99 protein-coding genes, 1 other RNA gene, 2 pseudogenes and 2 other annotated features (1 of these 104 running past the window's edge) are annotated in these 115,343 nt (G+C 44.0%); of the genes and pseudogenes, 93 read left to right on the plus strand and 9 right to left on the minus strand.

The window, feature by feature from the left end:
• Window positions 1-297: 297 nt before the first annotated feature.
• From ACQRBN_RS03415 to ACQRBN_RS03475, 13 genes and pseudogenes are all read left to right on the plus strand, one after another.
• Window positions 298-903: an SGNH/GDSL hydrolase family protein gene (locus ACQRBN_RS03415; RefSeq protein ID WP_427737559.1), complete on the plus strand. Its 606-nt coding sequence runs from the start codon at window positions 298-300 to the stop codon at window positions 901-903.
• Between the two features lie 137 nt (window positions 904-1,040).
• Window positions 1,041-1,308: a binding site (T-box leader), on the plus strand.
• A gap of 120 nt (window positions 1,309-1,428) precedes the next feature.
• Window positions 1,429-2,885, plus strand: a pseudogene (gene trpE / locus ACQRBN_RS03420) (anthranilate synthase component I).
• The gene (locus ACQRBN_RS03425; RefSeq protein ID WP_427737560.1) at window positions 2,885-3,454 is read left to right on the plus strand and encodes an anthranilate synthase component II; all 570 of its coding nucleotides are present in this window, start codon (window positions 2,885-2,887) and stop codon (window positions 3,452-3,454) included. Before trpE ends, ACQRBN_RS03425 begins: the two are co-directional and overlap by 1 nt.
• A 29-nt stretch (window positions 3,455-3,483) precedes the next feature.
• Window positions 3,484-4,515 (plus strand): anthranilate phosphoribosyltransferase, encoded by a 1,032-nt coding sequence (trpD, locus tag ACQRBN_RS03430; RefSeq protein WP_427737561.1) that lies wholly within the window; start codon window positions 3,484-3,486, stop codon window positions 4,513-4,515.
• On the plus strand, window positions 4,512-5,291 hold the full coding sequence (gene trpC, locus ACQRBN_RS03435; RefSeq protein ID WP_427737562.1) for an indole-3-glycerol phosphate synthase TrpC: 780 nt from the start codon (window positions 4,512-4,514) through the stop codon (window positions 5,289-5,291). The genes trpD and trpC overlap by 4 nt, the downstream gene beginning before the upstream one ends.
• Window positions 5,292-5,303: 12 nt before the next feature.
• A complete protein-coding gene (locus ACQRBN_RS03440; protein ID WP_427737563.1) occupies window positions 5,304-5,927 on the plus strand; it encodes a phosphoribosylanthranilate isomerase in 624 nt (207 codons plus the stop codon).
• Window positions 5,920-7,107 carry a tryptophan synthase subunit beta gene (trpB, locus tag ACQRBN_RS03445; protein WP_427737564.1) on the plus strand — a complete coding sequence of 396 codons (1,188 nt, stop codon included), beginning with the start codon at window positions 5,920-5,922 and terminating at the stop codon, window positions 7,105-7,107. The genes ACQRBN_RS03440 and trpB overlap by 8 nt, the downstream gene beginning before the upstream one ends.
• Window positions 7,100-7,876, plus strand: a complete 777-nt coding sequence (trpA, locus tag ACQRBN_RS03450) for a tryptophan synthase subunit alpha (RefSeq protein WP_427737565.1) — start codon at window positions 7,100-7,102, stop codon at window positions 7,874-7,876. The genes trpB and trpA overlap by 8 nt, the downstream gene beginning before the upstream one ends.
• 132 nt (window positions 7,877-8,008) lie before the next feature.
• Window positions 8,009-8,283 (plus strand) — a binding site (T-box leader).
• A gap of 64 nt (window positions 8,284-8,347) precedes the next feature.
• Window positions 8,348-8,983, plus strand: a complete 636-nt coding sequence (locus ACQRBN_RS03455) for a DUF3267 domain-containing protein (protein WP_427737566.1) — start codon at window positions 8,348-8,350, stop codon at window positions 8,981-8,983.
• Window positions 8,984-9,131: 148 nt separating this feature from the next.
• Window positions 9,132-10,355 (plus strand): tyrosine--tRNA ligase, encoded by a 1,224-nt coding sequence (gene tyrS, locus ACQRBN_RS03460; protein ID WP_427737683.1) that lies wholly within the window; start codon window positions 9,132-9,134, stop codon window positions 10,353-10,355.
• 23 nt (window positions 10,356-10,378) lie between these two features.
• The gene (locus ACQRBN_RS03465; RefSeq protein ID WP_427737567.1) at window positions 10,379-10,885 is read left to right on the plus strand and encodes a flavin reductase; all 507 of its coding nucleotides are present in this window, start codon (window positions 10,379-10,381) and stop codon (window positions 10,883-10,885) included.
• 118 nt (window positions 10,886-11,003) lie between these two features.
• The gene (locus tag ACQRBN_RS03470) at window positions 11,004-12,401 is read left to right on the plus strand and encodes an aminopeptidase (RefSeq protein ID WP_427737569.1); all 1,398 of its coding nucleotides are present in this window, start codon (window positions 11,004-11,006) and stop codon (window positions 12,399-12,401) included.
• A gap of 254 nt (window positions 12,402-12,655) precedes the next feature.
• A complete protein-coding gene (locus ACQRBN_RS03475; RefSeq protein WP_427737570.1) occupies window positions 12,656-14,038 on the plus strand; it encodes an aminopeptidase in 1,383 nt (460 codons plus the stop codon).
• An 89-nt stretch (window positions 14,039-14,127) separates the two neighbouring features.
• On the opposite strand, the gene ACQRBN_RS03480 is transcribed toward ACQRBN_RS03475, so the two are convergent.
• Entirely contained in the window at window positions 14,128-15,069 is a 942-nt protein-coding gene (locus tag ACQRBN_RS03480; RefSeq protein WP_427737571.1) for an AraC family transcriptional regulator, read from the minus strand.
• 152 nt (window positions 15,070-15,221) lie between these two features.
• Between ACQRBN_RS03480 and ACQRBN_RS03485 the strand changes: the two genes are divergently transcribed.
• The 6 genes from ACQRBN_RS03485 (at window position 15,222) to ACQRBN_RS03510 (ending at window position 22,541) form a co-directional block, all read left to right on the plus strand.
• Window positions 15,222-17,117: a DUF5696 domain-containing protein gene (locus ACQRBN_RS03485; RefSeq protein WP_427737572.1), complete on the plus strand. Its 1,896-nt coding sequence runs from the start codon at window positions 15,222-15,224 to the stop codon at window positions 17,115-17,117.
• 72 nt (window positions 17,118-17,189) lie between these two features.
• On the plus strand, window positions 17,190-18,500 hold the full coding sequence (locus ACQRBN_RS03490) for a Gfo/Idh/MocA family protein (protein ID WP_427737573.1): 1,311 nt from the start codon (window positions 17,190-17,192) through the stop codon (window positions 18,498-18,500).
• A 92-nt stretch (window positions 18,501-18,592) separates the two neighbouring features.
• Window positions 18,593-19,882, plus strand: a complete 1,290-nt coding sequence (locus tag ACQRBN_RS03495; RefSeq protein WP_427737574.1) for an ABC transporter substrate-binding protein — start codon at window positions 18,593-18,595, stop codon at window positions 19,880-19,882.
• Between the two features lie 23 nt (window positions 19,883-19,905).
• Complete coding sequence (locus ACQRBN_RS03500) at window positions 19,906-20,832, plus strand: carbohydrate ABC transporter permease (protein ID WP_427737575.1); 927 nt, start codon at window positions 19,906-19,908, stop codon at window positions 20,830-20,832.
• A 13-nt stretch (window positions 20,833-20,845) separates the two neighbouring features.
• Window positions 20,846-21,673: a carbohydrate ABC transporter permease gene (locus ACQRBN_RS03505; protein ID WP_427737576.1), complete on the plus strand. Its 828-nt coding sequence runs from the start codon at window positions 20,846-20,848 to the stop codon at window positions 21,671-21,673.
• A 118-nt stretch (window positions 21,674-21,791) separates the two neighbouring features.
• Window positions 21,792-22,541 (plus strand): metallophosphoesterase family protein, encoded by a 750-nt coding sequence (locus ACQRBN_RS03510; protein WP_427737578.1) that lies wholly within the window; start codon window positions 21,792-21,794, stop codon window positions 22,539-22,541.
• A 42-nt stretch (window positions 22,542-22,583) separates the two neighbouring features.
• On the opposite strand, the gene ACQRBN_RS03515 is transcribed toward ACQRBN_RS03510, so the two are convergent.
• Complete coding sequence (locus ACQRBN_RS03515) at window positions 22,584-23,225, minus strand: YesL family protein (protein WP_427737579.1); 642 nt, start codon at window positions 23,223-23,225, stop codon at window positions 22,584-22,586.
• Window positions 23,226-23,339: 114 nt separating this feature from the next.
• On the opposite strand from ACQRBN_RS03515, the gene ACQRBN_RS03520 reads away from it, so the two are divergent.
• From ACQRBN_RS03520 to ACQRBN_RS03565, 10 genes and pseudogenes are all read left to right on the plus strand, one after another.
• Window positions 23,340-24,041 carry a hypothetical protein gene (locus tag ACQRBN_RS03520; protein ID WP_427737581.1) on the plus strand — a complete coding sequence of 234 codons (702 nt, stop codon included), beginning with the start codon at window positions 23,340-23,342 and terminating at the stop codon, window positions 24,039-24,041.
• A 127-nt stretch (window positions 24,042-24,168) separates the two neighbouring features.
• Window positions 24,169-26,793 carry a pyruvate, phosphate dikinase gene (gene ppdK, locus ACQRBN_RS03525; RefSeq protein WP_427737583.1) on the plus strand — a complete coding sequence of 875 codons (2,625 nt, stop codon included), beginning with the start codon at window positions 24,169-24,171 and terminating at the stop codon, window positions 26,791-26,793.
• Window positions 26,794-26,923: 130 nt separating this feature from the next.
• A pseudogene (locus ACQRBN_RS03530) lies at window positions 26,924-27,060 on the plus strand (DNA mismatch repair protein MutT); the annotation flags it as partial.
• 90 nt (window positions 27,061-27,150) lie between these two features.
• Window positions 27,151-27,360, plus strand: coding sequence for a hypothetical protein (locus ACQRBN_RS03535; RefSeq protein WP_427737584.1), 210 nt, complete (start codon window positions 27,151-27,153; stop codon window positions 27,358-27,360).
• A complete protein-coding gene (locus ACQRBN_RS03540) occupies window positions 27,314-33,163 on the plus strand; it encodes a hypothetical protein (RefSeq protein ID WP_427737585.1) in 5,850 nt (1,949 codons plus the stop codon). The genes ACQRBN_RS03535 and ACQRBN_RS03540 overlap by 47 nt, the downstream gene beginning before the upstream one ends.
• Before the next feature lie 188 nt (window positions 33,164-33,351).
• Entirely contained in the window at window positions 33,352-34,257 is a 906-nt protein-coding gene (nadA, locus tag ACQRBN_RS03545; RefSeq protein ID WP_427737586.1) for a quinolinate synthase NadA, read from the plus strand.
• 29 nt (window positions 34,258-34,286) lie between these two features.
• Entirely contained in the window at window positions 34,287-35,477 is a 1,191-nt protein-coding gene (locus ACQRBN_RS03550) for an L-aspartate oxidase (RefSeq protein ID WP_427737684.1), read from the plus strand.
• Between the two features lie 68 nt (window positions 35,478-35,545).
• Window positions 35,546-36,397, plus strand: coding sequence for a carboxylating nicotinate-nucleotide diphosphorylase (gene nadC / locus ACQRBN_RS03555; protein ID WP_427737587.1), 852 nt, complete (start codon window positions 35,546-35,548; stop codon window positions 36,395-36,397).
• 35 nt (window positions 36,398-36,432) lie between these two features.
• Window positions 36,433-36,942, plus strand: a complete 510-nt coding sequence (locus ACQRBN_RS03560; protein ID WP_427737588.1) for a transcription repressor NadR — start codon at window positions 36,433-36,435, stop codon at window positions 36,940-36,942.
• A 93-nt stretch (window positions 36,943-37,035) separates the two neighbouring features.
• Window positions 37,036-37,653: an AAA family ATPase gene (locus ACQRBN_RS03565; protein WP_427737589.1), complete on the plus strand. Its 618-nt coding sequence runs from the start codon at window positions 37,036-37,038 to the stop codon at window positions 37,651-37,653.
• A gap of 401 nt (window positions 37,654-38,054) precedes the next feature.
• Here the strand turns inward: ACQRBN_RS03565 and ACQRBN_RS03570 are convergent, their stop codons facing one another.
• Entirely contained in the window at window positions 38,055-40,631 is a 2,577-nt protein-coding gene (locus ACQRBN_RS03570) for a PEP/pyruvate-binding domain-containing protein (RefSeq protein WP_427737591.1), read from the minus strand.
• 171 nt (window positions 40,632-40,802) lie between these two features.
• On the opposite strand from ACQRBN_RS03570, the gene ACQRBN_RS03575 reads away from it, so the two are divergent.
• The 7 genes from ACQRBN_RS03575 to ACQRBN_RS03605 all read left to right on the plus strand — a co-directional run bounded on the left by ACQRBN_RS03575 (window position 40,803) and on the right by ACQRBN_RS03605 (window position 46,180).
• Entirely contained in the window at window positions 40,803-41,651 is an 849-nt protein-coding gene (locus ACQRBN_RS03575) for a putative manganese transporter (protein WP_427737592.1), read from the plus strand.
• Window positions 41,652-41,898: 247 nt separating this feature from the next.
• Window positions 41,899-42,324, plus strand: coding sequence for a DUF6465 family protein (locus ACQRBN_RS03580; protein WP_427737593.1), 426 nt, complete (start codon window positions 41,899-41,901; stop codon window positions 42,322-42,324).
• Window positions 42,325-42,479: 155 nt separating this feature from the next.
• Window positions 42,480-43,466, plus strand: a complete 987-nt coding sequence (locus ACQRBN_RS03585; RefSeq protein ID WP_427737594.1) for a helix-turn-helix transcriptional regulator — start codon at window positions 42,480-42,482, stop codon at window positions 43,464-43,466.
• A 28-nt stretch (window positions 43,467-43,494) separates the two neighbouring features.
• Window positions 43,495-44,316 carry a hypothetical protein gene (locus ACQRBN_RS03590; RefSeq protein WP_427737595.1) on the plus strand — a complete coding sequence of 274 codons (822 nt, stop codon included), beginning with the start codon at window positions 43,495-43,497 and terminating at the stop codon, window positions 44,314-44,316.
• A 62-nt stretch (window positions 44,317-44,378) separates the two neighbouring features.
• Entirely contained in the window at window positions 44,379-44,552 is a 174-nt protein-coding gene (locus tag ACQRBN_RS03595) for a hypothetical protein (protein ID WP_427737596.1), read from the plus strand.
• Window positions 44,553-44,694: 142 nt separating this feature from the next.
• Entirely contained in the window at window positions 44,695-45,525 is an 831-nt protein-coding gene (locus tag ACQRBN_RS03600) for a PHP domain-containing protein (protein ID WP_427737597.1), read from the plus strand.
• A gap of 529 nt (window positions 45,526-46,054) precedes the next feature.
• The gene (locus tag ACQRBN_RS03605; protein ID WP_427737599.1) at window positions 46,055-46,180 is read left to right on the plus strand and encodes a hypothetical protein; all 126 of its coding nucleotides are present in this window, start codon (window positions 46,055-46,057) and stop codon (window positions 46,178-46,180) included.
• Between the two features lie 164 nt (window positions 46,181-46,344).
• Here the strand turns inward: ACQRBN_RS03605 and feoB are convergent, their stop codons facing one another.
• Together feoB and ACQRBN_RS03615 are read right to left on the minus strand one after the other, a co-directional pair.
• Window positions 46,345-48,387 (minus strand): ferrous iron transport protein B, encoded by a 2,043-nt coding sequence (gene feoB / locus ACQRBN_RS03610; RefSeq protein WP_427737600.1) that lies wholly within the window; start codon window positions 48,385-48,387, stop codon window positions 46,345-46,347.
• Window positions 48,384-48,614, minus strand: coding sequence for a FeoA family protein (locus ACQRBN_RS03615; protein WP_427737602.1), 231 nt, complete (start codon window positions 48,612-48,614; stop codon window positions 48,384-48,386). Before ACQRBN_RS03615 ends, feoB begins: the two co-directional genes overlap by 4 nt.
• 140 nt (window positions 48,615-48,754) lie before the next feature.
• Between ACQRBN_RS03615 and ACQRBN_RS03620 the strand changes: the two genes are divergently transcribed.
• The 15 genes from ACQRBN_RS03620 to hflX all read left to right on the plus strand — a co-directional run bounded on the left by ACQRBN_RS03620 (window position 48,755) and on the right by hflX (window position 65,464).
• Window positions 48,755-49,780 carry a putative ABC transporter permease gene (locus ACQRBN_RS03620; protein ID WP_427737603.1) on the plus strand — a complete coding sequence of 342 codons (1,026 nt, stop codon included), beginning with the start codon at window positions 48,755-48,757 and terminating at the stop codon, window positions 49,778-49,780.
• Window positions 49,781-49,894: 114 nt separating this feature from the next.
• Window positions 49,895-50,245, plus strand: a transfer-messenger RNA (tmRNA) gene (gene ssrA / locus ACQRBN_RS03625).
• A gap of 766 nt (window positions 50,246-51,011) precedes the next feature.
• Complete coding sequence (locus ACQRBN_RS03630) at window positions 51,012-51,500, plus strand: RNA polymerase sigma factor (RefSeq protein WP_427737604.1); 489 nt, start codon at window positions 51,012-51,014, stop codon at window positions 51,498-51,500.
• A 28-nt stretch (window positions 51,501-51,528) separates the two neighbouring features.
• Entirely contained in the window at window positions 51,529-52,743 is a 1,215-nt protein-coding gene (locus tag ACQRBN_RS03635) for an anti sigma factor C-terminal domain-containing protein (RefSeq protein WP_427737605.1), read from the plus strand.
• Between the two features lie 180 nt (window positions 52,744-52,923).
• Window positions 52,924-53,601, plus strand: coding sequence for a response regulator transcription factor (locus ACQRBN_RS03640; RefSeq protein WP_427737606.1), 678 nt, complete (start codon window positions 52,924-52,926; stop codon window positions 53,599-53,601).
• A 1-nt stretch (window position 53,602) separates the two neighbouring features.
• Entirely contained in the window at window positions 53,603-55,066 is a 1,464-nt protein-coding gene (locus ACQRBN_RS03645) for an ATP-binding protein (protein ID WP_427737608.1), read from the plus strand.
• An 85-nt stretch (window positions 55,067-55,151) separates the two neighbouring features.
• Window positions 55,152-55,757: an imidazole glycerol phosphate synthase subunit HisH gene (hisH, locus tag ACQRBN_RS03650; protein ID WP_427737609.1), complete on the plus strand. Its 606-nt coding sequence runs from the start codon at window positions 55,152-55,154 to the stop codon at window positions 55,755-55,757.
• A gap of 16 nt (window positions 55,758-55,773) precedes the next feature.
• The gene (gene hisF, locus ACQRBN_RS03655) at window positions 55,774-56,535 is read left to right on the plus strand and encodes an imidazole glycerol phosphate synthase subunit HisF (RefSeq protein ID WP_427737610.1); all 762 of its coding nucleotides are present in this window, start codon (window positions 55,774-55,776) and stop codon (window positions 56,533-56,535) included.
• Between the two features lie 36 nt (window positions 56,536-56,571).
• The gene (locus ACQRBN_RS03660; protein WP_427737611.1) at window positions 56,572-57,240 is read left to right on the plus strand and encodes a uracil-DNA glycosylase; all 669 of its coding nucleotides are present in this window, start codon (window positions 56,572-56,574) and stop codon (window positions 57,238-57,240) included.
• Window positions 57,241-57,255: 15 nt separating this feature from the next.
• Window positions 57,256-58,686 (plus strand): dihydrolipoyl dehydrogenase, encoded by a 1,431-nt coding sequence (lpdA, locus tag ACQRBN_RS03665; protein ID WP_427737612.1) that lies wholly within the window; start codon window positions 57,256-57,258, stop codon window positions 58,684-58,686.
• A 195-nt stretch (window positions 58,687-58,881) separates the two neighbouring features.
• Window positions 58,882-61,191 carry a heavy metal translocating P-type ATPase gene (locus ACQRBN_RS03670; protein WP_427737613.1) on the plus strand — a complete coding sequence of 770 codons (2,310 nt, stop codon included), beginning with the start codon at window positions 58,882-58,884 and terminating at the stop codon, window positions 61,189-61,191.
• Between the two features lie 129 nt (window positions 61,192-61,320).
• On the plus strand, window positions 61,321-61,680 hold the full coding sequence (locus tag ACQRBN_RS03675) for an ArsR/SmtB family transcription factor (RefSeq protein WP_427737614.1): 360 nt from the start codon (window positions 61,321-61,323) through the stop codon (window positions 61,678-61,680).
• Window positions 61,681-61,726: 46 nt separating this feature from the next.
• Window positions 61,727-63,589 carry a heavy metal translocating P-type ATPase gene (locus tag ACQRBN_RS03680; RefSeq protein ID WP_427737615.1) on the plus strand — a complete coding sequence of 621 codons (1,863 nt, stop codon included), beginning with the start codon at window positions 61,727-61,729 and terminating at the stop codon, window positions 63,587-63,589.
• 8 nt (window positions 63,590-63,597) lie between these two features.
• A complete protein-coding gene (locus ACQRBN_RS03685) occupies window positions 63,598-64,122 on the plus strand; it encodes a tetratricopeptide repeat protein (protein ID WP_427737616.1) in 525 nt (174 codons plus the stop codon).
• A gap of 70 nt (window positions 64,123-64,192) precedes the next feature.
• Window positions 64,193-65,464: a GTPase HflX gene (hflX, locus tag ACQRBN_RS03690; protein WP_427737618.1), complete on the plus strand. Its 1,272-nt coding sequence runs from the start codon at window positions 64,193-64,195 to the stop codon at window positions 65,462-65,464.
• Here the strand turns inward: hflX and ACQRBN_RS03695 are convergent.
• On the minus strand, window positions 65,413-66,255 hold the full coding sequence (locus tag ACQRBN_RS03695; protein ID WP_427737620.1) for an AraC family transcriptional regulator: 843 nt from the start codon (window positions 66,253-66,255) through the stop codon (window positions 65,413-65,415). The genes hflX and ACQRBN_RS03695 overlap by 52 nt on opposite strands.
• A gap of 196 nt (window positions 66,256-66,451) precedes the next feature.
• On the opposite strand from ACQRBN_RS03695, the gene dapF reads away from it, so the two are divergent.
• The 32 genes from dapF (at window position 66,452) to purD (ending at window position 99,063) form a co-directional block, all read left to right on the plus strand.
• Window positions 66,452-67,309 (plus strand): diaminopimelate epimerase, encoded by an 858-nt coding sequence (gene dapF / locus ACQRBN_RS03700; RefSeq protein ID WP_427737622.1) that lies wholly within the window; start codon window positions 66,452-66,454, stop codon window positions 67,307-67,309.
• Entirely contained in the window at window positions 67,309-67,728 is a 420-nt protein-coding gene (locus tag ACQRBN_RS03705; RefSeq protein ID WP_427737623.1) for a GNAT family N-acetyltransferase, read from the plus strand. The genes dapF and ACQRBN_RS03705 overlap by 1 nt, the downstream gene beginning before the upstream one ends.
• 295 nt (window positions 67,729-68,023) lie before the next feature.
• Complete coding sequence (locus ACQRBN_RS03710) at window positions 68,024-71,398, plus strand: PD-(D/E)XK nuclease family protein (RefSeq protein ID WP_427737624.1); 3,375 nt, start codon at window positions 68,024-68,026, stop codon at window positions 71,396-71,398.
• A gap of 22 nt (window positions 71,399-71,420) precedes the next feature.
• Complete coding sequence (gene addA / locus ACQRBN_RS03715; RefSeq protein WP_427737626.1) at window positions 71,421-75,110, plus strand: helicase-exonuclease AddAB subunit AddA; 3,690 nt, start codon at window positions 71,421-71,423, stop codon at window positions 75,108-75,110.
• Window positions 75,107-75,373 (plus strand): DUF1294 domain-containing protein, encoded by a 267-nt coding sequence (locus ACQRBN_RS03720; protein WP_427737627.1) that lies wholly within the window; start codon window positions 75,107-75,109, stop codon window positions 75,371-75,373. Before addA ends, ACQRBN_RS03720 begins: the two co-directional genes overlap by 4 nt.
• A gap of 1,224 nt (window positions 75,374-76,597) precedes the next feature.
• Complete coding sequence (locus ACQRBN_RS03725; RefSeq protein ID WP_427737628.1) at window positions 76,598-77,446, plus strand: Rpn family recombination-promoting nuclease/putative transposase; 849 nt, start codon at window positions 76,598-76,600, stop codon at window positions 77,444-77,446.
• 247 nt (window positions 77,447-77,693) lie between these two features.
• Window positions 77,694-78,017: a PadR family transcriptional regulator gene (locus tag ACQRBN_RS03730; protein WP_427737629.1), complete on the plus strand. Its 324-nt coding sequence runs from the start codon at window positions 77,694-77,696 to the stop codon at window positions 78,015-78,017.
• Window positions 78,014-78,826, plus strand: a complete 813-nt coding sequence (locus ACQRBN_RS03735; protein ID WP_427737630.1) for a DUF1700 domain-containing protein — start codon at window positions 78,014-78,016, stop codon at window positions 78,824-78,826. Before ACQRBN_RS03730 ends, ACQRBN_RS03735 begins: the two co-directional genes overlap by 4 nt.
• Window positions 78,827-79,669: a DUF4097 family beta strand repeat-containing protein gene (locus tag ACQRBN_RS03740; RefSeq protein ID WP_427737631.1), complete on the plus strand. Its 843-nt coding sequence runs from the start codon at window positions 78,827-78,829 to the stop codon at window positions 79,667-79,669.
• A gap of 18 nt (window positions 79,670-79,687) precedes the next feature.
• A complete protein-coding gene (locus tag ACQRBN_RS03745; RefSeq protein ID WP_427737632.1) occupies window positions 79,688-79,882 on the plus strand; it encodes a PspC domain-containing protein in 195 nt (64 codons plus the stop codon).
• 101 nt (window positions 79,883-79,983) lie between these two features.
• Window positions 79,984-80,187, plus strand: coding sequence for a small, acid-soluble spore protein, alpha/beta type (locus tag ACQRBN_RS03750; protein ID WP_427737633.1), 204 nt, complete (start codon window positions 79,984-79,986; stop codon window positions 80,185-80,187).
• Window positions 80,188-80,331: 144 nt separating this feature from the next.
• Window positions 80,332-81,003: a WecB/TagA/CpsF family glycosyltransferase gene (locus ACQRBN_RS03755; protein ID WP_427737634.1), complete on the plus strand. Its 672-nt coding sequence runs from the start codon at window positions 80,332-80,334 to the stop codon at window positions 81,001-81,003.
• 196 nt (window positions 81,004-81,199) lie between these two features.
• Entirely contained in the window at window positions 81,200-82,288 is a 1,089-nt protein-coding gene (locus ACQRBN_RS03760) for a PucR family transcriptional regulator (RefSeq protein WP_427737635.1), read from the plus strand.
• A gap of 16 nt (window positions 82,289-82,304) precedes the next feature.
• Window positions 82,305-82,991 carry a cell division ATP-binding protein FtsE gene (gene ftsE / locus ACQRBN_RS03765; RefSeq protein WP_427737636.1) on the plus strand — a complete coding sequence of 229 codons (687 nt, stop codon included), beginning with the start codon at window positions 82,305-82,307 and terminating at the stop codon, window positions 82,989-82,991.
• A complete protein-coding gene (gene ftsX / locus ACQRBN_RS03770) occupies window positions 82,981-83,889 on the plus strand; it encodes a permease-like cell division protein FtsX (protein WP_427737637.1) in 909 nt (302 codons plus the stop codon). Before ftsE ends, ftsX begins: the two co-directional genes overlap by 11 nt.
• 18 nt (window positions 83,890-83,907) lie before the next feature.
• On the plus strand, window positions 83,908-85,017 hold the full coding sequence (locus ACQRBN_RS03775) for a murein hydrolase activator EnvC family protein (RefSeq protein WP_427737638.1): 1,110 nt from the start codon (window positions 83,908-83,910) through the stop codon (window positions 85,015-85,017).
• 18 nt (window positions 85,018-85,035) lie between these two features.
• Window positions 85,036-86,217, plus strand: coding sequence for a S41 family peptidase (locus tag ACQRBN_RS03780; protein WP_427737639.1), 1,182 nt, complete (start codon window positions 85,036-85,038; stop codon window positions 86,215-86,217).
• 103 nt (window positions 86,218-86,320) lie between these two features.
• Window positions 86,321-87,598, plus strand: a complete 1,278-nt coding sequence (locus tag ACQRBN_RS03785; protein WP_427737641.1) for a dihydroorotase — start codon at window positions 86,321-86,323, stop codon at window positions 87,596-87,598.
• Window positions 87,599-87,713: 115 nt separating this feature from the next.
• Window positions 87,714-88,640: an orotidine-5'-phosphate decarboxylase gene (gene pyrF / locus ACQRBN_RS03790; RefSeq protein WP_427737642.1), complete on the plus strand. Its 927-nt coding sequence runs from the start codon at window positions 87,714-87,716 to the stop codon at window positions 88,638-88,640.
• Between the two features lie 79 nt (window positions 88,641-88,719).
• A complete protein-coding gene (locus tag ACQRBN_RS03795) occupies window positions 88,720-89,505 on the plus strand; it encodes a dihydroorotate dehydrogenase electron transfer subunit (protein WP_427737643.1) in 786 nt (261 codons plus the stop codon).
• Window positions 89,505-90,407, plus strand: coding sequence for a dihydroorotate dehydrogenase (locus ACQRBN_RS03800; RefSeq protein ID WP_427737644.1), 903 nt, complete (start codon window positions 89,505-89,507; stop codon window positions 90,405-90,407). The genes ACQRBN_RS03795 and ACQRBN_RS03800 overlap by 1 nt, the downstream gene beginning before the upstream one ends.
• Before the next feature lie 217 nt (window positions 90,408-90,624).
• Window positions 90,625-91,098 carry a DUF3990 domain-containing protein gene (locus ACQRBN_RS03805; protein WP_427737645.1) on the plus strand — a complete coding sequence of 158 codons (474 nt, stop codon included), beginning with the start codon at window positions 90,625-90,627 and terminating at the stop codon, window positions 91,096-91,098.
• Window positions 91,076-91,519, plus strand: a complete 444-nt coding sequence (locus ACQRBN_RS03810; protein WP_427737647.1) for a hypothetical protein — start codon at window positions 91,076-91,078, stop codon at window positions 91,517-91,519. The genes ACQRBN_RS03805 and ACQRBN_RS03810 overlap by 23 nt, the downstream gene beginning before the upstream one ends.
• Before the next feature lie 189 nt (window positions 91,520-91,708).
• Complete coding sequence (gene pyrE / locus ACQRBN_RS03815) at window positions 91,709-92,389, plus strand: orotate phosphoribosyltransferase (RefSeq protein ID WP_427737648.1); 681 nt, start codon at window positions 91,709-91,711, stop codon at window positions 92,387-92,389.
• Window positions 92,390-92,406: 17 nt separating this feature from the next.
• The gene (locus ACQRBN_RS03820) at window positions 92,407-92,559 is read left to right on the plus strand and encodes a hypothetical protein (RefSeq protein WP_427737649.1); all 153 of its coding nucleotides are present in this window, start codon (window positions 92,407-92,409) and stop codon (window positions 92,557-92,559) included.
• Between the two features lie 29 nt (window positions 92,560-92,588).
• Window positions 92,589-93,074, plus strand: coding sequence for a VanZ family protein (locus tag ACQRBN_RS03825; RefSeq protein ID WP_427737650.1), 486 nt, complete (start codon window positions 92,589-92,591; stop codon window positions 93,072-93,074).
• On the plus strand, window positions 93,037-93,432 hold the full coding sequence (locus ACQRBN_RS03830; RefSeq protein ID WP_427737651.1) for a DUF6142 family protein: 396 nt from the start codon (window positions 93,037-93,039) through the stop codon (window positions 93,430-93,432). The genes ACQRBN_RS03825 and ACQRBN_RS03830 overlap by 38 nt, the downstream gene beginning before the upstream one ends.
• Window positions 93,433-95,475, plus strand: a complete 2,043-nt coding sequence (locus ACQRBN_RS03835) for an aminopeptidase (protein WP_427737653.1) — start codon at window positions 93,433-93,435, stop codon at window positions 95,473-95,475.
• 95 nt (window positions 95,476-95,570) lie between these two features.
• Window positions 95,571-96,083 carry a 5-(carboxyamino)imidazole ribonucleotide mutase gene (purE, locus tag ACQRBN_RS03840; protein WP_427737655.1) on the plus strand — a complete coding sequence of 171 codons (513 nt, stop codon included), beginning with the start codon at window positions 95,571-95,573 and terminating at the stop codon, window positions 96,081-96,083.
• A gap of 57 nt (window positions 96,084-96,140) precedes the next feature.
• Window positions 96,141-97,166, plus strand: coding sequence for a phosphoribosylformylglycinamidine cyclo-ligase (purM, locus tag ACQRBN_RS03845; RefSeq protein ID WP_427737656.1), 1,026 nt, complete (start codon window positions 96,141-96,143; stop codon window positions 97,164-97,166).
• Window positions 97,160-97,795, plus strand: a complete 636-nt coding sequence (gene purN / locus ACQRBN_RS03850) for a phosphoribosylglycinamide formyltransferase (RefSeq protein ID WP_427737657.1) — start codon at window positions 97,160-97,162, stop codon at window positions 97,793-97,795. The genes purM and purN overlap by 7 nt, the downstream gene beginning before the upstream one ends.
• Entirely contained in the window at window positions 97,792-99,063 is a 1,272-nt protein-coding gene (gene purD, locus ACQRBN_RS03855) for a phosphoribosylamine--glycine ligase (RefSeq protein WP_427737658.1), read from the plus strand. The genes purN and purD overlap by 4 nt, the downstream gene beginning before the upstream one ends.
• 1,061 nt (window positions 99,064-100,124) lie before the next feature.
• Here purD and ACQRBN_RS03860 read toward each other — a convergent pair.
• Entirely contained in the window at window positions 100,125-100,982 is an 858-nt protein-coding gene (locus ACQRBN_RS03860) for a MurR/RpiR family transcriptional regulator (RefSeq protein WP_427737659.1), read from the minus strand.
• A gap of 297 nt (window positions 100,983-101,279) precedes the next feature.
• On the opposite strand from ACQRBN_RS03860, the gene ald reads away from it, so the two are divergent.
• The 5 genes from ald (at window position 101,280) to radA (ending at window position 107,230) form a co-directional block, all read left to right on the plus strand.
• Window positions 101,280-102,398 carry an alanine dehydrogenase gene (gene ald / locus ACQRBN_RS03865; protein ID WP_427737661.1) on the plus strand — a complete coding sequence of 373 codons (1,119 nt, stop codon included), beginning with the start codon at window positions 101,280-101,282 and terminating at the stop codon, window positions 102,396-102,398.
• Between the two features lie 125 nt (window positions 102,399-102,523).
• Entirely contained in the window at window positions 102,524-102,904 is a 381-nt protein-coding gene (locus ACQRBN_RS03870; protein WP_427737663.1) for a GntR family transcriptional regulator, read from the plus strand.
• Window positions 102,905-105,343: an ATP-dependent Clp protease ATP-binding subunit gene (locus tag ACQRBN_RS03875; RefSeq protein ID WP_427737664.1), complete on the plus strand. Its 2,439-nt coding sequence runs from the start codon at window positions 102,905-102,907 to the stop codon at window positions 105,341-105,343.
• A gap of 57 nt (window positions 105,344-105,400) precedes the next feature.
• Entirely contained in the window at window positions 105,401-105,814 is a 414-nt protein-coding gene (locus ACQRBN_RS03880) for an endosialidase (protein WP_427737665.1), read from the plus strand.
• A 60-nt stretch (window positions 105,815-105,874) separates the two neighbouring features.
• Complete coding sequence (gene radA / locus ACQRBN_RS03885) at window positions 105,875-107,230, plus strand: DNA repair protein RadA (RefSeq protein ID WP_427737666.1); 1,356 nt, start codon at window positions 105,875-105,877, stop codon at window positions 107,228-107,230.
• Window positions 107,231-107,325: 95 nt separating this feature from the next.
• Here the strand turns inward: radA and ACQRBN_RS03890 are convergent, their stop codons facing one another.
• The gene (locus ACQRBN_RS03890) at window positions 107,326-107,910 is read right to left on the minus strand and encodes a hypothetical protein (RefSeq protein ID WP_427737667.1); all 585 of its coding nucleotides are present in this window, start codon (window positions 107,908-107,910) and stop codon (window positions 107,326-107,328) included.
• Window positions 107,911-108,303: 393 nt separating this feature from the next.
• A complete protein-coding gene (locus ACQRBN_RS03895; RefSeq protein ID WP_427737668.1) occupies window positions 108,304-108,780 on the minus strand; it encodes a hypothetical protein in 477 nt (158 codons plus the stop codon).
• A gap of 336 nt (window positions 108,781-109,116) precedes the next feature.
• Between ACQRBN_RS03895 and ACQRBN_RS03900 the strand changes: the two genes are divergently transcribed.
• The 5 genes from ACQRBN_RS03900 to ACQRBN_RS03920 all read left to right on the plus strand — a co-directional run.
• Entirely contained in the window at window positions 109,117-109,818 is a 702-nt protein-coding gene (locus tag ACQRBN_RS03900) for a LytR/AlgR family response regulator transcription factor (protein ID WP_427737670.1), read from the plus strand.
• 41 nt (window positions 109,819-109,859) lie between these two features.
• Window positions 109,860-112,928, plus strand: a complete 3,069-nt coding sequence (locus ACQRBN_RS03905) for a S8 family serine peptidase (protein ID WP_427737671.1) — start codon at window positions 109,860-109,862, stop codon at window positions 112,926-112,928.
• Between the two features lie 51 nt (window positions 112,929-112,979).
• Window positions 112,980-113,789, plus strand: a complete 810-nt coding sequence (locus tag ACQRBN_RS03910; protein ID WP_427737672.1) for an FHA domain-containing protein — start codon at window positions 112,980-112,982, stop codon at window positions 113,787-113,789.
• 62 nt (window positions 113,790-113,851) lie between these two features.
• Entirely contained in the window at window positions 113,852-114,589 is a 738-nt protein-coding gene (locus ACQRBN_RS03915) for a PP2C family protein-serine/threonine phosphatase (protein ID WP_427737673.1), read from the plus strand.
• A gap of 27 nt (window positions 114,590-114,616) precedes the next feature.
• Window positions 114,617-115,343: the 5' end (the start) of a serine/threonine-protein kinase gene (locus ACQRBN_RS03920; RefSeq protein WP_427737674.1), read on the plus strand. 1,394 nt of this gene lie beyond the right edge of the window; the window shows 727 of its 2,121 coding nt (coding positions 1-727); it begins with the start codon at window positions 114,617-114,619; its stop codon lies beyond the right edge, outside the window.

Here is a 115,343-nt window from a genome sequence, read left to right on the forward strand (position 1 = left end):
CTTCGTAGCAGAAGCAGCATATGATTTGGAATATAAAAAAAGACCATTATCATGACTAATCTGCCACGATAAAAGTCTTGCACATCTCATTTGATACGGATACCTCTCGGTATCGGGTGACGCTTTCAAATACACTGTGTAGTGTTTGGCTACTCCCCTTTATCTGCTGAGTACAAATATACTACTATTCAAAAGAAATGTCAAGGGGGACAGGGTAAATCCAAAAAGGGACACGGCAAATTCAATTGGGGACGGGGGAAATTGAAAAAACCCCCGTCCCCTACCGAAGGAGAAGAGATGAAGAAAATTGTATTTTTAGGTGACAGTATCACAGACGCACACCACAACCTGGGCATAGACCCAATGGGATTAGGTAACGGATATGTCCAGATGATTGCTCAGAGACTGGAAGAACAGGGAGAAGATGTAAAAATATTGAATCGTGGACATGATGGTTTCACTGTTCAAGGATTGCTGCGGCTTCTTCCAAGGGATTGTATCTTTCAGAAGCCAGACGTAGTAAGTATATTGGTAGGGTGTAATGATGTTGGAGTTATGATGAATACGGGAAGAGACTTGCAGGAACAAGAATTTGCGGAGAATTATGAGAGGCTTGTGGTGGAGATACAGGAAGAGACAGGGGCAGAAATTATCTGTATGGGACCGTTTATATTCCCATATCCGCAGGAATATCAGAATTGGATTCCAGGGATTCTGGAGGTGGAGAAAGTTATCCAAGAGGTGACTGAGATGCGCCAGATAACATTTATGCCACTGCAGGAGGAAATGCAGAAGGCAGTAGATAGGTATGGTTACCGTGCAATAACTTCAGATGGAATTCATTTGACGGAAAAGGGAAATTGGATTGTTGCTGATAGGTGGTTGGAAAAATGGACTCGGTAAAACAGTATCTTTTTTATCTGTAAAAAGGGACAGGGCAAATTTAATTTGGGACGGGGGAAATTGAAAAAACCCCCGTCCCCACTAGTTGACATTTGAAAAGATTTGGCATATACTATAGTAAGTTGAAGTGATAATATAATAAACCGCTGAACAAGAGTAGTAAGTAAGAATATTTATTTCCAGAGAGTTGCCAAATGGTGGAAAGGCAGCAATAAGAGTTTTTGCCGAATGGACTTGTGAGGGCAGCCTGAAACCGAAGATTCGATATGAAACCGGGAGTAGACGCTGACGGGATTCTCGCCCGTTACCAAGGAGATGTGTATGTTAGTACATAAAAAGAGTGGTCAATATATCGGCAATATGGGTGGTACCGCAGAAGTCAGATTTTAAGCTTTTGTCCCTTGAGAGGGGCAGGAGCTTTTTCTTTTGCAGTGAACTAGAAAGAATAACCTCTTTACATACACGCCAGATTATAGCAACAAGATTCATAACATCAAAATTCATAACACTAAGGAGGACGAAGATATGTATCCAGATTGCGATGAGATTGTAAGATTAGCACCGGACTATGACATCATTCCGGTATGCCGGGAGATTTACGCAGATGTAATTACACCGATTACCCTATTACGGAAGATTGCGGCAATCAGCAAACGCTTTTATTTATTAGAAAGTGTGGAAGGCGGCGAAAAATGGGGACGTTATTCCTTCCTGGGATATGACCCGATTATGCGTGTATCTTGTACCTGTGAAAAAGTCACGATTGAACAGAACGGAGAAGAAAGGACTGTCATGGCGGATCAGCCGATGGAGGTCATCCGTGAAATCATGAAGGATTATAAAGCACCCAAATTAAAAGGGCTGCCACCATTCACGGGCGGATTCGTAGGGTATTTTGCCTACGCTATGATCGGATATGCAGAACCAAAACTGAAGATCAAAAAGGAACATTCAATGATTATGATTTGATGTTGTTTGATAAAGTGATTGCATATGATCATTTGAAGCAGAAGATCAGCATTATTGTGAATATGAGAACGGATAAGGTCATGGAGAATTATGGCAAAGCAACAGCACAGATCCAGGATATTGCGAATGTAATACGTAGTTCAGAAGCAGCAAGAATCCCGGTGTCTGACAGTAAGATAAATTTCACTTGCAACGTCAGCAAAGAAGATTACTGTCGGATGGTTGAAAGAACGAAAGAATACATTGTGGATGGGGATATCTTCCAGGCGGTAATCTCAAGGCAGTTCTCCAGTCCATATGAGGGAAGTTTAATTAATCCATACCGGGTACTTCGAACCACGAATCCATCTCCATACATGGTGTACATGAACATTGATGATGACGAACTTATAAGTACCTCTCCGGAGACGCTGGTGCGGCTTCAGGACGGAAGGCTTACCACATTCCCGGTAGCGGGCTCCAGACCGAGAGGTAAGACGGAGGAAGAAGATAAGAGGCTTGAGAAAGATCTTCTGGCAGATGAGAAAGAGTTGTCAGAGCACAATATGCTAGTGGATTTGGGAAGAAATGATCTTGGCAGGATCTCGAATTATGATTCTGTGGAGGTTACAGAATATATGATGATCCACCGATACTCCAAGATTATGCATATCTGTTCCCAAGTGGAAGGAGATATCCGGGATGACTGTGATGCATTAAGCGCAATTGAAGCAATGCTTCCGGCAGGAACGCTTTCCGGGGCGCCGAAGATTCGAGCCTGTGAGATTATTGAGGAAATGGAACAGGAAGAGAGAGGAATCTATGGAGGAGCATTGGGATATCTTGATTTTACCGGCAATATGGATACCTGTATTGCAATACGGATGGCAGTCAAAAAAGATGGCAAAGTCTACGTGCAGGCAGGCGGCGGAATCGTTGCAGACAGTGTGCCGGAGAATGAATATGAAGAATCCGCCAACAAAGCGGCAGCAGTGATGAATGCAATCCAATCCGCAAAGGAGGTATTGGAATAATGATACTTTTAATCGATAATTACGATAGTTTTTCTTATAATCTGGTTCAATTGGCCGGAAGTATCTGCCCGGATATTCGGGTGATAAGAAATGATGAGAAGACGGTGGAAGAGATCGAGGCGATGAAGCCAGACCATATCATCTTATCGCCGGGACCTGGATATCCGAAAGATGCAGGAGTCTGCGAAGAAGTAGTACGGAAATTACAGGGCAAGATACCGATTCTTGGTGTGTGCTTGGGGCATCAGGCAATCTGTGAGGCATATGGCGGAAAGATTGCACATGCGAAGCAGTTAATGCATGGAAAGAAAAGTCGAATCAGGATTGATGTCAGCAGCCCAATCTTTCAAGGGATGGAAGAGGAAATGGACGCTGCAAGATATCATTCTCTTGCGACAGTAAAAGAAGAGATGCCAGAAGAACTATACATTATTGCTACGGCAGAGGATGGAGAAATAATGGCAGTTCAGCATAAGGTCTATCCGGTATATGGTCTGCAATTTCATCCGGAATCCATTCTTACCCCGGATGGGAGAACAATTCTTAAGAACTTTTTGAAAATTAATTGACAGTTTTAGCGAGAAAAGGAGAAGTAATCATGATTAGAGAAGCAATTGCAAAATTATCAAAAAAAGAAGACCTGACATATGAAGAAGCAAGAGGTGTTATGGAAGAAATGATGGATGGCACTGCTACCCAGGCGCAGATGGGCGGATTCTTGATGGCACTCAGCATGCAAGGCGAGACCATTGATGAAATCACAGCATTTGCAACGGTTATGAGAGAAAAAGGAATCAAGATTCAGCCAGAGCGGGAAGTAATCGACAGCGTGGGTACAGGCGGCGATCAGGTGGGAACATTCAATATATCGACAACTTCCGCGTTCATTGTAGCAGCAGGCGGGGTTCCGGTGGCAAAACACGGCAACCGCAGCGTTTCCAGTAAGAGCGGAGCGGCAGATGTGTTAGAAAAGTTGGGCATTCAAGTGGCGCTGACGGCAGAACAGAATGAAAAAGTTCTCAACGACACAGGTATCTGCTTTATGTTTGCGCCAGTGTACCATTCTTCTATGAAGTATGCAGCACCAGTCAGAAAAGAATTGGGTGTGCGTACAGTATTTAATATCCTTGGACCGCTTTCCAATCCGGCAGGAGCAACCATGCAGCTGCTTGGCGTATATGATAAGAAATTGGCAAAACCAATGGCACAGGTGCTGGCGAATCTGGGGGTTACCCGCGGCGTAGCTGTCTGCGGAGAAGACGGGTTAGATGAGATTACGTTGACAGGAGAGACACAGGTACACGAGATTCGATTCGGAGAAATAACCTCTTATACAATTACGCCGGAACAGTTCGGTTTGGAGAGATGTCCGCTTGACGAGTTGATTGGCGGTTCTCCGGAAGAAAATGCGCAGATTACGATGGATATCCTAAGTGGAAAAGAAACCGGAGCAAAGCGAGATGTCGTACTTATGAATGCAGGTATGAGCCTTTACCTTGGAATTGATGGAATCACGTTGGCAGACGGAATCAAGATGGCTCAGGAAATGATTGACAGCGGCAAGGCAATGGAGAAATATAAAGAATTCTGTGCGGCTACCCAAAAAGCAGCCAGGGAGGCATCAGTATGATCTTAGATAGAATTGCGGCAGATACAAAGATCCGGGTGGAAAAAGCGAAAAGAAAAGTTCCGTTTTCAGAGATTCGAAGACAGGCAATGGAGATGAATCCGAATACTGGATTCCCATTTGAAGAGCGGCTGAAACAGCCGGGAATCCATTATATCTGTGAGGTGAAGAAAGCATCGCCTTCAAAAGGAGTGATTGCTGAAGACTTTCCTTATCTGGAGATTGCGAAGGAATATGAGCAGGCGAAGGCGACAGCAATCTCCTGCCTGACAGAGCCAAAGTATTTTCAGGGAAAGAATGAGTATCTGGAAGAGATTGCAAAAGAAGTGAATATTCCGGTGCTGCGGAAAGATTTTACCATAGACGAGTACATGATCTATGAAGCCAAAGTGTTGGGGGCTGATGTCGTGCTTCTGATCTGTGCGCTTTTGGATACAGAGACGCTGAAACGGTATCTGAACATCTGTAATCGTCTGGGGCTGTCGGCACTGGTGGAGGCACATGATGAGGAAGAGATGCAGTCGGCGATCGTGGCCGGAGCAAGAGTAATCGGTGTAAATAACCGGAACCTGAAAGACTTTACTGTGGATATTAATAATAGTATCCGTTTACGGAACCTTGCGCCTAAAGAAGTACTGTTCGTGGCTGAAAGTGGAATTAAGACTCCTGACGATATTGAAGCACTTCGAAAAGCAGGGGTGAACGGCGTGCTGATTGGGGAGACGCTGATGCGAAGTACTGATAAAAAGGCAATGTTGGAAGTACTGAACGGAAGTTAGAAGGTGACAAGTATGGGGAAGACGAAGATAAAGATCTGCGGGCTGAAACGGCCGGAAGATATACAGATAGCCAATTCTTTAAAGTTGGATTACGTTGGATTCGTATTTGCCAAAAGCAGCAGACAGATAACTGAGAAGATAGCGGATTCACTTCGGGAACAACTGCTGCCGGAGATTCCTGCAGTCGGAGTATTTGTTCGGGAACCGATTGCACGGATCGCCAGGCTGTGTAAAGAACAGATTATCCAGATGATTCAACTTCACGGAGAAGAAGATGAAGAATATATAAAGCGGCTTCGGCAAGAAGTGCCGGATATACCGATGATCAGAGCGGTACGGGTAAGATCTGGGGAACAGATTCTGGAAGCAGAGAAGATGGACTGTGAATATCTGCTTCTGGATACTTATATCAAAGGCACTTATGGAGGAAGTGGGCAGCAGTTTGATAAGCGCCTGATTCCGAGGCTCGAGAAACCATATTTCCTGGCAGGAGGTTTAGATGCCGAGAATGTACGGGAGAATATTGAAGCCTGCCATCCTTATGCGGTAGACGTAAGCAGTGCGGTAGAAACGGATGGAATCAAAGATGCGGTTAAGATACAGAATTTTATAGAAAGGGTAAGAAGTCATGAGTAGAAAAGGAAGATTTGGACAATATGGAGGGCAATTTGTTCCGGAGACACTGATGAATGCAGTAAATGAAGTAGAAGAAGCATATGAGAAGTATAAAAATGACCCGGAATTCAACCGGGAACTGGATGATCTGTTGAAGAATTATGCAGGACGTCCATCATTGCTATATGAAGCAAAGAAGATGACAAGAGACTTGGGCGGAGCGAAGATCTATCTGAAACGGGAAGATCTGAACCATACAGGTGCCCATAAGATCAATAATGTATTGGGGCAGGTGCTTCTGGCGAAGAAGATGGGCAAGACGCGTGTCATCGCGGAAACCGGAGCCGGACAGCATGGCGTGGCAACCGCTACTGCTGCAGCCCTGATGGATATGGAATGTGAGATCTACATGGGCAAAGAAGATACAGACCGGCAGGCGCTGAATGTGTACAGAATGGAACTTTTAGGGGCGAAGGTACATCCGGTAACGACTGGTACGATGACCTTAAAAGATGCGGTAAATGAGACGATGAGAGAATGGGCAAGCCGGATGGACGATACCTTATATGTATTAGGTTCCGTAATGGGGCCACATCCATTTCCAACGATTGTCAGGGATTTCCAGAAGGTAATTGGCAAGGAGATTAAGGAACAGATGCTTGAGAAGGAAGGACGTCTTCCGGATGCAGTGATAGCATGTGTAGGCGGCGGCAGCAATGCAATGGGAGCCTTCTATGAATTTATCCCGGATCAGGAAGTGCAGTTGATCGGATGTGAGGCGGCTGGATTGGGAGTAGATACAGAGAAACATGCGGCAACGGTTGCAAGAGGAACGGAAGGCATCTTCCATGGAATGAAGTCGCTGTTCTGCCAGAATGAGGATGGACAGATTGCTCCTGTGTACTCGATTTCCGCTGGGCTTGATTATCCGGGCATCGGACCGGAACATGCTATGCTGGCAGCAGAAGGACGGGCACAGTATGTACCGATTACAGATGAAGAGGCAGTGGCAGCGTTCGAATATCTGTCCAGAATGGAAGGAATTATCCCGGCAGTAGAGAGTGCCCATGCGGTTGCCTATGCAAGAAAACTGGCACCAACCATGCCAAAGGATAAGATTATTGTTGTCAATATCTCAGGACGCGGCGATAAAGATGTGGCGGCTATAGCAAGATACAGAGGAGTGGAGATCTATGAATAAGATATGTGAAGCATTTGAAAATAAAAAAGCATTTATTCCATTTATTACCGGAGGCGATCCGTCGCTTAAAGTGACGCAGGAATTACTCGTTGCCATGCAGGAGGCAGGAGCGGACCTGATAGAAATCGGTATCCCGTTTTCCGATCCGATTGCAGAAGGCCCGGTAATCCAGGAAGCAGATGAGCGCGCGTTGCGCGGGGGATGTACAACGGATCAATTATTTGACGCAGTAAAAGAGGTGCGTGACCAGATTCATGTTCCACTGGTGTTCATGACTTATATCAATGCGATTTATACCTATGGAAGAGAACGTTTTATGAAGAGGTGCGTAGAATGTGGAATGGCGGGAGTCATCGTGCCGGATATGCCTTATGAGGAAAAGGGAGAACTGGCAGATGTATGCCGGGAATATGGAATCGAACTGGTATCCTTGATCGCACCAACCTCAGAGGAGAGGATTCAGATGATCGCGAAAGAAGCAGAAGGCTTCCTGTATTGCGTGTCTTCTTTGGGAGTAACTGGTGTCAGGAGTGAGATTACTACTAATATTAAAGAAATGATTGATAAGGTTCGGGAAGTGACGGATATCCCTTGTGCTGTTGGATTCGGCATCTCAACGCCCCAGCAGGCAAAAGAGATGGCGGCGGCTTCAGATGGCGCAATCGTGGGGTCTGCGATTGTGAGAATTATAGCAGAGCATGGTGAAGAGTGCGTGCCTTATGTGGCAGAGTATGTCAAGAGCATGAAAGAGGCTGTGATGGAGGCGTAAGAAATAAAAAGGGACACGGCAAATCCAATTGGGGATGGGGGAAATTGAAAAAACCCCCGTCCCCTCTTGACAAAATTGTTCAAATACGTTAGCATTCTATTCAAATGAATATTAAACAGACATATATATAGAACAAAGGCTTGGAAAAGAAGAAGTAGTAATCCTTACACCCATACAGAAAGCTGCCGGCCGATGAGAGGCGCATGAAGGAATTGATTATGAATACATCTTGGAGCTGCACACCGAACAGAGATGCTTCCCCAATATATTCCGGGAAGCAAGGCAAGTAGGCTGTGACGGAAGGCACACGTTACTGTGCATGGGTTGTGAACGCGCAACTTAAAGAGGCTGGCAATGTGAGTTGCCGGTAAAACAAGGTGGTACCACGGTATATATCCGTCCTTATCGTATGATAAGGGCGGTTTTTGATTCTATTCGTTTTTTGCAGGATGTAGCGGGAGGTGAGACGATATGGCAAAAAAGAAGAAAGAAGAGAAGATCAGCCCTGCCAAGCAAAAGATCATAGACAATTATAGACAGCAACGGGAAAATTATCTGGAGCAAGGGTACGAAGAGAAGCAGGAGATCATTTCTGTTGTGAAAGCGAATGTCATGGCATTCGTAACGGCTGGACCGTTCGTGGTTCTCGGGATTATCATCTGGATATTGACTCAGAGAGAAGGCAGAGGGATTATCTCTATTCAGAATTATTTCATCTTTCTAGTCCTGTTCTTGGTATGCATTTTTGTTCATGAATTGCTTCATGGAGTAGGCTGGTTTTCATGGACGAAGGGGAGATGGAAGAGCATCTATCTTGGAGTAATGTGGGAATATATGACGCCATACTGCCATTGTAAGGAGCCGCTGAAGCCAAAAGAATACCTGCTCGGAGTCCTGACTCCATTTCTGATTCTGGGAATCGGAGGATATATTGCAGCATGGGTAACAGGAAGTTATCTTTTGCTATTGCTGAGCCTGTTTAATATATTCGCTGCCGGAGGGGATACTACGATTGCATGTATGGAATTAAAGTATCTGAATCGGGATGACTGTTATATTCTTGATCATCCAACAGATTGCGGATTTGTAGCATTTATTAAGAGATAATCATTAATTAAGAAGTCATAAAGGAACATTACGATGGGATACCTTGTCGGACGAGATGCAGGAATCTATTGACGCATTTGCGTGGGGGATATTGCAAAATGTCCGAATGAGTATAGAGATGAAAAAGATAAGAAAGGAAGATGATATCATGGGAATCTATGAAGAATTACAAGCGAGAGGATTGATCGCACAGGTAACAGATGAAGAAGTAATCAGGGAACTGGTGAATAATGGAAAGGCAACATTCTATATCGGATTCGATCCGACGGCGGACAGCCTTCATGTAGGACATTTCATGGCACTGTGCCTGATGAAACGTCTTCAGGAGGCGGGAAATAAGCCGATCGCACTGATCGGTGGCGGTACCGCAATGATTGGAGATCCATCCGGAAGAACAGATATGCGTCAGATGATGACACCGGAAACGATTCAGCACAATTGCGAGTGCTTTAAAAAACAGATGAGTCGTTTTATTGATTTCTCAGAAGGAAAGGCATTGATGGTGAATAATGCGGATTGGCTGCTGGATCTGAACTACATCGAAGTATTACGTGAAGTTGGAGCACATTTCAGCGTAAATCGTATGTTGACAGCAGAGTGTTATAAGCAGAGAATGGAGAAGGGATTAAGTTTCCTTGAGTTCAACTACATGATCATGCAGAGTTATGATTTCTACGCATTATACCAGAAATACGGCTGTAATCTTCAGTTCGGCGGAGATGACCAGTGGAGCAACATGCTGGGCGGTACGGAACTGATTCGCCGTAAACTTGGCAAGGACGCAAGTGCAATGACCATCACGCTGCTTCTGAATTCTGAAGGCAAGAAGATGGGCAAGACCCAAAAGGGTGCGGTATGGCTTGATCCGAACAAGACCTCTCCGTTCGAGTTCTACCAGTACTGGAGAAATGTTGCGGACGCAGATGTTCTGAAATGTATCCGTATGCTGACCTTCCTTCCATTGGAGGAGATTGACAAGATGGATGCATGGGAAGGCGCACAGCTGAATACTGCAAAAGAGATTCTTGCTTACGAATTGACCAAATTGGTTCATGGCGAGGAAGAAGCACAGAAAGCAAAAGAAGCGGCAAGAGCATTGTTTAGCCAGGGCGCGGCAGCAGATATGCCGACAACGGAACTGACAGAAGCAGACCTGACTGATGGCAATATTGATATTCTGACCATGCTTGTGAAGACCGGACTGGTTCCGTCTAAGTCTGAAGCACGTCGTGCGGTACAGCAGGGCGGTGTGGCTGTGGACGGTGAGAAAGTTACAGATATCTATGTGATATTTGCCGGGGAAGATATGTCTGGAGAAGGTATCGTGCTGAGAAGAGGTAAGAAGAACTTTAGGAAGGTTGTTGTGAAATAGGATTCAGTTTGGAGGAGAGAAACATGGCATTTCAGGAAATATCAATCGACAGTTTAGAATTCAACCCATTCCATAAGATTTCAAAAGAATGGATGCTCATCACCGCAGGCGATGAGAACAAAAGCAACACTATGACAGCAAGTTGGGGCGGTCTTGGAATTATGTGGGGCAAGAATATTGCCACCGTATACATCCGTCCACAGCGTTATACCAAGGAATTCGTAGATGTGAATGATACATTTACCATCTCATTCCTGCCGGAAGAATATAGAAAAGCATTGAGCGTATGCGGTTCTGTATCCGGAAGAGATGTAGAGGATAAATGGAAAGAAGCAGGCCTGCATCCGTATTACGTTGATGGAACGACTGCGGTAGAAGAAGCAGATCTGGTATTCGTCTGCAAGAAGCAGTATCATCAGGAGATGAAGCCGGAATGCTTTGATGTGTCAGAGAATGACGAAAAATGGTATCCGAACAAAGATTACCATGAGATGTATATGGCAGAGATCGTAAAAGTCTTGAAAAAATAATCGTAATACACACCTTTTTGGGCAGAATTGAAAAAAGATGCAGAAAGGTGTGTATTTTTGTATGCATTAATATGATATACTATGTTATCATGCGAACATTAAGAAGGAGGACACCCTAATGATAAAGGAAAACGTATGGAAAACTTATACTCCAGCCGCATTACAGGAACTGGAGAAGATTAACAATGCCTACAAATCCTGCCTGGATGCAGGAAAGACTGAGCGCGAGTGCATTAAGATCACGGTAGACCAGATTGAGCAAAAAGGCTACCGGAATATAGAAGATATAAAGAATAGCAGAGAGCCAGTGAAATCCGGAGATAAGATCTACGCTGTCTGCATGGATAAAAGCATTGCCATATTCAATATTGGTAAGCAGCCATTAGAAAACGGAATGAACATTCTGGGCGCGCACATTGATTCTCCTCGTATCGATGTAAAGCAGAATCCATTATATGAGAATGAAGAACTGGCATATTTGGATACCCATTATTACGGCGGCATTAAGAAATACCAGTGGGTCACCCTTCCGCTTGCGCTTCATGGAGTGATTGCGAAAAAGGACGGAACAGTTACGGAAGTCAGCATCGGAGAGAAGGAAGATGATCCGGTATTCGTAATCACGGATCTTCTGGTTCATCTGGCAGCTAAGCAGATGGAGAAGAAAGCCAACGCGGTAATTGAAGGAGAGAAACTGGATCTTCTATTCGGAAGCCGACCGATTGAAAAAGATGAGACCTTGGAGAAGGAAGAGAAAGAGGCGGTAAAAGCCAATGTCATGGAACTTCTGAAAAAATATTACAACATGGAAGAGGATGATTTTGTATCAGCGGAATTAGAGATTGTTCCGGCAGGAAGAGCCCGCGACTGTGGAATTGACAGAAGCATGATCCTTGCTTACGGGCAGGATGACCGAGTGTGTGCATTCACCTCTCTTTTCGCGATGCTGGATGTAGAAGAGGTCGACAGAACGGCATGTTGTATCCTGGTGGATAAAGAAGAGATTGGAAGTGTAGGTGCGACAGGTATGCATTCTCGTTTCTTTGAAAATATAGTTGCAGAATTGGTGGCGCTTACCAGTGGCGAGTCTGAATTGAAGGTTCGCAGAACGCTTCAGAATTCCAAGATGCTTTCTTCAGACGTAAGTGCTGCTTATGATCCGATGTTTGCAGAGAATTTTGAAAAGCGCAGTTCCGCTTTCTTTGCAAAAGGACTGGTATTCAACAAATTCACTGGCAGTCGGGGCAAAAATGGCTCTAATGATGCGAATGCAGAGTATCTTGCACAGATTCGAAACGCTATGGATCAGCAGAATGTAGCCTACCAGTTTGCTGAATTAGGAAAGGTCGATGCCGGGGGTGGCGGAACCATTGCCTATATCATGGCGAATTACGGAATGGAGGTCATTGATAGCGGTGTTGCTGTTCTGAGCATGCACGCGCCATGGGAAGTGACCAGCAAAGCGGATGTCTATGAGGCATACAAAGGTTATAAGGCATTTTTGACGGAAATATAAGTTATAATAATGTATACTTTATTCGAGCATATCGTAACACATCAAAGAAAGATGTTACGGTATGCTTGAATTCGTTTGTGCATGATTTGAAATATTTAGATAGTATTTTGCATGGAGCAGAATATTTTGAAGTGAGATAATCCTGTAAGTACAAAGGACGATAGTGTAAGGCTTTTTGACAGTACTTTCGCTATAATATGCCTAAAGATTATGCATCAGGACAAGCATCCTGATGGGGTATGATGGAGGTAACTATGGAACGAAAGAATTTGTGGAATACTTATGATGAAAGACAACTGGGCGAACTCGAATCCGTATCAGAGAAGTATCGCAGATGTCTAGATGAAGGCAAGACTGAGCGTGAATGTGTGAGAACGGCGATTAGGCTTGCTAAAGAAGCGGGATACCGCGATATGAAGGATCTGATTCGTGAGGGGCAGCGTATACATCCGCAGGATAAGGTGTATATGGAATACATGGAGAGAGCGATTATTCTGTTTCAGGCAGGAGAGGAGCCGATTGAGCAGGGAATGAATATTCTTGGCGCACATATCGATTCTCCGCGTATTGACATCAAGCAGAATCCGCTCTATGAGTCTGCGCAGGTAGCGTATCTGGATACGCATTATTATGGGGGAATTAAGAAATATCAGTGGCTTGCTATGCCGCTTGCGATCCATGGCGTAGTGATTAAGATGGATGGTTCTAAGGTAGATATCACAATTGGGGAAGATGATACTGAGCCGACCTTCGTAATTACGGACCTGCTTCCGCATCTGGCTTACGGTCAGATGGAGAAGAATGCAGAGAAATTCATTGACGCAGAGAAGATGGATCTGGTTATCGGCAATCGTCCGCTTGGGGAAGATAAGGACGAGGCAGTGAGAAAGCAGATGCTTCATATTTTGAAAGAAAACTATGGAATCGAAGAAGAAGATTTTCTATCAGCAGAATTAGAGATTGTTCCGGCGGGTAAGGCGAGAGAATGTGGACTTGACCGCAGCATGGTGCTGGCTTATGGACAGGATGACCGTGTATGTGCATTCACTTCTCTTTTCGCAATGCTGGAGGAGAAGCGGGTATCCAGAACATCCTGTTGTATCCTGATTGACAAAGAAGAGATTGGAAGCGTAGGCGCCAGCGGAATGACTTCTAAGTTCTTCGAGAATACTGTGGCGGAATATATTGCATTGAGTACGGAATATAACGATCTGGTGCTTCGCCGTACGCTGGCGAATTCCAAGATGCTTTCTTCTGATGTCAGTGCAGGATATGATCCGATGTATGAGGAAGTATATGAGAAGAAGAATGCTGCATATCTGGCATGTGGACCTGTATTCAATAAATATACCGGTAAAGGCGGCAAGAGTGGATCGAATGACGCGAATCCGGAATACATCGCGGCTCTGAGACAGATTATGAAAGATGCGGGCGTGAATTATCAGACAGCGGAACTTGGCAAGATTGATGTTGGCGGCGGCGGAACGATCGCATATCTGATGGCTGTTTATGGAATGGAAGTGATCGATAGTGGCGTAGCAGTGCTGTCCATGCATGCGCCGTGGGAACTGACTAGCAAGGCTGATATCTATGAGGCGGTTAGATGCTATTATGCATTCTTAGAAGCAGAGTTTTAGCAAAAAGGGACAGGACAAATCCAATTGGGGACGGGGGAAATTGAAAAACCCCTGTTCCTTTTTGAATTTCCCCCGTCCCCAATTAAAAATCAACGCCGTTTCCCTTTCTTGCTATTCTCACCGCTGCCACGAAGTGCATCCGTAATCCCCTTCACTGAAGAAGAATACTCTGAAGGCGACATCCCTGTAGCTGCTTTAAACTGTTTAGAGAAATACGGCAGTGAACTATAAGACAGAAAATAAGCAATCTCTGTAAAATTCATCGTCCCATCCCGGATAATATCCTTAGCTCGCTGAATCTTCATATTATTAAAATAATCAATCACGCCACAGTTCATCGTCTCATGGAACAATGCCTGCAGGGAAGACCGACTGATGGAAAATGCATCGCAGATATCCGTAATCTTAATCTGTTCGCAGATATGGAATTCCATATACTGCAGAATCTTTTCTATCCGTTCCTGCTTCGTTGCCTTTTTCTCCGGAGAGGCTTTGGGAAGGCTGGTTCGTGTTACTGCATTCTCCGGGTGATTCCGGACAGATGTGATCAGGAAAAGTTCCAGATACAGTAATATTAATTGCTGTGATGCAAAAGGAGTCTCGTCTTTAATCTGTACTTGCTCGACAGAAGGGATGTGCATAGGCGTAGCGAAACTCTTGCGCCCTTCTGAGATAATGCGTGAGATGAGGGCTCGTTCCTCATCGGTTAGTGTAAAATTTTTCTGGATGAAGAAATCCATTGCCGGGGAATCGCAGACGAACGATATGGCAATCAGGTTCGGAGAATTCTTGCCGATGGACTTGATTGCATGGAATTCATTCGGCTGATGGAAGATGATGTCTCCGGTATTCAATGTCAGCCAGGTGTCGTTGGAACACACCGAGACAGTTCCGTTATCTACATATAAAAATTCCCAGAAATCATGCGATTCTCCCTTGAATACAAAGTCTTTCATATATTCAAAATAATGAATCGTAATGATGGAGTCTATTGTAATCTCTTTTTTTAGTTTGGTCTTTATGTACGTCATATACAGGTCCTCCTTAGGCTTATTGTATCAGAATAGGGATAATTAGACAATAACCATAGACAATTGTATAAGCATAATTGTGCAAAGCGGAATATAATATTAGATAAAAGGAGAGAAAAAACGACACAATTACCAAAAAGGGGAAAGACGATATGACAAATATAAAAATAAATCATACCGAAATTCAGTTTGAAGAAGAAAGCCTCCGAATTACCTTATGTAAGGAGAAAACCGTATGGGAATGGACAGATACATATATTCCATATCTGGAATATGAAGATGGACGTCTTGAGTTTAAGGATGCACTTTCTGTCAAACATGAGAAAGTTGAGAACGGAATTGGAACAGGCGTACGTAGCACTTATCAGGGATTCCGAATTGGGGAACGAGAAATCCCGTATACATTCGAGACGTATGTCTGGATTGAGAGGACAACACAAGATGTCTATTTTGAGTGGATTCCTCTGTGCGAAGAAGGGATTCAGGTAAAGGCAGTCTACTGGCCGGGCGAGATGGCATTCGAGGAGAAGAGGGAAGACTGGTACACGTTGATTAATATGCAGCAGGGAATCCTGATTCCGAATACCTGGGAAGTAGAATTAGGAGATATCGTATTCGACGGAATCTTCGAGACAGCAGGCGGATACATGCCATGGTTCGCTCAGGTCAAAGAAAGACAAGGCTATATTGCCATCTGCACAACACCGTGGAATGCGGCGTATCAGGCAGAGCATCCGGCAGGAGGCCCGTACACACATGCGAGTATGCGTTTCGAGCCAAGTCTTGGAAAGATGGATTACCGGAGAGTTGTAAGATACACACTGCTGAGCGATTGTGACTATAACGATATCTGCAAAGTATACCGGGAATATGTAAAAGAGCAGGGAAGACTTCGTACCCTGGCAGAAAAAGCGGCACAGGTGCCATCTGTAGACCGGTTGATCGGATGCAGTTTTGTGCATAAAGGAATTAAGACCTATGTCAGAGAAGAGTCGGATTTCTTCGATAAGGACGCGCCGGATATTAATAATCAGTTGATTCCATTTGCCAGAAGAGAAGAGGAGATTCGAAGATTGCATGAAGCCGGAGTGGAGAAGTTATACATGCATCTGGACGGATGGGCGGAGCCGGGATATGATAACCAGCACCCTGACTATATGCCGGCATGTGAGGCGGCTGGCGGCTGGGAAGGCATGAAGTCCTTGGTAGACGCGATGCATGAGTGCGGATATCTCTTCGGAATCCACGACCAGTACCGCGATTATTATCATTCAGCACCAAGTTATGATGATGATTATGCCTGTCTGCTTCCGGATGGTACGATTCCGCAGCATCAGAGATGGGCAGGGGGACCTCAGTCTTATCTTTGCGGCACACAGGCACCTTACTATGTGAAACGGAATTTTACGGAACTTAGGAACCATCAGATCAAATTGGACTGTGCATATCTGGATGTATTTACCTGTAACGAGGGAGATGAATGTGATAACCCTCGTCATAGAATGACCAGAAAAGAATGCTACGATGCAAGAGCCAACTGCTTCAACTATCTGATGTCTCAGGGCATCCTTCCAAGTTCGGAAGAAGTAAGCGACTGGTGTATTCCGAGCATGGTATTCAGCCATTATGCACCGTATGATTTCATGCTTCGCGAACCGGGGAGTCCGAAGTATGGAGTTCCGGTACCATTGTTCAATCTGGTATATCATGACTGCCTGATCGAACCATGGATGATGGAGAAGGCAAGCGAATCTGAAGATTACATGCTGTATGCGCTGCTGAACGGCGGAGCACCATATGTTATCCGGGATGGTGCGTATCCGAATTTTGACGGATCATTTGAACCGGATGTGAAATTAACCCTGGATCAGGAAATCGAAAGATGCAAGGTAGTATCTGAACTTCATGAAAAAGTAGCAAAATGTGAGATGGTATGTCACGAGATGGTAGGCGGAGATTATGAAGTACAGAGAACCGTATTCTCAGATGGTACGATGGTAACGGTCGATTTCAGAAACCAGGAATACGAGATTACACAGAAGAATTAAAAGAAGAGAACGGAGAAAACAAAGTAGATAAGGCGAAAAAAAACATATGAAACAGATAGGAGTGATAGGAATATGAGCAGACGTATGAAGGTTGCGATTGCCGGATTGGGAAGCCGGGGCAGAGATATGTATGCTAAGTCAGCACTGATCCATCCGGACAAAATGGAGATTGTTGCTGTCGCAGATACAGACCCGAAGAAAGTGGCTCTTATGGCTGAAGAATATCATCTGCCAAAAGAAGCGTGTTTTGCAAGTGCAGAGGAGATGCTTGGGGAAGAGCGCCTTGCAGATGCTATGATCATTGCGACGCAGGACAGACAGCATGTAGGGCAGGCAATCCTGGCACTTGAGAAGGGATATCATCTGCTGCTTGAAAAGCCGGTATCGCCGGATCTGGAAGAATGCCGCAAGTTAGAAGAAGCAGCGAGAAGATACAACCGTAAAGTCGTTGTATGCCATGTGTTAAGATATACGCCAATCTATCAGAAAGTCAAAGAATTACTGGACAGCGGCTGTATTGGAGATGTGGTATCAATCACAGCGATGGAGAATGTAGGATGGTTCCACCAGGCACACAGTTTCGTGCGCGGCAACTGGGCGAATTCTGATGAGACCAGTCCGATGATCCTGCAGAAATGCTGTCATGATATGGACTTGTATCCATGGCTTGCAGGAAAGACCTGTGAATCCCTTACTTCTTACGGAGATACTTATCTTTTTAAAGAAGAGAAAGCCCCCAAGGGATGTGCAAAACGCTGTATGGATGGGTGCGGTGCAAAAGAAGAATGTCCGTTTGACGCGGAGAAGATATATATAGACAGTACTTTGGTTGGCTATCGCTCAGGCAACAGAATCTGGCCGCTGGATGTGCTGGTACCAAGCGGACCGACAGAGGAGAAACTCTTAGAGCAGATTAAAACAGGCAGATATGGACAGTGTGTATATCATTGCAAGAACAATGTTGTAGATCACCAAGTAGTAAATCTGAAGATGACAGATGGAACGACCATGAGTTTTACCATGTGTGGTTTTACGCCGGAAGTATCCAGGTATGCAAGATTCATGGGGACGAAAGGCGAACTGAGAGTGAATATGGATTCGCACGAGATAGAGAAATGTGAGATTGCGGTCTATAGATTTGGAAGTAATATTACAGAAGAGAAGATCGATGTGATGAGTCTGTCGGATGATTTCTCGGGACATGGCGGAGGAGATGACCGTATGGTAGAGGAATTCCTGGATATCATCAGTGGTGAAAAGGAAGAAAGTTCTTATGTAACTTCTATAGAACGTTCCCTGGAGAGTCATTACTGTGCACTGGCAGCAGAATACTCCAGAACTCACGGAGGAGTGCCTGTGAAGATTGCCGATTTCGGCAGATAACGAAAGATATGTTTGTTTCTCTTATTGTTGACGTAAGTAGAGAGAAACTTCATATAGAAACTAATAATCATTTTAAAGAAGGAGTGAAGATTATGAAGAAGAATCTGAAAAAACTGGCAGCCCTTGGACTGTGTGTAGCAATGGGCGCAACGATGCTTGTAGGATGTGGCGGCAAATCTGATGGTGGATCATCTGGCGGCAAGACAACTCTGACATTTGGTATCTGGGATGAGAACCAGAGACCAGCAATGGAAAAACTCGTAGAAGCATATGAGGCAGAGAATGAAGATGTGACTGTTGAGATTCAGCTGACTCCATACAAAGGCGGAGAGTACTGGACAAAACTGGAAGCGGCAGCAACAGGCGGAAAGGCTCCGGACGTATTCTGGCTGAACGTGCTTCATCTGGATTCTTATGTAGATGGCGGTATCCTGGCAGATCTGACAGATGCAATTGCAGAGTCTGATATCAATGACGCTTTCTCTGAGACACTGGTAAATAACTACGTTCGTGACGGCGTAAACTATGCAGTTCCAAAGGATTTTGATACCAACGCACTGTGGTACAACAAAGAGATCTTTGATGCTGCAGGAGTAGAATATCCTACAGATGATATGACATATGAAGATCTGGTTGCAACAGCAGAAGCATTGAAAGCAGCAGGATTGGAAGATGGTGTCTATCCATTTGCTTGCCCGGTTGATTTCCAGACATGGTATTATCAGACCGTATATGCGAATGGCGGATACATCATTAACGATGACAAGACAGAGACCGGATATGAAGATCCAAAGACACAGGAAGGTATCCAGTGCTGGATCGATATGATTGACAAAGATTTATCTCCAAGTGCAGCAGCATTGGCAGAGACGACAGCAGATGCGATGTTCGAAGGAAATCAGCTTGCTATGAACTTCGCTGGTTCTTACATGGTTCCTGAATATGCAGGAAATGATGCGATCGCAGATAAGATTGACTGTGTAGAGATCCCAACATTCAATGGTGTAGAAGCAAACTGTATCAACGGACTTGGATACGCTGTATACGAAGGCAGCAAGAACAAAGACGCAGCAATTGATTTCGCAATCTGGCTTGGAAGCGCAGAAGCTATGAAGATCCAGGGCGAGACAGGTGTTGTTATCTCCGCAAGAACAGATGCTCAGGAATATTTTGCAAAAGCAAATGAAGCATACAACCTGGCAGCATATACCAACCATGCTGATGAAGCATACCCACTTCCAGTATGTATGGCAGCAGCAGAATTATATGACCTTGAGGCTACTTCTCTTCAGAAAGCATACAACGGAGAAGAATCATTAGCAGATGTATGTAAAGAATTGAAGGCAGAAGCAGATAAACTGTTGGAAAAGGATGCAAAATAACAGCGCTTAAGTAGGTGATATATATGGCTGAGGGTAAAGTAAAAACAGGCGTACAGAAAAAACGGGCAAGCAAGCGTGCGAAGAAAGACTGGATCGCAGCGTATATCTTCATTGCACCAGTTACCATCGGGCTTTTGATATTCTATATCTGGCCGTTTATCCAGAATGTCTGGTTTAGTTTTAATGATGTTAACAAATTTAATATAGCAACATTTGTTGGTATGCAGAATTATCAGGATATGATACACGACAAAGAAGTGTGGGCAACATTCGGCAATACGCTGAAATATGTTGTATGCACGGTGCCGGTTGGATTGTTCCTGTCAATCTTCATCGCAGCATTGTTGAATTCCAAGATCAAAGGAACATCCATTTACCGGACTCTGTATTTCCTTCCTTCCGTAACGATGGCGGCAGCGGTTGCTATGGTATGGAAATGGATCTACAACGAGAAGATGGGTATTCTGAACAGTGTCATCAGGGGACTGGGAGGAAAAGGACATGGATGGCTGACTGATCCGAAGATTGCGCTTTATATGGTTATGATTGTCGGTTTGTGGATGACGGTAGGATACAATATGATTATCCTGCTGGCCGGTATGCAGGGAATCTCCCAGTCATATTATGAAGCGGCAGCGCTTGACGGAGCAGGTACAGTACAGCAATTTTTCAAGATTACCATACCAATGCTGACACCAACCATATTCTTCGTAATGATCACATCCATCATCAGTGGATTCCAGGTATTCGATGTTATCTACATGATGATAGGAAAGACGAATCCGGCTTACGAGAGCACGCAGACGGTAGTTATGCTGTTCTATCGCCAGGCATTCGATTATGGATATAAAGGATATGCGGCAGCGATTTCTATTCTGATCTTCGCAGTAATCATGCTGGTAACAGTGGTTCAGCTGTGGGGACAGAAGAAATGGGTTAATTACGATTAGGAGGAGAAGCGAAATGAAAGGTAAATCAAATACAAAGAAATTATTCGTTCATCTGGCACTTCTCCTTGGAGTCGGAGTTACAGTATTCCCATTCTTATGGATGGTACTTACTTCATTCAAAACAGTAGGAGAGGCGATGCAGATTCCGCCGACATTCTTCCCGAAGCAGTTCCTTGTGGATGCCTATGGACAGATTGTAACGGCTCTGCCATTTGCCAGAGTATATCTGAACACAATTATATCAACAGTAGTAACGACGGTAGTACAGGTAATGTTCTGTTCTATGGCAGCATATGCATTCGCACGTATTGAGTTCCCGTTCAAGAACGCGATCTTCGTATTGCTCCTGTCAGTACTTATGGTACCAGGTCAGATATTCCTGATTCCTCAGTATCAGATCATTCAGAAACTGGGACTTCTGGATACCATACCGGCATTATTCCTGCCAAACTTGTTCAGTGCGTTCGGTACCTTCCTTCTGAGGCAGTTCTTTATGTCATTGCCAAAAGAATTGGAAGAAGCAGCGCTTTTGGATGGATGTAACCGTTATCAGATCTTTTGGAAGATTATGCTTCCATTGACCAAACCGGGTATCGTGTCATTGGTAATCTTCACGGCGAAGTTTGCATGGAATGACTTCATGTGGCCGTTGATCGTCAATACATCTCCGAAGATGATGACACTTGGTCCTGCGCTTTCAACCTTACAGGGACAGTATACGACCAAGTACCCAATGCAGATGGCTGGAGCAGTAATGGCAGTTATACCGATTATAGTACTGTTCTTCATCTTCCAGAAGCAGTTTATCGAAGGTGTTGCACAGTCCGGAATTAAGGGCTAAAAAGCCTTAGAACCTTGAAATTTCTAGGGGGGGGGGAAAACCTTCTCCCCTTCTTCGTTTTATGAGAACTTTATAGGTGTATTTTGAATACGTAGAAGGATGTAGCAAAGGAGTAGAAATGGCAAGAATAGGAATTATTACAGACATTCATAATAATGCGGCTGCATTAAAAGCAATATTAGAAGAACTAGAGAAAAGAAAATGTGATGAGATTATATGTTGTGGCGATATCATCGGAATTGGTGCTTATCCGGAAGAGACGGTGCAGATCATGCGTAATCTTGATAATCTCTCTGCATGTGTAAAAGGCAATCACGAGACATTTTTATTCGGAAAAATGCCAACGACATTTCCTAATGAAGAGCATATGGAATATGGAGAGAGACAGTATCATCTGTGGGAGCATGAGAGACTGGGAGAAGATTCCGTAAGATTCCTTGAAACGCTTTCGTACAGCCAGACAATCGAGCGGGAAGGAAGAAAAATATATGTTGCACACTATTCGATGGATGAGCAAAAACGGTATGTGAACTACCATCAGAACCCAACGGAAGAGCAATTGAAGAAGATGTTTGAAGGAATAGATGCGGATATTATTCTCTATGGTCATGACCATGTGGGGAGCGTAATGCCAGGTGATGATGCGTTAAAGCGTCCATGGTATATTAATTGCGGCTCTCTGGGATGTCCGGCTAGAGATAAGAATATAGCGAGAGCAGGGATTCTTGATCTTGAGGAAAAGATACGGTATGAGAGTGTATGGATTCCCTATGATGTAGAAACAGTGTTAAGAGATATTGATTTATTTAATTTCCCGGATAAAGAGAATATTAAGCAGTATTTCTATGGGGTGGAAAATCCTCAGTAAACGAGAGGGAAAGATAATAGGGTGCTCCCGAATAATTAAGCCTTACTGCCGGGAGTTCTCTTCCGGCTCATACTTTTTAAAAATCCTGTCAAATATAATGCAATAAGTAAAAGCAACAACTGAAAAGCCGCAGATGCCACTAAGCACAATCATAAGTGCAAAAGTTGTTGCCGATACCGTACACAGATAAAGAATCAGTCCAAAGGCTGCAAGGAGAATGATTGTATAAGGCAGGTGCCCCATTGCCATAAAAGCCGCATTCTTGAATGCCTGCTTTGTCGTGCACACAAAATGAGAGATAATAGGAAAAACATACAGGAATATGCTAAGAAGAATCGCGCAGACTACCCACAGGCAGACCCGGATCGCAGCAAACAGGACAGTATCCTGAGAATTAATAATATAAAAATCCATCCCGATAAATGTAATGATCAAAAGATACAATCCCCACACAATCGTACTCTGTTTAAAATTCTGCCGGAAGGCTTTCCAAAAGTTCTGCCAGATATAAGGCTCTTCCCCCCGCAACATTTTCAAAGACACATAATAAAGCGCACTCAAAGATGCGCCAATCGTAATTACAGGAATACAACTCAACACAAATATCAGATTCAGAATCACCAGATCAAAGATCTTAGAGATAAACTGCATGATTGGATTATCAATATTAAATAAACGATTCATAAACAATATACCTTCTTTATTGATTTTCAGAAAATACTTCCATATAATAACAGAAGAATCTTATAGATTAAGTATAACGGAAATGCCATAGAAAAGCAATGCAGGAGGAACCGAATGAGCAAGAAACAGATGAAGAAACAGATGGATAAACAGACAAGCACAGACCAGATAAATGCGAATGATTCAGAGGATCATCAGATGGATGAGGCTCAGTTGAATGAGAAACGGATCAAAGAGGCCTGGCAGACGATGACGTTAGGACAGAAAATAGAATATCTCTGGATGTATTATAAGTCGTGGCTTGTGGGAGCAGTTCTGCTTCTAGGAGTGATCTATCTGGGTATCACTATGTACAAAGGTACTCACACCGAAGTGCTCCTTAATATTACTGTGGTCGGCGGCAATAATCTGCAGGTTGAATGGTTGGAGGAATCTTTCATTGAATATGCCGGCATAGAGCCGGAAGACGGCATCATTAAGGTTCAGGCGAACCTATCTGCCGACACCGAAGATACCACTTCCCAGACCGCCCTTACAACGTTAATCGGAGCCGAGGCGGTAGACGTGCTGGTATGTCCCAGAGAAATCTACGAAAGTTACAGTGATCAGGACGGTTTCTTGAATATAGAAGAAGTATTAGGTGAAAAAGTCTATGGAGATGGAGATACTGCGGTTGGAGATGCACTCGTATTAAAAGACGACAATATCCTTAAGACGGAAGATATGATTCCTTATGATGATGCTTATGTTGCTATCCCTGTGACGACTCAACATCAGGAGATGGCAGCCAAATTCCTGAAGTATCTTCAGCAATAAAAAGGAAACAGCTTTCCTTGCCAAATCTATTCGGGAATCTAATTGGAAATACTTGACGAATGCTGGTAAAACCAGTAAAATATTAGATGCGACTTAGAAAAATTTAGTTTTAGGAGGTCATGACAAAATGGCAAAATGGGTTTATTTGTTTAGTGAGGGTAATGCAAATATGCGCGAACTCCTCGGTGGTAAAGGTGCCAACCTGGCTGAGATGACAAGCCTTGGACTCCCGGTACCACAGGGTTTCACTATTACAACAGAAGCATGTACTCAGTATTATGAAGATGGAAGAGAGATTAACGACGAGATCCAGGCTCAGATCAACGAGTATATTGTTAAGATGGAAGAGATTACCGGTAAGAAGTTTGGAGACAGTGAGAATCCGCTTCTTGTATCTGTACGTTCAGGAGCAAGAGCTTCTATGCCTGGTATGATGGATACAATCCTGAATCTTGGATTGAATGAGACTGTAGTAAATGTTATCGCTGAGAAGTCTGGCAATCCTCGTTGGGCTTGGGACTGCTACAGAAGATTTATCCAGATGTATTCCGATGTAGTTATGGAAGTAGGAAAGAAATACTTCGAAGAACTGATCGACAAGATGAAAGCAGAAAAAGGCGTTACTTATGATGTTGAACTGACAGCAGATGACCTGAAAGAACTGGCTTCTCAGTTCAAGGCTGAGTACAAAGAGAAGATTGGTGCTGACTTCCCGGATGATCCGAAGGAGCAGTTAATGGGAGCGGTAAAGGCTGTATTCCGTTCTTGGGACAACCCACGTGCTAATGTATACCGTCGTGACAATGATATTCCATATTCTTGGGGAACAGCTGTTAACGTACAGTCTATGGCATTCGGTAACATGGGTGATGACTGTGGTACAGGTGTTGCATTCACACGTGATCCTGCTACAGGCGAGAAGAAACTTATGGGTGAGTTCCTGATCAATGCACAGGGCGAGGACGTAGTTGCTGGTGTTCGTACACCAATGCCGATTGCTAAGATGGAAGAAGAGTTCCCAGAGGCATTTGCACAGTTTACAGAGGTATGCAAGACTCTTGAGAACCACTATAGAGATATGCAGGATATGGAGTTCACTGTTGAAAATAAGAAACTCTATATGTTACAGACACGTAATGGTAAGAGAACAGCTCAGGCTGCTCTGAAGATTGCTTGTGATCTTGTTGATGAAGGGATGAGAACAGAAGAAGAAGCAGTTGCAATGATTGATCCTCGTAACCTGGATACATTGCTTCACCCACAGTTCGATGCTGCTGCACTTAAAGCTGCTACACCGATGGGCAAAGGTCTTGGAGCTTCTCCGGGAGCTGCTTGCGGTAAGATTGTATTTACAGCAGATGACGCTGTAGAGTGGGCTGCAAGAGGAGAGAAAGTTGTTCTGGTTCGTCTTGAGACATCTCCAGAAGATATCACAGGTATGAAGTCTGCTCAGGGTATCCTGACGGTTCGTGGTGGTATGACATCTCACGCTGCCGTTGTTGCTCGTGGAATGGGTACATGCTGTGTATCTGGATGTGGCGACATCGCTATGGACGAAGAAAATAAGAAATTTACATTAGCTGGAAAAGAATTCCATGAAGGAGATCCAATCTCTATTGATGGTACAACAGGTAACATCTATGATGGAATCATTCCAACTGTTGATGCTACAATCGCTGGTGAATTCGGAAGAATCATGGCTTGGGCTGACAAATACAGAACAATGAAGGTTCGTACAAATGCAGATACTCCTGCAGATGCTAAGAAAGCTCGTGAGCTTGGAGCAGAGGGTATCGGACTTTGCCGTACAGAGCATATGTTCTTCGAGGAAGACAGAATTGCTGCATTCCGTGAGATGATCTGTGCTGATACAGTAGAAGAAAGAGAAGCTGCACTTGAGAAGATTCTTCCATATCAGCAGGGAGACTTCGAAGCATTGTACGAGGCACTGGAAGGTAATCCGGTTACTATCCGTTTCCTTGACCCACCGCTTCATGAGTTCGTTCCTACAGAGGAAGAGGATATCAAGAAACTTGCAGATGCTCAGGGCAAATCTGTAGAAGAGATTAAGACAATCATCGATGCTCTTCATGAGTTCAACCCAATGATGGGACATCGTGGATGCCGTCTTGCAGTTACTTATCCAGAGATTGCTAAGATGCAGACAAAGGCTGTTATCCGTGCAGCTATCAATGTACAGAAAGCACACGCTGACTGGACAGTTAAGCCAGAGATCATGATCCCATTGATCGGCGATATCAAAGAGTTAAAATATGTTAAGAAGTTCGTTGTTGAGACAGCAGACGCTGAGATTGCAGCAGCAGGCATAGATCTGAAATACGAAGTTGGTACTATGATCGAGATCCCAAGAGCGGCTCTTACAGCTGATGAGATTGCTAAGGAAGCTGACTTCTTCTGCTTTGGTACTAACGACTTGACACAGATGACATTCGGATTCTCTCGTGACGATGCTGGTAAGTTCTTAGACGCTTACTATGATGCTAAGATCTTCGAGAATGATCCATTTGCTAAACTTGATCAGACAGGTGTTGGTAAGTTAATGGATATGGCTATCACATTAGGAAAGCCAGTTAATCCGGCACTTCACATCGGTATCTGTGGAGAGCACGGCGGAGATCCATCTTCTGTAGAATTCTGCAACAAGATCGGTCTTGACTACGTATCTTGTTCACCATTCCGTGTACCGATTGCTCGCTTGGCAGCAGCACAGGCAGCTATCGCTCAGAAATAGGAGTTTAAGACCTTATTGTTGAAGTGTATATTATTGAAACATTTAGCCCCGTCATTTATGGCGGGGCTTTTTGTGAAGTCGGGATAACTATAGATTGTTGAAAAAGCATGAATGGGCTATAATTAGTGTATTGGATTTTGATGGGTCAGATGTTAAAATTCAAGAAGAGGCTGACGGGTAAAGATCGCTTCCTTGGAAGAGATCAAGGTGCTGGCAGAGGAAGGAATATTCCTTCACTATGACAGTATCAAAAGAGCATTTATGTAATATAAGGATAAGAGTACCCTCAGTGGACAAAAGGGATGAAGCCCCCTTATGTCTTCTGGGGGTAAATTATAGTAAGCAGGAGGAAATGCTATGAAGACGATTTTCGTATCCAGTACATTTAAAGACATGCATTATGAGAGGGACATTATGCACGAGAAGGTTCTTCCTGATCTGAATGAATATGCGGCAGCATATGGTGAAAGTATCTCTTTCTGTGATCTGCGTTGGGGTGTGAACACCGGTGATCTTGAGAATGAGGAGGGGTCACGTAAGGTGCTGTCGGTCTGTCTGTCTGGATGAGATTGACCGTTGTCGTCCGTATATGATCGTAATCCTTGGGGAGCGCTATGGATGGATTCCGGAAGAACAATTGATATCAGAGACGATTAAAGCAAAGGCGGATTTTGAACTTAAGGAACTGGAGAAAAGCGTAACTGCCTTGGAGATTGAATATGGTGCACTTAGCAGGAAGGAGCAGCTTGCTCGGACTCTCTTTTATTTTCGTGATTTTGAAAATGAGAATATGCCTGACATCTACAAGACGGAGAGTGAGCGTCATGCGAAGAAACTTAAGGTTCTCAAAGACCGGATCGAGAAACTGGCAGGTGGACGAGTCAAGTATTATACCGTGGGCTGGGATAAGGATAAGGGAACGATCACCGGTCTTGATGGCTTTGTGGAACTTGTGACACAGGATGTGAAGGCGCTTCTTACAGATGAGTGGCAGGAATATGCGAGGCTCACTCCGTTCGAAAAGGATCAGAGGGCTCAGTGGAACTACGCCGGACAGAAAGCAGCACAGTTTAGCGCCAGGGAAAATATGATCGAAGATTATCGGGAGAAGCTTGAGCATGGACAGAAGCTTCTTGTACTGCAAGGCATGGCAGGAAGTGGAAAGAGTACGCTTATGAGCCGGTTTGCCGTGAAACTTCGAGAAGAAGGATATCATGTTCTTCCATTTTTCTGTGGTAATACCTCTAGGAGTGACGATACTCTCGACCTCATAAAAAATATTGTCTATTACATAGAAGATTATTTTTTTCTTCCACATCGTGAAGAGAGTGAAAAGGAAAATGCTATAAAAACAGGGGGAGATCAGGCTGATACTAAGGGTCCCCAGAGCGTTGGAAATAACAGTGTCCGCATGTGGGCAGATAAAATGGCGGAACTGATTGCTTACTACGAGGCAAATGCCGGGGAGACGCTGGTCATATTCATTGATGCTGCAGATCAGCTTTTTGCAGATGAGGCTCGCGATAAGCTCATGTTTATCCCAACCAACCTCTCAGAAAAAGTCAGAATGGTCATATCCTGTCTGGATACATTTGCTCTGCCGTCTATCCGGGAGATAGAAGAAGTAAAGCCTCTTGAAAATCTTGATAAGCAGGCGGTAGTAAAAGGCATTACTCATTTTCTCGGGCGTGAGCTGGAGAATTGTGTGATTGATAAGATGATTGAAAAGGAGGCGTCAGGAAGTCCCTTGTATCTCAGTCTTCTGATCCAGCGGCTGGTAATGATGAACAAAAGTGATTTCGATGATATCACGGCTCATGGAGACGGAATGTCGGCGATCACGGCACATCAGTTGGAATTAGTGGAAGCGGCATCGGATACACTGCATGGCGTGTGTGTAGATATATTAAATACGGCGGCAACACGTATCGGAGGAATGCTGGCAAGGATGGCAGCTATGTATATCGCCGTTTCCAGGCACGGGCTTCGGGAGAGTGATCTGGAAGTTCTGCTCGCGAAAGAAGGGGTGTTGTGGAACAGTCTGGATTTCTCGCTGTTCATTAAGTATATGAGAAGTTTCTTCATCCTGCGTGATGACGGGCGTTATGATTTCGCACATAAGAGTATCCGGGAGGGATTTCTCGCAGAATGTACACAGAAGCAGCTGCTGCACCGCAATATCCTGAGACATTTTGAAGGGCTGGATTCTCATGATGCTGTCCGAATACAGGAGATTATGTATCATTGCTGCAATGCGGATGATAAGAAATTCCTTGTACATTATATCAATGAATATCAGTCTGAGGATGCGATTATGGATCTGGCAGCAAAGGACATCTATGAATTCTCTATGCAGGATGATGGCAGGATGATGTGCGGGATTCTTGCAGACGGAGCGTCATACGGTGCGAAACATGAGGTTCTGATGTTTGTAAATTATGATCTGGACCGGGCATTTGGAAGTTCTCAGAAGGAACTTAAAGTGCAGGAGAAGATTGTAACTGAGACGCTCGCTCTCGCAAGGCGTCTGGAAGCAGAGCAGGGGACTGCGCAGGCCAGGCGGGATGTGACGACCTGTTGCTATACACTGGGTGATATCTATGAGATCTATGACAGCAGGGACTACCTTGAGCGTGCCCGTGTCATGTACCTGGAAGCGCTTAAGGTCCGGGAGAAGCTTGATCAGGAAGAGCAGAGTTTGGCAAGTAGGAGCAGATTGGCATATGCCTGCTATTATATGGGGTATATCTATGAGACTGACGGAAGTCAGGCGTCTCTTGAAAAGGCGCTTGAGTTGTATCAGAGAGCACTTAAGATTCGAGAGGAACTTGCACAGGCAGAGTCGACTCCATCAAGGAAGGTTCAGGTGGCATCTGCCTTAGCCGATGTGGGAAATATCTACAAAATATTTGGCAGTATGGAAGATCTTAATCATGCACTTGAGATGTATCAGCGTGCGCTTCAGATTCGAATGGAGATTGCAGAAGAGAAGGAAACAAGTGCGAACAGAGAGAAAATAACGGATTTATACAGAAGTATCGCAATAATCTACGAGCTGTTTGGAGGGCGGGAAGATCTTGACTGTGCATTGGAATTGCATCAAAAGGTGCTGGAGGATCGCAGGTGCAGGGCAAGCAGGGACAAATCTGTGGCGAGCCGTAAAGACCTGGCGGCCAGTTATATCGACCTGGGAGATGTCTATGATGCGTATAGGACAGGGAATGACCGGCAGAAGAGTCTTGCAATGTATCAGGAAGCATGTAAGATTTGTGAACAGCTTGTAAAGGAACTTGGAACGGCGAGAAGCAAGAACGATCTGAATCGAATTTATCATCGCATCGCGTCCGTCTATGGACAGTTTGAAGACAGGGAGAATCTTAACGAAGCATTGACTCTGTATCAAAAGGCACTGGCTGTCCAGGAACAGCTTGTCAGAGAGCAGAATACTGCGGACAGCATCGCTCGTATTGCGCCTATTTATTCCGGAATGGGAGAGGCGTACAGAATTTTAAACGATCGGGAGAATCTTAAACTGTCGCTTGAGATGTATCAGAAAGCCATGGATGTTCAGGAGCAGGTGACCCTGATGCAGCAGACGCCGCATAGCAAGGAGGTTCTGGCGTCATATGCCGTAGAGACGGGAGAGAACTATGAGCTTCTGGCAGGAGCGGAGAATCTGAGATTGGCTGCTGAGATGTTTGACAAAGCCCTAAGGATACAGTCTGCGATAACCGAAGAATTGAAGACAACACAGAGCAGGAATGCGCTGGCGGCCATATATTACAGAATTGCTGAGAATTATAGGGAGAGGGGAAGTAGGAAGACTCTCGAACTTGCGATAGAGTCAGGCATGAAAGCTGTGAAGATCTGGGAGAGCCTTGCTGCTGAGCAGGAGACGGTAACAAGCAAAGGGAGACTTGCATATGGATATAGTATGGCAGGTTCTGCGTATCGCAAATTCGAAACTCCAGAGTATCTTGAACGAGCGCACTGCATGTATGAAAAAGCAAAGTTCATCTGGGCGGAGCTTGTGAAGATGGAAGCAGTACAGAGCCGGATACCCTATATGCGAGTATGTCTGGATCTTGCAGAAGTTTGCTGTGACCAAAGTGATGCCAGGAACCTTAGAAAGGCACTTGGACTGTATCAGGAAGTCAGTGCACTTGGAGAACAGTATGTGAAGGAAGCAGAGATTGACGCTGAGAGAGAAATACTTGCCGACAGCTATGCCGGATGTGTAAGAGTATATCTCTCCCTGAAAGAACAGCTAAGTGAAGCGGAAGAACTGCAGCAAAAGTCACTGGAAATCCGCAAATGCCTTGACTTCGAGCTTAAGACTGTGCGAAGCAAGAGCAGACTGATCGCAGCATATTCTGGAATGGCAGAGGTATACCAGAGTTATGAGGATGTAGGGCATCTGAATCAGGCAAGACAGATGTATGAGACAGCACTTAAGCTTGGGCGTGAACTGATGGCTGAGCTTGATCAGGCGGTGAGCAGAAGGATTGTGACCTCCTGTCTTGAGAATCTGGGAGATGTGTACCGGGCACTTGGGAAGGAGCAGGATGTTAAGAAAGCGCTGCATCTATATGAAGAAGGGCTGGAAATTCAGAAAAATATAGTATCCGAGCTTGGAACATTTGAAAGTAAACGTATGCTCGTCGGATATCTGGAGCGAATCGCGTTCATTTATAAGGATTCTGGCAGTCGAGAAGGGCTCTGTAAGGCATTGGAATTATTTCTTAGAGGGGATGCGATTCTGAAAGAAATGGTCCTCGAAGATGACAGTGCAAAATGCCGAGGCTGGCTTGCGGGTTTCTGTCAGAACATTGGAGACGTCTGTTATACACTACAGGGGGATCAAAATCTTAAGACAGCGCTTGAGAAGTATGAAGAGGCATTAGAAAACTATCGTGATATTGAGAGGGAACTGGATACGGCAAAAAGCAGAGAACATCTGGCATATGCCTATGAGTCGACTGGCAATGTATACCGCAGGCTTGGAGGAAGAGAGAATCTGGACAGGGCGTTGGAACACTACGAACAGAATCTGAGATTATCTGAACGACTTGACCGGGAAACCGGTACTGCGGCGAATAAAAAGCGTGTGGCGGTGGCATATGAGAAGATTGCGGATATTTATCAGGAATATGGGGATAGGGAGCATCTTAAGCAAGCTTTGGAATTATATCAGCAGGAGTCGGCGATCTGGGAGACCCTTACTGGAAGGATGAGCAGATGTGAGATCTTAAGAGGGCTTGCAATCAGTAGTCAGAAAACTGCAGGTATATATAAAGCATTTGGAGAACAGGAAGCGTGTGAGCAGGCATTGGAATTATATGAGAAGACGATCGGCTTCTGGCAGCAGCTCTGTGAAGAATCTGGCTTAATCAAGGATCAGAGAGACATTGGAATCTGTTATGAGAGAATGGGAGATATCTACAGGGGGCGAGAAGACATTGCCTGTCTTCAGAGAGCATTGGAATATTACGAGGCGGCAGTCGAGATTGGAGAGCGGATTGCAGGAGCACTTGACACGTTCGACGCATGGAAAGTACTGGCAATTGACTGTAACAAGTCGGCGAATGTATTGAGAGAACTCGGTGGGAAGGAGAATATTCTGCATGCCGCCAATCGATACAATCAGGCAATCGAGATCCGGGAACGCCTGGTCCAGGAAGCAAGCGCGCCGTATATGGTGAAAGCCCTGGAGGAATGTTATCGAAAACTTGCCAATGTGTACCGGAGACTTGCCGGTGAAGATAAGGATTACGAAGCGGCGGCACTCGAACTCTATGAGAAATCATTAAATATTACGGAAAAAGTTGTATTGGAGATCGAAACTCTTCCATCAGAAAAGAGATCGGAGGAGGAACGATATATCTACCGGCTGAGGATGATGGAGAATTGTGTCAATATGGGAGATCTCTATCTGTCGCAGAAGCAGGATACTGCCGGGGCATTGGAATTGTATGAAAAGGCATACCGCATAGGCAGGATATTCATGGAAGAGAGACCGGATACAGAACACAAGAATTATCATGGAATGTGTCTTGCGAGGCTTTTGCAGATATACAGTGCACTCGACGGCGAGGAGTACACGAAAAAATCATTAGACATCGGCAGAGAAAGCCTGGAACTATATGAATCGCTTCTTGAAGAACAGAAGAATGTCCAGATATGGGATACCTATATTTTCGTGCTGTATCAGATGATCCGGAATAAATTGGTATCGGTATCTGAGAAGGCAGAGTATGCAGAAGAGATGTTGTCAGAATCCGAGAAACTGTATGAGATAACAGGAAACCCAAGACACAGACAATTTATCGAGACGGCAGAAGGGTTTCTTAAGATTATTTATGGGGAGTAAATATGACAGTTTACTCATATATTGGTATCTGAGGCGCTCTCGGAGCAATGCTGGGTTACAGTTTTAGCATGGTTACGATGAAAATATAAACGTTAAAAATATATCTTTTGCTTTGTCAATTCATGTGTCTTGTCACATGTAAATTACAGTGGTATAATGGTGTGAGTTCTAAAAAGGAGAAAAGTATTATGAATATTATCGAAGAGATCCAAAAGTTAAAAGAAGAAAAGAATGCAGTGATCCTGGCACACTATTATGTTAACCCGGAAGTCCAGGAGATTGCAGATTATATCGGAGATTCCTATTATCTCAGTAAAGTAGCAGTTGATTTGGAAGAACAGACCATAGTATTCTGTGGGGTATCCTTCATGGGTGAGAGCGCGAAGATCCTGAATCCAGATAAGACCGTCCTTATGCCGGATATGACAGCAGACTGCGCTATGGCACACATGGCGGATGCTGAGACGATTCAGAAGATGCGGGATACTTACGAAGATCTGGCGGTTGTCTGCTATATCAATTCTACAGCAGAACTGAAACAGCATTCAGATGTCTGTGTAACCTCAGCAAATGCCGTGAAGATTGTAAAGGCATTGCCGAACCAGAACATTTTCTTCATACCGGATCGCAATCTGGCACATTTTGTAGCGGAACAAGTGCCGGAGAAGCATTTTGTGTATAATGAAGGATATTGTCCGGTACATGAGAAGATGCAGGTGGAAGAGATTAAGAGGGAGAAAGAACTGCATCCGGATGCAGAGGTTTTGACGCATCCGGAATGTCCGGAAGCCGTTTGCCGTATGTCTGATTACATCGGCAGTACCTCAGGGATTATTACATATGCAGGTAAGAGCGATTGCAAAGAATTCATCATCTGTACGGAGAATGGAGTCCGCTATGAACTGGAGAAACAGAATCCGGATAAGAAGTTCTATTTTACAGAGACGGAGCCGGTATGCCATGATATGAAGAAGATTACTCTGGAGAAGATCAGAGACGTGCTGGCAAATGGAGAGAACGAAGTTCATGTGACTCAGGAATTACGTGAGAATTCCGTAAAGCCATTGGAGAGAATGCTGGAACTTGCGAAGTAGATAAATCTGGCATTGGGAAGGATTATATGATGGAGATACATACAGACGTTGTCATAGTAGGAACCGGAGTGGCGGGTTTGTTCAGTGTGCTGAATCTGCCCGCTGATAAAAAGATTCTGATGATTACCAAGTCGGATCTTGAGAGCAGCGATTCGTTTCTGGCGCAAGGTGGAATCTGCGTACAGCGGGATGATACGGACTATGACAGTTATTTTGAAGATACGATGAAAGCGGGGCATTATGAGAACCGGAAAGAATCCGTGGATATCATGATTCGAAGTTCCAGAGAGATCATTAAGGATCTGGTCGGATATGGCGTGGAGTTCGAGACGCAGGACGGAGAGTTCTTATATACCCGTGAGGGGGCGCATTCTAAACCGAGAATTTTGTTCCATGAGGATATTACGGGCAAGGAGATTACGAGCAAATTACTGGCACAGGTAAAACGTCTTGAGAATGTGACTATCTACGAATATACAACGATGACGGATATCATAGAAGATGAAGGCAGATGTGTGGGCATATTGGCGGAGAATGAACAGGGAGAGTATCAAATCTACGCTGACTATACGATCCTGGCAAGCGGAGGTATCGGCGGAAGATACCAGCATTCAACGAATTTCCCGCATCTGACGGGAGATGCGCTAGAGATATCTAAGAAACATGGAATCCGGCTGGAGCATCTGGATTATGTGCAGATTCATCCGACAACACTTTATTCAACCAAGCCAGGACGCAGATTCTTAATATCGGAATCTGTGCGTGGAGAGGGTGCAGTGCTATATAATAAGAATAAAGAAAGATTCGTGAATGAATTGCTGCCAAGAGACGTTGTTACACAGGCAATCCGCGAGCAGATGAAAAAGGATGGTACAGAATACGTGTGGCTATCAATGGAGCACATTCCGACAGAAACCATATTAAAGCATTTCCCGAATATCTATCAGCATTGTCTGGAAGAAGGATATGATGTGACGAAGGAGTATATACCGGTGGTCCCAGCACAGCATTATTTCATGGGAGGAATCTGGGTAGATTCGGACAGCCGGACTTCTATGGAGCAGCTCTATGCGGTGGGCGAGACCAGCTGCAATGGTGTGCATGGTGCGAACAGACTGGCAAGCAATTCATTATTAGAGAGTCTGGTTTTTGCTAAAAGGGCGGCAAAGAAAATTGGACAGGCGTATGCTGCAAGGGAATCAGAAGGGATTACGGCATAGGGTGTAAAGATGGATGCTAAAGACGCAGATTATTAAGTGTATAATGAATAAAAAGGAGAACGAGTATTATGAATAAGATTACAATGACGCTTCAAGTCGATCATCTGATTCTTGAAGCGTTAAGGGAAGACATATCCAGTGAGGATGTAACTACCAATTCCGTAATGAAAGAAGCAGTGAAAGGGGAAGTGAATCTAATCTGTAAACAGGATGGAATCATTGCCGGACTTGATATATTCAAGCGTGTATTTCAATTGCTGGATGAGACGACAGAGGTGGAATTGTATTGTGCAGATGGAGACGAAGTAAAAAATGGACAGTTAATGGGCAAAGTCATTGGTGACATACGAGTACTTTTATCAGGAGAACGTGTAGCACTTAATTATCTTCAGCGTATGAGTGGAATCGCCACCTATACACATTCAGTTGCGTCGCTGTTAGCGGGAAGCAAGACGAAACTTCTGGATACCAGAAAAACGACACCGAACATGAGAATATTTGAAAAATATGCGGTACGTGTCGGTGGAGGTTACAATCACCGATACAATCTGTCGGATGGAGTATTGTTGAAGGATAACCATATCGGTGCCGCAGGCAGTGTTGCCAAGGCGGTTCAGATGGCAAAGGAATATGCTCCTTTTGTGCGGAAGATAGAAGTTGAAGTTGAGAATTTGGATATGGTGAAAGAAGCAGTGGAAGCGGGTGCTGACATTATCATGCTTGACAATATGTCAACAGAAGAGATGCAGGAGGCGATTCGTATAATTGATGGACGTGCCGAAACGGAATGCTCCGGTAATGTAACCAAAGAGAATATCAGCCGTTTGACATCTCTCGGGGTTGATTATGTCTCTAGTGGGGCATTGACCCATTCCGCTCCTATATTAGATATTTCCCTAAAGAATCTCCATGCGATATAATAGTAGAAAGAAATAGCAGGAGGTAAGGGAAAACTATGACTGGTTCTGAGAGAAGAACGGCGATTATCCGGGAGATACAGGAAAGCGTGCTTCCGGTATCGGGCAGAAAACTGGCTTCAATTCACGGGGTAAGCCGTCAGGTGATCGTGCAGGACATCGCTCTGCTTCGTGCGTCGGGGTATGATATTATTTCTACAAATCGAGGATATATTCTGAGTACTGTGAAGACAGTCAACAGAGTTTTCAAAGTTCAGCATACGGATGAACAGGTAGAGGAAGAACTGTGTGCTATTGTAGACCTGGGGGGATGTATAGAGAATGTTATGGTGAATCACCGTGTATATGGTCATATTGAAGCGGAACTGAATATTAATTCCAGAAGAAAAGTGGTGGAATTTCTTGAAGATATCCGTAGTGGAAAGTCAAGCCCGCTTAAAAATATTACATCGAATTATCACTATCACAAAGTGACGGCAGATAGTGAGAAGACGTTAGATATGATAGAAGACACACTGAAGGAAAAAGGATTCTTGATTGAGCCATAATTTTGTTTTTGTGCTGGTATTTTACCCTGGAGAAGAGGTATAATTAGATTAAATAATGTTGATGGAGAATCTTTTCGAAAGGGAGGGAGAGTTATGGCAGAACATAAGATTGTTACAATTGGACGTCAGTTTGGAAGCGGTGGGCATGAGATCGGCAATATATTGGCAACCAGGCTGGACATCCCGCTATATGACAATAATCTTGTCAGAATGGTGGCTGAGAAACTGGATATCAGAGAGGAGACTGCGCGGGCAGTTGATGAGACGACTTTGAACAGTTTTTTAGCTGGATATGTGATTGCCCCGATCGAGTATACAAGCGCAATCAGGGAGGCTGAGTATACGCCACCCCTGAATGAGCAGGTGTATGAATTGCAGTCGGACATTATCCGCAGATTATCTGAGAGAGGTCCCTGCGTAATTGTAGGGCGCTGTGCGGATTATGTGCTGCAGGATAATCCGAATTGTATCAACGTATTCATTTGCGCGGATCTTGAGGACAGGATTCAGAGGATTGCCAAGAGATATGATCTGTCAGAGAAGAAGGCAGCAGATAAAATTAAAAAGATCGACCGCGAACGGAAATATTACTACGAATCTCATACCGGACTTGATTGGGGCAGCGTAGAAGCGCATCAGGTCTTGCTGAATGTGAGCAGGCTGGGGATGGAGAGAACCGTGGATATATTGGAGATGATGTATCGGGGGTAAGAATCATTTTGGAAAGTGAGTGGTTGGAGGTGTACGGCGCGATAGCGAGTTATGGGTGGCTGGTGTCGGAGTCCTTCGGTAAGAATACGTAACATCAAAATGAGCGTCAGCCACCCATAACTCGCTTCATAATTGCAACATGCCACAATGTTATACCTCCGATGTAGTTCCACCTACATCTTCGCTGGAATCCTTGCCAGTAATTGTCGCAGAATCCGGGAGGGGAGGGTGGTTGCGTAGGTTAAGTGGAGCGTTCCGAAGATCCGTCCCCGCGATGTTGGATGGTGAGGCTGGAGCTGCTATCAGCGACTGCCTCGGCATCCTACATCCCGGTGGACTAGCTGAGGTAGAGCGGAACCTCGGAGCAAACACCCTCCCCTCCCGGATTCGACTGCCAATCACTAGATTCCCCCCAACACCGTCCTCTCATTACGTACATCAGAATACAGATGTATTCCCTTTCCCTGCAAATCATACACATGCACAATATCCTTATATTCTCCACATTCCGGCAATATATCTGTCAATATATTCGCATTCTTTTTAAAATAATCTTTATCAAAATACAAAGTCCTGTCATTGTCGAAGATGGCAGTATAGAAGATTTCGGCTTCTACAAGATCTTGGAACATATGGCTGCCATAAGAAAGTTCAGGCATATATCCAACTTCGCTGTCGGACATCTCGCATATAGAGCAGAAGTGATGAATCTCTGCGAAAGTAACAGGAACTCCCAACTCCGGGGAAGAAGTGCCGATTCTTCCGGGAACGAAGAGCATGAGTTTCTGTCGGCTTTTTCGAAAGTAATGATTGATATCACCGATAATTCTTGCGATATCAGGCTTCTGCTTATAAGGACACTGATAATAGCCTTTGGAATCCACCCATACGATGTAGTCGATATTCTCTGATCTGGAACCTCCCATAGAAGCATTGGTGACGGAGAATACAGTCTGTTCGTCCGGAAGATCAGGAACGGTTACGGCATCCCGTGATGTCCCAATCTGCAGTGGACGGCATTGAAGCAGATTGAATACGAATTCACCATCAGCGTTACTGTTAATTGTGAATTCAATGTCTACCGGATAATCATAGGCTGTTTGCAGTGTCCGAAGAATAGATTTCATGCATTCGGTAAAGGTACGGTTGCGAACCAGTCCTTCACAACTGGCAAAGAGAATTTCCCGGTGCTGGCCGCGTTCGCGGAAAGTACGCTCGGCATCGTAATCATGCTCCAAAACCATACGTTGATACCAGGAATCCATATAAGGGGTCACCTGCTTAATAGAACGGGTGGCAAGAGATTTCTCCTGATAATCAATCAAGTCTACATAACGCTGAGAATACTGATGCTTTGCCTGGCTTCCGGTTAGCGTGGAACTCTCCGGACGTGCAAGATTCACGATACGCGGATAATCACCTTCTGTGCGGTCAACTGCACGGGTGCCAAGCCCCATAACCAGGCGCAGCATTCCGCAAGAGGCATCCAGGGAATCGCTCCAGCGGTAAGCGCTGTAAGAATATCCTACACCTGCGGCATTTGGCATCAGAAAATCTTCATACATAGAACCAGATACACGTTGGATTAAAAGAGCCATCTGTTCATCCTTATATCCAAGACCACGCTGACGCCTGTATTCCAGAGCAGCCATGTTCATGGTACTGGCATAGACCGTACGTACCGCATTCTCAAGTTCTGTAAGCCGTGTTGTGATGTCGCCTGAGTTAATACAGAAGACGGATTCGTATTTTCCGGCAAATGCGTTGCCGAATCCATCTTCCTGAAGACTGCTTGAACGCACGATAATCGGTCGCTGCCCGAAGTATTCCAGCATTCGGATAAACTGTTGGCGGATAGGTTCCGGGAAAGAACCGGTCTTAAAAGCATGCTCAATCTCCGGGGCCAGTTTAAAATATCCTTCTTTCGTCTTCTGGCTGATGTGGAGTCTCCAGAACTTGTTATGTACTATATAAGTATAAAACACATCAGAACCCAGATAATAGGAATCGTGAGGCTCCATAAGACGGAAAGCCTCCGGATTATCCGTCTCTATAATCTTGCGGGCAAGCAGCATGCCGCATGCCTTGCCGCCGATACTCCCTGTTCCAATCATGCGTTTATAGATATGGAAATAATCTTCCGGAGAAAAATATTGCTTTAACAGAGCCAGGATTTTTTCGTCCCGTGACATCATGTTCTGGCAGAAGTTATCTTGCGTTTCTTTGGAAAATATATGATCCGTATGATAGATCCGTCTGGCATCGGAGACGAACCTTTCCCAACTGTCCAGATTCTGATTCTCATAGATGCGGGTAAGGTTATCTACAAGCGTATAGAAACGGCTGACTTCATAGCCTCCCTTCAAAGGAAGGAAAGAGCCGTCTCCTGCGATGTATTGATGAGGAAGAAACATATTGGGTGAATAACGGTTCCAGACTTTTAGCGGATTGATGTACAGGCTTTCTCTGTCCATGTAGACATCCAGAAGCAGTTGGGTTGTCTCCTGAATCCGGGCAATCGCATCAAAGGAATGGCGCCCGCGAAGAATCGGAAAATACGCCACTGTATTTAGTTCGAACAGATAGGGGCAGGTTACCCGAAAGAAGTTCCCCATCATAAGGTCTGTTGCCCAGCTTGCCTGAAGATCCGATAGACAGTCGAAGATATAGAAGACATCCTGGCCTTCCTCGGCGATGCGTTTCCGTACATTCATAGTGAAGGCTTCGAAACCCTCTGCCGGATTGAATTCATAGACAGGAATGCCGCAAGAGTGACTAAGAAGTCTGGGATGTCCGGTAAAATGCATATACAGAATCCGACGATGATCTTTCTTTGCCTGCCGATAGAAAGGCTCTACGAAAAACCGGTATTCTTCCATGGAGGATACCTGCCATACAACGTTGTCTCCCAAACGGATATGATCCAATATAGCATCTAATCCGGGAAGTCCTGATAAGATTCGCTCAAAAGTACTCAATATTTCACCCTCCTTAAAATTATTTTGATGATAATATAAGTATACAAGAATACGGACAAAATGAAAAGAAAAGGGTAGATATTTGATGTTTTTGAAAATAGTCCTTGTAAATTCATGAGACTGCATCTAAAATAGACCTATTAGGTCTGGATCAGAAAGGGTATGTGATATATGGAAATGTTAAAAGACGTAATTCTGGATACCAGTTTTGATTGCTTGAAGATGCTGCCATTTTTATTCGTGGCTTTTATACTGATAGAGGCACTGGAACACTATTCCAGCGAATTTACTGAGAAAATGCTTATAAAGGTAGGAAAGGCGGGACCGATTGTCGGGGCAGTTGCGGGATGTGTTCCTCAGTGTGGCTTCTCCGTTATGGCTGCCAATCTCTATGCGGGAGGCATTATCTCCGTCGGCACGCTCTTATCAGTATTTATTGCCACATCTGATGAAGCGATTCTGATTATGCTTGGCAATCCTGGTGCGATAAAGGAAGTAGGCCCGCTGTTGGCATCGAAGGTGCTGATTGCGATCGCGGCAGGCTATATTGTAGATATCTTTTTGAAAAACAGAATCTCTGTGCCGAAGGCAAGCGGCAATCTCTGCGATGACTGTGGATGCCATGAAGAGGAGTCGGGAGTGTTGAAGCCGGCATGGCATCATACAGTGAAGATATTTGTATATCTGTTTGTTTTTACCGGTATCCTGAATCTCTGTGTGGAGATCTTCGGAATAGAGAGGCTCTCAGCCTTTTTATTGGGAGATACTATTTTTCAGCCGGTTATTGCCGCGGTAATAGGATTGATTCCCAACTGTGCAGCGTCCGTAATACTGACTCAGTTGTATCTGAGCGGGGCGATATCATTCGCTTCTGTGATCGCAGGACTGTGTACAGGTGCAGGAATTGGTCTGGTTGTCTTATGTAAAGTGAATAGGGATAAAAGAGAAAACCTTAGAATCATTGGAGTATTGCTTGCAATAGCCGTGATTGCAGGAATTTTGCTAGAGATTATAGCATAAAAAAACTCCTCAAATACTAAAGATAATGGCAAAATCGTACGAAAGATGAACGAGTATGATAGGAAAATCACAAGCAATTCGTACAAAAAATAATTTTGAAAGATGCAAAGAGTAATCAAATATTACGAAGAATGCCCCGAAATCCTGAGGATATGGGAAATACAGGTGATAATTGCATTTTCAAAATAATGTGCTATAATAGTCAGGTCTAGGTGACGAGGCTTAGGAGAAATGAGGAGGAATTATCATGGCCACAAAAAAAGTAACACCAGCAACAGAGGTAGCAAAAGAGACAGTAGAAGTAGTGAAGGCAGAACCAGCAGCGAAGCCAGTAGAAGCAACAACCGAGCCGGCTAAGACTCCTGCAGCTAAGAAAGCAACTGAAAAGAAGACACCTGAGAAGAAAGCGCCGGCAAAGAAGACAGCAGCGAAGAAGACAACTACGACTACAAAGAAGACGACAGCAAAGAAAGAGATAAAGGTAAGTACTTTTGTTCAATATTTGGGAAAACAGGTAGAGGAGAAAGAGATTATCGCCAACGTTAAGAAGGCATGGACAGGTTCCGGCAAAAAGGTTGGAGATATCAAGACAATGGAATTATACATTAAGCCTGAAGAGAATGCTGTATATTATGTTGTAAATGGAACAGAGACAGGATCAGTTGAGTTCTAAGATATTGGCAGGAAATGAGAGAGGGTTACTGTGTAAGCGAGATGCTTAGGCAGCAGCCTTCTTTTTGTTTGCTTTGATTGTTGTTATTTTTATTATTGACGCATGCGAATGCTATTGATATCATAAATACAGAAGAAAAAAGAAGGACTCCCAAGATGTCGAAATCCTATAATCAAAAAGTGAAATTGCTGTTTCTGATGGATCTTCTCACTGAAAAAACGGATGGACAGCATACGATCTCTATGAAAGAGATATTAAGCGCCATGGAGAAAGAAGGAATCCGGGCTGCGAGAAAAAGTATATATAGTGATATTGATACGTTAAAACAGTATGGAATGGATATCGAGTATCGCAAAGAACCGCCGGAAGGATATTATCTGGCAAGCCATGATTTTGAACTGGCAGAATTAAAACTTCTGGTGGATGCAGTTCAGTCATCAAGGTTTATCACGGAGAGAAAGTCCAGAAGCCTGATTCGCAAGATTGAAGGTCTGGCAAGCAGGTACGAAGCGACCAGCCTTCACAGGCAGGTGTATGTTGCAGACCGCGTGAAGACAATGAATGAAAGCATCTATTATAATGTGGACAAGATCTATTCGGCGATATCAGAAGACTGTCAGATTGCGTTCCAGTATTTCCGGTGGACGATAGAGAAGAAAACAGTACTTAAGAATCACGGGAAACTATATAGAATCAGTCCATGGGCGCTTAGTTGGGAAGAAGAGAATTATTATCTGATCGGCTATGATGAGGCGAGTGGGATACTGAAGCATTTCCGGGTAGATAAGATGCAGAGAATCGAGATGCTCCCGGAGAAGAGGATAGGAAAGGATCGGTTCAAGGATTTTGATCCGGTCAGTTATTCCCGGAAGACATTTGGCATGTTTGCAGGGGAAGAGGAGATGGTGAGCATCCGGTTTCCCAACAGGCTCGTCGGAGTGGTCATCGACCGTTTTGGAAAGGGAGTATCCGTCCGGAAGGATGGGGAGGAACATTTTATTGCCCATGTCCAGGTTGCGGTGAGCGAACCCTTTTTTGGGTGGTTAACAGGACTGGGAAAAGATGTTATAATAATATCGCCTGAGAAGGTTGTGAAGGAGTACACGGCTTTACTTGGGACGATTATGGATTCATACAAGTGATTGACAAGGGGTAAAGGAGACGAATGATATGAATGAAGTAATGAACATGGGTACATATTTGCAAGGATTACTGGAGGGAACTTCAGAAGGCGATGTCAGTTATTTTCTGGCATGGGCAACTCAGATGTTGATGATTATGCTGGCGGTTACGGCAGTTGTCGGTCTTATCATCTGTTTCTTCGGATTAAAATTATCAAGGATACTGGCTGCGATTACAGGTCTGGTGATCGGCGCGGTGATTGGTGTAGGAATCGCCGTTGGATTTGGGCTTAAGGATATGACAATATTGATTGCGATAGCAGCGTGTGCGGTCATTTGTGCAGTGCTATTTGGCTTATTGCGGCGATTGGGAATTTTCTTTCTTGTTTTCGTGGAAGTAGCAGGGATATTCGTCTCGCTGGCTGTTCCGAATGCATTGATACTGGGAATTGTTGGTGTTGTTGTTGCGATTGTGATGGCAATATTGTCTGTGATCTTTACAGAGCCGATTGTGATCCTGGTTACAGGAATCTCCGGAGGACTGGCTGTGGGGAATGCGGCAGTAGCATTGCTTGGCATGAGTGATCCTGCGTGGATTGGATATGTGATCGGAGCAGTAGTGGCATTGATTGGAATCTGGATTCAGTTCATGATGCATTCCAGAAAGATCGGGAAGAAAGAAAAGGTATACTCTGAGCAGGTCAAAGAGAAGGTATCTGTGGAGTCCGAGGTAGAGAAGGCAAGAAGGATATTGGAAGATGACGATGATGAACATGAAGACAGCAAGAAAGAGAATGCTGCGGATGATTCGAATGAAAAAAACGATGAAGAAGATGATGATGATATAAAAATTATCGAAGAAGAGATCTAAGTCCCTTTTATGACACACCTCTCCTGATATAGTAATGACTATAGAAGGAGAGGTGCTTTATTATGAGTAAAAGAATGAGGTTATTGGTTGTACTGGCGGGCGTTTTGATTCAGATTATGGTGATGATTCTATACAGTTTTGCGGAGGTGGAGATTCCGGAATATACTTATATGGTGATATGGTGTATATGTGCGTTGGTTGTGCGGCACTCTGTGAATGCTGAAGAGAATTTATAATCAATAAGAAGATAGCAGTATAAAAGAGAGGTTATGTCAGATGTGTCGTGAGGGAAAATCCGCCATGAAGGTCCGGTTAGTTGTATTTTAAAAGGTAAATGTGATATAATAATTTTAGAATATGAATGAAGGAGGCCTTGGTATGAAAATAGATATGCATTGTCACGTAAAAGAGGGCTCTCTAGACAGTAAAGTAGGTCTGGATGAATATATCACGAAGTTGAAAGAGCATGGATTCGACGGTATGCTGATTACAGACCATGATACCTACAAGGGATACCGTCATTGGAAGTATAATATGAAAGGCAAGGTTCATGAAGACTTTGTGGTGTTAAAAGGAATTGAGTATGATACCTGTGATGCGGGTCATATCATCTGTATCATGCCGGAAGGAGTGAAGATGAGACTCCTGGAATTAAGAGGGCTGCCGGTGAGCGCGCTGATTGATTTTGTACACCGTCACGGTGGAATCCTGGGACCGGCTCATCCATGCGGTGAGAAGTACTTAAGTTTCACGAACACGAAGAAATACTACAAGTCTCCGGAGATTATTAAGAGATTTGATTTTATCGAGGCATTCAATGCCTGCGAATCAGAAGAGTCTAATATGGGGGCTATGAAACTTGCTATGAAGTATAAGAAGCCAGGGATCGGCGGAAGTGATGCTCATAAGTTAGACTGTGTGTCTATGGCGTATACGGAATTGCCGGAGCATGTAACCTGTGAGACGGAACTGATATCCCTGATTCGTAAGAAAGTACCAATCGGAGTGGGCGGTACGCTTTATGGGAAGACGACGAAGGAGAAGATGGGGAAGGCGAATAAGATATTGACGTACTCCTTCTGGTTCTATAATAAGGGCGGCGAATTGCTAAGGCGCCATAAGAGAAAAGTGAAAGGACAGATTGAGAATCCGATCGACCCGATTGATCCGATTGAGATACCATATCTTCATATGCAGAATAGGATGTGAATTTGGTGGTGAAATTAGAGTATTGGAAGTGTACGGTGCAAGGGTAGGAAAGTTATGGGCTGTGGCCGGATCATTTCGCTAAGACCTCGTAACAGAAAAAAATACCGTTAGTTCTAACCGGACATATTCGCCGTAAGCCCTTGATGGTCTTACGACTCAGATGCCCTCGAAACCAGGACTTGTGGTCCTGGTTTCGTACGAACTGACGGTATTTTTTTCTGCAACGAGGTCTAAGGTGAAATGATACGGTCACAGTCCATAACTTCCCTGCTCTTGCACCTGATATTCCTGCATCCTCAAGTTTTTCCCACCGGGAGGATTCAGGCGGGGATGTGTGTGGAACGTTATTGGTAGGGCAATAGATTGTGCGGCTCGAAATTACATGCCCTAGGAAAGATTGGAACAACTATGTGGGTCCTTCAACTTATATTGCAAAATTCTTCACACTCCCGAAATGTTATTTTACCAATATCATTCTACTCGCACCCGCATAAGAATCTCCCCGGTTTATTAAGAGTCGCACATAAGAATGTCAGGCAGAGAGGGCGGTATGGTGGGGCGGATTCGTAGAAGAGCCGTACAAACCGTTAGTGAAAGAGAGATAGAAAATCAGGATGAATTCTGTGCCACAAGCACAGAATTCAAGAATGTCTGAGCCGGGGAAATCTTTCAGATTTGTCCGGTGAATACATTCGATTCCCGATTTCCTAGTTCTCTTGAACTTACGGCTTGTAGGCGATTGGAGTCGGATCCGCCCCACCATACCCGCCCTCTCTGCCGTACACTTTTCTAAAAACTCTTCATAAACCAAATTCGGCCTTAAAACAACACCCCAATATGATACACAATCACACTCATAACCCATGCCATCCCTAATTGGAACAGAATAATTCCAAAAGTAGACTTCCAACTCTTAAGTTCCCGGTGGATCGTAGCAATCGTTGCCGTGCAAGGAACATACAACAGGCAGAATACCATTAATGCATAAGCATTCGCGGCGCCGAACCCCATAGAAGCCAGAGTGGCTACCATGGCATCCATGCCGTGTGCGGTAGTAATATTCTGGATTCCGAATAATACGCTGCAGCTGGATACCACCATTTCTTTGGCGGCAATTCCTGCGATTAATGCTACGATAATCTGCCAATATCCAAGTCCTGCCGGCTTGAAGAGTGGAACAACTGCTTTCCCGATAACGGAGCCGAAACTTTGGCTAATATCCGTTACATAGCCATGAGGACCGAAGTTTAAGATGCACCACATGATTACGGACGCAATGAAGATTACGGTTCCGGCTTTGGTTAAATAGTCTTTGATCTTCTCCCATACATAGATGCCTATGGTACGTGCATTGGGAGATTTATATTCCGGTAATTCGATGAGAAGTGCATGTTCTGCCTTGCTTCCGTCTAATTTGGATAGTATGTATGCTGTCGCAATTGCAATTACGATTCCAAGAAGATACATGGAGTAGCAGACGAGCATTGCCTGTTTTCCGAAGAACATAGAGGAAAACAAGACATAGATTGGAAGCCTTGCGCTGCACGACATGAATGGCGTGACCAGTATCGTCTTGAAACGGTCATGTTTATGCTCCAGTGCTCTGGAGGCCATAATAGCAGGTACAGAGCAGCCGAATCCGAGAAGAAGTGGAAGGAACGCTCGTCCTGATAATCCAAGCCTGCTCATGATATCGTCCATGACGAATGCTACTCTTGCCATATATCCGCTGTCTTCCAGCAATGCCAGTGCCAGGAACAATATAAAGATGTTCGGAAGGAAGGTAAGGATTCCTCCCACACCGGAGATAATTCCATCAATGATCAGAGATTGAAGCATAGGGCTTACATGAATGGCAGTAAGTCCGTTTGCTGCAAACGAAGAGATTTCTTCTAATGCAATCTCAAAATACCCTTTTAGCCAGTCGCCGATTGTAAAGGTTAAGAAGAAGACCAGCGCCATAATTCCAAGAAAGATTGGAAGACCGAGCCAGCGGTGGGTAAGATAGTGGTCAATCTTGTCAGTGGCTTCTTCTTTTCTGGATTTGTTAACCAGCACTTCTGCAATGACTTCTTCGATAAAATCATATTTCTGATTAATGATGTCTTTTTCGTAACTGCGGTCGATCACATCCTCCAGGTTAAGAGGGTGATTCTCGGTTACGCCTTTATCTTTTTCCAGTAATTTGATGGCGTGCCAGCGTTTGTTGTGCATCTCTGGGTAATTCTCGTTAAGCCTTCCCATGATGATGTCGATCTTGTCTTCGATATAATCTTCGTACACCATGGCATATTCTTCATGGTGATTGTGTACATGGGCAGAGGATTTGCCCGTGTGATGATGAATGAAAGGTCCCTGCTTGGCATATTCGTTGTGATGGGCAACTGCATGAAGCAGGATGGAGAGTCCGGTCTTCTTCCTGGCAGATACTGGGATAGCAGGTACGCCAAGCATCTCAGGCAGTCGGTGGAGGTCGATCTCCATGCCGCGCTCTTCTACGATGTCCATCATGTTCAGAGCAAGCACGACCGGCTTGCCAAGTTCGATCAACTGGAGTGTCAGATAGAGGTTCCGCTCCAGGCTGGATGCATCAATGACGTCAACTATGACATCTACTTCGTCGCTCATGATACATTCACGGGAGACGGTTTCTTCCATTGTATAGGATGTCAGACTATAGATACCAGGCAGGTCGATTAATTTGAATTCCTGTCCCTGATAGACAGTCTTGCCCTCTTTCTTCTCGACGGTAACGCCGGGCCAGTTGGCGACTTTCAGGTTCGCTCCGGTAAATGCGTTAAAAAGAGTGGTTTTTCCACAGTTCGGATTGCCGATGAATCCGACATTGATTGTATTGCTCATGATGCCTGTACCTCCGTAACTTCGATATGGTCTGCAATTCTTCTGCCGAGTGCAAATCGGGTGCCACGGAATTTGGCGGTGAGAGAACCTTTTTTATCATTGTTCAGTATGGTAATTAAGGAACCTTCTGTAAGTCCCAGGGCTTCCAGACGGCGCTCAAGCTGTAATTCGATGTCGATGGATTCGACACGGTAGGTCTGGTTATTTTTCCCTTGCTTTAGTGTCATTTTCATTGCTCCTCTTAAGTGTTATTGATAATTATTATCTATTACTCGTATATAATATCACTATTTGACGAAGATGGCAATGTGAAGTATACTGTAATTCATATGTTAGGACTTTAGGACTTTAGAATCGGAGGTAATGTATGCAGTTATACTTTTTTGTCTTATACTTTTTTACATATGGATTCCTGGGATGGTGTACGGAGGTGGCTTATGCTACAACGAAGGAACTAAGATTCGTAAACCGAGGTTTTTTAAATGGACCGATTTGTCCGATCTATGGAGTAGGAGTCGGCGTGGTGGTAATGTTTTTGGAGCCTGTGGAGAATAATCTGATACTTTTGTATATCGTGTCCACGGTACTGGTAACGCTGATTGAGGGACTGACCGGATATCTGATGGATAAGATATTCCATCATAAATGGTGGGATTATTCGAATCAGCCGTTGAATATCGGGGGATATGTATGCCTGTTGTTCTCGCTTGTGTGGGGCGTTGCATGTGTGGCGATTGTGAAAGTGATCCATCCTATGATTCACAATGCACTTGCGCTTATACCACTGACGGCAGGAATTGTGTTGATTGTTGTGTTGGGAACGGTGCTGTTCGCTGATTTGTATGTGACTGCATCTGCAATTCTGAAACTGAACAAAAGGCTGGATGCGATGGAGAAGATTGCGGCAGAGTTGCGGGAGATCTCCGACAAAGTTGGAGAGAATATCCACGAAAATGTCATGGAGACCATGGAATTCTCAGAGGAGAAAAAGAAACAGTTGGATTCTGCTGTATTGGATCTGCGCGAAAAGTTAGATGAGACGAAGCAGCAGATGGATTCTCTTGCTGTGGAGATGCGTGAGAAACTGGAAAATGCTACAGAGGAGCAGAAGAGTCGTTTCGAAGAGCGGAAGAATTATATCGAAGAACAGAGAAACCGCATCGAAGAGAGAATCCGCATGGAGGAGCAGAAAGTTCGCATGGAGGAGCAGAAAGTTCGCATGGAAGAGCAGAAAGTTCGCATAGCAGAGTTGAAGAACAGATATGCGGAACTGGCAGAACGCAGCACGAGAGTCAGCAGACGTCTTGCGAAAGCATTCCCGAAGATGGAATCCAGACATCACAAAGAGATTATGGAAGAACTGAAACTTCGCCTGAAACGCGATCGAAGATAGATGGCACCAGGTATTGCCAGGAAAAAGTGGCTTGACAAAAGGAATATCCGTTCATATAATAGGATATACCTAATGAAAAGATTCGTCTGCAAACCAGAGATACAGCATTATTCAGGGCTTGTACTGGTTTCGACGGGGGTCTGGAAGTGGAAGAAGCCATCCGTAGCGGGACACTACGATAAAAGTTCCAATTAAATATAAACGCAGACAATAGAGAATTAGCGTACGCTGCCTAATTAGGCGGCAGTCGGCCCAGGGTCATCCGCTGCCCCGGTAACCGGCTTCAACGAGGCGGAGCACTTCGTTTCCAAAGCTTTGAGGAGATGGAAGAATCTATGAAGCTACTAAAGTCGGTAACCTGTCATTAGGTGACTGATGGAGGGAATGTTAATATAATGACTGTGATGGGAGATGCTTCGATGGATGGGCTTTCGGACGCGGGTTCAACTCCCGCCAGGTCCACTTAAAAAATCGCTTTAAATCCAGAAAAATCAAGGGTTGAGCGATTTTTTTATTTGCAAATATTTTGCTTTGTAGGCTTATTTTAGCATCTGAATTTATAAGGCAATTCCTCATGTCCAACCGTAAAGTTGCTCCGTGAGCGTTCTGGTGTGTCTCAGAGCCTTTTATGGGACAGGAATAGGAATGAATTAAACATAGACAAAATGAAAGGAGGCTGAAAGAGGACGAGAAATTCAACAAAAGTGTTGAAAAATGGTCTAGACCGATTTATAATAATTAAAGGAAAAGATATTGACTTATTAAAGGTGCTACCTATTGCAGACGGTTAGCCCCAAGTAATTGAATATAATACAAGATTATAACCGCTTAGTTTGGTCGCTAGGGCGGTTATTTTCTTTTGCTTTTGTTGTTAAACGCAAACGCAAGAATAGTAAAGATTACTATTGTATAAGTAAATAGGTCTGAGTATGTAATCATATACTAACGTCCTCCTTTCGCAATATTTCCTCGAAAGGATATCTATAAGATAAACATGAGTCTAGTCTCACGATAGAAGGACTAACCGCCTACCATCTTAGGTAGCACATACTTAGTATAAATTTTAAGGTATAATTTGTCAATTACAGTCAAAACATAAGACACATCGGAAATAAAAATCTGGCATGCCTATTTTTGGGCTTTTGAGTTGAATCTAATTATAAAATTAATATGGATAGACGCGTAACATTTTTCCCGGTTATTCGTTTATCTTATACGAGGAGGTGATAAAGTGGAAAAAGATATATTAGAAGTGCTATACCGCAAATACACAAAGCAAGTCTACCTCTATCTCTATTCCCTTTGTCACAACCATGCGCTGGCGGAGGATCTGATGCAGGAGACATTCCTTAAAGCATTCTGTACAGCGGAGAAAGCAGGGGATGCGATGCTGCCATGGCTTCTGGTAGTAGCGAGGAATCTGTATCTGGATCTATGGCGCAGAGAGAAAAGGATTGCCGGATGGGAAGAATCAGAGGTAACGGATGGAGGAGAAGAGATCCTGGAGCAGATAATCAGGAAAGAGCAGAATCAGAGACTATACCGGGCGATCCTAAGGCTCAAGGATACGGAACGCGAGGCGGTAGAACTCTATTATTTTGCCGGATTATCTCAGGATGCAATCAGCAGAGTCCTGAATCTAAGTTACAGTAACACAAGAGTAATCCTATATCGTGCCAAGCAGAAACTTAAGAGAATGTTGGATGAAAATGAAGGATAGGTATAAAGAATAGAAAGCAGGTGAAGGTATGAGATATGAAGAGAGATTTCGAAAATATCTAAGTGGTGAGTTGGGAAAAGAAGAGGCGGAACAGATTCGGGAGGATCTTGAGAAGATGCAGGTGCTGCTTGGACATCTGGATGATAGCCTGGATCAGGAATTATACGAGGAAGAGGGCGACGAGGAGCGTAAAGACGAACAGGGAAAAGGGGCGAGATCTAGGGACTTAAAGAGGCAGGACTTAAGCAAAGAGGTATCTAAGGCTGTCAGCAGGAAATTTCGAAGATATGCAGCGGTTACCGGTGCAGTGGTGATTGTCGTAGTACTTCTGCTGTTGTATGGTCTATCTCCGCTGCTTGACAAAGTGTGTTACAATCCGTCTGAAAATATTGAGATTGTGGATGAAGAGACACAGTCGGCTGTCATATATTCTCCGTTCCAGTTGACGATGTCGGTATACATGGAGTTGTTCTGTGGGGATAAAGGATTCGCAGATGTGGGGATCAGACCGGAAGGATATGGCAGATATACGATAGACGTTCAGACCCAGATTAATGGAGAGATTACACATCATCCACTGGAACTGGTAAGGAACCATCTCTATCGTCAGGATCTGAACTGGAACCGGTCAGATTTTCCTGATAATGCGTTCACATACCGGCAACAGGGAGGAAGCTGCGCGATGAAGGCAGAGGATGCACGAAAAAAATTAGAGGATATTCCTGAGGCGATGATGATACGTGCGGCAATCTCGTTTGATGATACGAAGAATCTTGAAGAACTGATAGAATTCATGGGGAAATACGATGCCTATTATCTATATTGTCCGCTTATGGTAGATGATGATGGTCATTCGGGAGGTTACTGGGGATTCTGCCCGAAGCAGGCGGGATATGTATTGACAGATTGTTATGACCAGGAGAAATATCCGTATCTGGATGTGTTCCAGTATGAGGATTATGACAATGCTCCGGCAGAGGTGTATGAGAAACATGTGATGTCTATGTTGAATTACATGATGGATCATGAGAAATTCCTGGGAATATTTGATTCGGATGTTCCGGGTGAGAATGTTGTGAATAAGGTAAAATATCAATCGGCGCTTCATTATATAGAAGAGAATGGAGTTAATAGTTACGGAACGGTGGTCTATGCCACGAAGCAGGAATTGCTTAAGATGCTGGAGGATGAGACTGTAAGCGGAGTCTATATGCTGGACAGTTCTCTGGATCTGAAGTACTGAGAGTGGAGTGGAAGAGAAGGATAATTATCCGGAGAATTCAATATTTTCACACAAATGACATATTTACCTGGTATGATACACTTATATGAGTTTCTTGTGGTACACGCTTTTGGGTGAGTGTGCGTTACAGGATGATATATAGTCAGTGGATTCAAGAACTTCGGATGGAGGTTGTACGATATGGAGAAGATTAAGATATTGGTAGTAGATGATGAGAGCAGAATGCGCAAATTAGTCCGGGATTTTCTGGAACGGAAGGGGTATCAGGTGCTGGAGGCAGCAGATGGCATAGAGGCGATGGAACGCTTCTATGAGGATAAAGAGATAGCGTTACTTATCCTGGATGTAATGATGCCGAAGATGGATGGATGGCAGGTGTGCCGAGAAGTACGTCAGTCTTCCAAGGTGCCGATCATTATGCTTACGGCTCGCTCTGAAGAACGGGATGAACTGCAGGGCTTTGAATTGGGAGTGGATGAGTATATCTCAAAGCCGTTCAGTCCGAAGATCCTTGTGGCAAGGGTAGAGGCAATCTTAAGGCGCTCTCATGCGTTGGATATATCAGAGACGGTAGATGCCGGTGGGATCTGTATTGACAAGTCTGCACATCAGGTGAAGATCGATGGGAAAGAGATCGAACTTAGTTTTAAGGAGTTTGAATTGTTGGCGTATTTTGTCGAGAATCAGGGGATTGCATTGTCCAGAGAGAAGATCCTGAATAATGTATGGAATTATGATTACTTTGGTGATGCAAGAACCATTGATACCCATGTGAAGAAGTTAAGAAGCAAGTTGGGTGACAAAGGCAATTATATCAAGACAATCTGGGGCATGGGATACAAATTCGAGGTGGAATAAGATGAAGCATTCTATCAAGCGGCAGATGATTACCGTCTTCCTGGGACTTCTGGTTTTTCTTGTGGCAGCACTTTTTATCATTAACGTGAAGTTCTTGGAACCATATTATATCGGTAATAAAGAGATGCAGTTTATTGATATATACGAGGAACTGAATCAGGCGACAGAAGCAGGCAGTCTGGGGGATGAGGCGATATCAGGGAATCTGTTCTATATGGCTGAAAAATACAACATATCCTATCTTGTAGAGGATGGATCAGGCAGAGTGCATACGAATGTGCATGACAAGGATCAGCTTAAGAATCAATTGATTGGATATCTGTTGAACCAGGCACAGAAAAAGAGCGAAGTATTAGAAAGTACAGATGTTTATCAGATTAATCAGTCTTATGATCCCTGGAATAAGACGGATTATATCGAGATGTGGGGGACGCTTGATGATGGAAGCCAGTTCTTGCTCAGAAGCCCATTAGAAAGCATTAAGGAAAGTGCGGCAATCTCGAATCGTTTTCTCCTTTATATTGGAAGCATATTGATTCTATTGGCCGTCGTGTCAATTTGGTATTTTTCGAAGAAACTTACAGATCCGATCCTGGAACTTGCAGCATTGTCTGACCGTATGGCTGACCTGGAATTCGATGCCAAATACACCAGCGGAGGCAGCAACGAGATCGGAGAACTGGGAGCGAACTTCAATCGGATGTCTGAGAAGTTAGAAAGTACGATATCAGAACTTAAGAGTGCGAATAACCGGCTGATGGAGGACATTGAGCAGAAGGACAAGTTGGAACAGATGCGCAACGAATTCCTGGGAAATGTATCCCATGAATTGAAGACTCCGATCGCATTGATCCAGGGATACGCAGAAGGACTGAAAGAGGGCGTCAGTGATGACCCTGAGAGCAGGGAGTTCTATTGTGATGTGATCATGGATGAAGCCGTGAAGATGAATCAGATGGTGAAGAATCTGCTGGAGTTGAACCAATTGGAATTCGGGGATGATGATATCGTATTCGAACGGTTCAATCTGACAGAACTTGTGGGTGGAGTCCTGCAAAGTATGGAGATTCTTGCGCAGCAGGAGAATATTCATGTCATCTTCCGGCAGGCAGACCCGGTCTATGTGTGGGCAGATGAATTCAAGGTAGAGCAGGTGGTTCGTAATTATGTCAGCAATGCCTTCCATCATGTGAATGAAGAAAAGATTGTAGAAGTGAAGATACAGGTGGAAAGCGGCAAGGCAAAAGTGACTGTCTTCAATACCGGCAATCCGATACCCGGGGAGGATGTAGAGCATATCTGGGACAAATTCTACAAAGTGGATAAGGCACATACAAGAGAATATGGAGGCAATGGAATCGGTCTGTCTATCGTGAAAGCCATCATGGAATCCTTCCATCAGGAGTATGGGGTAAATAATTATGACAATGGTGTTGAATTCTGGTTTGAACTTGATGTACAATAAGCGCATAGTAATGTAAGCCGTTGTTATAAGATGCGTATAAAAGTATCAGATACGGGGGAAGATGAAGGAAAGGCGGATTAGGACATTGATAGCAATACTAGATTACGATGCAGGCAATATCAAAAGTGTTGAGAAAGCCATGCTGCTCTTAGGGCAGGACGTGGTGATCACAAGAGACAGAGAGACGATCCTTAATGCAGATAAGGTGATTCTTCCGGGAGTAGGTGCTTTTGGAGATGCCATGGGCAAACTTCACCAATATGGGCTTTGTGATGTGATTCATGAGGTGGTAGACAGCGGTAAGCCGTTTCTTGGCATATGCCTGGGACTGCAGCTTTTATTCGAAAGAAGCGATGAGGCGCCGGGCGTCGAAGGGCTTGGCATCTTAAAGGGAGAGATCCTTCGGATACCGGATCAGGAAGGACTTAAGATTCCGCATATGGGATGGAATTCTCTTGCGCTTCAGAATCATGGAAGATTACTCCAGAATCTGCCGGATGAACCGTATGTATATTTTGTGCATTCTTATTATCTGAAGGCTGCAGATGAAGGAATAGTGACAGCTACGACAGAGTATAGTACGCATATTCATGCCTCGGTTGAACAGGGGAATGTATTCGCCTGCCAGTTCCATCCGGAGAAGAGCAGCGATGTAGGACTTCAGATACTTCAGAATTTTGTGGAAATATAGACGGAGGATAGGACGTATGCATACAAAGAGAATTATTCCATGTCTGGATGTCAATAACGGCAGAGTTGTAAAAGGCGTGAATTTTGTGGATCTAAGAGATGCCGGAGATCCGGTGGAGATTGGAAAAGCATATGATAAGGCGGGAGCGGACGAACTTGTATTCCTGGATATTACGGCGTCTTCTGATGCCAGAGAGACGGTGGTGGATATGGTTCGCAAGGTCGCGGAGACGGTATTTATTCCATTTACGGTAGGCGGCGGTATCCGAACAGTGGATGATTTTAAGGCGTTGTTAAGAGAAGGTGCGGATAAGATATCCATTAATTCATCTGCGATCAATACACCAAGGCTGATCTCGGATGCAGCAGATAAGTTCGGAAGCCAGTGCGTGGTAGTCGCGATCGATGCGAAGAAGAGAGCAGATGGAAGCGGCTGGAATATCTATAAGAATGGTGGACGTGTGGATGTAGGAATCGATGCGCTTGAGTGGGCTTCGAAGGTGGAGGCATTAGGTGCAGGCGAGATTCTTCTTACCAGCATGGATTGTGATGGCACGAAAGCAGGATATGATTTGGAACTGACCAGAGCCATTGCGGATGCAGTATCCATTCCGGTGATTGCTTCCGGAGGTGCCGGAACTTTAGAGCATTTCTATGAAGCACTAACAGATGGTAATGCGGATGCAGCACTTGCAGCATCTCTGTTCCATTATAAAGAATTGGAGATCAAAGAGGTGAAGGAATATCTTCATCAGAGAGGCGTGTCTGTACGTTTATAGTACAGTATGCTCATTACATAAGAGGAGTAATTAGCAATGGCGGCAATTAATAATGATTGGCTGGAAGCGCTCCAGGGAGAGTTTCGGAAGCCATATTATAAGAAATTATTCGAAACGGTGAATCAGGAGTATAAGACAAGGCTGATCTTTCCTCCGGCGAACGATATCTTTAATGCGTTCCATCTGACACCGTTACATAGTGTAAAAGTTGTGATACTGGGACAAGATCCTTATCATAACAATGGACAGGCGCATGGTCTGTGTTTCTCAGTGAAGAAGGGTGTGGAGATTCCGCCGTCCCTTGTGAATATCTATCAGGAACTTCACGATGATCTGGGCTGTACGATTCCAAATCACGGATGCCTGACCAAATGGGCAGAGCAAGGAGTGCTGATGCTCAATACCGTGCTTACCGTGCGGGCGCATCAGGCGAATTCCCATCGGGGAATCGGCTGGGAGGAATTCACGGATGCTGCAATTATGGCACTGAACGGCCAGGATCGACCGATTGTATTTATACTTTGGGGAGCGCCGGCGCAGCGGAAGGAGAAGATGTTGACGAATTCGAAGCATTTGATTCTGAAGGCTCCTCATCCAAGTCCGCTTTCAGCCTACAGAGGATTCTTTGGAAGCAAGCCGTTTAGTCAGACGAATGCATTTCTTAAGGAGCATGGAATCGAACCGATTGACTGGCAGATTGAATAGATAACAGGGAGGAATATGATGATAAAACAATATGACCTTGTAATTATTGGTGCAGGTCCCGGCGGATATGTGGCAGCAAAGAAGGCTGCGAAACTGGGAATGTCCGTAGCCATTATTGATAAGAATGAAGTTGGAGGAACCTGCATCAATCGCGGATGCATCCCGACCAAAGCATTGGTGCATGCTGCAACCCTATACCGTGAGATGACAGAATGTGAGAAGTTTGGGCTGTCTGCAAAAGAGGTAGGGTTCGATCTGCAGAAGATCTATGAATATAAGGATCTGTCTGCGGCAAAGATGCGGGAGGAACTAGAGAAAGAGTTCGCAGAACTTGGCATTGATACCGTAAGAGGTATGGCAACCATCCAAAGTGACAGAAGAGTGAGGATTGTGATGCCGGATCAGACAACCGAATATTATATGGGCAAACACATTCTGATTGCGACAGGCGCGAAAGCACGGATGATAGATATTCCGGGAATGGATCTGCCGGGCGTTATGACGAGCGAGGAATTGCTGACATCCAATGAGAGCAGATATAAAAGGCTTCTGATTCTTGGCGGAGGCGTGATCGGAATCGAACTTGCCACGGTGTTCAATGCCCTTGGCTGTGAGGTGACGATTGTGGAATTGTCGGATCGTCTGCTTCCGAATATGGATCGGGAATTCTCAGATGCGCTGGAGGAGATCCTGGTGGGCCGCGGAATTAAGATCTGTAAAGAGAGTATATTGGAAGAAGTAACGAAGCAGGAAGAAGGTTTGTGCTGTCGTTATGTATATCAGGGAAAGAATCAGGAAACAAAAGTAGATGCCGTGCTGGTATCCGTAGGAAGAATTGCGAATACGGAAGGCCTATTCGATCCGGATGTTCCGATCAAGATGGAGAGGGGCAGAATCATGGTAGATGATTTCTACATGACGAATATGCCGGGAGTCTATGCAATCGGAGATGTAATCGGAGGAATCCAGTTGGCGCATGTTGCATCTGCACAGGCAACCTATGTAGTAGAGCGTATGAATGATGTGAACCCATCTGTAATCATCGAGATGGTGCCAAGTTGTCTGTTTACGTCTATCTCGATTGTACCAAGCTGTCTGTATACAGATCCTGAGATCGCGTCTGTGGGAATTACAGAGGAAGAAGCACGCAGGAAGGGAATCCCGCTTCGGTGTGGGAAGTATGTCATGGATGTGAATGGACAGTCAATCATATCCAAAGATGAGAGAGGATTCATTAAGGTATTATTTGCCGCTGATAGTGATGTGCTTCTTGGAGCGCAGTTGATGTGTCATCGTGCAACGGATATGATTGGAGAACTGGCTACGGCGATTGCGAATGGCTTGACCTCTTCGCAGTTGATGTATGCGATGCGGGCACACCCGACGTATAATGAAGCGATTTCCTGTGCGGTGGAGAATAGTCGAGAGAATCAGCAGAGATGGTAGATTTTTGAAATACGAAGAGCGTTAATTTCGGAATTGGAATTAACGCTCTTTTTGTAATGTTCCACGTTTTTACGAAATTGAGAAATATATATTGACAAATATACACTTACGTGATTAAATAAAAAACATGAACATATGAATAATTGTTCATATGTCAAGGGATTACTGATAAGAAATTATTCAGGAGGGCTAATTATGGGAGAGCAAGAAAAAGAATTGAAAGATACATATGACCACGAGCATGAGCACCATCATCACCATGATTGTGAGGAAGAATGTGGCTGTGGGCACAACCATCATGAGCATGAACATCATCACCATCACCACGATCACGGAGATTGCTGCTGCGGTCACGATCATGAAGCGATAGAACCGCAGGAAGTATTACCGATGCCGGAAGGTGTAGAGAAACGAATCTACATTCTTGAAAATCTTGGCTGTGCCAACTGTGCAGCGAAGATGGAACGACAGATTCGGCAGTTGCCAGGTGTGAAAGCAGCTACAATCACGTATGCCACCAAGCAGTTGGCGGTAGCCGCCGATCATCAGGATGAATTGCTCCCGGAATTCAGAAGAATCTGTTCTTCGATTGAGGAGGATGTACTGGTTATTCCTAGGGAAGATACTGTGTCGTCGAAGAAGAAAGAAAGTCCGCTGGAGGAGAATAAGAAAGAGATTCTTAAGATAGTAGCAGGTGCAGTGTTATTTGCAGCCGGAGAAGTTTTGGAACATATGATGCCGGATTCTATTGTCAGCAGTATCCTGTTCGTAGTGGCATATGTGATTCTGGGATTGGAGATTGTGTGGACTGCGGTTAAGAATCTGGCAAAAGGGCATGTATTTGATGAGAATTTCCTGATGAGTGTGGCAACACTGGCAGCATTCGCAATCGGTGATTTTGCTGAAGCTGTAGGTGTAATGCTGTTCTACCGGATCGGCGAAGTGTTCGAAGATATTGCGGTAAGCCGCAGCCGTTCTCAGATTATGGAAGCGGTTGATCTAAGACCGGAGGTTGTGAATCTGATCAGAGGTAATGATGTCGAGAGTATTCCTGCGAAGGATGCAAAAGTTGGAGATATTATTCTGATTCGCCCGGGAGACAGAATTCCTCTGGATGGCAAGATTGTAGAAGGACAGAGCCAGATTGATACTTCTCCTGTAACCGGAGAGCCGGTTCCGGTGAATGTATATCCTGGAACGGAAGTCTATTCAGGCTGTGTGAATGATCTGGGTGTTTTGAAATTAGAGGTGCAAAAGCCGCTTGGTGAATCTATGGTAACCCGTATCCTGGATTCTGTGGAGAACGCGGCGGCAAGCAAGCCGAAGATTGACCGTTTCATTACGAAATTCGCCAGAATCTATACTCCGATCGTGGTGGCTGCTGCGATATTTACCGCGGTTGTTCCGTCGCTGGTAACGGGGGACTGGAATTACTGGATCTATACAGCGATTACATTCTTGGTTATCAGTTGTCCGTGTGCGCTGGTATTAAGTGTTCCGCTGGCATTCTTCTCGGGAATAGGCGCTGGTTCTAAGCAGGGAATCCTATTCAAAGGCGGAGTAGCGATTGAAGCGCTGAAAGATATCAAAACTGTGGTTATGGATAAAACCGGAACCATCACGAAGGGTAATTTTGTAGTACAGAAGACGGTGGCGCTTAAGAGACTTACAGAGAAGCAGATTCTGACAATGGCGGCAGATTGTGAATTGAGTTCTACGCATCCGATCGGAAGAAGTATTGTAACAGCAGCCAGAGAGCAGGGACTTACATTGGTAAGACCATCTGATGCGGAAGAGATCTCCGGTAAGGGAATCCGGGCAGTGTTCCCGGAAGGAACGGTGCTTTGTGGCAGCAGAGGACTTCTTGAGATGTATGACGTAGATACCAGCAGATATCAAAGTGATGCTTATGGGACAGAGGTTTTGGTTGCGGTAGACGGAGAACTGGTGGGATATCTGGTAGTTGCAGATGTAATCAAGGAAGAAGCATTTGGAGCAGTAAAGAGGATGAAGTCTCAGAATCTTATCACTGCAATGCTGACAGGAGATGCGAAAGATAATGCAATGGCAGTGGCGAAGCAGACGGGAATTGACGAAGTCCACGCCCAGCTTCTTCCGCAGGAAAAATTAAGCCATCTTAAGGATATCCGAAGCAAGCATGGTGCGGTTATGTTCGTAGGAGATGGTATTAACGATGCACCTGTGCTTGCAGGAGCAGATGTAGGAGCAGCGATGGGAAGCGGCGCAGATGCAGCCATAGAAGCGGCAGATGTAGTATTCATGACCTCTTCGATGGATGCGATACCGGAGGCAGTCGGCATCGCCAGAAGAACGGGAACCATTGCAATGGAGAATGTAGTATTCGCATTGGTGATTAAGTTCTTAATTATGATTCTCGGATTCGCGGGATATGCGAATATGTGGATGGCAGTATTTGCTGATACGGGAGTTGCAATGCTGTGTGTGTTGAACTCTATCCGTGTACTGTATACACGAAAGAAATAGTTACGAAAATATTAATTTTAGTTTCATTTTATGCCAAATGGTTGAAATAACTGACACCATTTGGCATAATTAACAAATAGGCAGAATTTCACAATTAAGTATGTCTATCATCATGAAAGGAAGAATAGTATGAAGAAGACAGAAGTCGAGTGCTGCGAAGTTACATGTGTCCATGATGATGCGGTACGCATGGTGCAAAAGAAGATGCCGGAGGAAGAACGATTGAAGGAACTGGCAGATTTCTATAAGGTGTTCGCAGACCCAACGAGGATTAAGATTCTGTGTGTGCTGTTGGAGTCAGAGATGTGTGTCTGTGATCTTGCTGAGGTCTTAGGGATGACGCAGTCGGCCATCTCACATCAGCTTCGGGTTTTGAAGCAGATGAAACTGGTGAAGAACCGAAGAGAAGGGAAGACGGTCTATTATTCTTTGGCGGATGGTCATATTCAGACCATTATCAGTCAGGGAATGGAGCATATTACGGAATAATCTTCATATAGTTGTTAACAGTTAGTTATAAAAGGGAAAAAACAGTATGACTGAGGAATTAAAAAGAAGAGGTATCATATATCTGACGGGAGTGATCATCTATGTGTGTGCCGCAGCAGCGACCACACATTATATGTTGACGGACCGTGCTAAGTTCATATGGTTTCTTATTGCATATCTGATTGTTGGATTCGATGCATTTAAGAGGCTGCAGGAGGATATTATGCAGAAGAAGTTCCTGACGGAATATACTCTGATTATTCTTGCGACTATTGGAGCGTTGGGAATCGGAAGATATGTCGAGGGTGTACTTGTGATGCTTCTTTTTGAACTGGGCATGATATTTGAAGCATATTCTACAGATAATGCGAAGCGTTATATTAAGGAGATGCTGAATATCCGTCCGGAGTATGCGACCAGAAAGGTTCATGGCAAGGAGTTCACGGTAGATCCGTCTGCTCTGAAGCCAGGTCATACGATTGTGATAAAGCCGGGAGAACGGATTCCGGTGGATGCTGTGATTACGTCAGGAACGACGAGTATAGATACGAAGGCACTGACAGGAGAAGCGATTCCTCAGAGTGCGTGGCCGGGAGATAAGATCTATAGCGGCTGTATTAATTTGAGTGGAGTGATTGAAGCCAAAGTGCTGGAATTATATGTGGATTCAACAGTATCAAGAATCATGGAGATGGTTGAGGATGCGCAGAATAAGAAGGCAGAGAGCGAGACGTTCATTACGAGGTTTTCTAAGATCTATACACCGGTGATGCTGGTGTGCGCATTGGCAGTCATGATCTATCCGCCATTATCATTTTCTTATGGGAATTGGGATACCTGGATCTATCGTGGCTTAATATTCCTTGTAGTGGCATGTCCATGTGGTCTGGTACTGTCCATACCGATTGCATTTCTCGGGGGCATTGCGTCTGCAGCCCGCCAGGGGATCGTGGTCAAGGGTGGTAATTATCTGGAAGATCTGGCGAAAGCGGATACATTCATATTTGATAAGACAGGTACTCTGACAGAAGGAATATTCAAAGTCAAGGAAGTCAAGGCTGTCGGCATATCGAATGAGGAACTGTTGAGGATTGCCGCGCATGTAGAATGCTATTCGAATCATCCAATCGCTCTGTCGCTGATGGAAGCTTATGGTGGCAAGATTGATAAAGGCAAGGTTTACCGGATGCGTGAGATTCCAGGATATGGAGTGAATGCTACTTTTGAAGGGAATCGTGTCTATGTCGGCAATAAGAAATTGATGGAGAAGCAGAGGATACTGTGTGATGATGTTAATCAGTTAGGCACGGTTGTCTATGTTGCAGTTGGAGATAAATATGCAGGATATATTGTGATCGCAGATTCGATCAAGGAAGATGCTAGAGATACACTCAGGTATCTGAAAGATAAATGTAATGCAGTATTAGTGATGCTTACTGGAGATACGGCGAGTGGCAGTGTCCCGATAGCAAAGAAACTAAAGATGGATTATGTATATGCAGATCTGATGCCGGGAGACAAACTTGAGCAGGTAGAGGATTTCTTAAGTCTTCAGGACAGTACGGAGCGTCTGGTGTGTGTAGGAGATGGTATTAATGACGCACCGGTTCTGGCAAGAGCGGATGTCGGAATTGCAATGGGTGCATTGGGAGCGGCGGCTGCGGTTGAGGCAGCAGATGTTGTCTTAATGGAAGACGAACTCCCCAGAATTGTAGATGCCATTAAGATTGCAAAAGAGACACTTCGAGTTGTAAGTCAGAATATTTCTTTTGCACTGATTATAAAAGTATTGATATTAATTCTTGCGGTGATAGGGTATTTTGGTATGTGGGAAGCGATATTGGCAGAAGTAGGTGTTATGTTCGCTGCAATCCTGAATGCTGTATGGGTAGCAAGATATACTGTATAGGAGGAAATATGAAGCGTATCAGGATTATGCTGTCTGTGATGATTGCAGGGCTATGGCTGACAGGCTGTGTGGGAAATCCCTCAGAAAAGGGAGTAGAATATCTGGAGAATGGGCAGTATAAAGAAGCAATCGAACAATTTGAAAAGGCAATTGAAAAAGATGTGAATACAGGAGATGCCTATCGTGGCATCGGGATTGCCAAGTGGGAGCAGGCGGATTATGAAGGTGCATTAGATGCATTTGAGGATGCGTTAGATCATGGTGCAAAGAAGACGGGAACACTTTATAATTTTTTGGGATGCTGTGAACTTAGGCTGAATGATCCTACGATGGCTCTGAATTATTTCCGTATTGGAGTTGAAATGAAAGACAATAGCGAAGAATTGATCCGGGAGATGCGGTATAATATGATCGCGGCGTACGAACAGTCCAAAGACTGGGAGAGCGCCAAGACGAAGTTAAGGGAGTATATTGCGGATTATCCGGATGATGCGGCTGCGCAGAAGGAATTGGAATTCCTGGAGACGAGATAGTACATACCGGTGGCAATAGAGTGCTGTGCGGCTATCGGGAAAATGCATTGGGTATAGTGAGGTATAGCAGATGATAGATTTGGCAAAAGAGACGGAGCGCGTTATTCTGGTTGGCGTAAGCCTCTCGGATCAGGATGATACTTTAAAATCCCTGGAGGAGTTAAGAGATCTGGCATCTACAGCGGGTGCCGAGACTGTGGGGATGGTGATACAGAACAGGGAGCAGATGCATCCGGGAACTTATATTGGAAAAGGAAAGATAGAAGAAGTAAAAGACCTGTTGTGGGAATTAGACGCAACAGGTATTATTTGTGATGATGAACTTTCGCCGGCACAGATGAAGAATCTTCAGGATGAACTGGATGCGAAGGTGATGGACCGTACATTGGTAATCCTGGATATCTTTGCTGCCAGGGCATCCACCAGTGAGGGTAAGATCCAGGTGGAACTGGCTCAGCTTAAGTACCGTCAGACACGGCTTACCGGATTCGGTACGGCGATGTCAAGGCTTGGCGGTGGAATCGGAACCAGAGGCCCGGGTGAGAAGAAACTGGAGATAGACCGAAGATTGATTAAGAGCCGGATTGCCCAGTTGAATCGAGAGTTAAAAGATGTGAAGCGTCACCGGGAAGTAACAAGGGAGCAGAGGAGCAGGAATCATGTTCCTGTTGCGGCAATTGTTGGTTATACGAATGCAGGAAAGTCTACGTTGTTGAATGCGTTGACAGGTGCAGGGATACTTGCAGAGGACAAGTTATTCGCAACCCTTGATCCAACTACCAGAGAATTGAAACTGCCAAGCGGGCAGGAGATACTTTTGACGGATACCGTCGGCTTCATCCGTAAACTGCCGCATCATCTGATCGAGGCATTCCGCAGTACGCTTGAAGAGGCGAAGTATGCCGACATCATTTTACATGTGGTAGATACGGCGAATCCACAGATGGATGAGCAGATGTATACGGTGTATGAGACATTGCAGAATCTGGAAGTGACCGATAAGCCGATTATTACGATATTCAATAAGCAAGACAAGGTGGATGGTGATAAGATTATCCGGGATTTCCACGCAGATTATACGGTGAAGATATCTGCGAAGACATTTGCCGGCATTCCGGAACTTCTTAAGACGATAGAGGCGGTCTTAAGAGAGCAGAAGATCGCTATTGAGAATCTTTATTCTTATCAGGAAGCAGGAAAGATCCAGTTCATCCGTAAATACGGAGAACTACAGGAAGAAGAATACCGGGAAGATGGAATCTTCGTAAGGGCTTACGTCCCGGTAGAGATCTATGACAAAGTCAAGGTATCCCGTGGGGATTCATCAAAGAATTTCTTATAAGCTCTGGAGAATGTGGAATAATCTTTAAAACCGCAATCAAAACAAGCCTGCGCGCCTGGCACGCCGGATAATATCAGTTCTTTTGCAAGCAGGAGCCGTTTCTGTGAGATGTAATGTCCCAGAGTATAGCCGGTCTCCTGCTTGAATAGTCTCATCATATAATATTTGCTGATGTAAAAATGCTCTGCAAGGGTATCTATACTTAGTTCTTCGCTCAGATTCTCATTGATATACTGCAGGATATCCAGGATTTTCGTGTTGCTGCCGGCAGTGTCGATGAATTCCAGCCGGTTCTTTCTGGCAGCACGGTTCAGATGGATCATGAATTCCAGGAACAGAACCTGGCGGTAGAGTTCGGCTGCATATCCGTCATCGGAGAAGGAATGCTCAAGCCGGGTAATGGAGCGGAACAGGGAACTCTTCTCAAGGGAAGGAATACGTAAGACATTGGACTGCTCTTCTTCTGCCTTTTGAAAACAGTAACTGAGGTCATAGGAGTCTGTCTTATAGGCGTTCATGAAATTTGGCGAGATGTAGACGATAATCCGGTCGTAAAGGCTTGAGTTGTCCACTGTTAGTTTGTGAATGTCATTATGCCGTACAAGTACAATATCGTAAGGCTTTAAAGCGTAGGATTTCCCTTCAATCATGTAATTGACCTGTCCGTTAATAAAGATGGTGATCTTATCAAAGTCATGATAGTGGTATTCTACCTCGCGGGTCTCCTGGTCGGTGAGATGGAAGAGGCGGAATTCGCTGTTTAGATAGCCCTTTTTTACATATTGCTCCATGAGTTTCCTCCCTAGAATGCATGATCTCATATTCCGGTAAAGTTCATTTGAAAATGGATGATTACGAGTTTTATATCTTAAAATAATGATAATAGAAAATGGCATTATTTGCAATATAATTGGCATGAATTACATTGATTCGGGAAATAATGCCTGTTATTATGTAAGTAAGATGATTCGTATATGGAGGTATGCTATGAAGGTTGTATTGGAGCGTTATCACGGGCTGGGGAATGATTATGTTGTGTTTGACCCGAATAAAAATGAATTGGAATTAACATCAGAGAATGTAAAGATGATCTGCGACCGTAATGCAGGACTTGGATCAGATGGAGTGCTGGAAGGACCAATCCTGAAAGAGGATGGTATGTATGTGAAGGTATGGAATCCGGACGGAAGCGAGTCTGAGACCAGCGGTAATGGTGTCCGCATCTTTGCGAAATATCTGAAAGATGCAAGTTACGTGCAGAAGAAACATTTTAAATTATATACAGGAAATGGACCGGCAGAAGTAACCTTCCTCAATGAGGACGGCAGCCGCCTCCGTGTATCTATGGGTAAATTATCTTTCAGGAGTGATGATATTCCGGTAACAGGAGATAGCAGAGAGGTTATTAACGAAGATATGGTATTCGGAAGAACCCTGTATCCGGTGACTTGTGTCTCAATTGGTAATCCGCACTGTGTAATTCCAATGCGTGAGATCTCCAAGCCTCTGGTATGTAAGATCGGTGATTATGCAGAGATGGCAAGATATTTCCCGAATCGTGTGAATACACAGATTATGAAAGTAATCGATAAAGAGCATGTCGCAATCGAGATCTATGAAAGAGGCGCAGGCTATACATTGGCATCCGGAACCGGTGCATGCGCGGCAGCAGGCGTAGCATACAAACTTGGAATGACGAACAATAAAGTAATCGTGCATATGCCGGGCGGAGATCTTCAGGTGGAAATCGAAGATGACTGGAATATATATATGACCGGAGATGTATTCTATGTAGCGAAGATTACGCTGAGTAATGAGTTCGCAGAAAAATTGAGGAGTTTATAATGTACCATGTGCAATCTTGCAGCGAAGAGGATAAAACATATATTGTGGATAATTTAGTCGCATATAATCTGACCAAGGTGCCATCCGAACAGGAAGAACTCCTCCTGGATCTAAGCAGAAAGGCTGTGAATGAGGAGGGCAAGATCATCGGAGGCATCATCGCTAAGATGTATTGCTGGAACTGCGTATATGTAGACAGCCTATGGGTATCCGAAGAAAGCCGTGGAAACGGTCTGGGCAGAACATTACTGCAGGACGTAGAAGCAGATGCCAGATTAAACCAGGCAACCCTGATCCACCTGGACACCTTCGACTTTCAGGCAAAAGAATTCTACGAAAAATTAGGGTATGAAGTATTTGGAATTCTAGAAGGCTGCCCCAAAGGTCATACCCGCTATTATCTAAAAAAATCACTATAACACATAATCCTTGGTAAAGTTAGTAGTTCCATAATCTGCCTATCCTTTGCCAGCAAACAGCAGTGCCAAGAAGAGGCATGTCCCTAAGCAAATAATTAAGGTGAACTTTCACCGGAACGTTGCACTATTTGCGTGGGATATGCCTCTTCTTGACGTTGCATCTGCTTGGCAATACATTCATTGGTCACTTCCACGATTTTATGTTATACTGAACTATAATTGTCAAAACGGGCAGTCAGTCATTTGTTATGATGATTTAACTATATGCTATACTGGACATAAGGAGGGAAGACCTGTGCCTTTACAATTTATATTCGGACCTTCAGGTTCGGGAAAATCATACTATCTTTACAAGCATGTGATAGATGAATCTATGGTTCATCCAGAGCAGAACTATATTGTCCTTGTGCCGGAGCAGTTTACGATGCAGACTCAAAAGGATCTTGTCACGATGCATCCTCGCCATGGCATTATGAATATCGATGTTCTTAGTTTTGGACGTCTTGCTTATCGCGTGTTCGAAGAAACAGGCGGAGAGACCCTGCCTGTACTAGATGATGAGGGGAAGAATCTGATTCTGCGCAAGATTGCAGGTGATTATGAAGAGGATCTGACCGTACTTCGGGGGAATATCAAGAAACTTGGGTATATCGGTGAGGTAAAATCAGTCATCTCGGAATTCACCCAGTATGATATCGGAGAAGAAGAACTTGAGCGGGTAATGGAGACGGCAGGAGAGCAGTCCAAACTCTATTATAAATTAAAAGATATCCAGATTCTGTATCATGGTTTTACGGAGTATCTGGAGAAGAGATATATTACAAAAGAAGAACTGCTGGATGCCTTAAGCAGAGTCATCCGGCAGTCTGAACTGTTGAAAAACAGTACCGTTGTGCTGGATGGCTTCACGGGATTCACTCCGGTGCAGAACCGACTTCTGATGGAACTTATGGTTCATTGCCGCAAGGTCATGATAACGGTAACTATGGATGACAGAGAGAATCCTTATGTGTACCGCCATCCGTATCAACTATTTGCCTTAAGTAAGCATATGGTGACCACGCTAATTCAGTTGGCAAGGGAAGCGAAGGTGGAGATAGAGGAACCAGTATGCCTGTATGATAAGCCGGCATACCGGTTCCGGAGTAAGGATGCGCTGGCATTCCTTGAACGGAATCTGTTCCGATATGATGCAGGTACTTTTGGCAAAGAGCAGGATGCAATTGGCATCCATGTGGCAAGGAATCCGAGGGAAGAGGCGTTTGCGTTAGTGGGAGAGATAAGGGCACTGGTGCGGAAGGAAGGTTATCGCTACCGGGATATTGGTGTGATTGCAAGCAACATGGATGTATATGGAGATTATCTGGAGCAGGCATTTACTCTCTATGATATCCCGGTATTCATGGATCACAAGAGGAGCATATTGCTGAATTCATTTGTAGAATATATCCGAAGCCTTCTGAATATGGCAGAGCAGAATTTTACTTATGAGAGTGTGTTCCGCTTCTTGCGTACGAATCTGGCTGGCTTCACTTATGAAGAGGTGGATGAACTGGAGAATTATATCCTCGGTCTTGGAATCAAGGGCTATAAGAAATGGCAGGAAAGATGGATGCGCCGTCTGACAGGAATGAAGGAGGAAGACCTGGAACGGATGAATCATTACCGGGTTACAATGGTGGAGAAGGTGGATCCACTGATGTATGTGCTGAGGCAGCGTCAGAAGACGGTTAAGGACATTACCCTTGCAGTATATGAATTCATGGTTCGTGAGAATCTTCAGGTGCGGCTGAAACAGCAGGAAGAGGAATTCCAGGCAGCCGGAGAATTGGCGCTGGCGAAAGAATATGCCCAGGTGTATCGGATTGTTGTGGAGTTATTCGACAAATTCGTCGAACTTCTGGGAGATGAGCCGGTTAGTCTGAATGAATATTGTAAACTCCTGGATGCAGGTCTGGAAGAAGCCAGGGTGGGAGTGATTCCACCAAGTGTAGATCAGGTAGTAGCAGGAGATGTAGAGCGTACCAGGCTTAAGGATATCAAAGCGCTGTTCTTCCTGGGAGCCAATGATACGTATCTGCCGGGTTCTCTGCTTCGAACGGGGCTGTTGTCAGAGCGTGACCGAGATCGTTTTCAGAAGGAGAAACTGGCATTGGCACCGGGAGGAAAGGAGAAGGCATATATTCAGAAATTCTACCTCTATATGAATCTGACCAAGCCTTCGGAAAGACTGGAGGTCTATTATAGTAAGGTGTCGTCAGATGGAAAGAGCGTACGTCCATCTTATCTGATCCAGGAACTTCGTAGATTATATCCATGCCTTGGTGTCCGGGATGAGGAAGAGAAATCCTTAAAAGAACGTGAACTGACGGAGAAGATAGGAATAGAGGATCTGATTCGTGGATTTCGGGATTCTAAGACCGGTATGGATGATGTCTGGCGAGAATTGTATACATGGTATAAAAGAAGTGAGAAATGGCAGGAAAAAGTAGAAAGCCTGATGAGAGCCGGATACTATCAGCGTCCTACGGATGGACTGTCGGAAACGGTTGCAAGACGGTTATACGGTGATCATTTTGAAACGAGCATTACCAGGATGGAGAGATTCTCTGCCTGTGCATTCGCACATTTCCTGACCTATGGATTGAATCTTAAAGAACGGCAGCAGTATGAATTCCAGGCAGTTGATCTGGGAAATGTATGTCACAGTGCTTTGGAAAAGTATTCAAAGAGATTAGAAAAAGAGGGCTGTGACTGGGTGCAGATATCGGATGAGAAGCGTAAGGAATATATGGAAGAGAGCGTGGAGGAAGCAATTACAGATTATGGGAATTCTGTTTTATATAGTTCTGCGCGTGATGAGTATATGATCGTACGAATGAAGCGGATGCTGGAACATACGGTATGGGCACTGACGAAGCAGCTGGAAGCCGGCGACTTCCGTCCGTCTGCCTATGAGTTTCGGTTCGCGAATGGTAAGATTGACCGGATCGATACTTGTGAAGACGGGGACAAAGTCTATGTGAAGGTTGTCGATTATAAGACGGGAAGTAAAGCATTCGATGTGGTTTCGCTGTATCATGGTCTGCAATTACAGTTGATGGTGTATATGGATGCTGCTGTACGTTCGGAGGAGAGAAAACATCCGGGGCAGGAAGTGGTTCCGGCGGGAATCTTTTACTATCGGATTCAGGACCCTATCGTAGAGAAGCAGGAAGAAACGAATGTAGAGACAGCAGTTTTGAAAGAATTGAAGCCGGATGGAATGATTAATTTAAGTGGTGAGGTGCTTTCGCATTTGGATCATCATCAAGCCGGTGAATCCTTGGTGGTTCCTGTGAAATTCAATAAGAATGGAAGCCTTGCCAAGAGTTCCAAAGCAGTATCAGTGGAGGAATTTCAGACGATGATGCTGCACGCTGCAAGAAAGGTAGAAGAAGCCCATCGAAAGATTCTGGAAGGGAACACAGAAACGGTGCCTTATCGGAGAGGACAGGAGACGGGATGCGATTATTGCCAGTATCGGCATGTGTGTGGATTCGATGTTAAGATTCCAGGCTACCATTATCGAGATATCGGGAAGATGAGCAAAGAAGAGGCGCTGGCTGCAATGAAGGCAGAGGCGGAGAAGGCAAAGTGTGAGGATGATAAGTGTGAGGATGATAAGTAGAATGGAAGGAGATGCGTAGATCATGGGAGTTACATGGACCGAAGAGCAGAAGAAAGTCATCGATCTGAGAAATCGGAATATTCTGGTTTCGGCGGCAGCAGGCTCTGGGAAGACCGCCGTTCTGGTAGAGCGGATTATTACCATGTTGACCGCAGACGCAGAATCTGTCGATGTAGACCGTCTGCTGATCGTAACATTTACAGAGGCAGCGGCGGCAGAGATGAAAGAGCGTATCCGTAATGCGATAGAAAAGAAGTTAGAGGAATGCCCGGACAACGAGCATCTGAAACAGCAGGCGACACTGATACACAATGCCCAGATTACGACGATTCATAGTTTTTGCCTGTCGGTGATCCGGGATCATTTTCATGCAATTGATATTGATCCTGGGTTTCGGATTGGCGAGGAAGGCGAACTAAAGTTAATGCGTCAGGATGTGATCGGCGAGGTGCTGGAGGAAAGATATCAGCAGGGTGAACAGCGTTTCCTGGGCTTTACTCTGGCATATGGAAGTGGAAGGAATGATAAGAAGATCGAGGAACTGATTCTCAAGATCTATGAATTCTCGAGAAGTTATCCGAATCCGGAAGAGTGGATCAGGCAATGTGTAGAAGCCTATCAGATAGAAAATCTACAGGAATTGGAAGAGAGCGAATACATTCGTCTTGCTATAGAGAATACGAAGAAATACCTGAAAGAAGCGCAGATGCTTCTGAATCAGGGACTTGAGATCTGTCAGGATGGGGATGGACCGACGGCTTATGAGATGACGCTTCTAAATGACCAGAAAGTTATAGAAAAATTGATAGCATGCGATACATTTGAACAGATGGCGGAAACGGTGGCGGATATATCCTGGGTTAGACTTGCGGCGAACAGGGATAAGACGGTATCTGAGGAAAAGATTGCAAGAGTAAAAGCAATCCGTGAGGAAGTGAAAGGAATCGTTAAGGATCTTGTGAAACAGTATTTTTACCAGGATGCGAAAGGGATTCTGGAAGATATGCAGTTATGCCGTCCTGCCATGGAGGAACTGGCAGATCTGGTCCGCGCCTTTTCTGGCAGATTCGAAGAGAAGAAGCGCAGTCAGAATATGATTGATTTTTCAGATATGGAGCAGTATGCACTTCGGATTCTGACGGAGAAGACGGAAGACGGGTTCGTGCCGTCTGCTGTTGCAAGGGAATATCAGCAGCAGTTTCTGGAGATTATGATTGACGAATATCAGGACAGTAATCTGATTCAGGAAGCAATTCTTACCAGCATATCAACGGTATCATCCGGGCGCTATAACATATTCATGGTGGGGGATGTAAAGCAGAGTATCTATCGGTTCCGTCTGTCAAGACCGGAACTTTTCATGGAGAAATTCAACACGTATGATACGGAAGATGGACAGATGCAGAGGATTGATCTGCATAAGAACTTCCGAAGCAGGCGAGAGGTGCTTGAGAGTGTGAATTATATCTTCCGCCAGATTATGACACCGGATCTTGGAGGGATTACCTATGATGACCAGGCAGCGCTGTATGTAGGGGCTGACTATAAGGATGGGGAGAATCTGGAGACAGAAGTGCTGGTGATTGACAGTAATCTGGATGAGTGGGAAGAGGCTGTTGATATTGAGAAAAATATTAATCAGAAGAAAGACGATGGTCAAGAAGAGGGCGGCAGTCAGATAAAAGGTTCCGAAAACAAGCAGATTACAGAGCGGGAATTAGAGGCGCGGGCGATTGCCGGACGAATCAGGGAACTTCTTGAGTATCAGAAGGTTGTGGATAAGAAGACGGGTGAGTTTCGTCCTGCGCGGTATTCTGATATTGTGATTCTGACCCGGAGTATCAAAGGATTCGCAGATGTATTTACAGAAGTGCTGAACCGGGAAGGAATTCCGACGTATGCCGGCACACGGGAAGGGTATTTTGCAACGCAGGAGATCGGCGTGCTGTTGGATTATCTGCGCGTGCTTGATAATCGAAGACAGGATATCCCGTTGGCAGCAGTATTGTCTTCCCCATTTGGCAATATTACGGAAGAGGAATTAGCCAGTATTAAAAGCGAATATAGGGAGATGCCGTTCTATCAGGCAGTCAGCAAATATCGGCTGGAAGGAAGCGAATCGTTGATTCGGGAGAAACTCGAGGTGTGTCTGGGGCAGTTGGATGCATTTCGCAGGATCGTACCTTATACGCCGATGCATGAACTGCTGTGGAAGATTCTGGAAGAGACAGGGTATGAAGACTATGTGTCTGCCATGCCGGGAGGAGAGCAGAGAAAGGCGAATCTTCAGATGCTGGTGGAGAAAGCGAGAGCCTTTGAGTCAACCAGTTACAAAGGCTTGTTCCATTTCGTGCGTTATATTGAGCAGTTGCAGAAATATGATGTAGATTATGGCGAGGCAAGTATTGAAGATGAACAGTCGGATACCGTGCGGGTGATGACGATTCATAAGAGCAAAGGATTAGAATTCCCGATTGTATTTGTGGCAGGAATGGGTAAGAGATTTAACATGCAGGATGTGAGAAGCAGTGTGGTTCTTCATGCGAAGATGGGAGTAGGATTGGATGCTATTGATATAGAAAATAGAACGAAAAGCCCAAGTATTATAAAGAAGATCATACAGAAAGAAGAGGCGCTCGACAGCCTTGGAGAAGAATTGCGTGTACTATATGTTGCGTTCACCCGTGCAAAAGAGAAACTCATTATCACCGGAACCATAGCGAATCTGGAGAAGAAAATGCCGCTCTATGAGATGGTGAAGGGGCAAAAAGAAGAAGCACTGACATTTGGAAGACTTAGTAAGGCAGTCACGTACTGGGATTGGATGCTGCCGGCACTTGTAAGATTAAGTGCGCAGATTCCGATGGTTCTTCGCACGCTTACGGTAGAAGATATCGTGCGGGAAGAGGTAGAGGAAGAAGTGACAGATAAGATGAGCAAAGCATTGTTAGAGCATTGGAATACGGATGTGATCTATGAGCCTGAGATGCATAAAGTGTTAAAAGAGCAGTTTGGCTATCGTTATCCTTATGTACAGAGCCGACAGCAAAAATTGAAATTCACGGTATCTGAATTAAAGAAACGAGTCTATCTGCAGGAATTTCTTGGTGAGGAAATAGAAGAAAATGGAGAACTGCTCTACGAAGAGCCGGACGTTGTCCCGTTGATACCGCGCTTTCTGCAGGAAGAGGAAGAACTGACCGGAGCTTCCAGAGGTACGGCATATCATCGATTGATGGAATTGCTGGACTTTTCTAAAGAATATAATGTAGAAGAAATAGAAGCGAAATTGCGGTTATTCGTGGAGAGTGGGAAGATGGGGCAGGATATGGCAGACTGTATCCACCTTGAAGATGTGCAGGAATTCCTGGATACTTCTGTGGCGCAGCGCATGAAAACGGCAGCAAGAAATCAAAAACTCTTTAAAGAACAGCCCTTTGTACTAGGCGTTGATGCACGAGAGATCTATCCGGAAGAACAAGAAGGCGAATTAATTCTTGTGCAGGGAATTATTGATGCCTACTTTGAAGAAGAGGATGGGCTTGTGGTGTTGGATTATAAGACCGATAAGATATACCATGCAGAAGAACTGGCAGATAAGTACCATGCACAGTTAGATTACTATGCAAAAGCGCTGGAACAGATGACACAGAAGAAGGTTAAGGAGAAGATCATCTATTCCTTTACAATCAAGAAGGAGATTCATATATGATATTGGAGCCGATATTTCTTGTTTATATTGTGGGAATGAATCTATTGGGATTCATGATGTTTGGTCTGGATAAACGTAAGGCTGTGCGCGGAGAATGGAGGATTCCGGAACGGCGGCTGTTCCTGGTGGCGGTACTTGGCGGAAGTCTCGGAGCGTGGATCGGGATGTATGTGTTCAGGCATAAGACGAAACATTGGAGGTTCTGTTTGGGGATACCGGGGATATTGGTGGTGCAGTGTTTGCTGGTATATATGGGAATTTAGCGGAGAAAAGTAGATTTTTGGAAAGCGTACGGTGAAGCAGAAGCGGATGGCTGGCTCTGAGACCGGGGCGTTTCGTTAACAAGGTGTAAGCGTGAGAATCCCCGTAAATTGGCAACCGAGTACACAGACTCCGAAATCTTGATGATTTCGCAGTCAGAGTACTCTTTCGCCTTTGACGTGAAGTCAAAGACTCATGCCAATTTACGGGGATTCTCACGCTAACGCCTTGTAAAACTTGCTTAACGGTCCCAGAGCCAGCCATCCGCTTCTGCTTCTCCTGACATTTTCGGAATCTCAGAGTTTTCTCCACCGGGAGGATTCCTGGCGGAGGATGCGTGTGGAACGGATTTATATTCATGAAGTATACAGAAGTTTTCTTCTTGGTCATTACATACCGCAGAACACTTCTTTTTGGGCAAGGTATGCATAAATGCGTAGATTAACCTGCAATTTGCACCATATTACATACTGCAGGACAAGTTTATTGTGATAAGGCATGTAAAAATACATGGAAATACACTTCTGATCGCCCTATATTACATACCGTCGAACATTTTCATGCGAACGAGGTATGTAAAAGAGAATAGAATCACCGCACTCTCCCTGCTCTCTTTACACGCCCACTCTGCTATCTTCCATAAAGTGCTTCTCCACGTACACACCCTGTTATCTATCCAAAACGTTCCACGCACGCTCCGTCAGGAATCCTCTCCGTTCATTAAGAGTTACACACGGAGAATGTCAGGCATAGAGGGGAGATTGGGTGGTTCAGTGTCGTAGAAGAGCCGTACAAGCCGTTAATGAAAAATAGATCTAAAATCAGGATGAATTCTGTGCCACTAGCACAGAATTCAAGAATGTCTGAGCCGGAGAAATCTTCAGATTTGTCCGGTGATTACATTCGGTTCCCGATTTTAGATCTATTTTGAGTCTACGGATTGTAGGCGACTGGAGCCGATACTGAACCACCCAATCTCCCCTCTATGCCGTACACTCTCAAACAACTCTTAAAGAACTAAATTCCCATTGAAGATATCCCTCATCCATGTTATCCTGTTCTCATAATCCAAACATTCTAAGATTTCTAAACATCAGGACGTTTCGTCGATTAATCTCAGTGTTTGAATGTATTACAAGATGTTAGGAGGGATGCCTATGATTGCAAGTTCTTGTTTTTGTCCTGTTAAGTTGCTGTAAATTATGATAAGATAAAGGAGAATAACAATGAGCAAACCACAAAACAGAATACCATTAAAGGTACTGAACCTTACAAACCGTTTCCTGTTTGATGAAGTGAAGGAAGATCCGCAGATACATCAGGATGCGCTTAGTATCATTTTTGGAAAAGAGATTCCATTATTATCCCATAATGAGACGGAGAAAGAAGTGCGTGTATCACCGCTGGCACGTTCGATCAGAATGGATGTATTTTCAATGGATGAAGATGATACGGTTTATAATACGGAGATGCAGGATACGAAGAAGTATGATCTTGCGAAACGGAGCAGGTATTACCAGGGTTTGATTGATACTGGTTTTTTGGAGCCGGGAATCCCTGATTACAACCTGTTGAAGACGGTCTATATTATCATGATCATGACGTTTGACCTGTTTGGATACGGAAAATACCAGTATACGTTTGAGGCAAGGTGCAATGAGGTGCCGGAATGCCTTTTGGAAGACAAGGTGACCAGGATATTCCTGAATACTAAGGGGAAGAATGATAACGAGGTATCGGAAGAATTGATAGAATTCCTGCATTATCTGGAAAATACTACGGATGAAGTTGCGGAGAAGTCGGGAAGCGAGAGGATTCGTCGGATACATGATCGTGTATGTAAGGTGAAGACCAGTGAGGAGGTTGGAATCAGATATATGCAGGCATGGGAAGAAAAGTATTATGAACGCGAAGAAGGAAGAGAAGAAGGCAGGGAGGAACTGTTAAAAGAACAGATTGCAAAGAAACTGGAGAAGGGAAAGACGTTGGAAGCAATTGCAGATGAAGTGGAGAAAGATGTTGAGGAGATTCGGGGATTAGTAGAAGAGTTGAAAAATCAGCGTAATGCTATATAGAGTGCTATGCTGATTGGAGAGTTTCGAGAACTTCTGAAGAAAGGGAACAGTTTGTATAGTTGAAAAACTTGCGAACTGTTCTTTTTTGCATCATAGTAATATCATAAAATATAAATAGAATATTAATATAATATGTGTTGACAAACTATATTATACAAAATATAATATATGTATAAAAACAATATTGTAAATCAGAATAATATTGTTCTTGAAAATATGATTAGATTCCGAGCAAAGGGGTGAGAATATGGTATTTAACACCGGAGCAGCCCTTCTTGATGCTATCGTGTTGGCGGTTGTGTCCAGGGAGAGAGAAGGAACTTATGGATATAAGATCACTCAAGATGTAAGAAGAACCATTGAAGTGTCTGAATCCACATTGTATCCTGTGCTGCGAAGACTGCAAAAGGATGAATGTCTGGAAGTATATGACAGACAATTTGACGGACGGAACCGGCGTTACTATAAGGTGACGGAGAAGGGGATGGCGCAGTTGAATCTATACCAGGCAGAGTGGAAGAGTTATTCTATGAAGATTAATGAATTGTTTGAGGGAGGTGTATCTGCATGAATCGCATAGAATTTATGACAGAATTAGCGGCATTACTGCAGGATGTGCCGGTAGAAGAACGTGTGGAAGCGATGCAGTATTATAATGACTACTTTGATGATGCAGGAGAAGAGAATGAACAACAGGTGATCTTGGAATTAGGCAGTCCTAAGAAAGTTGCGGCAACTATTAAGGCAGATCTCGCAAATCAAGAAGAACAAGGTGAGTATACCGAGAACGGCTATACAGATACGAGATTTGAAAAGAAGGATATGCCAGCAGACAGAAGTGCCTACAGAAGTGAAAGCCAGGAACGCAGAAGCCAGGAGAGTAGTGGTCAGGAAAGTGGCTATCAGAAAAGTGGTTATCGGGGAGGCGGTTATCGGGATGGCGGCTATCAGAATGGAGAGTATCAGGGGCATGGATATGCGAGCGACGGAGAACAGCCAAAATCGAATAAGACATTAAAAGTTGCTCTGATTGTGATTCTTATAATCGTAGCGTCTCCAATTGTACTTCCGATTCTGCTGGGGATTGCAGCAGTAGTATTTGGCATGATCATGGTGGCCGCCGTATTGTTTGTCTCATTGGTAATTGCTTCAGTTGCAGTCGTATTTGCCGGTGTATGTGTATTCATATCGGGTCTGGTAAGTCTGATTCCTGAGATAGCGGTTGGGCTGGCATTGATAGGAACGGGGTTGATTCTGACGGTGATCGGAGTGATTGCTACAGTGGCAAGTGTAAAACTTTGCATCGTAGTATTCCCGGGGATTTGCAGAGGAATCGTATGGATCTGCCGCTGGCCATTTCAGAGAAGGGCGGTGGCATAGATGAGACGAGGATGGAAAATATTCTGGATCGTATGTGGTGCTGTGGTGATTGTCGGGCTGGCATGTTGTGCGGCTGCATGGGGAATGGGAGTTACGACAGATATGCTTCATGGACGTTTCTCGAATGGAATCGGATGGGTAAGAGGTGAGACCAGAGACAGCGGCAAATATCTTGCGGAAGATATCCGCCAGACCTATACCGATGTACGGGAGATTGACGTGGAGATATTTGCAGGAGAAGTGAATTTCTTTTCCTCTAGTGATAATGAGATTGTAGTAGAGACAGAGGGAATCAGTGAGGATCTAGGTTTTAAATGTTACATGGATGGTGATGAATTAAAACTTACGACTAAGAAAAAACTATTTCATATGAATAATGTGGGAGTAGGAAGCATTAATGTGTATATTCCACGTCAGATGCAGTTTGAGGAGGTATCGTTGGATCTGGCAGCGGGAACTCTGTTTGTTGAGGAGATATGTGCAAATAGTCTGTCGGTTAATGTGGATGCCGGAGAAGCGATTATAGATGATTTTGATGCAAAAGAGGCTAATCTCGAATGTGGTGCAGGAACCATTACTGCTGGAGGGGTGGTTGCGCAAGAGATTGATATGGAATGCGGAATAGGAAGCATCACTTACACAGCAGTTGGTTGTGAAGAGGATTATAACTATGATATTGAATGCGGCGTTGGGGAAGTAATCTGCGGCGACAGCAGTTATTCCGGACTTGGAGCAGATAAGACGATTGATAATCAGGCGCAGAAAGAGATTAACATTGAGTGTGGTGTTGGTTCTGTCACGATTGATTTTGATAAAACCAGCCATCATAGTGAAGAACATTAATTTAAGGAGGAAGATTAGATGGAACCGAAGAGATTATATCGTTCAAGAGAAGATCGTATGATATGTGGAGTATGTGGAGGAGTTGCAGAATATTTTAATGTAGATCCGACGATTATCAGATTAGTGGTTGCAATATTTGGATTTACGGGAACCGGAATTTTTGTGTATATTCTGGCGGCGATTATTATGCCGGAGGGACCAAGGAGGTATTAAAATAGGGGGAATGTGGCGGAGGTGGATGCCACATTCCCCGCTTTTGTATATCCTTTTCAAAACCTGTCAATACTTACTAGAAAAATGAAAGGGGTATACACATGTCAGCAAAAAAGAACAAGCCTATCAAATTAGATGAACTAACCCAGGAAGAAAAATTGAAATACGAGATAGCCGAAGAACTAGGTCTTCTTGACAAGGTGATGCAGGAGGGGTGGAAATCTCTTTCTTCTAAAGAAACCGGACGAATCGGAGGATTGATGACAAAGAAGAAAAAAGAACTGGACAGAAAAACAACAGAATAAAAGAACGGAATAAAAGAACGGAATAAAAAGTAACAGAAATATTAAGAATATTAATTAGTGTGAACATTTGGCGATAAAGGTTGAAAATAGGATATCCATTTGCTATAATCGAAAAACTGGTAATAACGAATTGCAGGTGGAGATATGAGCAATAAGATTAATGTTTTAGATATAGATATAGATAACTGTTCGGCTAAGGAAGCGATGAAGAAGACCGTGGAATACATGGGAACGGAGCCGGTGAATATTATAGAGATGGCAACGGTAGATGGGCTGATGCAGATGGATAATATGCTGCAGTTGAAAGAAGATGTCCGTAATTTTGACCTGGTTCTGGCGGGAGATAAGACGATACTTGAAGCGGCGGATATTACGGACCGCAAGTATCTGCAAGAGACAGAAGGACGTGTTTTTCTTAAGATGTTCATGAGATATCTGCATAAGAACCATAAGAGAATCTATCTTCTGGTAGAGTCCGAAGAAGAAGGGCAGGAGTTCTATGAGTATTTGCAGCGTCATTATGGAGGATTGCAGATTATCGGAATGGCGAAGGTCTCGGCGCAGAACAGGGCGGATGATATGCTGGTGAATGCGATTAACGGTGGCGAAGTAGACTGTATACTGGCAGCGCTTGCTGCTCCGCTGCAGGAAGAGTTTATTGTAAAGAATAAGAGTCTTCTGGATGTTCGGTTATGGGTAGGTCTTGGCAAAGAGAATGTACCGATTCGAAAGGCAGGAATCGGACAAGGGCGGTTTACACAGTTTGTTGTTAAGCGCATTTTTAAGAAAGAGATAGAGAAAAGAAAGTGCAGATAACTTTTCGTCACTATGTACATGGATAATATCTTAATAAATTCATAAAATCTTGAGGAAATCAACAAAAATATGTGATTTCCTCTTTATTTTTTTGTCTATATATATTAATATAGAGACTAACGATATACATTTTTAACATTCTTGTAACTAATTTGTTGTGAAAAATGCATATTGAAATGAGTGGAGGAGATAGAATATGATATCTAATCAAATACTTCAAAATACAATTGAAGGATTGAAAGGGATTACACGTATCGATTTCTGTGTAATGGACACGGATGGCAAATCCCTTGCCAGCACATTTTCAGAGCAGGAGAACTATGAAGACGAAGTAGTATCCTTTGTTGATTCACCGGCAGATAGTCAGGTGGTGCAGGGGTATCAGTTCTTTAAGATCTTCGATGAGCATCAATTGGAATATATACTTCTTGCCAATGGCGGCAGTGATGATGTGTATATGGTGGGAAAGATTGCAGCATTCCAGATTCAGAATCTTCTGATTGCTTATAAAGAGCGTTTTGATAAGGATAATTTTATTAAAAATCTGCTGCTTGATAACCTGCTTTTAGTAGATATTTATAATCGTGCCAAAAAATTACATATTGACACAGAGGTAAGACGTGTTATCTTTATTATTGAGACGAAGCACGAGAAGGACAGCAATGCCCTTGATAATGTGCGCAATCTGTTAGGCAACAGGGCGAAGGATTTTGTGACGGCGGTTGATGAGAAGAATATCATTGTTGTCAAAGAACTGGAGCCAGGTGACGGACATATGGAACTGGAGAAGACAGCGCAGAATCTGTATACTCTTCTGAAAGAGGATGGAGAAGAGGAGGTTCTGATTGCATATGGAACCATAGTCAATGACATCAAAGAAGTGTCAAAATCATACAAAGAGGCAAAACTGGCATTGGATGTCGGCAAGATCTTCTTTAGCGAAAGGAATGTGATTGCGTATAGTGCTTTGGGAATTGGGCGCTTGATCTATCAGCTTCCGATTCCATTGTGTAAGATGTTCATACGTGAGATTTTTGAGGGGAAATCGCCGGATGATTTCGATGAGGAGACGTTGACTACGATTAACAAATTCTTTGAGAATAATCTGAACGTATCAGAGACATCTAGACAATTATATATTCATCGTAATACACTGGTATACCGGCTCGACAAATTACAGAAGAGTACAGGGCTGGATCTGCGTGTGTTCGAAGATGCCATTACTTTTAAGATCGCACTTATGGTTGTGAAGTATATGAAGTATATGGAGTCACTGGAGTATTAATAATCAGGAGGAAATTATGATTGAATTAAAAGAAGTAACGAAAGAGTACTCTAAAGGGGTTGCAGCTCTGAATGGTATTAACCTGACGGTTGAGCAGGGAGAGTTTGTATTCATCGTAGGGGACAGTGGATCAGGAAAGTCGACTTTGATTAAGTTGATTATGAAGGAATTGGAGCCTACATCCGGATCGATCGTTGTGAATGGACAGGAACTGACTAGGATGAGACACAGGAAGATTCCGATGTACAGAAGAGGAATCGGAGTTGTGTTCCAGGATTTCCGTCTGTTAAAAGATAGAAATATTTATGACAATATTGCATTTGCACTGCGGGTTACGGAGAAACCAACTCGTGTGATTAAAAGAAAAGTACCGGCGGCATTGTCGCTGGTTGGTTTGGCACAGAAATATAAGTCATATCCGAAGGAACTCTCAGGTGGTGAGCAACAGCGTGTTGCCATTGCCCGGGCGATTGTAAATGAGCCGGCGATTCTGCTGGCAGATGAGCCTACCGGTAACCTGGATCCGACGAATTCATGGGAGATTATGAAACTGTTGGAAGAGGCGAATGACAGAGGAACAACCGTACTGGTTGTTACACATAACCAGGAGATTGTAAACGAGATGAAGAAGCGAGTTATTACAATGAAAAAGGGAGTCATTGTAAGCGACGAGAAAAAAGGTGGGTATAATAATGAGAATTAGTACATTTGGATATTCGATGAAACAAGGGGTAAAGAACATAGGAAGAAATAAAATGTTTTCCGTTGCATCTATTGCGACGATGGCAGCATGTATCTTCCTGTTCGGTCTGTTCTATTCCATCGTAGTGAATTTTAACTATATTGTGGAAAAGGCAGAGGAAGGCGTAGCAATTACCGTATTCTTTGATGAAGAGACGACACAGGCCGAGAAGGATAAGATCGGCAAACAGCTCGAGAAGGCAGATGGCGTGCTGGAAGTCAATTATGTCAGTGCAGATGAAGCATGGGATACATTCAAGGATGAATATTTTGGTGAGTCTGGTGATCTTGCTGAAGGTTTTAAGAGTGACAATCCGCTGGCGAACTCAGATAACTATGAAGTATACATGGCAGACGTATCAAAACAGAAGGATGTTGTGGCATTTGCAGAAGGTTTAGATGGGGTCCGAAAGGTCAATAAGTCAGATGTGGTTGCAAAGACATTAACGAGTGTGAACAAACTGGTAGGATATGTATCTGTTGCGATTATTGCGATCCTGTTGGCAGTATCTGTATTCCTGATCAGTAATACGGTTACAATGGGTATTACGGTAAGGCGTGAAGAGATTGCGATTATGAAGTACATAGGTGCGAAGGATGGATTCGTCCGTGCGCCTTTCGTGATCGAAGGTCTGATTATTGGGGCGGTAGGAGCGGTAATTCCGCTTGTTATGCTGTATTTTATGTATGATAAGGCTGTTTCATATATTATGACAAGATTCAGCCTGCTGAATAATATTGTAGACTTCCTTCCGGTAGTAGATGTATACAGGACATTGCTTCCAGTAGGAATCGCACTGGGTGTAGGAATTGGTTTTGTAGGAAGTTTCTTTACGATCCGCAAGCACTTGAAGGTATAATATATGTGGAGGGTACATATGATAGGAAGAAAGAGATTCATAAGTTTTCTCCTGGTATTGACGTTATGCCTTGGGCTGGCTATGCAGGTGAATGCTTCGGAGATTAGCAATACGCAGAAGCAGGCTGATGAACTGAAGAAGAAGAAAGAGGCTGCGGAGAAAGAAAAAGAATCTTTGGAGAATCAGTTGAACTCCATTGTTGGTGAGATGGAAGAGGCTAAGACGAAGATTGAGGCGAAAGAAACTGAGATTAGTGTAAAAGAAGAAGAACTGATTCAAGCCAAAGTTGATGAGAATGATCAGTACGAGAGCATGAAGAAGAGAATCAAATATATGTATGAGAATGGAAACGTGCAGTTTATAGAGATTCTGTGTGAATCCAAGAACATTGGTGATTTTCTGAATAATGCGGAATATATTACGACCATCTCTGAATATGACAGAAACATGCTGGCAGAGTTCCAGAAGGTTGTGAAAGAGGTTGAAGATCAGGAAGCGGTTCTGAAGGCGGAATATGATGAACTGGAAGTGATGCAGAATGATCTGATTGCCAAGCAGGACAGTGTAACTGAACTGTTGGACAGCAAGGATGCTGAGATTGAGAAGATCAGCAGCGATCTGAGCGAGACGCAGGATAAACTGAAGGAACTGCAGGCGGCAGCAGAGGCAGCACAGCGTAAGCAGCAGGAGAAGGAAAGTGGATATAGTCCGAATGCAGGAGCATCTGTAGTAACAGGTAATGGTATGTTTACTCATCCATGTCCGGGCTACTCCTATATCTCCAGTGAATTCGGATGGCGGGCGCAGCCACTTCCGGGTGCCAGCACGAATCACAAAGGGATGGACTTCGCAGCGGCTACGGGAACGCCGATCTATGCAGCAACGAGCGGTACTGTGACTTCTGCAAGTTATAGTGGTAAGGCAGGCAATCTGATTGTAATTAACCACGGCAATGGGCTACAAACATACTACATGCATTGTAATACCATGTATGTGAGAGCGGGTCAGGCGGTCAGCAAAGGTCAGAACATTGGTACGGTAGGAACAACGGGTAATTCAACCGGACCGCATCTTCATTTTCAGGTAATGCTGAATGGAACTCCGGTGAATCCTCGTAATTATCTGTAGATATAAGGATAGAAATAGATGAGCAATAAAAAGAGTTTTCTTACGGGGGCGCTTTGTGGCGCCCTTGCTATATTATTAGTGGCAGGGCTTGTATCCTGCGGATTGAAGGTAAAAAGCAGCGGCGGGGATAAGCAGTCCGTTACTGGCGATACAAGGGAAAAAATATCCGAACTGAAAGAATTGATTGACGAGAACTATCTTGGCGAGGTAGATGAAGATAAATTAGAAGAAGGCATCTACAAGGGCTTCATCAGTGGTTTGGATGATCCGTATTCTGTATATTATGACGAAGAGGAGACTAAGACTCTGTTTGAAAGCACTGAGGGCGAGTATGACGGGATTGGTGCCGTGTTGAGTCAGAATATGGATACCGGGGTTATTACGCTGGTACAGATCTATGAGGATTCTCCAGCTATGAAGGCGGGAATTCAGGATAATGATATTCTCTATAAAGTGGAGGATATGGAAGTGACGGGTGAAGATCTGTCAGAAGTAGTGTCTCATATAAAGGGAGAGAAAGGAACGACGGTTGAACTGACTGTACTTCGAGGTGATGATAATGAAGAGATTACAGCAACCGTTACCAGGGATACGATCCAGGCTAAGACGGTAGAATACCGGATGCTGGAGGATGGTATCGGTTATCTCTCGGTTACGGAGTTTGATACTGTAACTTATGATCAGTATCAAGAGGCATTGGAGGAACTTAAGGGCCAGGGCATGAGAGGATTGATTGTAGACCTGCGTAATAATCCAGGAGGAAGCCTTAGTACGGTGTGTGATATATTGGATCTGATGCTTCCGGAGGGGCTGATTGTCTATACGGAGGATAAAGATGGCAATAAACAGGAAGCAACATCTGATGAGGAGCATCAGTTTGACCAGCCGATGACAGTGCTGATGAATGGAAATAGTGCCAGTGCTTCGGAGATCTATGCGGGAGCCATCCAGGATTATGGAATCGGCAAGATTGTCGGAACGCAGTCTTATGGAAAAGGCGTGGTGCAGCAGATCTTTGATCTGAAAGATGGAACTTGTGTAAAACTGACTATTGCAGAGTATTTTACCCCGAATGGAAGGAATATTAATGGTACGGGAATTACTCCGGATGTAGAAGTAGAGTATGAGAAGAATGAGAATGATCCGGAAGCGGATAATCAGTTAGAAAAAGCGGTAGAAATTTTAAAAGAGCAATTATAATCCTAAAGGGAATGTCAAAACGGCATTCCCTTTTGTCAACTCATATGATAAAATACAATGCAGGATATATTTTTGATATGAATGATGGAAAGGATAACTGTATATGACAATTTTAATTCAGAATGGGCATGTGATTGATCCGCTTACTGAAAAAGACGGATGTTATGATGTGCTGATTGAAGAGGACAGAATTAAGCAGGTAGCAGAAACTATCGAGGAGACGGCAGACCGGGTAATTGATGCGAAGGGCTGTTATGTTATGCCGGGATTCATTGATCTTCATGTACACTTTAGAGATCCTGGACTGGAATATAAAGAGACCCTTGAGACAGGGGGGAATGCTGCTGTCAGAGGCGGTGTGACAACCGTATGTGCAATGCCGAATACGAAGCCTGTGACAGATGATAAGGAGAAGGTGGCAAAGGTCCATGAAAGAGCGAAGAAGGAATCGCTGACCCATGTAATCCAGATTGGTGCGGTGACGAAGGGACAGGCTGGTCAGGAACTGGCGGATATTGCCGGCATGGCAGAAGCAGGGTGCCATGCGATCAGCGAGGATGGCAAGTCGGTTATGAATGCATCCCTTTATCGTAAAGGAATGAGACTTGCAAAGGAGAATGGAATCTCCGTATTCGCTCACTGTGAAGATATTACGATGGTAGAGGGCGGCGTGATGAATGCGGATGAGAATGCGAAGCGTCTTGGGTTAAAGGGTATCACGAATTCTGTGGAAGATGTGATTGTGGCAAGGGATATCCTGCTGGCGAAGGAAACCGGTGTAAGGCTGCATCTGTGTCATTGTTCGACTGCGGACAGCGTGGAGATGGTACGTCTGGCGAAAGAAGAAGGACTTCCGGTTACCGGAGAAGTGTGCCCGCATCATTTTATCCTGAGTGCAGATGACATTCGGGAAGATGACGGCAATTATAAGATGAACCCGCCACTTAGAAGCAGGGCGGATGTAGAGGCGCTGCGCCAGAGCTTGAAGGATGGCATCATGGATGTAATTTCGACCGATCATGCACCTCATGCCGCAGAGGAGAAGAATAAATCCATGGCACAGGCAGCATTCGGTATCGTCGGGCTTGAGACGTCCGCTGCTCTGACCTATACTTCACTGGTGAAGACAGGTCTGTTAAGCGTGATGGATATGGCGAAGAAGATGAGTTATAATCCGGCAAAGATTCTGGGACTTACGGAGAAAGGTTCTGTATCCGAAGGAAAGATTGCGGATATTACCATATTTGACCCTAAGAAGACTTATAAGATTGATAAGAATACTTTTGCGTCCAAAGGAAAGAATACGCCATTTGATGGATATGAAGTGACGGGAGAGGTTACATATACACTTGTAGACGGCAAAGTAGTATATGAAAGATGATTTTTGAAGAAATGAGTACAGAATTACTCCACAAGTGCTGACCAGAAGGAGATATGAGGCAGATCGGTGGATGAAGATAAGAAAAAGATGATGTAGATGCGGGAGGAGATTAAGTATGATTAATCAATTAGTAGCGAATATTAAGAAAACAGGTGCGCCAATCGTAGTAGGTTTGGACCCTATGCTGAATTATGTGCCGGAGCATGTGCAGAAGAAAGCATATACGGAGTACGGCGAGACTCTGGAAGGTGCGGCAGAGGCAATCTGGCAGTTCAATAAAGAGATTGTAGATAAGACTTATGATCTGATTCCGGCAGTAAAGCCTCAGGTTGCTATGTATGAGCAGTTTGGAATTCCGGGACTTATGGCATTTAAGAAGACGGTTGATTACTGCAAGGAGAAAGGTCTGGTTGTAATCGGCGATATTAAGCGTGGAGATATCGGCTCCACTTCAGCGGCATATGCAGTAGGACATTTGGGAAAAGTTCAGGTGGGAAGTAAGACTTATGTTCCGTTTGACGAAGATTTTGTAACAGTGAATCCATATCTTGGCTCGGACGGGGTAAATCCGTTCCTGGATGTATGTAGAGAAGAGAAGAAAGGTGTATTCATTCTGGTTAAGACATCCAATCCATCCAGCGGAGAATTCCAGGATCAGTTAATTGATGGAAAGCCGCTTTATGAATTGGTAGGTGAAAAAGTAGCATCTTGGGGTGCTGAGGTTATGGGAGATGAATATAGTTACGTAGGAGCGGTAGTAGGCGCTACCTATCCGGAACAGGGCAAGATCCTTCGTAAGGTTATGCCGAAATCTTATATTCTTGTGCCAGGCTATGGCGCACAAGGCGGAAAAGGTAAGGATCTGGTACATTTCTTCAATGAAGATGGTCTGGGAGCGATCGTGAATTCTTCTCGTGGAATTATTGCAGCATATAAGCAGGAGAAGTATGCACGGTATGGCGCAGAGGCATTTGGCGATGCATCCAGAGCGGCTGTGGAAGATATGGTGGCTGATATCAAAGGAGCATTAGAGAGTAGATAATCGTCTAATGTGTAAGAAATATGTATAGTATACTATGAGAAAATCGACATATATAAGAAAAAGAAAGCAGGAGAAAAACATGGCAGAGAGAAAGAAAGAGGCTGCGGTTGTAGTATCACAGACGCAGCTTGCGGATGGAATCTTCAGCATGTGGCTTCAGACCGAAGCGGCATTCAGTGCGAAGCCGGGACAATTCATATCTATGTACACGAATGATGGAAGCAAACTGCTTCCACGACCAATCAGTATCTGTGAGATAGATCGGGAACAAGGGCGGCTTCGTATGGTATATCGGGTCACTGGTGAGAAGACTGGAACAGAGCAGTTCTCGCGATTGAAAGCAGGAGATGCCATTCCGGTGATCGGACCTTTGGGCAATGGTTTCCCGATTGAGAAGGCGACGGGAAAGAAAGCGTTCTTAATGGGGGGCGGCATCGGTGTCCCGCCGATTTTGGAACTGGCGAAGCAGTTGGAATGTGAGAAGAAGCAGATTGTAGTTGGATATCGAGGCGCAGATACATTCCTGAAAGAAGAATTTGAACAGAACGGTGAACTCTATATCTCTACAGAAGATGGAAGCATAGGTACGAAAGGAAATGTCATGGATGCAATCCGTGAAAATGGACTGGATGCGGAGATCATCTATGCCTGTGGACCGACACCAATGCTGCGGGCAATTAAGCAATATGCAGAGGAAAATGGAATGGAATGCTATATTTCTCTGGAGGAGAGAATGGCTTGCGGGATTGGCGCCTGTCTTGCTTGTGTGTGCAAGTCAAAAGAGATTGACCATCACAGCAACGTGCATAATAAGAGAATCTGCAAAGATGGTCCGGTATTCTTATCTACGGAGGTGGAGATCTAATGAACATGAAAGTGAATATTGCAGGCGTAGAATGGAAGAATCCGGTGACGGTTGCGTCCGGGACATTTGGCTCTGGTGCTGAGTTCGCAGATTTTGTGGATCTTGGTCGTTTAGGCGCGGTGACAACAAAAGGAGTTGCTAATATTCCTTGGTCTGGCAATCCGACACCAAGAGTAGCAGAAACCTATGGCGGCATGATGAATGCTATCGGTCTTCAGAATCCGGGAATCGATCTGTTCTGTGAACGGGATATCCCATTTCTCAGGCAGTATGATACGAAGATTATTGTCAATGTCTGTGGGAAATCAACCGAAGACTACTGTGAGGTTGTGGAAAGACTTGCGAATGAAGATGTAGATATGCTGGAGATCAACATCTCTTGCCCGAATGTAAAAGAGGGTGGAATTGCTTTTGGGCAGAATCCCAAGGCGGCCGAGGACATTACGAAGGCTGTTAAGAAGTATGCAAAGCAGCCGGTGATCATGAAGTTAAGTCCGAATGTAACGGATATTGCTGAGATGGCAAAGGCAGTAGAGGCTGGAGGTGCAGATGCAGTATCTCTGATCAATACGCTTACGGGTATGAAGATTGATATTCATAGAAGAACATTCGCTCTGGCGAATCGGACAGGCGGTGTGTCGGGACCTGCGGTACATCCAATTGCCGTGCGTATGGTATATCAGGTGGCGAACGCGGTAAAAGTACCGGTCATTGGCATGGGCGGTATCTCGAATGCGGAGGATGCAATCGAGATGATTCTGGCAGGAGCAAGCGCGGTATCTGTAGGAACGGCTAACTTCCATAATCCGGCAGTGACGATGGAGATTGTACAGGGGATTGAAGACTATATGAAGAAGTATCATGTTGAAGATATTTCTGATCTGGTTGGAATCGTGAAGTAGGAAGAGAATATGTGCAATAGAAAAGGGAACTCTCTTTCTGGCAGTGATGGTTCAAGTATCATAGCCGGAGGGGAGTTCCCTTTTTTGGTAAGCGGCTCAAATCAGCAGCGCTTTAAATGAGTTTTTTTGCTTTTTTGATTTATAGATGAAAAAATAATACAGATATGGTATTGTAAATAAAGATAGTACGAGTGAAGGAAAAGTTGAGGTGATATATATGATACTTTATCATGCAAGTAAAATGGTGGTAGAGTTCCCGGAGGTTAGAAAGACACGATATACCAAGGATTTCTCTTGGGGGTTTTACTGTACTAATAATCTCGAACAGGCTGTGCGATGGGCGAATCGAGGAGATGGTGAACCGATTGTGAATTCGTATTATTATGAACCTGTTGATGGATTATCTATATTAAAATTTGAACAAATGACGGATGAGTGGCTGGATTTTATTGCGAAATGCCGAAAGGGTGAGACGCATTCATATGATATCGTGGAAGGACCAATGGCAAATGATACTGTATGGAATTATGTGAATGATTTTCTGACAGGAAGAATAAATTGGAAACAATTTTGGACATTAGCTGAATTCAAATATCCAACACATCAGATTAGTTTTCATACATTGTCAGCGCTTAATTGTCTGAAGTTTGAAAGGAGTGATGTGATTTATGACAGAGAAGGAAAAAAATGATTTATTCTATGTGTGCGCTTTGATTGAATATATTGCCAGAAAAACAAAAAATAAAAGAGGAACAGTTGCTAAGTTAATGGGGGAGATGGGAGTCCGGAAGCAATTGCATGATGCAGAGGTTAATCATTGCCTTTCATTTGAGCAGGTTAGCGATGAACTGATAGAGAAATATGGGATTGCGGAAGGAGATTTTGATACAATTACAAATTGTAAATATACAATTCCAGGTTTTATAGATATTGGAAAATTGTACTGTATTATGATTGAGGATTGTGCAAAACCGGGTGAGGAAGTGCAAGAATTGTTGAACATATTCACCTCTTTCATCAGCGATAAAATATCTGATTTTAAATCAGATGTATATTATCAGAATCCAAGTTATCTGGAATGTTCTTATAAGGCGGGCTATTTATTAGATTAAGGAGTATTATTATCCTTTGTAATGGTGGATAATGACCGAAAAGCGGAGATGCCTGCTTTGATTTATGGTGAATTACCGAATTGAAAAACTATATGAGGTATGTTAAAATTACAAGGAAATTTGTTGAAAAGAAATACACTTCACGATGGCTTGTGATGCTGTAAATCCCATATCATGGAGGTTATAGAGATGGAACAATACAAACAGGAATTTATAGAATTTATGGTAGAGAGCGACGTGCTCAAGTTTGGAGAATTCACTTTAAAGAGTGGAAGAAAGTCCCCGTTTTTTATGAATGCGGGAGGATATGTAACAGGATCTCAGTTAAAGAGGCTGGGAGAATATTATGCAAAAGCAATTCATGACACATACGGAGATGATTTTGACGTTCTGTTCGGACCGGCTTACAAAGGTATCCCACTGGCTGTTGTAACGGCAATTGCATATAGTGAATTATATGGAAGAGAAGTCCGCTACTGCTCTGACCGTAAGGAAGAAAAAGACCATGGTGCAGACAAGGGAAGTTTTCTTGGAAGCAAATTAAAAGACGGTGACCGTGTGATTATGATCGAGGATGTAACTACATCAGGCAAATCCATGGAAGAGACTGTTCCGAAAGTAAAAGGCGCCGCAGATGTGACGATTGTTGGGCTGATGGTATCTCTGAACCGTATGGAAGTCGGCAAAGGCGGGGAGAAATGTGCCCTGGATGAGGTGAAAGATCTGTACGGTTTCAATACCAGCGCGATCGTAACGATGGAAGAAGTCGTAGAATATCTGTACAATAGAGAGTGCCAGGGGAAAATTATCATTGATGATACATTAAAAACTGCGATTGACGCATATTATGAACAGTATGGTGTCAAATAGAGCCAGGAGGGAAGCAGATGAGTGAGAAAGCATATAAAGCAATGAATTTCGCTGGAGTGGCGAATATTGTGGTTGGTGTTATTGTAGCAGTTGTTGGGATTACAGCAGGAGTGATTGCAATTGTGAGTGGAGCACGCTTGTTGAAGGAGAAAAAGGGGCTCATCTTTTAGAGGGTCTTAACTGAAAGGGTGCTGGATTTTTGAGTTTAAAAAGTAATAAAAGGCTCCGGATACTGGGAAAGATATTGTTTGTATTATATATAATATTTATTATATATTTCCTTTTGTTTTCAGACTGGTATGGGCGGACAGGAGAGATGCAGGAGTATCATTATAATCTTGTACTCTTTAAAGAGATCAAAAGATTCTGGAACTACAGGGATCAGGTTGGTCTGTTCGCTATGTTTACGAACTTGTTCGGGAATGTAATCATCTTTGTGCCGTTTGGATTTTTCATGCCTATGGCAAGCAAGTACAGAAGTTTCTTTACGACCGTATTCTATAGTTTTGGACTCAGCCTTTGTGTGGAGACGTTCCAATTAATTGCGAAGGTGGGAAGTTTTGATGTGGATGATCTCCTTCTGAATACGATTGGGGGTCTTGTGGGTTATATTGTATTCGTAATCTGCGCGGCAATAAGGAGAAGACATGTTTATAAGAAGAAAGATAGTAACAGAAGAAGATAGAGCAAAAGCAATTGCCAAGGCCAGGGAAAAGCAGCGTAAGAAGATGATTAAGACCAGATATGGACAGACCAGGTTCCGCCATGCAAGAAAAGGAATCTATTCCTGCTGGTATGCGGCAGTAGTCTGTATATTATTGATCTTGATGATCCTGATCTCGTATGTGGGGAAAGGAGATGTCAATATCTTCATCGGGTTTATCGGACTTGGAACGCTTGTACTGTCCGCAATGGGCTTATGGCTTGGTGTAAAAGGCTTAAAAGAAAGGGATAAGAATTACATAACGTGCAAGGTGGGAATCGGTCTGAATGCCGCAGTACTCCTTGGGCTAATTGCAATATTTATCAGGGGGCTTTTTTAGATGATAGAAGAAAGATATGAATTGGCAATGGAGCGTATCCGCAAGATAAGATTCGAGGAGACTGTGAAGAGTCCCTTCAGAAAGTATTTTCAGAAAATGGCAGAATTTGCCGTATTGATTGATGCGGTAAGGGAGGAACTTCTGAAAGGAGAATATCAAAAGGCGGGGCTTGCAGAACTTGCCGAATGGAATAAGAGACTATATCAGGATATTCTTCCGGGACAGTATGAGACCAGTTATGCGAATCCGTCCTATGCTGTGGAACAATTAGGGGAAGAATTCGGGAGGATATTAAGTTTCCTGTATACGGAACTTCGGGGTGCCATTGCATATGTATTCGAAGGAAAGACGGAATATCTGGATATTCTGTTTGAATTGCTGATAGAGATCTATAATCAGTTCGAAGAAGAGCCGGATGTAAAATACGTAAAGGACTCTATCTACTGGTATGCCAGTGATTACTGTGATGTGTTCACTGCGGATCGGATTCTGGAACAGATAGATCCGACAGAATCCTTTGCGGCAGATATCATCATGAACAGCGATCTGGATGATCTGAGATATCTGTATCAGTTCGGTGAATATATCAGTGAGAATGAACTTAAGACAGCGAGACATCTGATGGAATTAGATGATGCTGTGCTTCAGAAGATGGCAGATGTATATACGGAAGGCTATCGAATCGGGTTTGTGAATACTGGCAAGGATCTGTCGAAGAAGGCGGTTGTGAATATCCGCTATGTACTTGGATTCGAAAAAGTAATCAGGAAATCTATAGAGAATTTTGAAAAAATGGGGTTAAAGCCGGTTATCTACCGTTCTGGTGTCAGTGTGCTGACCAAGCGGCAGCACCTGAAGATTGGCTATTATGGAGCCATTGCGAATAAACAGTATGAATACGATCATCGTAATGACCAGGCGTTATTCCTGGACAAGAAGTTCGTGGAGCGCAAATTAGAAGTGATCCAGACGACCTATGAGCATCATAAAGACCAGGCGGCGAAGTTCGCAGGACCTGCTTGTATCGAGATGTTCGGTGAAGAGCCATTTACGCCGATGCAAAAAGAAGAAGTGATCAAACTCTCAGAAAAGCAGGAAGAACTGGCGCTGCAGTTCGACAGTAGGCAGAGCCAGATTACGAATCAGTATATCAGAGGCGATGAGAGGAGTTTTACGATTATCGCCTATCCTGTGCCGGAGATTGGGGAGCGGTATGAAGAGATCTTCGATGAGATCATAAGAATTAATACGTTAGATGCCAAGACTTACGAGAAGGTACAGCAGACGATTATTGATGCGCTGGATCAGGGAGAATATGTTCATATCCTTGGCTGCAATGGCAATAAGACGGATCTTAAGGTTCAATTATATGAATTGCAGAATCCTGAGAAGGAGACGATATTCGAGAACTGTGTGGCGGATGTGAATATTCCGGTGGGAGAAGTATTTACCTCTCCGGTTCTGGAAGGAACTAACGGAGTTCTGCATGTTAGCAAGGTATATCTGCATGAATTGCAGTACAGAGATCTGGAGATTACATTTGCCAATGGAATGATTGCGGATTATAATTGTAGGAATTTCGAGAGAGAGTTGGAGAATAAAGAGTATATTCATGATAATATTCTTCATAAACATGCCACACTGCCTCTTGGCGAATTCGCGATTGGAACGAATACAACTGCTTATGTGGCGGCGAAGAAATACGGTATTGAAGAGAAGATGCCAATACTGATCGCAGAGAAGATGGGACCGCATTTTGCAGTAGGAGACACCTGCTACAGTTGGAGTGAGGATGTCAAGGTCTATAATCCGAATGGAAAAGAGATTGTGGCAAGAGATAATTCGGTATCTCTTCTAAGGAAAGAAGATGTATCGAAGGCGTATTTCCATTGTCATACGGATATTACGATTCCATATGAGGAATTGAAGAGTATCACGGTAGTAACTAAGGCGGGGGATGAGATACGGATCCTGGAGGAAGGAAGATTCGTGCTTCCGGGGACGGAGATTCTGAATGAACCGTTGAAAAATATAGATAAATAAGGTATCATGAATCCATGTGAGTTAAACGAACATGAAAAGAACGAAGTTCTTGAAGTGCCATCGAAGCATATATGATGAAAGAAAGGATGACGATTATGCCAAGAGTAGGAATTGTGATGGGCAGCGACTCAGATTTAAAAGTTATGAGCAAAGCAGCGGCAATGTTAGAAGAACTGGGAATTGATTATGAGATGACGATTATCTCTGCACACCGCGAACCGGATGAATTGATTGAATGGACACGCGGGGCAGAAGGACGCGGAATGAAAGTTATGATAGCGGGAGCCGGAATGGCAGCGGCACTTCCGGGGATGTGTGCAGCGTTATTCGCACTTCCGGTGATAGGAGTTCCGCTTTCTGGTAAGAATCTGGATGGAATGGATGCAGTATTTTCTATCATGCAGATGCCGCCGGGGGTTCCTGTTGCGACTGTAGCAATCGATGGAGCAAAGAATGCGGCAATTCTTGCAGCGAAGATTCTTGCAGCGTCTGATGAGGTATTGTTAGAAAAGTTAAAAGCATATACAGCTGAGATGAAAGAAGCAGTGCAGGCAAAGGCTGCAAAACTTGACGAGATTGGTTATGAAGCATATCTTGCCGGGAAATAATATCCTGGTGGCATATACATGAAACACAATATAAAACAGATGACAAGGAGAGACGTTATGGATTACAAGAACGCAGGCGTTGATATTGAAGCTGGTTACAAATCAGTAGAACTTATGAAAAAACATGTAAAAGAGACGATGAGACCGGAGGTCCTGGGAGGTCTTGGCGGATTCGCGGGTGCTTTTGATCTGAGTGGAATCAAGAATATGGAAGAGCCGGTTCTTCTGTCAGGAACAGACGGATGTGGAACCAAAGTAAAACTTGCATTCGTAATGGACAAGCATGACACGATCGGTATCGATGCTGTGGCAATGTGTGTGAATGATATTGCCTGCTCAGGTGGAGAACCATTATTCTTCCTGGATTATATCGCGTGCGGCAAGAATTATCCTGAAAAAATTGCTACTATCGTAAGTGGTGTTGCAGAAGGCTGCAAACAGTCCGAATGTGCGCTTGTCGGTGGAGAGACTGCAGAGCATCCAGGTCTTATGCCGGAAGATGAATATGATCTTGCTGGTTTTGCAGTAGGTGTTGCAGATAAGAAAGATATCATTAATGGTGAGGATATTAAGCCAGGGGATGTACTTGTTGGTATGGCATCCAGCGGTGTTCACAGCAATGGATTTTCCCTTGTGCGTAAGGTGTTCGAGATGACAAAAGAGTCTTTGGATACATATTATGATGAACTTGGAAAGACATTGGGCGAAGCGCTGATCGCGCCAACAAAGATCTATGTAAAAGCATTAAAGAGCATCAAGAATAGCGGAGTAAGAGTAAAAGGCTGCAGCCATATTACAGGAGGAGGCTTCTACGAGAATATTCCGAGAATGCTGCCGGATGGCGTCAGAGCAGTTGTTAAGAAAGATAGTTATGAAGTTCCTGCAATCTTCAAACTTCTGGCAAAGAAGGGTGATATTGCAGAAGAGATGATGTATAACACATTCAATATGGGACTTGGCATGGTCATTGCCCTAGATCCTGAGGATGCAGATAAAGCAATGGAAGCAATCAGGGCAGCAGGCGAAGAGCCTTATGTTGTAGGTCATATTGAAGCAGGAGAAAAGGGAGTTACATTATGCTAAATGTAGTTGTGCTCGTATCAGGAGGCGGAACGAATCTGCAGGCGATTATCGATGCAGTGGAGTCTGGCATTATCACAAATGCGAAGATTACCGGGGTGATCAGTAACAATAAGAACGCATATGCACTTGAGAGAGCAAGTAAGCATGGAATCCCTGGAATCTGTATATCGCCCAAAGACTATGCATCCAGAGCAGAATTCAATGAGAAGTTCTTAGAAACTGTGAATGAATTACAGCCTGATCTGATCGTGCTGGCCGGATTCCTGGTTGTGATTCCGCCGGAGATGACTGCGAAGTATCAGAATCGTATTATTAATATTCATCCATCCTTGATTCCATCCTTTTGCGGCACAGGCTATTATGGGTTAAAAGTCCATGAGGCGGCGCTGGAGCGTGGAGTAAAAGTCGTGGGTGCAACGGTGCATTTTGTGGATGAGGGAACAGATACCGGTCCGATTATTTTACAAAAGGCGGTTGAAGTAGAGCAAGGAGATACGCCGAAGGAACTCCAGCTGCGTGTAATGGAGCAGGCAGAGTGGAAGATACTCCCGAAAGCAATCGACTTGATTGCAAATGATAAAGTGAAGGTAGAAGATGGCAGAGTTACGATCATAGGAGGCTCAGAATGAAAGTACTGATAGTAGGAAGCGGCGGAAGAGAACATGCAATTGCATATTGTGTAGCAAAGAGTGATAAGGTGGACAAGATATATTGTACTCCGGGAAATGCCGGAATCGCAGAATATGCAGAGTGTGCACCGATTGGCGCAATGGAATTCGAGAAGATCGTTGCGTTTGCAAAAGAAAAGGAGATTGATCTGGTAATCGTAGGTATGGATGATCCGCTGGTAGGCGGTCTGGTTGATGAACTGGAGGCGGCAGGAATTCGTGCATTCGGACCAAGAAAGAATGCAGCGATCCTGGAAGGTTCCAAAGCATTTTCCAAAGACCTGATGAAGAAATACAATATCCCAACGGCAGCGTACGAGAATTTCACAGATCCAGACAAGGCGCTCGCATACCTTGAGACAGCAAAATTCCCAATCGTCTTAAAGGCAGATGGCCTTGCACTTGGAAAAGGTGTGTTGATCTGCAATAATCTGGAAGAGGCTAAAGAAGGCGTGCAGACGATTATGCTGGATAAGAAATTCGGTTCTGCCGGTAATGAAATGGTCATCGAAGAATTCATGACCGGACGTGAAGTCTCCGTCCTTTCATTCGTGGATGGCAATACGATTAAAACTATGACTTCTGCACAGGATCACAAACGTGCAGGAGATGGCGATACGGGTCTGAATACCGGAGGAATGGGAACATTCTCTCCAAGCCCGTTCTATACTAAAGAAGTGGAAGAATTCTGTAAGAACCATATCTTCCAGGCTACGGTAGATGCTATGAAAGCAGAAGGAAGACCGTTCAAGGGCGTTATTTTCTTTGGACTGATGCTGACAGAAGACGGACCAAAGGTTCTGGAGTATAATGCAAGATTCGGAGATCCGGAAGCGCAGGTAGTTCTTCCGAGAATGAAGAATGATATTATCGAAGTATTAGAGGCATGTATCGATGGAACACTTGACCAGGTAGATCTGCAGTTCGAGGATAATGCGGCAGTGTGTGTTGTGCTTGCAAGCGAAGGATACCCGGTGAAGTATGATAAGGGGCTTCCGATTCGTGGATTGGATGAGTTCAAGAAGCAGGAAGGATATTATTGCTTCCATGCAGGAACAAAATTCGATGGAGATCAGATTGTGACCAATGGCGGACGTGTGCTGGGTATTACGGCTAAGGGCAAGGACTTGAAAGAAGCAAGGGCTCATGCATACGCTGCTACAGAGTGGGTGCAGTTCGATAATAAGTTTATGCGGCATGATATCGGGAAAGCGATAGATGAGGCATAAGATGGGAATTTAATGGAGAAAATAGATTCTTGGAAAGTGTACGGTGCAAGGGCAGGGAAGTTGTGGGCTGTGGCCGGATCATTTCGCCAAGACCTCGTAACAGAAAAAGATATCGTCAGTTCTAACCGGGTATATTCGCCGTAAGCCCTTGATGGCCTTACGACTCAGATGCCCTCGAAACCAGGACTTGTGGTCCTGGTTTCGCACGAACTGACGGTATCTTTTTCTACAACGGGGCCTAAGGCGAAATAATACGGTCACAGCCCACAACTTCCCTGCCCTTGCACCTGACATTTCCGTGGACTCAAGGCTTTCTCCAGTGGGAGATTCCGGCGAAGGATGTGGGGGGAGCGTTATTGATGGGGAGTATGTTTAGAGTATGTTAAGAGTGCAAAAAGTGTAGGAGAGTGTGGGGGATGTAATCACATCTAATATATGTCGTATAGTTGTTTTGCACTTCACTGGTTTCGCCAATATTACATACCCTAATGCCCAAAACCCTGAGTCATAGTATGTAATCATCAATAATCTGGTCTAACACTGCCAAGATTATTGCCGCTGGCGGCAATACTTCATACACATCCATCAGCAATCCGGTTTCCACTAATTCCAACTAGTTCCAAGCGGTTCTAACTATCAACATGTTTGCTTATCTTAGTTTGCTTGTCTTAATTTACTTACCTTATCTTATTTCAACCGTCATTTCCTGCCAATACCGTTCCCCATTGCACTTCCGCCAGGAATCCTTCCCGTTCATGAAGAGTTACACATACGAATGTCAGGCAAAGAGGGGCAGTATGGGCGTTCGTATCCGTAGAAGAGCCGTACAAGCCGTTAGTGAAAAAGAGGTCTGAAATTAGGAGGACTTCTGTACTACCAGTACAGAAGTTCAGACTATCGCGGACGGAAAATCATCAAGATTTTGCGTCCGCTATAGTCGATGCCTAATTTCAGACCTCTTTTGAACTTACGGATTGTAGGCGACTGGAGTCGGATCTGAACGCCCATGCTGCCCCTCTCTGCCGTACACTCCACATATACTCTTCCAGAACAAAGTTCCCCTAATAATTCCCTAATTCCCCCAGGTACTTGTCGATTTTTTTCAACCGCTTTTCAATTCCCTTCACCTTATGGCTGATCGTATCCAGCAATGCCTCGGCCACGAACTGCGGGCCAACCATCGAGTTAAAGAACGCATTGCTATCCACCGGAACGGTAATCAGCACGGTTGCATACTGTGCCAGAAGCGCGCTCGGCTTATCAGTGATAACGATAATCTTAGCCCCCGCTTCCTGCGCCATTTTTGCTGTCACCCGATCCAGAGAAGAATATCTTGGGAAACTGAAGATAATCAGGCAGTCTTCTTTGGAGATGTTGCACATATGATCAATTGGGCTGATAGAAGCCGAGTGTGTTGTCTCCACATGTGGGAGCATATGTTTTAAATATAACAGAAAATAATCAGCAAGACAGGAGTTGCCGCGGGATGCGGCGATGTATTTGCGTTTGCTGGCAATCATGACATCTGCGGCTTCCTCGAAAGCAGCAGATGTATTGTGAACGAATACTGCCTCCAGGTTCTTGGCAGCGTTTTTAAAGTGGCGATTGATATAATCAGAGTTGTTATCAAGTTTTGCTCTTTTCGCTACTCTTTGGGCAGGGACGGTGATCGTGCTGGATATGCTGAGCACTCTGTCCTGATATTCTTTCCTTAATGCTTTTTGGAAATCCATAAAGCCGCTGAATCCCAGTGAACGGCTGAAACGGATCACAGAGGACTCACTTACGCCAAGTTTCAAGGCAATCTCGGTAGATGTCATAAAACAAGCATCAGCGGAATTATCTAATATGTATTTGGCAATCATTTTCTGGGTTTTCGTCAAGTCGGCATTATGGATAATTTCTCTTAGTTCATTCATGATAAGTACCTCCGGCAATTGATTGACTCTTCTATATAGATTTAACCATGAAATGCTGAAGAATGCAAGTGCAATTGTAAATACAATTTTAAAATATTACACACAATAAAAAGTTTTGTGAAAAAAATAACTTTTATTGCACATTATACTGCTGTGTGGTAATATGATTTTAGAGACAAATGAATAATATTCTTCACAAAAATGATAACGTGAAAAATATTGTTCAAAAAATGTCAAAGTCGGCAAGAGCGACGAACGGTATATATTATTATTCAAAAACACAGGAGGTAGATTCAAATGAAAGTAGGATGCGTAAAAGAGATTAAGAACAATGAGTTCCGTGTAGGTATGACACCTGATAACGTTAAGAGTTATGTAAATGCAGGTCACGAAGTTTTAATCGAGAAAGGTGCTGGAGTTGGTTCTGGATTCTTGGATGATGAATATGAAGCAGCAGGCGCTAAGATGATCGATACAGCAAAAGAAGTATGGGATAGCGTAGAGATGATGGTTAAGGTTAAAGAGCCATTGCCGGAAGAGTATCCATTATTCCATGAAGGACTGATCCTTTATACATATCTTCACCTTGCTGCTGATAAGCCGCAGACAGATGCTCTGTTGGGCGCTAAGGTTAAGGGTGTTGCTTACGAGACATTGTTCGATCCAAGAAACGGCGGACTGCCACTTCTTGCTCCAATGAGCCAGATCGCTGGACGTCTGAGTATCCAGGAAGGTGCTAAGTATCTTGAAAAGACATTCGGTGGAGAAGGTGTTCTTCTTGCAGGTGTTCCTGGAACTCCAAAGGCTAACATCGTAATCCTTGGTGGTGGTAACGTAGGAACTAACGCTTGTAAGATTGCTGTAGGTATGGGCGCTAACGTAACAATTATGGATATCAGCCTTCCAAGACTTGCATATCTTGATGATATCTTCGGAGCACGCATCCAGACATTAGTTTCTACAGATGCTAATATCGAAAAAGCAGTAAAAGAAGCAGACCTTGTTATCGGTAGTGTACTGATTCCAGGAAAATCTGCACCGAAGATCTTCAAGAAGAAATATCTCAAAGAGATGAAACCAGGCGCTGTATTCGTAGACGTTGCTGTTGACCAGGGCGGATGTGGTGAAACAACAAAGGTTACATACCATGATGATCCGATCTTCATCGAAGACGGTGTTGTTCACTACTGTGTAGGTAACATGCCAGGAGCAGTTCCGAGAACATCTACAATCGCTCTGACAAACGCTACATTAAGCTATGGTCTGCAGATTGCAAACAAAGGCTTAGAGCAGGCTTGCAAAGACAATGAAGTTATCTACTCTGCTATCAATACATATGATGGAAAACTTACATGCAAGAACGTTGCAGATAGTTTTGACTGCTATGAGTATGTAGATATCAAGACTCTTGCTTAATTAAGAAAATTCCAAACTTAATTCCTTCAAAGTTGCGAAGAGGGCTTACAATTTAGGTTGTAAGCTCTCTTTATTTATGTTATATTATCTGTATAACAAAAGAAGCAATAGAAAAAGGTGATACGATGTTGATTGAGATTGATTTTAACAGTGATGAAGCAATCTATGTACAATTACAGAATCAGATTATTATGGGGATTGCCATGGATGTGATTCGGGAAGGAGATCCTCTGCCATCGGTAAGGCAGCTTGCTGAGAGGGTAGGCATCAATATGCATACGGTGAATAAGGCGTATACGATATTGAAGCAGGAAGGATTTATCAGGCTTGACAGAAGAAAAGGCGCAGTTATTGCGATTGATGTAGACAAAGCCAGAGCACTTATGGAGATGAAGGAGAGGCTTCGCATATTGCTGGCAAAGGGCAGCTGCAAGAATATTTCCAAAGAAGAAGTGCATGCTTTAGTGGATGAGATATATGACGAGTATGGAAAGGGTAGAATGTAAATGAAGTATACAGAACAGGCGAATGAAGTCTTGCGGATTGCAAAAGATATAGCGAGAGAACTGCATCACCCATACGTGGGAACGGAACATCTTCTCCTTGGTCTTAGAAAAGTTTATACCGGAGTGGCGGGACAGATTCTGGGGACCAGTGGTGTAGATGAGGAGAAGATTCTGAAAGTGGTGGATGAACTGGTGTCTCCGGTGGGAGGCGTGACGCTTGCCCATCATCCGGAGATTAGTCCGAGGCTGGAATACATTTTGGAAGAAAGCAAGGAAGAGGCGGCGCATTTCCATTCAGATAAGATAGGGACTGAGCATATGCTGCTTGCGCTTCTGCATGATGCGGACTGTGTGGCAACAAGGATATTGCTTACGTTGAATATCAACGTGCAGAAGTTATATCAGGAGATATTCACGGTGCTGGGTGCAGATCCGAAGGAATATCAGGAAGAGATGATGCAGGATGGCAGTAAGAAGCGAGAAGGCGTACTGGAGCAATATGGAACGGATCTGACTGCCCAGGCAGAAGAAGGGAAACTGGACCCCGTAATTGGAAGGGATGCGGAGATTGGTCGTCTCATGCAGGTTTTAAGCAGAAGAACGAAGAATAATCCGTGTCTGGTAGGAGAACCAGGTGTTGGAAAGACGGCAGTGATTGAGGGGCTGGCTTCTCAGATCGCGGCGGGAGTTGTTCCGGAGAGCATGAAAGATAAGAGGATTCTCACGATGGATCTGGCTGGAATGATCGCCGGCTCTAAATATCGAGGAGAATTCGAAGAGAGAATGAAGCGTCTGATTCAGGAAGTAAAGACGGCGGGCAATGTGATTCTCTTTTTGGATGAAGTGCATACCATTATAGGCGCAGGAGGTGCGGAAGGTGCGATTGATGCATCGAATATATTGAAGCCATCCCTTGCCAGGGGCGAGATTCAGTTGATTGGGGCAACAACGATTGTTGAATACCGCAAGTATATAGAAAAGGATGCAGCACTGGAGCGAAGATTCCAGCCGATTACAGTAGAAGAGCCAACCGAAGAGCATTGTCTTGCCATCCTAAAAGGGCTTCGGGGAAAATATGAAGAACATCATCATGTAGAGATTGAAGAAGAAGCGTTAGAATCCGCAGTCAAATTATCGAATAGATATATTAATGACCGATTCCTGCCGGATAAAGCGATTGATGTGCTGGATGAGACTTGTTCAAAAGTAAGTCTGAGAGGGTTTAAAGTTCCTGAGAGCGTGTTTGCGCTGGAGGAATCGATTATAGAACTATCGAAAGAACTGGAGGATGCAATTCGCAGGGGGGATATCCGGGAGGCATCGCTGGTTCGAGGAGAGCAGGAAGCGGCAGAAAAGAGACTTTTGCAGGTCAGGAAGCGCTTTGACAGGAAGAATGCAGATAGAAAGGTCGTTGTAACGGAAGCCGATATCGCAGATGTAGTATCGCAGTGGACAAAGATTCCGGTTCAGAAACTGGCTGAGTCAGAGAGTGCAATGCTGAATAAGTTAGAGCAGACTTTGCATAAACGTGTCATTGGACAGGAAGAAGCGGTGACGGCAGTGTCGAAAGCGATCAAGCGAGGAAGAGTAGGACTAAAAGACCCGAAACGTCCGATTGGCTCCTTCTTATTCCTTGGACCTACAGGTGTTGGTAAGACAGAACTGTCCAAGGCGCTGGCGGAAGCCTTGTTCGGTAATGAGGAATCCATGATCCGGGTAGATATGTCTGAGTATATGGAGAAGCATAGTGTTGCCAAGATGATAGGTTCTCCTCCGGGATATGTGGGGCATGATGATGGCGGACAGTTAAGCGAGCAGGTGAGACGCCATCCATACTCTGTGGTTTTGTTTGATGAGATTGAGAAGGCACATCCGGATGTGTTCAATATCTTGCTGCAGGTATTAGATGACGGTCACATTACAGATTCTCAGGGAAGAAAAGTAGATTTCCGTAATACGGTGATTATTATGACTTCCAATGCAGGAGCGCAGGCGATTATCGATCCTAAGAAATTGGGATTTAACGTCAAAGAGGACGCGGCTGGCGATTATAAGCGGATGAAGAGTAATGTTATGAATGAGATTAAGTTAATCTTCCGTCCGGAGTTCCTGAACAGGATTGATGAGATTCTGGTATTCCATCCGCTGACCGGAGACCAGATGAAGAAGATTGTAGGCTTGATGTGCAAGGAATTGGTAAAGAGGGCAAAAGACCAATTGGGAATCCAGCTTACGATTCGGGATTCGGTGAAGAAGCACATCGTGGAAACTGGCACGGATCGGAAATATGGGGCGCGTCCGCTTAGACGTGCGGTTCAGAATCAACTAGAAGATAAACTGGCAGAAGCACTCCTTAGCGGAGAGATCAGACGTGACTCGGAAGTGGTAATTGGAATGTCTAAAAAAGAAATAAAATTTGAGATAAAGACTACAAATTAATATATTTTTGAGATATAATAGGTGATACAAAAGAAGAGCCTTAGGAGGAGAAGACAAATGGCAGCAGTGAAAGAACTATTGAAAACTGAAGCGGATGGAACGCTTAGTTTTGGGGACTATACTTTGGACAGCAAGACGAAACTGGATGGGTTCGAATTCCAAGGAGATTTATATAAGGTAAAGACTTTTGCAGAGATTACCAAGTTGGAGAGAAACGGTATGTTCGTATATGAATCTGTGCCGGGAACCGCGGTTTGGAATTTTAAAGCAAGCGCAGATCTCGTATCATTTAAGGTATCTGGTGTGAAAGATGCACAGTTTACGCTGGAGTTAGAGGCTGACAGTGAGTATGTAGTATATATGGATGATGTCAATGTGGGAGATATGAAGACGAACTTAAGTGGGAAACTGAGTGTAAGTGCTGAACTGGAGCCGGATAAATGTGTGGAAGTGAAGGTTGTTAAGAAGTAAATATACGTTTGTAAGGAAGGGGCTGCCTGGTGCAGCCCTTTTTGTGAATGGAGAGTTAAGATGGCAAAAGCAAAAAAAAGCATATATTTCTGTCAGAACTGTGGGCATGAGGAAAGCAAATGGCTGGGGCAGTGCCCGATGTGTAAAGAGTGGAATACATTTGTAGAGGAAAAAGTAACAACTGTAAAACCAGGAGCGATTAAAGAGAGAAAAGAAACGCAGATTGTCACATTGACAAGCATATCGACGGATGAAGATGAGAGGATGCAGACGGGAATCCAGGAACTGGACCGGGTGCTTGGAGGAGGCATCGTGCCAGGTTCTTTAGTGCTTGTGGGCGGAGATCCGGGTATTGGCAAATCTACTCTTTTGCTTCAGGTATGCCAGAAACTGGCGGCTATGAACAAGAAGATTCTGTATATCTCTGGGGAAGAGTCTTTGAAACAGATTAAGTTACGTGCCAACCGTATGGGAGAATTTACGGAGTCTTTGTATCTTCTGTGTGAGACGAATCTGGATATGATACGTAGTGTGATTGAGCAGCAGAAGCCGGATATGGTCGTAATTGATTCTATTCAGACGATGTACAATGAAGAGGTAGGCTCAGCGCCGGGGAGTGTGTCTCAGGTCAGAGAGTCTACGAATATACTGATGCAGCTTGCAAAGGGGCTGAATATCTCTACGTTTATCGTGGGACATGTGACAAAAGAAGGAACTGTTGCGGGACCGAGGGTATTGGAGCATATGGTGGATACAGTTCTGTATTTTGAGGGAGATCGACATGCATCTTACCGAATTCTGCGTGGTGTGAAGAATCGTTTTGGTTCTACCAATGAGATTGGTGTATTCGAGATGCAGAAAAGCGGGCTTGTAGAGGTGGAGAATCCTTCGGAATTCATGTTAAGTGGTAAGCCAGAGAATGCATCGGGATCAGTGGTGGCTTGTGCGATGGAAGGGACACGTCCGATGCTGATGGAGATTCAGGCGTTAGTGTGCAGGACGAACTTTGGGATGCCGAGAAGAACGGCAGCAGGGTTGGACTACAATCGGGTAAACCTTCTGATGGCGGTATTGGAGAAGCGAGTGGGGCTTCCATTGTCTAATTATGATGCTTATGTGAATATTGCAGGTGGTATTAAGATGAATGAACCGGCGGCAGACCTGGGGATTGTGATAGCGATTGCATCCAGTTATAAGAATAAGCCGGTATCGGAGGATACGATTGTGTTTGGAGAAGTGGGACTTAGTGGAGAAGTCCGGGCAGTAACCATGCCGGAGCAGCGAGTGGCTGAGGCGAAGAAACTGGGATTCAAGACCTGTGTGGTGCCGGAGGTGTCGGTGAAGAGCATCGGAAAAGTGGAAGGAATAGAAGTGATTGGTGTGAAGTCGGTGAATCAGGCGATGAATCTACTGTGATAAGTGCTTATACTAATAAAAGTAAAGGCGGGTATCAATAAAAAATTGATATCCGCTTTTGCTATTTCTAGTTATAATATTTATTTGTGATATTATTACGAACAGTGTTCTATTAATTCGTCCAGAATTTTTAGAGTATCTTCTTTTGAATACACATATTCACTGGCAGGCAGACTAAGAATAAAATCAAAAAAAGCTTTGCTGATTATGGGCTCAAGAATATGCATATTGGAATGATATGCTTTTTCTTCAAACATCAGTGTAGTGAAAATGTGGATTCCTTTATCCGGACTAATGGTAAATGTCAGATATTCCGGAATCTGAAATTTGGAAGGATTCACAATCAATCCGGTAATGCTTCCATCTGCAATTCCGTCCTTTAGTGCCTGCATTAGAGAAAGTTTTTCTTTTGTTGTGCATGGTTGTACATATTCTCTTGGCATATCACAAAAAACTCCAGTTTCACAAAAATCTCGAAGTCCCGAATAAGTAAATACTGTATAGTAATTGCTGGTCAGATTTCGAATGATGGAAAATCGTCTGTCTGCTGCGTCTACCAGTTCCTGATAGTAAGGAAGTTCCTTTGGAACTTTAGATGCTATGAATTCTCGAGAATAGAATTTCCCAAAGCATGGCTGCGCCATGATCGTGTAATAGCCATCCAGCGTGGAATAATCCATGTATTGTTTCAGAATATCAAATGGATCCATACTACAGGTAAGAAGGGATTCGCACTGGTTAATTGTTTCGGAAATGGACTGCCGATAGTATTGAATTAATTCAGAACTTTTGTATAAAACAGCCGACTTGAGATCCTGAGAAAGACATAATAAGAAATCTTCTACGAGGATGAAATAAGGCAGAGGGTCGCTGTAGTAAGACACTGTGGAGTGGTCGTAATAAAAATAAGGATGGTAATGATTGTCCGCGACCAGGCATAAGGGCAGAATCCACTCAAGAAGTTTGAGCCCATATCTTGCAGAGGTTTCCATATTTTTGCGATAGGGAAATGGAACTATGTGATAGATATCAATGGATTTTTCTGCATGTTGGTATAAAAGGAATAAGTATTTTTAAAAAAAATTGTCTTCTAGAGAAAAATTCACATAGATATAGGGATTCTCATGATGCCTTGCTTCTTGATCCAATACGTACTTTATAATATCGGTTACTGCAAGTTCACCGTGAAACATCTGTCCGTTGGAAGGTTCCGACAGTGATTTTGACCATAGTGTCTCTTTCTTCTGAGTCAGTGCAGATACTGGAATATCTGAGAGTGCCTGAAAGATATCTGCGATAATCTGCCTGGATTCAAAGATGTCCTCTCCCTGAAGAAGCATGGAATGGTATCTGAAAAGTTTTGCTTTTTCATCCGGAGAGAGGCAGAAAGAAAGTGCTAGTTTTTCGACAGATTTATATGCCAGAATCCGCTCGTCAGTGAGAGCCTTGTGAATGGATGTGCGCTCTACACCGGATATACGGGAAATCTGGGAAATGGATTGATTGTTCCGGTCTATAAGATACTTTAGATAACTGCTGAATTTGGACATAAGGTGCCTCCAATATAATGATAATAATAACATTATATTATTATATCATGAGTTTAGATATTCTGTGGAAGAATGGAATTTCCAATTTTTACAAATAAATAAAGAATTATGACATTGAAAAATATCAAATAAATACTTAAGTATAATAAAGTTATACTCATGTGAGCATCCTGCAATACATGCCTATAGTTGGCTGGTCTTGCCTGATAAGGTATAGTAATATATCGCTAAAGTGTGACAAAAAATGCACAGAAAATGTCACAAAAACCGTCACAGGTTTCCGTGTTCGGAAAGACCTTTTATACTTTACTTAAGAAAAGTATATGAGGTGAAAAAATGCTCAGTATTGCAATATGTGACCAGAAATATGAAAATTGTTGTGAGACAGCAGATAGATTGACAAAGATCTTGTTTGATGAGACAGAGATGCAGTTTATTTTCTATGAGACCGGAATGCAGATCATGGATGATATTTTGAATCAGAGATTTCGGGCAGATCTGCTTTTTATTGATGTGATTCTTCCGGGAGTGGACGGAATGCGAGTAGTAGAATTCCTGCGAAAACAGAATCTCAAGACAGATGTGATCTTTCTGACAGAGGCGGCAGAATGGGCGGCAGAAGGGTATCAGTATCATGCTTTTGATTATCTGATCAAACCGGTAGCTCCTAAAAAATTTGAGAAGACGATGCAGAGATATGTGGAGGAAAAACTATATTCAATCAAAGGTTTCCTCAACGTCAATATTCGTGGATGCAGCCAGAAGATACAACTTCAAAGAGTCCTTTTCTTTGAGAGTAATGAACGGAAAATCAGTGCTGTGATGATGGATGAGGAGATTACGTTTTATCTGAAGATGAATCAGCTTCAGGAGAGTTTAGTGAATACTTCTTTTATCCGCTGTCATCAGAGTTATATCGTAAACCCAGATTACATTTCTTCGGTGACAGCGACAGGGATTGTCCTGATGAATAAGAAAAAGATACCGGTCAGCAAAAGATATTCCAAAGAGGTACGGGATTATGTGCTGCATCTGTAGATTTGGCAGGAGTAGCCGATAATATGTGTGATTAGGGGATTGTGAGTAATAGATGGAATGTGCGAGGGAATGAGATGGGCAATCGATTTATAAAAATAGTATTTAGTGTTTTGGCGGTTGGATGTGCCGGATATATGTTAGTATCCGGTTTATTTACTTCGCAATCTCAGGAAGAGGCTATGCAGGCATATCGATATGAACGGAACGGCGAGGTGACCTATGTTTCAAGAACAGATGCTGATCATATTCGGGAGAATGGTTTCTTTTCCTATGCAGATAATGAGTTGATTGTACAGCTTGCAGATTCTATTGATGAGGAGAAGGCCCGCCAGATTGCAAGAGAGAATGAAGCAGAACTTACAGGTTTTATCAGTGTCACAGACACTTGTCAATGGACACTTCAGAAATCATATGAACTGGAAGAATTAAAAACATATGCAGATGAGATTGCAACGCTCCCGGAAGTAGAATATGCTTCTGTAAATTATTTCACAGAATATCAGGAGCAGAGTCAGGATATGCCAAGCAAAGAATCTGGTAAATGGGAGAAAGATAAATATAACTGGGGATATATGGATATTCATGCGAATCAGGTCTGGAAATATATTGATGAGATGAAAAGTCCAATCAATATTGGCATCATGGATATGGGATTTCAGGTACATGAAGATCTGGATTATACAATTTTGAGACAGGGAAGTCTTAAAAAAGAAGAAACACTTTTGGATAAAGCGAAAAAATTAATATTGACAGACAGACTTATGGATTTGTCGTCATCACAGCCTTCGCATAAGGACGCGCAGCACGGGACACATGTTACAGGGATTGCGGCGGCAGTCTGTAATAATAAGAAAGGAATTGCAGGGGTATATCCGAATCCAACCGGTCAGGGTGAGATTTATGCGTATGCCATAGTGTATGAAGATGGGGCTGCTATCTCTACGATTCAGCAGATGAATGATGTTGCCCGGATGCTGTTGAATGATACAAAAGTGATTAATATGAGTGTTGGATTAAAGGATGCAGCATGCTATAGCGCATACAAAGAACATGATTCTACCGAACGAAGGAGCCATGTAGAAGAGTTTCTTAATGATCGTGGAGAAGTGTGGGAGGACTATCTTGGAAGATTTATTGATAAAGGCTATGAATTCTTGATCTTTAATACTGCTGGAAATGCATCCAATCATTCGCAAGGATCCGGAACAGGCAAACTTTATAAGGCAATAGAGGCACCGGAAGGGTCGGCTCAATATGAACTTGTCTGGAAAGGTGGCGAAAGTGCGGTGATTGGCGCAGAGTATAGTTATCCTCTAACCTATCTGGATGACAGAAAGGTAAAAGAACGAATTATCTGTGTCGGAGCGTATGGTAAAGACCGGCTTCTTACAAGATTTTCTAATATGAGCCAGCGTGTAGATATCCTGGCACCGGGATTTGATATATATAGTACTTGTAATGATTCCTTAAAGAGTAAGGACGGAACTTCTATGGCAGCGCCTTATGTTACGGGCACGGCCGCCTGTATATGGTCTTTAGATGAGAGATTGACTGCTTCGGAAGTGAGGCAGCTACTTTTACAGGAAATGTATGATGATGTCAATCCTGAAACAATTCTGGATGTTGATACCAATGTTACAAAACCAATCCTGAATCTGGAAGCTTCAATAAATCAGGCCAGCAGATATGTGGAAGAGCATCAGGAGGAATTGCAAGAACGTACCGTAAATCATGGGATTCCTATGATAATTATTGCGAAGATTGCAGGCGATGGTGTCGAGCTGAAATTAACGGGAACCAGGGAACAGCGAGCAGAAGAACTGAAAAAATATGCAAAAAAAGTTATGATTGAGGATGCAGTCATTACCATCAGGAACGAAGATGGAGAAGTGTTGTATGACCACAAAGAGTTATTACAAAAAGCCAGCAAGGCGAGTGAAAGTGAGAGAGATGATAAGTTGATTAATTTCTTCCTTCCGGAGGGGAATTATACGGTAACTGTGGAAGCGGAAGGATATGAGCCGCTGACAGTGAAGAATATGAATCCCAGACAGGGATATCCGACAAATAGTCTTGCGATTGCATATGATTTCGTTGGAATGACTACGTGGGAATTTGAATTAGAGCCAATTGTGGATTCAAAGTTACTTATTGACCCAAAGTGGTGGGGAAAAAAAGACTATACGAATCAGTTTATGAAATATCTGGAAGAGAAGTTGATCCCAGAATATGGTGTCATGCCGACTCAGGAGATTGTAAAGATGCCGGGGTATATGGATATGGTATGGCTGGAACCAGAGGAACTGCAAGGAATATTGGCGGTAAAGATAGATGATTATGACGGAGATAAGCGCAATGAAATGTTACTTGTCAGATCTGCCTGTGAGCAAATGGATCGGGACGAACTGATGGAAACGGATGATCGGGGCGGTGGCACGGGAATCTTTCTTGAAATGTATGAATATAGCAATAAAGTGAAACTAACTGATAGCATTGAACTTATTCCTTGTGGTAAATATCGTGTAATGTCTGACAGAGTTCATACCGGAGTGTTTACTTATTCAAATGATGGAACGGAATATATCGGAATTGATAATTATCTTTATATGGAGGGTGGGACTACAACTGTGTCCCTGTATCGATATAAGGATGGAACATTTCAGTATGTAAAGGGAACTTGCAGACAGTGGCTTGTAAGTGGTTACGAGTCTGTCAGTGAAACAGATCATGAGCCGGAAGCCGATGAGATTACCATGGGAACGGCAGCCTGGACGGGAGATGGAAGCGCATGGAAACAGGCGGGAGATTATTATGCGTCGGGAAGAACGGAAGAGCGTGAAGAAGTCAGGGAAAACATCCAGAAACTGGATGCCATCTACGCTGACCTGCTGAAAGAATATGGGCTTTTGAGTAATGATGTAAGACTTTACTGGTACAATCAGGACTGGGACAATCAGGACTGGGATGCAAGAACTGCGGATATCTATACTGCGGAAGAAGGAGAACTGTCGGTGGTGGCTTCCATGGCAACTTGTTACATTTATCGGGATATGAGAGAATATCACCTGTTCCGGGAAGACCCGGCGGGCAGTCTGGATGCTTATCGATAATAGATAGAAGGAATGACGCCAAATGGCGTACAAAAATTACAGGAGGAATCTATGAATCAGAAAAATGTATGGAGATATGGCCTGTCAATCGCAGGCATTGTTGGACTTGCCAGTTTGTGGTTACCAATTTGTCAGGCGCAAGGTGCATCTTATAATATGCCGATGCTTCTTCAACTGAGGAAAAGTGTAGGAATGATATATTGTATTCTGCTGGTGGCTGTCATTCTTATGTCACTGTTCGGAACATTAATCATTACCTTATGGGAAAATGAGGCGGCATGTCTTACGTCGGGAGTATGTCGGATTGCCAGTGCAGTGTTACTGCTTATTATAAAAATGGCACTTCTGGGAAAATATACCGGAATCCCAGATAGCGGACTGCTGAAAGGCGCAGGAATTGGATTTTGGATTTTTCTTCTGATTCATCTGCTAAGCGGAGCAGTGGGAATCCTTTTATCCCGGGAAGGCGGAGCAGACGCGGTAAAGAAAGAAAAGAGAAAGCCAGAAAACCAGCCGGTTCCGGACACGGTGGAAGAACCGGAAGGAAGGAGCGGCATCATTGCCATACTGGAAGGAATCTACAAAGGTGAGACACTTCCAATGGAAGACATGCAGGCACTCGTGGTCGGAAGAGATGCTTCCCAGTGCAATCTGGTGATAGAAGGTGAGAAAGTCAGTCGGAAACACTGCAGTATTACCTATTGCGCAAGAACGGGTGGATATCTTTTATGTGACTATTCCTCCAACGGAACTTATTACAGAAACGGACAGAGGCTGCCAAAGCATATGAATATTGAACTTACAAAAGGAACAGAAGTCTATCTGGGAGATAAGAGAAACATTCTTCGGATGGGCGGATAGAGAGGCAAACTATGATGGATCCGGAAAGACTGTAGAAAATGTATGAGACAGGAGGGAGAAACTTGACTTATAGTACATTGAGTGAAATTGGAAATCGGATTGAGAATGAAGACAGTGTCGGAACTTATATTGGGAAGAAATGTCAAGTATTCTTTCTGGCAGACGGTTTAGGTGGACATGGAAGTGGAAAAGAGGCTTCTGAAAGTGTGATACGTCATGGAATAGAACTTATGGAATTAGAAGAAGACTCAGAAAAAGACATGAATGTGCAGGAAAAGTTCTCACAGATCTTCGCGGAAGGACATGAACTCTTAAAAGTAAAGCAGAAGGACCAGGGAAGCAGGCAGTCTATGAGAACCACTCTTTCAATATTCCTGGCGAGGGGAGAAGAAGGTTGGCTTGCACATATCGGAGATTCCAGAATTTATGTATTCGAACGTGGCGAATTAAAGTTCCGCACGCTGGATCACAGTGTTCCGCAGATTCTGGCACTTGCGGGAGAGATTGCGGAAAGCGAGATCCGCCATCATCCGGACCGCAATCGACTGCTTCGGTGTATGGGGGAATCGGCAGATACACTAAAGTATGAGATTCATGAGCCTATTCTGATTCGAAAAGGAACCGCAATCTTGATGTGCAGTGATGGATTCTGGGAAGCGGTGGCGGAAGAACAGATGATTGGAGCGCTATGGCGTTCCAGGAATGTAAAGGACTGGCTGCATCGCATGCAAAAGAGAGTGGAGAAATCGGGAAAAAAGGGAGAGCAGGATAACTATTCAGCGATAGGAATATGGTTTTAGAAGAGGGTAGAGAAAGAGAGCAGAAATATGAGGAATCCGGAATTATTATGTCTGGGATGTATGGAAGAACTTTCGCATCCTAATGAGACTTGTAGGAAATGTGGTTTCAACCGAATTGAATATGAGGAGAACCGGAATGTTCATACATTGCCTTCGTATACAATCCTTGCAGGCAAATATTTATTAGGTAAGGTTCTTGGCGAAGGAGGATTCGGTATTACATATATAGCCTGGGATTTGAATCGAGAATGTAGGGTTGCAGTCAAGGAATATTTTCCAAGTGGACTTGCTACCAGGGATACCAGATTTGGCGATGGAGAAGCGTTGACCATTATGCCGGGTGAGAAAGCAGCATATTACCAGAATGGACTCAAGAATTTTGCTGAAGAGGGAAGGAATCTGGCGCGTTTCCAGCATCTTCCAGGCATTGTATCGGTTCGTGATTTCTTTCAGGATAATGAAACGGCTTATATAGTTATGGACTATGTAGAGGGAAAGAATTTAAAGCAATATCTACGTGAGCATTACGACAAGAACGGTGAACATACACCAATGGAAGAAAAGCAGATTCTTGAGATGATGCAGCCGGTATTGCAGGCACTTTCTGAGATACATAAAGTAGGAATCATCCACCGTGATATCAGCCCTGAAAACATAATCTGCGGACCAGATGGAAAGATAACGTTAATTGATTTTGGGGCGGCAAGGACTGCAACAGGAACAGAGACAAAGAGTCTGACGATTATGTTGAAAC

It is taken from the genome of Bariatricus sp. SGI.154, from assembly GCF_050313795.1.
In the GTDB taxonomy this organism is placed as follows: Bacteria; Bacillota; Clostridia; order Lachnospirales; family Lachnospiraceae; genus CAMBRQ01.

What these genes read in the sequence shown, in the direction of transcription:
- ACQRBN_RS03415 (WP_427737559.1), top strand. Translation starts at nt 298, where the DNA reads ATGAAGAAAATTGTATTTTTAGGTGACAGTATCACAGACGCACACCAC.
- ACQRBN_RS03425 (WP_427737560.1), top strand. Translation starts at nt 2,885, where the DNA reads ATGATACTTTTAATCGATAATTACGATAGTTTTTCTTATAATCTGGTT.
- trpD (WP_427737561.1), top strand. Translation starts at nt 3,484, where the DNA reads ATGATTAGAGAAGCAATTGCAAAATTATCAAAAAAAGAAGACCTGACA.
- trpC (WP_427737562.1), top strand. Translation starts at nt 4,512, where the DNA reads ATGATCTTAGATAGAATTGCGGCAGATACAAAGATCCGGGTGGAAAAA.
- ACQRBN_RS03440 (WP_427737563.1), top strand. Translation starts at nt 5,304, where the DNA reads ATGGGGAAGACGAAGATAAAGATCTGCGGGCTGAAACGGCCGGAAGAT.
- trpB (WP_427737564.1), top strand. Translation starts at nt 5,920, where the DNA reads ATGAGTAGAAAAGGAAGATTTGGACAATATGGAGGGCAATTTGTTCCG.
- trpA (WP_427737565.1), top strand. Translation starts at nt 7,100, where the DNA reads ATGAATAAGATATGTGAAGCATTTGAAAATAAAAAAGCATTTATTCCA.
- ACQRBN_RS03455 (WP_427737566.1), top strand. Translation starts at nt 8,348, where the DNA reads ATGGCAAAAAAGAAGAAAGAAGAGAAGATCAGCCCTGCCAAGCAAAAG.
- tyrS (WP_427737683.1), top strand. Translation starts at nt 9,132, where the DNA reads ATGGGAATCTATGAAGAATTACAAGCGAGAGGATTGATCGCACAGGTA.
- ACQRBN_RS03465 (WP_427737567.1), top strand. Translation starts at nt 10,379, where the DNA reads ATGGCATTTCAGGAAATATCAATCGACAGTTTAGAATTCAACCCATTC.
- ACQRBN_RS03470 (WP_427737569.1), top strand. Translation starts at nt 11,004, where the DNA reads ATGATAAAGGAAAACGTATGGAAAACTTATACTCCAGCCGCATTACAG.
- ACQRBN_RS03475 (WP_427737570.1), top strand. Translation starts at nt 12,656, where the DNA reads ATGGAACGAAAGAATTTGTGGAATACTTATGATGAAAGACAACTGGGC.
- ACQRBN_RS03480 (WP_427737571.1), bottom strand. Translation starts at nt 15,069, where the DNA reads ATGACGTACATAAAGACCAAACTAAAAAAAGAGATTACAATAGACTCC.
- ACQRBN_RS03485 (WP_427737572.1), top strand. Translation starts at nt 15,222, where the DNA reads ATGACAAATATAAAAATAAATCATACCGAAATTCAGTTTGAAGAAGAA.
- ACQRBN_RS03490 (WP_427737573.1), top strand. Translation starts at nt 17,190, where the DNA reads ATGAGCAGACGTATGAAGGTTGCGATTGCCGGATTGGGAAGCCGGGGC.
- ACQRBN_RS03495 (WP_427737574.1), top strand. Translation starts at nt 18,593, where the DNA reads ATGAAGAAGAATCTGAAAAAACTGGCAGCCCTTGGACTGTGTGTAGCA.
- ACQRBN_RS03500 (WP_427737575.1), top strand. Translation starts at nt 19,906, where the DNA reads ATGGCTGAGGGTAAAGTAAAAACAGGCGTACAGAAAAAACGGGCAAGC.
- ACQRBN_RS03505 (WP_427737576.1), top strand. Translation starts at nt 20,846, where the DNA reads ATGAAAGGTAAATCAAATACAAAGAAATTATTCGTTCATCTGGCACTT.
- ACQRBN_RS03510 (WP_427737578.1), top strand. Translation starts at nt 21,792, where the DNA reads ATGGCAAGAATAGGAATTATTACAGACATTCATAATAATGCGGCTGCA.
- ACQRBN_RS03515 (WP_427737579.1), bottom strand. Translation starts at nt 23,225, where the DNA reads ATGAATCGTTTATTTAATATTGATAATCCAATCATGCAGTTTATCTCT.
- ACQRBN_RS03520 (WP_427737581.1), top strand. Translation starts at nt 23,340, where the DNA reads ATGAGCAAGAAACAGATGAAGAAACAGATGGATAAACAGACAAGCACA.
- ppdK (WP_427737583.1), top strand. Translation starts at nt 24,169, where the DNA reads ATGGCAAAATGGGTTTATTTGTTTAGTGAGGGTAATGCAAATATGCGC.
- ACQRBN_RS03535 (WP_427737584.1), top strand. Translation starts at nt 27,151, where the DNA reads ATGAAGACGATTTTCGTATCCAGTACATTTAAAGACATGCATTATGAG.
- ACQRBN_RS03540 (WP_427737585.1), top strand. Translation starts at nt 27,314, where the DNA reads ATGAGGAGGGGTCACGTAAGGTGCTGTCGGTCTGTCTGTCTGGATGAG.
- nadA (WP_427737586.1), top strand. Translation starts at nt 33,352, where the DNA reads ATGAATATTATCGAAGAGATCCAAAAGTTAAAAGAAGAAAAGAATGCA.
- ACQRBN_RS03550 (WP_427737684.1), top strand. Translation starts at nt 34,287, where the DNA reads ATGGAGATACATACAGACGTTGTCATAGTAGGAACCGGAGTGGCGGGT.
- nadC (WP_427737587.1), top strand. Translation starts at nt 35,546, where the DNA reads ATGAATAAGATTACAATGACGCTTCAAGTCGATCATCTGATTCTTGAA.
- ACQRBN_RS03560 (WP_427737588.1), top strand. Translation starts at nt 36,433, where the DNA reads ATGACTGGTTCTGAGAGAAGAACGGCGATTATCCGGGAGATACAGGAA.
- ACQRBN_RS03565 (WP_427737589.1), top strand. Translation starts at nt 37,036, where the DNA reads ATGGCAGAACATAAGATTGTTACAATTGGACGTCAGTTTGGAAGCGGT.
- ACQRBN_RS03575 (WP_427737592.1), top strand. Translation starts at nt 40,803, where the DNA reads ATGGAAATGTTAAAAGACGTAATTCTGGATACCAGTTTTGATTGCTTG.
- ACQRBN_RS03580 (WP_427737593.1), top strand. Translation starts at nt 41,899, where the DNA reads ATGGCCACAAAAAAAGTAACACCAGCAACAGAGGTAGCAAAAGAGACA.
- ACQRBN_RS03585 (WP_427737594.1), top strand. Translation starts at nt 42,480, where the DNA reads ATGTCGAAATCCTATAATCAAAAAGTGAAATTGCTGTTTCTGATGGAT.
- ACQRBN_RS03590 (WP_427737595.1), top strand. Translation starts at nt 43,495, where the DNA reads ATGAATGAAGTAATGAACATGGGTACATATTTGCAAGGATTACTGGAG.
- ACQRBN_RS03595 (WP_427737596.1), top strand. Translation starts at nt 44,379, where the DNA reads ATGAGTAAAAGAATGAGGTTATTGGTTGTACTGGCGGGCGTTTTGATT.
- ACQRBN_RS03600 (WP_427737597.1), top strand. Translation starts at nt 44,695, where the DNA reads ATGAAAATAGATATGCATTGTCACGTAAAAGAGGGCTCTCTAGACAGT.
- ACQRBN_RS03605 (WP_427737599.1), top strand. Translation starts at nt 46,055, where the DNA reads ATGTCAGGCAGAGAGGGCGGTATGGTGGGGCGGATTCGTAGAAGAGCC.
- feoB (WP_427737600.1), bottom strand. Translation starts at nt 48,387, where the DNA reads ATGAGCAATACAATCAATGTCGGATTCATCGGCAATCCGAACTGTGGA.
- ACQRBN_RS03615 (WP_427737602.1), bottom strand. Translation starts at nt 48,614, where the DNA reads ATGACACTAAAGCAAGGGAAAAATAACCAGACCTACCGTGTCGAATCC.
- ACQRBN_RS03620 (WP_427737603.1), top strand. Translation starts at nt 48,755, where the DNA reads ATGCAGTTATACTTTTTTGTCTTATACTTTTTTACATATGGATTCCTG.
- ACQRBN_RS03635 (WP_427737605.1), top strand. Translation starts at nt 51,529, where the DNA reads ATGAGATATGAAGAGAGATTTCGAAAATATCTAAGTGGTGAGTTGGGA.
- ACQRBN_RS03640 (WP_427737606.1), top strand. Translation starts at nt 52,924, where the DNA reads ATGGAGAAGATTAAGATATTGGTAGTAGATGATGAGAGCAGAATGCGC.
- ACQRBN_RS03645 (WP_427737608.1), top strand. Translation starts at nt 53,603, where the DNA reads ATGAAGCATTCTATCAAGCGGCAGATGATTACCGTCTTCCTGGGACTT.
- hisF (WP_427737610.1), top strand. Translation starts at nt 55,774, where the DNA reads ATGCATACAAAGAGAATTATTCCATGTCTGGATGTCAATAACGGCAGA.
- ACQRBN_RS03660 (WP_427737611.1), top strand. Translation starts at nt 56,572, where the DNA reads ATGGCGGCAATTAATAATGATTGGCTGGAAGCGCTCCAGGGAGAGTTT.
- lpdA (WP_427737612.1), top strand. Translation starts at nt 57,256, where the DNA reads ATGATGATAAAACAATATGACCTTGTAATTATTGGTGCAGGTCCCGGC.
- ACQRBN_RS03670 (WP_427737613.1), top strand. Translation starts at nt 58,882, where the DNA reads ATGGGAGAGCAAGAAAAAGAATTGAAAGATACATATGACCACGAGCAT.
- ACQRBN_RS03675 (WP_427737614.1), top strand. Translation starts at nt 61,321, where the DNA reads ATGAAGAAGACAGAAGTCGAGTGCTGCGAAGTTACATGTGTCCATGAT.
- ACQRBN_RS03680 (WP_427737615.1), top strand. Translation starts at nt 61,727, where the DNA reads ATGACTGAGGAATTAAAAAGAAGAGGTATCATATATCTGACGGGAGTG.
- ACQRBN_RS03685 (WP_427737616.1), top strand. Translation starts at nt 63,598, where the DNA reads ATGAAGCGTATCAGGATTATGCTGTCTGTGATGATTGCAGGGCTATGG.
- hflX (WP_427737618.1), top strand. Translation starts at nt 64,193, where the DNA reads ATGATAGATTTGGCAAAAGAGACGGAGCGCGTTATTCTGGTTGGCGTA.
- ACQRBN_RS03695 (WP_427737620.1), bottom strand. Translation starts at nt 66,255, where the DNA reads ATGGAGCAATATGTAAAAAAGGGCTATCTAAACAGCGAATTCCGCCTC.
- dapF (WP_427737622.1), top strand. Translation starts at nt 66,452, where the DNA reads ATGAAGGTTGTATTGGAGCGTTATCACGGGCTGGGGAATGATTATGTT.
- ACQRBN_RS03705 (WP_427737623.1), top strand. Translation starts at nt 67,309, where the DNA reads ATGTACCATGTGCAATCTTGCAGCGAAGAGGATAAAACATATATTGTG.
- addA (WP_427737626.1), top strand. Translation starts at nt 71,421, where the DNA reads ATGGGAGTTACATGGACCGAAGAGCAGAAGAAAGTCATCGATCTGAGA.
- ACQRBN_RS03720 (WP_427737627.1), top strand. Translation starts at nt 75,107, where the DNA reads ATGATATTGGAGCCGATATTTCTTGTTTATATTGTGGGAATGAATCTA.
- ACQRBN_RS03725 (WP_427737628.1), top strand. Translation starts at nt 76,598, where the DNA reads ATGAGCAAACCACAAAACAGAATACCATTAAAGGTACTGAACCTTACA.
- ACQRBN_RS03730 (WP_427737629.1), top strand. Translation starts at nt 77,694, where the DNA reads ATGGTATTTAACACCGGAGCAGCCCTTCTTGATGCTATCGTGTTGGCG.
- ACQRBN_RS03735 (WP_427737630.1), top strand. Translation starts at nt 78,014, where the DNA reads ATGAATCGCATAGAATTTATGACAGAATTAGCGGCATTACTGCAGGAT.
- ACQRBN_RS03740 (WP_427737631.1), top strand. Translation starts at nt 78,827, where the DNA reads ATGAGACGAGGATGGAAAATATTCTGGATCGTATGTGGTGCTGTGGTG.
- ACQRBN_RS03745 (WP_427737632.1), top strand. Translation starts at nt 79,688, where the DNA reads ATGGAACCGAAGAGATTATATCGTTCAAGAGAAGATCGTATGATATGT.
- ACQRBN_RS03750 (WP_427737633.1), top strand. Translation starts at nt 79,984, where the DNA reads ATGTCAGCAAAAAAGAACAAGCCTATCAAATTAGATGAACTAACCCAG.
- ACQRBN_RS03755 (WP_427737634.1), top strand. Translation starts at nt 80,332, where the DNA reads ATGAGCAATAAGATTAATGTTTTAGATATAGATATAGATAACTGTTCG.
- ACQRBN_RS03760 (WP_427737635.1), top strand. Translation starts at nt 81,200, where the DNA reads ATGATATCTAATCAAATACTTCAAAATACAATTGAAGGATTGAAAGGG.
- ftsE (WP_427737636.1), top strand. Translation starts at nt 82,305, where the DNA reads ATGATTGAATTAAAAGAAGTAACGAAAGAGTACTCTAAAGGGGTTGCA.
- ftsX (WP_427737637.1), top strand. Translation starts at nt 82,981, where the DNA reads ATGAGAATTAGTACATTTGGATATTCGATGAAACAAGGGGTAAAGAAC.
- ACQRBN_RS03775 (WP_427737638.1), top strand. Translation starts at nt 83,908, where the DNA reads ATGATAGGAAGAAAGAGATTCATAAGTTTTCTCCTGGTATTGACGTTA.
- ACQRBN_RS03780 (WP_427737639.1), top strand. Translation starts at nt 85,036, where the DNA reads ATGAGCAATAAAAAGAGTTTTCTTACGGGGGCGCTTTGTGGCGCCCTT.
- ACQRBN_RS03785 (WP_427737641.1), top strand. Translation starts at nt 86,321, where the DNA reads ATGACAATTTTAATTCAGAATGGGCATGTGATTGATCCGCTTACTGAA.
- pyrF (WP_427737642.1), top strand. Translation starts at nt 87,714, where the DNA reads ATGATTAATCAATTAGTAGCGAATATTAAGAAAACAGGTGCGCCAATC.
- ACQRBN_RS03795 (WP_427737643.1), top strand. Translation starts at nt 88,720, where the DNA reads ATGGCAGAGAGAAAGAAAGAGGCTGCGGTTGTAGTATCACAGACGCAG.
- ACQRBN_RS03800 (WP_427737644.1), top strand. Translation starts at nt 89,505, where the DNA reads ATGAACATGAAAGTGAATATTGCAGGCGTAGAATGGAAGAATCCGGTG.
- ACQRBN_RS03805 (WP_427737645.1), top strand. Translation starts at nt 90,625, where the DNA reads ATGATACTTTATCATGCAAGTAAAATGGTGGTAGAGTTCCCGGAGGTT.
- ACQRBN_RS03810 (WP_427737647.1), top strand. Translation starts at nt 91,076, where the DNA reads ATGACAGAGAAGGAAAAAAATGATTTATTCTATGTGTGCGCTTTGATT.
- pyrE (WP_427737648.1), top strand. Translation starts at nt 91,709, where the DNA reads ATGGAACAATACAAACAGGAATTTATAGAATTTATGGTAGAGAGCGAC.
- ACQRBN_RS03820 (WP_427737649.1), top strand. Translation starts at nt 92,407, where the DNA reads ATGAGTGAGAAAGCATATAAAGCAATGAATTTCGCTGGAGTGGCGAAT.
- ACQRBN_RS03830 (WP_427737651.1), top strand. Translation starts at nt 93,037, where the DNA reads ATGTTTATAAGAAGAAAGATAGTAACAGAAGAAGATAGAGCAAAAGCA.
- ACQRBN_RS03835 (WP_427737653.1), top strand. Translation starts at nt 93,433, where the DNA reads ATGATAGAAGAAAGATATGAATTGGCAATGGAGCGTATCCGCAAGATA.
- purE (WP_427737655.1), top strand. Translation starts at nt 95,571, where the DNA reads ATGCCAAGAGTAGGAATTGTGATGGGCAGCGACTCAGATTTAAAAGTT.
- purM (WP_427737656.1), top strand. Translation starts at nt 96,141, where the DNA reads ATGGATTACAAGAACGCAGGCGTTGATATTGAAGCTGGTTACAAATCA.
- purN (WP_427737657.1), top strand. Translation starts at nt 97,160, where the DNA reads ATGCTAAATGTAGTTGTGCTCGTATCAGGAGGCGGAACGAATCTGCAG.
- purD (WP_427737658.1), top strand. Translation starts at nt 97,792, where the DNA reads ATGAAAGTACTGATAGTAGGAAGCGGCGGAAGAGAACATGCAATTGCA.
- ACQRBN_RS03860 (WP_427737659.1), bottom strand. Translation starts at nt 100,982, where the DNA reads ATGAATGAACTAAGAGAAATTATCCATAATGCCGACTTGACGAAAACC.
- ald (WP_427737661.1), top strand. Translation starts at nt 101,280, where the DNA reads ATGAAAGTAGGATGCGTAAAAGAGATTAAGAACAATGAGTTCCGTGTA.
- ACQRBN_RS03870 (WP_427737663.1), top strand. Translation starts at nt 102,524, where the DNA reads ATGTTGATTGAGATTGATTTTAACAGTGATGAAGCAATCTATGTACAA.
- ACQRBN_RS03875 (WP_427737664.1), top strand. Translation starts at nt 102,905, where the DNA reads ATGAAGTATACAGAACAGGCGAATGAAGTCTTGCGGATTGCAAAAGAT.
- ACQRBN_RS03880 (WP_427737665.1), top strand. Translation starts at nt 105,401, where the DNA reads ATGGCAGCAGTGAAAGAACTATTGAAAACTGAAGCGGATGGAACGCTT.
- radA (WP_427737666.1), top strand. Translation starts at nt 105,875, where the DNA reads ATGGCAAAAGCAAAAAAAAGCATATATTTCTGTCAGAACTGTGGGCAT.
- ACQRBN_RS03890 (WP_427737667.1), bottom strand. Translation starts at nt 107,910, where the DNA reads ATGGATTATTCCACGCTGGATGGCTATTACACGATCATGGCGCAGCCA.
- ACQRBN_RS03895 (WP_427737668.1), bottom strand. Translation starts at nt 108,780, where the DNA reads ATGTCCAAATTCAGCAGTTATCTAAAGTATCTTATAGACCGGAACAAT.
- ACQRBN_RS03900 (WP_427737670.1), top strand. Translation starts at nt 109,117, where the DNA reads ATGCTCAGTATTGCAATATGTGACCAGAAATATGAAAATTGTTGTGAG.
- ACQRBN_RS03910 (WP_427737672.1), top strand. Translation starts at nt 112,980, where the DNA reads ATGAATCAGAAAAATGTATGGAGATATGGCCTGTCAATCGCAGGCATT.